This is a genomic window from Komagataeibacter sp. SM21, assembly GCF_041402665.1.
GTDB classification, from domain to species: domain Bacteria; phylum Pseudomonadota; class Alphaproteobacteria; order Acetobacterales; family Acetobacteraceae; genus Komagataeibacter; species Komagataeibacter saccharivorans.
This window is the reverse complement of the sequence record NZ_JBGLOV010000010.1, coordinates 1-115,343: the sequence shown is the minus strand read 5'-3', so window position 1 is coordinate 115,343 and position 115,343 is coordinate 1. Positions and strand designations below refer to the sequence as shown.

The window sequence follows — 115,343 nt, the reverse complement described above, 5'->3', positions numbered from 1 at the left end:
TAGACGGTTGAGCACATGCAGTCATATATTTTTGATAAAATTCCAGAACTTTTTGTTCTGGTTTTCCGTTCTGGGCATATGCCCAGAACGGAAAAAAAACAAAAATGCTAACACTCAACATTTTCAATTGATTATGGATGTCTATAAATTTTATAGCTTGGCTTTTCATTGCGATACGCTGGCCCAGGATACAATCCGCGCAGTTGTTTGAAATCTGATATCCAAATACTACCATCAAACATACACATATATCCAGCTGGATGTCCTGTGACAGGTTGGATAATGGCGACATCTCCGGCCCGAAATGGTCCCGTTGATGGAACCTCACGAAAACCTGATGCTTTGAGAGGTGAGTCATAATCCTTCGCATATCTCGTATTCATAAGACGAATACCACCAGCGCCGATGGCTTCGCGAGTATAAGTTGCACATTTTACTTTACTTTCTGGTAGAACATGTGTCCGAAGGTGCTGGATTGCCCTATTGACATCCCACGGCATATTTTCCTCCATGATTGGTTTTTTGAGGAAATCTGTTGATGAATCATCAAACGACAAAAACCCGTCAGAAATCATTCTGACGGGTGACATGAAAATAGCACACAATACGTTCTGGTTATTGTGTTTCTGTTTCTGAAGATCAGAAACCTGATTTAATCATGTTATCACTGGATACATTGAAACCAATGTAACGCACATAAAGCATTCATTGTGCTCAGAGCCTTTTTTGGAAATTCACGGATGAGCGGTTCGGCGTAACATGAGGCTTCCCATGGCCAGCGTTTGCGAATGGCATTCAGGATCATCTGTCTTCCTGCACTATCTGAAATATCGGTCGGTGTCAGCCTGACCAGAAGCAGTCGGTCATCCGTATCGACCGCTATGTGCCTCTTGCGGCCAACGATCTTTCTGCCGGCGTCATAACCACGTTCTGGTGCCTTGATGCTCTGTCTGTCGATAACGCCCCCAGATGGAGTGGCCTCGCGTCCCGCGGCTTCACGATCGAGCATCAGCCTGAGGAACCATCAATAGACAACCGGCAGTATTTCCCAGCCGCCCCCTGAGCGGACAGGATAGCGCAGCGCGTTGATGGACTCGCGAAAAGCGGTTGCCCGCTTCCGGCCACGTCGGCGCGCAGGTGGCATCAGGGGGGCTATGCGTTTCCATTCCTCATCGGTCAGATCAGATGAATATCGTTTCGTTTTGCGCGTATTGCTGGCCATACGGCCTCGTTGTGCTGGCGTCTACAACCTGCGTTTGAATCACGCTCAAACCCTCTTGAAAACCTATTACATCAAATTTCCAAAAGGGTTCTCAGAAAAAGTCAACTGCAAGATGTATGAATGGCGGATATGTAACAGGCAGACCGGTACATCTTCCTGAATACTGTTTCTATTTGTATTTTTAATTTAATTATAGAAATTAATATATTTAAATACATAGTTGTGCAATATGGAACTGACAGGATATTTCCTCAAATATGCTTTATAGGCAATTGATAGGGGTCCACGTAACGACGGGAAGTTACATAATATATGCTCTGATCTGTTCTGTATAATTACAACAAAATTTCGTTGATGCTCTATACACGGTTCCGTGATTATATATATTTGCAATCTTTGCAATTACTGTTTTTGCTTTCACCACTTTAAACGGCAAAGCATCTTCCGTCCGTCAGCCGGATTTGCCACAGTCCGTAGCAACAAAAACAAACAAGAGCAGCACAAATGAAATGCCACAATCAGGCGCATGCACCGCCACGCCACCACTTCGCCGCGTCCCGGCCAACACGCATGGTGATTTCAGGGCAGGGGCATCCCATACGGGACGGACTAAATATCAGGCACGTTTTCGGCCGGGTAAGGGTATTATCCTCACCGTTTTTTACCGCGTAAAACGCCCGGATTCACCTCTTTCATGTACTGCTGCACCGCAAGTCATAAAGACCGGAGCGGCTGAACGATGGGAAACAGGCCCATGATGCGTAGAACCTTTGACAGCGTTTCCATTCTGTCCGCCCTTCATTCGCGGCAATACATTCCCCGGCAGGCAGGATACGTTGCCCCTTCCCACATTATCCCGGTATCGAAGCGCGGCCAGCGTATACAGAACATCTGCGCTTCATGCGTGGATTACCATCTGGGGGACCATGCGGACAGGAGTGCAGTAATCTGGCGCGGCGCAGGTAATACGCCGAACGGACGGATGTCATATCGGGAACTGCATGAACGGGTCTGTCGCCTGGCCAACACGTTGCAGGATCAGGGCGTGCAACGCGGCGACAGGGTTGCAATCCACCTGCCTCTGATTGCGGAAAGTATAGTGGCGGTACTGGCCTGCATGCGTATCGGCGCAGTGCATGTCGTGCTACCCACGCATCTGGATGCGCGGGCACTGGCGGAGCGGCTTGGGGATTGCGGCGCGACCGCCATTCTGACAGGCGACCAGATACGGTGTGATACCGGGCCTGTACCGCTGAAGGTCACGCTGGACACGGCATTGGATATGGAAGTTGGCCATAGCCGTATAAACACGGTGCTGGTCGTCATGATCAATAAGATGATCGTGCCAATGCAGTCCGGTCGCGATCATCGCTACGATGCCGTGGTAGACTGGTACGAACCCGACTACGCGCCCGTAGCCATGTATGAGAATGACCCGCTGTTCATGCTCTATCCAAATGATCGTCCCGGCGGGTTCGGTACTATAAAATACACGGCCGGGGAGTACAGCCGTCTGGCCGACTATACAATGGACATGCTGGCATCCGACAGGAATGGGGGCGCTCTTTCGGGTATGCTCGACATGGCCTGGAATACCGGACAGACGGCCCTTGTTGCCGGTGTACTGGCAAAAGGGGGCACGCTCACCCTTTCCGCAGGGCTGTCGGCTTCATAGCAGCAGGGGCACCGACAACACGAACCTCAGGGGACAGTCCTGCAATATTTCTTCACGATTTTGTTTTCAGTGGAAGAAAACCGGTCGGTCAGGGTGACGTTTTCAGTAAGCCGTCATCACTCGCCGGACATGAACAAATAAATAATAAATAAAAATTCAACGTTCAGGTGCTTTGTGCAACTGACACCAAAGACACGCCCCCGATGGGGAAAGCGTGCCCATGTGGGGAGGGTCATAAATTGTCCCTGACTATTCAATGAGCAAACATATTGGCTGGGCCCTGATTGGTGCAAGTAATGTAGCCAGACAGTGGATTATCGATGCCATTCAGGTACAGGCTAACAGCAGCATCCTCAACGTACTGAGTTCAAGCGATGAACGCGGTGCGAAGTTTGCGGCTGAAAACGGTATTCCGGCCCATACCACGGATATAAACGCCATTCTGACGGATGATAGGGTGGATGCTGTCTACATCAGTACAGCCAACCAGTTCCACTGCGAGCAGACACTGGCGGCAGCCCGTGCCGGTAAGAATGTACTGTGCGAAAAACCGGTTGCGCTGACGGTCGCGGATGCCCGCAGGATGATCGCTGCCTGCCGGGACGCGCGCGTGGTACTAGGGGTAAACCATCACCTGCGCTGCAACGCCATGCACCAGAAACTGCGGCGGATTCTGGCGGAAGGAACCATCGGCAGGCTTAATGCCGTACGGGTGTTTCATGCCAATTTCCTGCCTCAGGCCCTGCATGGCTGGCGGGTTAACGACCCCGATGGAGGCGGGCTGATACTCGACAGCACCATCCATGACATTGATACGCTGCGTTTCCTGATCGGAAGCAATCCCACGCATGTCATGGCGATGACCCAGAGCGGACGCCTTGCCCATGACGGGGTGGAGGACGGCATCATGGTCATCATGCGCTTCCCCGGCGATGTGCTGGTCCAGATCCACGGGGCCTATACCGTCCCGTTTTCCGAAGGGGGCGTGGAGTTCTACGGCAGCGATGGCGTAATTGTCGGGCGGGACTGCATGAGCCAACGGGCCGCGGGCCGACTGTTCATGCGCAACGCCGATGGCGAGAAAGAAATACCGGTTGAGCACCATAATCTTTACCACTACGCGCTCGCCGCCTTCAGCAATGCGGTGCGCGGCACGGGACAACCCGCCGCTACTGGCGAAGACGGTCTTGCTGCCCTGGCCATAGCGCTGGCCATTCGTGAATCGGCCCGTACAGGCCGTCAGATCGAAGTGGAAATCCCATGAGACACGCAGCTTTCGGGGCCATCGGTGCCGATGGCCGGATAATGGCCGGGGCAGGCACGGCCCGGGTCACCCTGACCGTAAGTGAACTGCGGCGCGCGGCGTGGACCTGCTCGCTGGGCAGTGCGCTGGAATATTATGATTTTGCCCTCTACAGCCTTGCTTCCGCGCTGATTTTCGGGCCGCTGTTCTTTCCGTCGGCAACGCCCGTTACCAGCCTCATCGCCAGTTTTGCCACCTATTTCGTGGGCTTTGCCGTGCGTCCGGTTGGGGGCATCATTTTCGGCAGGCTGGGCGATCATATCGGCCGCAAGAAGGTCCTGCTGATGACCGTAACCCTTATGGGCCTTGCCAGTACGGGCATCGGGCTGATCCCCACCTATCAGACGATAGGGATATGGGCGCCTGTCCTGCTGGTTACGGCACGGATGCTGCAGGGCCTTGGGGCCGGAGCTGAACAGGCCGGGGCCGCCGTCATGATGACGGAATACGCCCCTCTGGGCCAGCGCGGGTTCTATGCCTCGCTGCCATTCCTCGGTATCCAGATTGGCACCATCATTGCGGCGCTGGTCTATTGTGCGCTCCTGTTCGGGGTGACGGATATCACACATTCATGGATATGGCGCCTGCCATTTCTGGTCAGTGCCGTCATTCTTGTGGTCGCACTCTATATGCGTCTCAAGCTCAAGGAATCTCCCACTTTCGAGACGATCCAGCGCAAGGTGGTGGAAGAACGTGAGTCCCTTACTACCCTCATCCGCGGTTCCTGGCGCACGATCCTTGCGGGGATTGGCGTAAGAATGGCTGAAAACGGCGGATCGTCCATCTATCAGGTGCTGGCGATCAGCTATCTTGTCAATACGATGGGCCTGCCCGGACTGTGGGGCACCACATCGCTGATAACGGCTGCCGTTATTGGTGGATTTACCGTACCCATCGCAGGCAGGCTGAGTGACCGGTTCGGACGCATAAAGGTGTACCGGACCTGTGCCATCCTGCAGGCCGTAACGGCGCTGCCGGTATGGTATGCCTTCAGCACGGGCCGCCCCTTTGCCGCAGTTATCGCGCTGTCCATCGCGCTGGGGGTGACCACATGGGGCATGTTCGGCACGCAGGCCGCCATGTTGCCAGAAATGTTTGGCGCGCGGCATCGCTACATGGCCGTGTCGCTTTCACGCGAAGTTTCGGCCGTTATTGCCGGTGGCCTGACCCCGCTGGTCGGTTCGTGCATCATAAGGTGGGTTGCAACCTTTTCCCCGTCCGCAGCGCATCCCGGTCAGATGTCATGGCTGCCCATTGCGGCCTATGTCATTTTTCTTGCGCTTATCACCATCGGGACGACTTTCTTCATTCCGGAATGTCGTAACCGCGATCTCGTTGAACAACACGACATTATCTAGTCATTTTTATTTCATTACAGGAAATGCTGAATATGCAGACCGTAATCTCGTCTGATGTCGCGCACATGCTGCTGTCGGTGCGGAATGGAAAAACCGCGCCGCCCGCACATGTGCCCGACAGCCAGATCCCGCTTTCGATTGAAGACGCCTACACCATACAGGATGAAGTCGCGCGCCATCTGGGACCGATAGCGGGCTGGAAGGTCGGATCGGAAACCCCGGCTTCGGAACCGTTCTGCGCACCCATCCATACATCAACCATTTTTACCGATGGCGCGACGGTGCCTGCCGAACTCTGCCGTCATCTTGGTGTGGAAGCGGAAATCGCATACCGCTTTGCCCATGACCTGCCGCCGCGCACACGGGAATGGACCCGTGACGAGGTGCTTGACGCCATTGGCACGATCCATCCGGCGATCGAAATTCTGGATACGCGTTTCGCACAGCCGGGGTCGCAGCATAAACTGCTCCATACCGCTGACCAGCAGAGCCATGGCGCCCTGATTGTGGGGCCAGGAGTAGCGGACTGGCGCCGGTTTACGCCCGTGCAGGAACCGGTTGTGCTGACCATCAACAACCGCATCGTAGCTGAACATACGGGCGGCAATTCCGCTGGTGATCCACTGCGCCTGCTGGTCTGGCTGGCCAATCACGCATCCCGGCGAAAAATCGGCATCGCCGCTGGTGATATCGTCACGACCGGCTCCACAACGGGAACCATTTTTGTCGAGCATGACGCTGATATTACAGCCTGCTTTCCCGCCATTGGCAGCGTACGCGCCCATCTTGCCTGAACAGGAAATCTGAGATGACGAAACCTGAAATCCTGCTGATCGAACCCATGATGCCGGAAATCGAAAAGCAGCTTGATGCCGCCTATACGGTTCATCGCTTTACTTCGCTCGCACAGTTGAAAGACATCGCAGGCCGCATTCGCGGCATTGCGACCGGCGGAGCGACCGGCGTGCCGCAAGCCGTCATGGACAGCCTGCAAGCCCTTGAAATCATTGCCATAAACGGGATTGGCACCGATGCCGTGAACCTGAAGGAAGCAAGACAGCGCAATATCCATGTCACAACAACACCCGGTGTCCTGACCGATGATGTCGCGGATATGGCGATCGGACTGATTGTATCGCTGCTGCGCGGCCTGCCTGCCGGTGATCGATACGTACGCGATGGGGAATGGGGCCATAAAGCCGCCCCGCCACTAGGCCGTAAGGTAACAGGAAAAAAGCTGGGTATTGTTGGCATGGGGCAGGTGGGGCGTGCGATTGCGCACCGTGCCCGGTCTTTTGCAATGCCTGTGTCCTATACCGACCTGCGGGATCTGGAACTGAAGGATTATGCTTTTGTGTCCGACCTGAAAACGCTGGCGCGCAACAGCGAAATTCTGGTTATCGCGGCATCCGGCGGGGCGGGATCACGGCATCTGGTCAACAGGGAGGTGCTGGACGCGCTGGGACCGGACGGTTTCCTGATCAATGTCGCCCGTGGTTCGGTGGTGGATGAACAGGCCCTTGCGCAGGCCCTTGATGCGGGCACGCTGGGTGGCGCGGGACTGGATGTCTTTGAGCATGAGCCGGAGGTACCCGAAACACTGCGCCATTCGTCGCGCGTGGTGCTGCAGCCGCATCGTGCGAGTGCTACGGTCGAAACACGGCTGGCCATGGGTAATCTGGTTGTAAAAAATCTTGCCGCGCATTTTGCAGATGAATCGTTACTTACCGCCGTTATCTGAGCGGACATACGGTCTGTCCGGATACGCCCCCGGTCGGGCGTATCCGGCATGGCGGCAGGAATGATGGTGATGCCGCCGACCGCGTACCATTTATGGTCTCAACCATTCTTCTGTAACGGAAGAAATTCTTAAAATAATAAATATAATGAGAATTAAACCGGATCAGCATGAATGCGTACGTTATTTACGGTAATTGGAGCATTCTATCGCCAGAAACCGCTTTTAAGAATAACAGCCCATATACCTGTCGTCGCGGTGATGATGCTGTGCGGTCATGCAATGGGCCAGACCTTTCAGGACAACTCGAACAGCGACGCCCGCCTGCGGGTGGCCACACCGCTTATGGCCCATCCGTCCAACGCGCCTGTCGTACCCCCGTTTTCCCGGCCCGAAGCCGTGTTCGCGGACCCATTTGGCATGACCACATGGCTCCGTACACGCGGCATTGCGCTGACGATGGACAATACCAATGAATACACGGCTGCCATTTCCCGACCGACCCCCGGTCATCCCGGTTACAGGCAGGGGTCAAGTAACGCAGGACAGGTCAATACGGCCCTTCATATAAACTGGGAAAAAATTATTGGCCTGAAGGGTTTCGCCACCCATACCCTCTTTACCAGCCGGTACGGCACGACTGCCAACCGCATGATGGGGGACTGGATGGCCCATTCATCGGAAATATATGGCGGGGGAGGCAATGTCGTCGTCCATCTCGTCACTGCTTATGGTGAAGAAACATTACTTGGTGGTCGCGTAAGTATTGCTGGCGGACGACTGACGGAAATGAGCGAATTCAGTGCCAGTTCGCTTTTCTGCAATTTCCAGAACAACAGTTTCTGCGGCCGGCCCAAGGCTGCCATCGATAATCAGTATATCACTTCCTATCCTGCAGGAGAGTGGGGTTTTCGTGTCCGTGGCCGCCCGTCCCGCTACACCTACATACAGGCAGGCGTCTATTTTGCCGAACGCGGTATTTATGCAAACAGCCAGCACAGGACCGGTTTCCACTTCAATTCATCAAATATCGTAGGTCAGCTTGCGCCGATCGAATTCGGCTGGGAACCCATGCTTGGCCGCCAGCATAAGCTGCCGGGGCATTACAAGATCGGTGGACAACTGATTTCAGCCCCCAACCCTGACAATTATTATGACGTGAATGGGCAGGCTTTTGCACTAACGGGCAAAACGGCGGCCAATCATCAGCAGACATGGAGTACGTGGTTTGAAATAGACCAGAAACTTCTGCGGCATTCCTATTCCAATGCCGAAGACGGCCTGACCATAATGAGCGGGGTTATCTATAATGATCCGCGTACATCACTGCGTAATTATGAGACTTACGCGGCTATGGTTGACCGTGGTTTTATTAAAAGCAGGCCCTATGATTCCTTTGGCGTGGCCATGACCTACGTCAAGATTGCGCCCGGCGTCTCATATACGGATGCACTGGACCTGAGCATGGTTCCGGCAAAAACAGCGCCGAACCACGCAACAGGCATTCAGGGCCATGAAACCATCTTTGAAACGAATTATCAGATCCACGTCATGCGTGGTGTAGTAGTGGCCCCAGATTTTCAGATCTATTTCCATCCCAATGCACAAAGAAACCTGAAAAACGTGGAATTCATAGGTTTCAAGTCACAGATCCAGATCTTCTGACGGATAGATGTCCTGCTCATGAAGGACAGGCACCGTATAGACGTAACACAGGTTAAGGATAACCCCATGTTACGCAGCGATGCCTGTCGGTGACGGTAAGGAAAGGCCGCGATTGCCGTATTATTCGACGGGCGCGTAACTGCCATCCTCGCGATGGACTTCATTGCCCGCAAGCGGGGGCGTAAAAACACAGACCAGCAGAAGATCGCTTCCTGTCGCGCGCAGGATATGCGGATCGTTCCTGTTCAGTGCGTAAATGGTACCGGGGCGGATTGGAAAGACTTCACCGGTCTGCGTATCTTCGACCTCGCCTTCACCGGAAATGCAATAATTGGTCTCAAAATGGTTCTTGTAATGCAGATGCAGTTCCGCGCCCTTCTTGACGCGCGTTTCATGCACGGAATGACCCATGCCGTCATCACGCACGATCATGCGGCGGCTTTCCCATCCCGGTCCCGAAGCATCCCGTGCCGTACCCGCGATTTCGTTGGATGTAACAACAATCATGATCTTTCCCTTATGGTGATTTCACACGGGCTGCTGAAGGTTACTGACCAGTGGTTCCAGTACACTGGCCATGGCGAGGAGGGCATCATCGCCACCCCGTATTCCCGTCAGCATCAGGCCAACGGGAAGTTTGCCAACCGGCAGGGAAATGCCGGGCAGATCCAGACGGTTGGCGAATTCGGTTAATGAAAATGCGCGCCGGTTAAGCCGCAGATAGGTTGCCTCATCCCGCAGTTCCGCCACAGCCGGTGGCAGGATCGGAACGGTGGGCAACAGGAAGCCGTCATATCCGGTTATCTCCCGGTCGAACCTGTCGCGGCAGGCAGACAGGGCCTGCAGGGCATCCACATAGCGATAGGCAGGATTTTCCCGCCCGGCCAGCAGGCGTTTACCGACTACGGGATCGTATCCGTCAAAATCCGTCGCCAGACGATGGCGGTGCAATGCATATGCTTCCGCCCCGATGATCCCGCCCTCCGCTGCAATACGGGCACTGTCCATAAGGCTGTCCAGAGGGATTTCGTGAATGGTTATACCCGCCGCCGTGAGGGCATCCCGGCAGGTCCTGAACAGAGCATGCACATCTTCATCCAGCCCCATATCGGATAGTGTGCCGGGAACAGCCAGACGGATAGCAAGGGGAGGGGAAGGGACATCCGCCCCACAACCGGTAATGGCACGATCCACCTGCCGACACAGCCCCACAGTGGGACAGATAAGACCCGGCACGTCAAAACTGGTGGAAAGCCAGTGCATGCCCTGCGTGTCGTAACGCGCGCGGCTGGGCTTGAACCCGACCACACCACAAAACGCGGCGGGAATACGGGCTGAACCACTGGTATCGGAACAGACGGCCACATCGCCGTACCCGCGCGCAACCGCGACTGCGGCTCCTGAACTTGAACCCCCGGCAATCCGTGTCCCGGTTGGGTCAAGCGGCGTGCGGGGCGTGCCAAAACGGGTATTGACCCCCAGCGCACCATAAGCGAACTCGGTCATATTGGTCTGCGCCAACAGGGTCGCGCCAGCCGTACGCAGCTTATGGACAAGTGCCGCACTCCGCATGGCCGGTTTCGCGTGCTGCAAGACCCGCGATCCGCAGCTACTGACCCAGCCTGCGGTATCGAAACAGGCCTTGACCGTCATGGTCAGGCCAGCAAGCGGGGGAAGTTCCCGACTGGTCCGGGACAACGCCCGCCAGTGCCCAAGTTCCGCGCGCGCCGCTTCAAACCGTTCATTGAGGAAAATGGCCTGGTCCGTCCAGTCACGGGCGGCATAGTCAGCCAACGCCCGATCAAGCCGTGCAGGCCCGTTTGCGGATATATGCGGTTCCGCATGGTCCTGCTGTGTATGCAACGGTGAGACGTCGGTGTTCATTTTTCCACCCCGGCGTGAATGGTCAGTATTGTAATGCGTTACATTTGTGCGTTCTTGCCGCCTGTTCCTGAAACCATGGGACCATGCGCCGTATTGCTTCTTCAATCAAAGCTGTATTCACCGCAAAACTGAAGCGTATGAAGAACTTCCCGTCGACGGGATCAAAATCGATACCGGGTGCCGTGGTGACACCTGTATCCATCAACAGGCGCCTGCAGAACGCCATGCTGTCATCCGTCAGGTGCCGGATATCGGCATAGATATAGAATGCGCCATCCGGTGGGGCGATATGATTCAAACCCATCTGTGGCAAAGCCTGTAGCAGCAGGTCACGGTTACGGCGATAGGTTTCAATATGGCCGTCCAGTTCATCCCTGCCATCGAATGCGACAAGGGCCGCATGCTGGCTGAGGGCCGCAGGCGGCAGGAACAGGTTTCCCATCCGCGCGTGGGCGATCTCCGCTTTTTCCGGCGGCACGACAAGCCATCCCAACCGCCACGGCGCCATGCTGAAGTATTTGGAAAAGCTGTTTACCACCAGCGCATGGGGATCATATTCCAGGATACTATGCGCGCGCTCACCAAAGCTGAGGCCGTGATAGATCTCATCCGATATGATGCAGATCCCGCGTTCCCTGCACACTGCGACAATGGCCTGCATTTCGTCGGCTGACAGTATGGTGCCAGTCGGATTGGCGGGGCTGGCCAGAATCAGCCCGTCGGGGGCAGGCTCCAGCGCCCTGATGGCGCTGGCGGTCAACTGAAAGCGCTCTTTCTCCCCACATGGAATTTCAACCGGCTCCATGTGTAATGTCCTGACCACATTGCGGTAGGCGACATAACCCGGACGCGCCATGGCCACACGGGCACCGGGCACAAAACTGGCCAGCAGGGCAAGCACCAGTGCCGGTGATGCGCCGCATGTAAGGATAACCTGCGCCGGCTGGACCGAAACATCATAGGTTTCGTGATAGTGCCGGGCGATCCTGTCCCTTAGCGCCTGACTTTCCCAATAGCCCATGGGATCGGTGGCCAGCACATGCTGCGCGCGCTCAAGCGCCGCCTTCGGCGCGCCGGTGGAAGGCTGGCCGAACTCCATATGGATGATACTGCGCCCTTGCGCCGCCAGTTCATGTGCCAGCTTACTGATGGACAGGGCATGAAACGGATCAATCGGGGGCACAGTCATCACGACCTCAGGCTAGGGCCCGGACCCATAAAGGGATTCCCATTGTGAGCGGCCTGTGATTCGCTGTCTCTGAAAGGAGATGAGCGATGGACGCTAACTTTTTCTGGCTTTCGGACCGACAGTTTGCGCGGATTGCGCCACATCTGCCTACCGATACGCGTGGCAAGCCGCGTGTGGATGATCGACGTGTGATCAGTGGCATCATTCAGATCATGCTGTCCGGCGCGCGGTGGAAAGATGCGCCGTCCGCGTATGGCCCGCGCAAAACGCTCTACAATCGGTTTCAGCGCTGGGCTGCGAAAGGCGTCTGGGCGCGCCTGTTCGAGGCGCTGGCGCAGAGCGGTGGACCGCCTGCCGAACTTCTGATCGACAGTTCTGCCGTGAAGGCCCATCGCTGCGCCTCCGGCGGAAAAAGGGGGAGCGACACCAGGCCATCGGCCGATCGCGTGGCGGGCGCACGACCAAGATCCACGCGCTGACGGATGCCGCCTGCCGGCCGGTCGCCTTCGTGCTGACCGGCGGCAACGTCGCGGATTGCACGGCAGCGGCCCCGCTACTGGAGCAAGTCTCGAACGTCCGGCTGATCCACGGCGACAAGGGCTACGACACCAACGCGGTGCGTCGACAGATCGAGGACAAGGGCGCCGCGCCGAACATCCCGCCCAAGGTCAACCGGGTCTGGAAGAACTGCTTTTCGCCGGTCCTTTATCGGACGCGAAATGCCATTGAGCGCATGTTCAACCGCCTCAAGGACTTCCGCCGCATCGCGACACGTTACGATCGCAATGCCACCAACTTCCACGCCGCCATCTGCCTCGTCGCGGCCGTCAGTTACTGGTTATGAGTCCGGGCCCTAGGGAAAGCGGCTTTATCATCCCTGCCATACAACACCGTATCGGGCGGGATGAAAAGCCACCCGCCCAACCGGCTTTCACGATTTCACCTGCCTGAACAGCCAGTCCCTTGCCGCCTTGATGTAGAAGAATTTCCGCGCGGACCCCATATGGTCGACACCGTCAAAGGTCAGGAAGGTGATGTTGCCATCCCTTGCAAGGTAGCCATTGACCTGATCGGTCAGTTTCTGCTGGGCATCGACAGGAAAAATACGCGCAGGATCAAGGTATTCCGCCGGTCGCACCACTGTAGCGCCAGCCTGCTCCCATACCGGCACGCATTTCTCGTTCCATGGCGTGGCCTTGTTGTCTTCCGACCCGGTGATGATCAGCACCTTCTGTTTTGCAAGCGGTATCAGATCACTCGGGCGCTGCTGTCCCGCGATGATCAGCCCGGCGGCAAAGGTTTCAGGGTGTTTTGCCATCAGCCACAGCGATGTCATGGCCCCCATGGACCAGCCGGTGCAGTAAACCCTTTTCGGGTCGATCTTCAGAACCTTGTCACGCCGGTCATCCAGATTGGGGTTGCCATAATTCCATGTATTACCGAGCAGGGATTCGACAAGCCGGTAAGTATTTTCGACATCGGATGTATGCTCCCAGTAATCGTTCATCGTCGTGCGCTCGTAGCGCGGGGTGATGATCACGCATTCATGCCGCTCCTGCTCCTCGGGCAGGCTCCAGATACTGGCGATGCACTGTTCGGTCAGCGTCTGGGCACAGGTTCCATCCGGGCTTGTCCCTGAATGGGTGACGGCAAGGAGGAGGGGATAGGAACGGTTCTCCCCACCCTTTGCAAGGAAAGATTTCGGCAGATAAATGCTGTATTCAAGCCACGCGGACCGCGTATCGTCCCACCACCAGTGATTCTGTTCCCACGCATCGACCCCACGTATGACAACACTGTTCCCGTGCGGCCCCGCGTTGCTCCATACGGTCTTACTGGCCGCATACACGGCGCCGCCCGTGGTACGGACGTTCCTGTCCTGTATCAGCATGACCCTGTCGCTATCGGTTGTGGGCAGGCTCAGGTCCGGGTCATGCGTAAACTCGGCAATGACATACCTGCCGGAAATGCTCTTCCGGTCAGGCCGGAGTGCAGGCGTGTTACTGGTATAGATGGCCGCTACCGGGCGCGGTTTCGCGGCTGCCGTCGTATCATTCTTGTCAGGTTCCTGTGGCATCCCCGCGAAGAACCCTTTGGCCGCAGGAAAGACTGCCGTGGCATATGTATCAGGCGACAGGCTGGCCGGGTCGATTGCAACATCGTATTCCACTGCGATGCCATAGACCTTCTCACCCCCGCCCGTGACCTCACACAATGCGCTGATGCCCTGAATTCCGGGGGTTTTCTTTCCGTGGGGGCCGGGAGCGTCGGGTGCATCCGGTCCGGCGGAAGATGCGGCCATGAAGCCATGCCCGCCCTCCGCCGCCCGTGCGCCCTGAACGCCAAGCCCCATTGTGGAGACCGCCCCGGCCAGAGCCGCGCCAACCGTCACGAAGTTGCGTCTTGATACATCGGTCATGGGTTTCTTCTCCGGTTGAGGGTCAAAATCAGGCTATGGCAGGGGACATCATGCCGCAACATACTGATATTGTTGATTAGAATTGTGGAAAATCCCTGAAAGCGCCCCTCTTTCATCAGTCTTTCCCATGCCTTTCCAGAAAGGAAGGCACCAGGGGATTATCGCTCTGAAGGGAATTCTTGCCGGGCAGTTGCGATACATCCCAGCCACCACCCAGATCGGCAATCAGCTTCACGCTGGCCAGCAGGCGGCTTTCCTGAATCTGCAACGCCGTTTCCTGATCCCCCAGCGCGGTCTGCTGGGTGGTGATGACAGTGGTGTAGATGGCGGTGCCAAAACGGTATTCATTCATCGACACGTCCACGGCTTTCACCGCCGCACGCACGGCGGCATCCTGCTGGCTGGCCTGCTGTTCAAGAATACGCAGGCTGGAAAGCTGGTCCTCCGTATCCTGCAGGGCGGTCAGCACCGTCTGGCGATAGGTGGCGACCGCGTTGTCGTAATCGGCATTGGCTTCCTGCACCGCTGCCGTCCGTGCGCCGCCTTCAAACAGGGTTTCGCTGCCCGCCGCCCCCAGTGACCAGATCCGGTTGGCAACCTGAATCAGCGACTGGACAGGATTGCCGCTATAGCCATAGGCAGCGGACAGGGTGACATCGGGATAGAAGGCGGCAATGGCGGCCCCGATTTCCGCATTATATTCCTCCATGGCCCGTTCGGCCGCGGCAATATCGGGGCGGCGTTGCAGCAGCGTTGCAGGCAAAGTGACCGGCACGGCCGGAATGGCCAAAGGCATGGCGGCGCGCGCAATGGTCAGGTCGGCGGGCGCGCGGCCAACCAGCACAGCAATCGCATGCTCATATTCCGAGCGCGCCACATCCGTTGCGGTGGCGCTGGCGCGGGTCTGCTCCAGTTCGGTTTCAGCCTGCAATTCATCGCCTGCGTTCAGCGTGCCGCCTTCATGCTGGTTACGGATGATCTGGAGATTATGGGCATAAAGCGCTGCCGAGCGGTCCAGCAGCGACCTGAGGGATTCCTCATAGCGCATTTCAAAATAATCCTGCGCCAGTTGCGACTGGTAGGACAGGCGGGCGTTGGCAATATCGGCGGCACTGGCCTGTGCTGCGGTCACCTGTTCCTGTATCTGGCGGCGGATCTTGCCCCACAGGTCCAGATCCCAGTCGGCACTCAGTTCAGCGGCATAGGTGTTGCGCGTGGAGCCGGTGCTGTAGGTGGTGCCGCTGGTTGATGTAGCAGAACTGCCCTGACTGTTGCGGGCAAAGCTGAGATCACCGGAAAGCGTCGGGTAAAGGCTGGCCTTCGCCGCATTCACCAGCGCCCGCGCCTTGCGGTACTGGGCTTCGTATTCCTTCAGGTTCTGATTGGACAGTGCCACCTGATCCTCCAGCGCGTTCAGCGTCGGATCATTATAGACCAGCCACCATTTGCCCTTTGGTATTGCGGCCATATCCGGCTGGCTGACCGTCCAGCCGGGGGCGGGCTGCAGTTCCTTGAACCGGGCAGAAATGATGGGCGCCGGGTGTTTGTAGCGCGGGCCGACCATAAGGCAGCCCGACAGCGTGACCGCCGCCAGCAGGGCCGTCGTGCCGCGCATGGCCGTGCGGAAACGGGCGGAAAGAAAGGAAGAATACGGCATGGAACTGTCCTGATACGTCATCACGCTCACGAGGAACGGGCAGGGCGCACGGCGCGCGCAATGGCATGGAAAAAGGCGGGAAGGCGGCGGCGCCCCCACTGGCCCAGACGGTCGAGATACAGGTACACGACCGGCGTCGTGTAAAGCGTCAGGATCTGGCTGAACAGCAGCCCCCCCATGATCGCGATACCCAGCGGGCGGCGTAGCTCGGCCCCATAACCGTTACCCACCACCAGCGGGAGCGCCCCCATGGCGGCGGCAATGGTCGTCATCATGATCGGGCGGAAGCGCAGCAGGCAGGCGGTATGGATGGCGTCATGTGCCGTGCGGTTGTGGTTGCGCTCCTCGGTAATGGCGAAGTCAACCAGCATGATGGCGTTCTTCTTCACGATCCCGATCAGCAGGATCAGCCCGATCAGCGCGATCAGGTCGAACTCCTGCCCCAGCAGGTACAGCGCCAGCAACGCCCCCACACCAGCGGAGGGCAGGGTGGAGAGAATGGTCAGCGGGTGAACATAACTTTCATACAGGATGCCAAGCACCAGATAGACAGCACCCAGTGCCGCCACAATCAACAGCGGTTCGTTACTGGCGGAACTCTGGAACTGGGCGGCGGTGCCTGCAAAATGCCCGTGCACGGTCGCTGGCACCTGCAACCGGGCGATCTCCTCATTAATGATCCGCGAGGCGTCGGACATGGACGCGCCGGACGCCAGGTTGAACGACAGTGTCGCCGCCAGCGACTGCCCCTGATGGTTCACACTAAGCGGCATGGTGGCGGACTGCATGCTGGACACGACCGAAAGCGGGACCATCGTTTCCGCCGTGGAGGAGACGGCTGACCCGCTGGAAGCCCCGCTGCCGCCCGCAAGGCTGTTCTGGATCTGGTTGGCAAAGGACTGGCTGCTGAGCGAGGATGAAGTGGTGGACGTAGTGGAAGAGGATGTCACCTTGATCGTATTGCTCTGCGTGCTGCCGCTGGCGGTCCCGCCCGATGTGCTGACCCATACCTGTTGCAGGATGTCGGCATTGTCCCAGTATTTCGGCAGCACGTTCATCACCACCCGGTACTGGTTCAGCGGGTTGTAGATGACCGAAGCCGCACGCTGGCCAAAGGCGTCATAAATCGTGTTGGAAATCAGTTGCGGGGTCAGGCTCGTCCGCCCCGATACGTCACGGTTGATCATGACATTGGTGGACAGTCCGCCCTGCTGCACGTCTGATGAGACATCCCGCAGTTCCGCATGCTTCTGCAATGCCGCCTGCAGGCGGGGAATCCAGTGATACAGCGTCGCCGCATCATCGCTTTGCAATGTGTACTGATAGGCCCCGTTGGCCTGCCGCCCGCCCGAGGGCAGCAGGCTGGGCAGCATGGCAATGAACTGGCCGCCCACAAGATCATGCGTGCGATGGGTCAGATCGGCCAGTGTCTGGCTGATGGTGGTCTTACGCTGCGCCTTGTCGATCAGGTCAATGAAGATATTGGCCTGGTTGCTGGAATTGCGGCCACCAACAAAGCCGGTCACGCCGGAGACCTGTCCGTTCTCCATAATGTTCTTTTCCACCTGATCGACCTTCGCCAGCATCTCATCGAAGGAGGTGGCCTGATCGGCGACGAGATGCGCCATCATCATGCCGGTATCCTCGGTCGGGAACAGACCTTTGGGCATGATTACGAACAGCAGTCCCATCACCCCGATGGTTACGGGCAGCGACAGCAGCACCAGCCTACGATGGCGCAGGGCCGCCCCCAGTGAGCGGCCATAGGCGTTTTCCACGTAAGCAAAGGCCCGTTCCATCCGCGCTGACAGGCGTGACCAGGAGGTTGGCTGCCGGTCGGCCCGCACCGCGCCCGATGGCAGGATACGCGCGCACATCATGGGCGTAAGCGTAAGCGACAGCACCATGGAGACAAGCACAGTCACCGAAATGGTCACGGCGAACTCATGCAGCAGGCTGCCCATCAGCCCCCCCAGCATGAGAATGGGCAGGAACACCGCCACCAGTGATATGGAAACTGACAGCACGGTAAAGGCCACTTCCTGCGCGCCCTGCAGCACGGCATCGGCGCGGCTCGCCCCCTGTTCCATATGGCGGCTGATATTCTCGATCACCACAATGGCGTCATCCACCACGAAGCCCGTCGCAATGGTCAGAGCCATGAGCGAGAGACTGTCGAGCGAATAGTTCATGAGCTTCATCACGCCAAAGGTCGTGACCAGCGATGCGGGAATGACCAGGGCGGGTACGATGGTCGTGCGCGGTGAACGCAGGAACACCAGCACCACGCCAACCACCAGCAGGACCGACAGGACCAGCGTGCTTTTGGTATCGGTCAGGGCCGCCTGAATGGTGGCGGAGCGGTCCATGCCGACATGCAGTTCCACATCAGCGGGCAGGGCGGCCTTCAGGGTCGGAAACTGCGCCCTGATCTGATTGATGGTCTGGACCACATTGGCCCCCGCACGGGGAAAGACAATGGCCAGAACAGCAGGCTTACGGTTGAAAAATCCGCCATTTTCGACATTTTCCACCCCGTCAGTCACCTGTGCCACGTCCTCCAGCCGCACGGGACGCATGCTGCGATAGGCCACGATCAGACCCTTGAGATCCTGCGCGCCATGAACCTGATCATTGGTCTGCAGGATCAGGCGCTGCCTGCCGCGAATGAGGAACCCCTTGGGCGTATTGGCATTGGCGGAGGACAGGGCAGCACGGATATCCTCGAACCCGATGCCGTATTTGAACAGGGCGAGGGGGTTGAGTTCCACCCGCACGGCAGGCAGCGCCGCCCCACCCAGCATGAGCTGCCCCACGCCACTGATCTGGGACAGATGCTGTTCAAGCACATTGGTCGCCACGTCATAGACCTGCGCGGGCGTTCTGGTGGCCGAAGTGAGCGCAAGAACCATGACCGGCATGCCAGCGGTATTGGCTTCGACATAGGTCGGATTCTGCCGCAGGGTGGCGGGAAGGTCCGCGCGCGCGGCCACGATGGCCGCCTGCACGTCACGCGCGGCGCTGTTGATGTCGCGGGAGGTGTCGAACTGCAGGGCAATGCTGACCTGCCCGGTCACGGATTGCGATGTCATCTCGCTCAGCCCGGCAATCGTGCCCAGATGCCGCTCCAGCGGTTCGGCAATCGTGCTGGCAATCTGCTCGGGCGTGCCACCGGCCTGCTGGGCCTGCACCTGAATGACCGGCAGGTCGACATTGGGCAGATCGGATACAGGCAGCAGCCAGTAGCCGATGGCACCGGCAATCATCATGCCGATCACGATAAGCGTGGTGCCGATCGGACGCTTTATGCACAGGGCGACGATCGACATGTCAGCGTGCCCCCCCGGAAGGCGCGGGCGGCGGGGACGTATGGCGGGCGCGGAAGGCGGCAAAGCGCAGGCGCACCCGCTCCATGAACAGGTAGATGACCGGCGTGGTAAACAGTGTCAGCAACTGGCTGACAGCCAGACCACCCACAATGGCGTAACCCAGCGGCCGCCGCAGTTCCGATCCCGTTCCGGTGCCGATCACCATGGGAATGGCCCCCAGCATGGCGGCCAGCGTCGTCATCAGGATCGGGCGGAAACGCAGCCGGGCCGCCCGGGTTATGGACTGCACGGAATCCATGCCTTCCACCCGTTCGGCCTCCAGCGCGAAATCGATCATCATGATGGCGTTCTTCTTCACGATGCCGATCAGCAGGACGATCCCGATCACCCCCATCACATCCAGCCCGGACCCCGATACCCACAGCACCAGCAGCGCGCCAATGGCGGCCGAGGGCAGGGTGGACAGGATGGTCAGCGGGTGGATGAAGCTTTCATACAGAACACCCAGCACGATATAGACCGCAACAAGGGCCGCCAGTATCAGCCAGGCCTCGTTGCTCATGCTGCCCGCAAACACGGCGGCCGTGCCCTGAAACGATGTCTGCATGGTGGCGGGCAGATGCAGCGATTTTTCCACCCGCTCGATCGCATCAGTCGCAGCACCGAGGGAATAGCCGGGTGCGACGTTGAACGAGATGGTCGATGCCGGAAACTGCGCCACATGGGTAATCAGCAGCGGCGCGGTGGATGCTGTCATACGTGTTACCGTACTCATCGGCACAAGGCCGGATGACGGGTCACGGGTCGGGCCGGACGTGCTTGTGGCCCCGCTGCCGCTGGCGGCAAGATACAGCCTGTCCAGAGCCTCCGGCGTGTTCTGAAGCGACGGTTCGGCCTCAAGGATCACCCTGTACTGATTGGACTGGGTATAGATGGTGGAAATCTGACGCTGGCCAAAGGAATCATACAGCAGATTGTCCACAGTTTCCGGCGTGATCGAGAAGCGTGCGCCCGTGGCCCGGTCCAACGTCACACTGGCCGCCAGTCCCTGCGCCTGCAGATCGGATGTGACATCGGCCAGTGCCGGTTCCCTGCGCAGGGCGTCAGTCAGGCGCGGCACCCATGTGGCAAGGCGGTTCGTGTCGGAATCCGCCACCAGAAACTGATACTGGGTAGCCGATACATTGGTGTTCAATGTCAGATCCTGCACCGGCTGCAGGTAAAGCTGCGTACCGGCTATGGCGGCTGTCTCGCGCTGGATACGCTGCGCCACCTTTGCCGCCGACAGGCTGCGTTTGTCATGTGGCGTCAGGTTGATTTCAAAACGCCCCCGGTTGAGCGTGGTGTTGTCCCCATCCACCCCGATATAGGAGGACAGGCTGACAACATCCGCATCCTTTGCAATCGCTGCTCCCAACTGCTGCTGCAGCTCACGCATCGCATCGAACGAGATGGAGGCATCCATCACGGACACACCCTGAATCACCCCGGTATCCTGTTCAGGAAACAGCCCCTTGGGAATGACAGCCACAAGCAGGCCGGTCAGCGCCAGTGTCGCCACGAACAGGGCAAGTGTCGCCCGCTGGTGACGCAGCACGCGTGTCAGCCCCCGGTCATAGGCATCGATGACCGAGACGATCAGCCGGTCGGTCGTCTGTGCCCAGCGCGGCTTGGTTACGGCGTGGGCCCTGTCCTTGAGCAGACGGGCGCACATCATCGGGACCAGCGTGAGAGAGACCACGGCGGACAGGATGATGGTGACCGCCAGTGTCACTGCGAATTCATAAAACAGCCGCCCGATCACATCGCCCATGAACAGAAGCGGGATCAGCACGGCGATGAGCGAGATGGTCAGCGAGACGATGGTAAAACCGATCTCGCCAGCACCTTCCAGCGCCGCGGTCATCCGGTCACGTCCCATCTCGATATAGCGGGCGATGTTCTCGATCATGACAATCGCATCATCCACCACGAAACCTGTCGAAATGGTGAGCGACATGAGAGAGAGGTTGTCGAGCGAGAAGCCCATCATATCCATCACCGCCAGCGTGCCGATAATGGACAGCGGCACGGACAGCGCCGGAATGACGGTGGCCGATGGATCATGCAGGAACACGAAGATCACGCCCACAACCAGCGCCAGCGCAAGAGCCAGTTCGAACTCCACATCCGCCACGGATGCGCGGATGGTGGTGGTCCGGTCGGTCAGCGGCGTGATGGTGACGCCGCCGGGCATATCCTGCTGCAGTGATGGCAGCGTGGCCTTGATGGCGTTGACGGTGTTGATGATGTTGGCCGAAGGCTGGCGGCGGATGTTCAGGATGATGGCCGGGGTCTGGTTCGACCATCCGGCAAGCTGGGTGTCTTCCGCCCCTTCCACCACCGTTGCGATATCGCGCAGCCTGACCGGCCCCTGACTGGTATCCGACCAGCCGACAACCTGATTGAGTAGCTGGTCAGTACTGGAAATCTGGCTGTCGATATGGATGGTGCGGTTCAGCTTTTTGCCATTGAAGCTGCCGGTGGGTGAATTGACGTTCACGTTGCCGATCGTGGTGCGCAGCGTATCAAGATCAATGCCCAGCGAGGTGGCCTTGGGCACATTCACGCGGACGCGGTAAGCCTTCTTGTTGCCACCGGACAGGGACACTTCACCCACGCCGGAAATCTCGCTGATTTTCTGCTGCAGGCGTGTCGTCACGTAATCCTGCACTTCAGGCAGGGACAGGGTGGTGGACGTGACCCCTAGGATCATGATGGGCGTATCAGCCGGATTGACCTTGGAATAGATGGGCGGCGCGGGCAGGGCGGTTGGCAGCAGGGAATTGGCGGCGTTGATGGCCTCCTGCACCTCCTGCTCGGCAACATCCAGCGACGTGGTCAGCCCGAAACGCAGCGTGATGACCGACGCCCCGGCCGAGGACTGGGATGTCATCTGGTCCAGCCCCGCCATTTCGCCCATCTGCCCTTCCAGTGGCGCGGTGACGGAGGTCATCATTACATCCGCGCTGGCGCCGGGGTAGAAAGTGCGGACTACGATGGTGGGATAATCCACTTCCGGCAGGGCCGAAATCGGCAGGAACCGATAGCCGATCAGACCCGCCAGCATCAGCGCGAACATGAGCAGCGTGGTGGCGACGGGCCGCTGTATGAAAAGACGGGAGAGATTCATTATCCCCCCTGCGTCGTGGTGGCGGGAATGGTGACCTTCGCCCCTGCGTGCAGGCGGTCGATGCCCGATGTCACCACCTGCTCATCCGCCTTCAGGCCGGATGTGACAACGACCGTATCCCCCTGACTGACCCCGGTTTTGACCAGACGCACGGCCACGGTGCTGTCAGGCTGCACCACATACACAAATGAACCATTGGGACCGGACTGGATGGCGCTGGCTGGGGCAAGCAGCACATCATGCTCGGTATCCACCAGAAGGTGGGCATTGACGAACTGGTTGGGGAACAGGTCCTCGTCCTTGTTGGGAAACAGGGCGCGCAGCCGGACCGTGCCGGTCGAGGTATCGATCTGGCTGTCCAGACTGCTGACCGCGCCATCGGTCAGCTTCGTGGTGTCCGTGCTGTCCCATGCCTCGACCGGCAGCGACTTTGCAGTACGCAGCCGTTTCCAGACCATGCCAAGCTTGTCCTGCGGCAGGGTAAAGATAACTGAAATCGGCTGCATCTGCGTCAGGACCGCAAGGCCGCCGGACTGTGCCGCAGTCACATAATTGCCCCGGTCCACCGCACGGATGCCCACACGGCCACTGACCGGCGCTGTGATGTGGCAGTATTCAATGTCCAGCCTGTAGGTATCGACCAGCCCCTGATCGGCTTCCACCGTGCCTTCAAGCTGCTTGACCTTGTACTGCTGGTCCTGTGCCGTCTGGGTATCGATACTGTCGCGTCTGAGCAGCTTCTGGTACCGGACGTTATCCATCCGCGCTTCGTCAAGCTGGGCCTGATCGGCTGCAAGCTGCCCGGAATACTGCTTCAGTTCGGCCTCATAGGGGCGGGGGTCGATGACCGCCAGCAGGTCACCCTCATGCACTTCCTGCCCTTCGGTAAAGAGCACCTGTGTCAGATAGCCTTCCACGCGGTTCTGCACGGTCACATTGGTGACGGGAATAACCGTACCCAGTTCGCTCAGCACCACGGGCATGTCGCCCGATTTTATGATCGCAACAGAGACGGGAATACCTTCATCCACCGCTTTTGTAGCAGCCCGCATCGGATGGGAACCGATCACAAGCAGCGCCGCCAGCAGGGCCATGCCCGTCAGGTTACGGCATCCGGTCGGCATTCCCCGGTCCGTGCGACCGGAAACACCACTCCATGGAACCGTAGACGAAGTAAAATCATCAATACGCTGCATTCTTTTTATATCCGTCTCTGTATTGCCTGGTGGATGCAGGGGCATCAATGCACTGAATGTGTCCGGCTGCGCGCGTGCGTGAACCGCTGCGGGTCAAGGGGCAGGGCGATACACACCCGCAATCCGTGTGGCTGATTGGACTGAAAGTTCAGGCTGCCGCGATGGCGCTGCACGATGTCATGGATGATCGACAGACCCAGCCCCAGCCCACCGTCCGAACTACGGGCCGGGTCCAGCCGCGCGAAGGGTAGCAGGACGACATCGTGCATTTCAGTGGGGATGCCCGGACCATCATCCGCGACCTCGATAATGGCTTCATTGCCATTGCGTCTTGTATCAACCTGCACCGTGCTACCGAATTTGCAGGCATTGTCGATCAGGTTGTTGACCATGCGGGAAACTGCCACCGGCTGGCACAGACAGGTCAGGCCCAGGTCGCCCTGATAGATCACATTCCGGCCGGTCGCCTCGAATTCCGCGCAGACACTTTCCACCAATGCGCCGATATCAACCCGTTCCGCCGGTTCCGTGTCACCCTGACCCTTCAGGAAAGACAGTGCCCCGTTCAGCATCCGGTTCATGAGCCACAGATCATTACGCAGGGCCGCGGGCGAAGCATCCGCCCCCCCCATTTCAATCCGCATGGACAGGCGGGTAAGCGGCGTGCGCAGGTCGTGGCCAATCGCCATAAGCATGCGGGTGCGCTCCTCCGCTGCTGCCGCGATACGGGCCTGCATGCGGTTGAAGGCGCGGGCCACGCGGCGCAGTTCCACAGGCCCCTGTTCCGTCAGCGGTTCGGGCGTAATGTCATAGCCAAAGGTTTCCGCCTTATTCGCAAGTACCTTAAGCGGGCGGTTGATGCGCCACAGGCTCCACAACGACAGCGTGCCCATTATGACCAGCAGCGACAGGAACGACACGATCAGCGGCAGCGTTGCACGCATGAGCTGGGGCAGGTGATGATTGATCCCGTTATGGGCGGTAATGAATATCCCCTCGCGCGGCATGTCGATATGGGTGGAGGTCATACCGCTGGAATCCGCGGCACAGGTGGATTCCTTGATGACAGCATTCCGGTTGTTCATCTGCGCCTTGAGGATACGGCGCAGCAGGACCGAAAAATGTTCGGTCGGAATGGGCACGCAGGGGAAGGGGCCGGTCGTCTGGAACGATACATCCGGCGTAGACATGCCACGTGCAATTACTGCGCGTATTTCGGGCGGGCCTGCACGCAATGCGTCAATGGCGGTCTCAATGGCCAGCGCGTTTGGCCATGGTCCTTCGGGCAGGGGCGGCACGGTTGGCCGCAACACAAATACCAGAAAGGCAACAACAAAAATGGTGACCATCATGCTGGAAATCACGATCGCAACCATCTGCCCGTAAACGGTGCGGGGCAGTAGGGAAAAGCGGGTTTTCATCGGTCGGCAGCCCCCTTGTGGGACGCTGCCGGGCCTGGGTCGAACACATAGCCGTCGCCACGTACCGTCCGCAGCATCTCAAGCTGGCGACCGCCATGGGCCAGCTTGCGCCGCAGGCGGCTGACAAGCAGGTCAATGGTGCGTTCTTCAACGGCCCCCGGCATATTATAGAGCAGTTCAATAATCCGCTGCCTGCTCAGCAATTCCCGCGCATGGTTCCACAATAGCAGGAGAAGGTCGGTTTCAGCCCCGGTCAGGGTCATGCGTATGCCCTCCGTACTGTAAAGGGCGCGTTTTTCCGGAACGAAAGTCCAGTTTCCGAAGCTGTAGCCATGCTTTGGTTCGTGCGTGACAGCGACTACGGTACCCGACGGGCGACGCAGGACTGCCCGGATGCGGGCTGCAAGCTCCCCAAGATCGAAAGGCTTGCTGACGTAATCGTCCGCCCCGAGATCAAGCCCCGCAATCCGGTCACGGACATCGGCCAGAGCCGTAACCATGATGATGGGGGCAACGCTCCGCTCGCGGATCAGGCGGCAGATGGCATGGCCACTTTCCTGCGGCAGCATGAGATCAAGCAGGACAATATCAGGCGTGCGCCCAGCAAGGACGGCCAGCACCTCCGTCGCCGTCATGGCGGACGCTACCGCATAACCCTGCTGTGACAGGAAACGTGTCAGCAGGTTGCGGATATCCATGTCATCTTCCACAACAAGGACGAAATTCCGCCCTTTTTCAGCCGGGGAAACACCTGTTCCCTGCCTGTATGGAAGATCATGGCCTGACTGCCCTGCTATCAATCCGATACTCCGCGCCATTACATTCGCATTCATTCGATGGGGCAAAGTATAATCATGCCGTCACTCCGGCCTAGCAGATAGAAGCGGGGAGGAATGTTTATTTCAAAAATGACAAAAAAAGCATGAGAATTAAAAGAAAGTTTATGTGATATTGTATGTAACGGATTAATTCATTTTGTATTTATTTTGTACAATCCCCCAGAGGCAGTACCAGAAAAGGAAGGATGAATACTCTGCGTGTTTCAGCATCACCCGGTGGGCATACAGTTCACTTCCGCACTTTGCAGCGTCGCAGACATGACAGCGGGCCATGTCACTTCATGACGCCGACAACCACCGCATCAAGGCAATGGGCGGCCCAGCGCCGCATTAATGGAAGCCACAACTCATCTGCGATGAAAGCGATCCCTGTTTGATACCTTTGCGGCGAAACTCCCGCCGGTCACGATGCTTTATAGCGGCATAAAGCATGATTCATGGCGCCCGAAAGGACAGCCCATGTCACGCCTCCGCAGCTTTACCTGCCGCCGACTGCCCGAAAATACGGCAGGTTATGGAGGACAGGCATTGCATCACGGGCACAGCAGGCAAGAAGAACCCGGCAGCCATCCCGATGCATCAGATAAAGACAGTCACAGCGTAAGATAACTTACATAATCCCAACAGCAGGTGTCGCCATGGTCGCACGGGCAAGCTGGAAAGGTATTCTTGCGATCGGGGAACTCACATGTCCGGTTGCCCTCTATGCGGCAGTCCCGGCTTCCGAACGGGTTACCCTGCATCTGATCAACCGTCGCACGGGCAATCGGGTGCATCGCCACTATATCGACAGCAAGGACGGCACTGAAGTGGACCGGGACGATCAGGTCAGGGGCTACGAGACGCAAGATGGCGAGATCATTCTGCTTGAGCCCGGGGAAATCGCCACCGCCGTTCCGGACAGCGACAGAAGGCTGGCGCTTTCCGCCTTCGTGCGATGCAGCGAAGTTGACGATGTCTATCTGGACCGGCCCTATTACCTCTGCCCGGCGGAACCGGCGGCAGGAGCGACCCTTGCACTGATCCACGCCAGTCTTGCCCGCCAGAAGGTCGCGGCCCTGACCACCACAGTCCTGTTCCGTCGCGTGCGGACGTTGCTGATCCGGGCGCACGATGACAGGCTGATTGCAACAACGCTGAACTTTGATGATGAAGTCCGCCCGGCACAGGACGCTTTTCGCGATATTCCGGGCCGGAGACTGTCGCGGGAAATGCTGGATCTGGCAGCCCATATCATTGAAACGAAAAAGGGGCATTTCACACCGGCAGACCATACCGACCGTTATGAGGCCCTTCTTACGGATCTGGTACGGGCAAAACTGGCCGGCAAAAAGCCCCGACCCGCACGGCGTCCGGCAGCAGGCGGGGTCGTCAGTCTGCTGGACGCCCTGCGTGAAAGTGCCGGCATGCCAGAAAGTGGCACACCATCGCCCCACAGGGACCAAAACAGTCCCCGCCCATCCCGTACCCGGCGTAGGGCAGGCTGACCGTGTCGCTCGATACCTATCGCCAGAAGCGCGACTTCCACAAAACGCACGAACCAGCAGGCGAAGGGCAGCAGGTGGCAGGACAGCACTTCGTTGTCCAGAAGCATGATGCCCGAAGACTGCATTATGATTTTCGTCTTGAACTGGATGGCGTGCTGAAAAGCTGGGCTGTAACCAGAGGACCAAGCCTTGTGCCGGGTGAAAAGCGTCTGGCCATCCAGGTGGAAGACCACCCGCTGGATTATGGTGATTTTGAAGGCACTATCCCCGCAGGCCAGTACGGGGGCGGCACGGTGGCCATATGGGATCGGGGCACATGGACCCCGGCAGGAGACGCAGGACAGGGTCTGGCCAAGGGGCATCTTGATTTTGAACTGCACGGGCAGAAGCTCACCGGGCACTGGCATCTGGTCCGGATGAAAGGCAGGCCACGCGACAGGCATGACAACTGGCTTCTGATCAAGGCCGATGATGAGGCCGCCCGTAGTGCGGATGATCCCGATATCCTCAAAGAACAGCCCCTGTCGGTCAAAAGCGGTCGGACCATCACCGAAATTGCGCAGGGCATGCCGCCTTTCCCAAGGATAGATAAAGCAGAAAAAACGCCGGTTTCTTCATCCCGGGCACCAGCCATACCGTCAGGAGAGCAGCACGGGGTGGATGGCGGATAACCGGCTTCGCATGCTGCCTTTCGCGGTGTCCGGGACGACAGACCGGCTGAGGAGATCATTCGTGAGATGCCAGTCATGGACACATCATCGGCCCAGCCCGAAAAACAACCTGCACGCACTGTCACCCTGACCCATCCCGACCGGGTTTACTGGCCCGATGCCGGTATTACCAAAGCAGGGCTGGCCGACTACTATACGGCGGTATGGCCCCGTATCGCGCCGTTTATTATCGACCGGCCACTTGCGCTGCTGCGCTGCCCGGAGGGGATGGAAGGACCGCACTTTTTCCAGAAAAACGCATGGAAAGGCATGAACGCCCATATCGTGCCGCTGGATGACCCGATGGGAGATGCCGCGGGGCATCTGATCGGGATTCATGAGCTTGATGGCCTTATGGGGCTGGTGCAGGGGGCAACGCTGGAAATTCATCCGTGGGGGGCGTCCTGCCGCGACTGGGACCATCCCGATACACTGGTCATGGACCTTGATCCGGGGGAAGGGGTTGAGTGGCAGGCCGTCATCACGGCTGCGCAGGAAGTGCGCGAACGGCTTGAAGCCAGTGGCCTGGCTGCATTCGTCAAGACGTCCGGGGGCAAAGGGCTGCATGTGGTCGCGCCTTTGCAACCCGCAGCCGACTGGGATACGGCAAAAACCTTCTCCCACACCATGGCGCAGGCGATGGCAGCCGACAGTCCGGACCGCTTTGTCGCGACTGTGTCCAAAGCGAAGCGCCATGGCAGAATCCTGATTGATTACCTGCGCAATCAACGGGGCGCGACCTCCGTATCCCCCTATTCAACGCGTGCCCGCACCGGTGCCCCGGTCTCGATGCCTGTTGGGTGGGAAGAACTGGATACGATTACCGGTCCGGCGCAATTCACGGTAAACAACGCCATGGAACGGCTTGCCTCACTCCGCACGGACCCGTGGAAGGATTTTCCAGCGGCGCGTCAGCCGATCACGACAGCAATGCTTTCCCGGCCGGATCATTAGGAACCGTTCCTGTCAGATGATTTGAGGCTTGCCCTGAGCGTATCCATGATGCTCACGATTTTTTCTTCCGCCGGTGGTTCGGACCGCCTGACTGGCCTGATTCTGCGCGACCGTCTGCGGGCATCAATGATTCCCTTCAGGCGCGCCTGCACCGGATCATGGACCATGGCCGCATTCCAGGGACGGGTAAGCCCGGCTATGACCTTCCCAAGCTGCGCAATATCCTGCCTGTTCGGGGCGGGGATGCCCCCCGCCGGAAGGGAATCCGCCGGATCGCGCATGTCCACACCGTAGCGGAGCGTCCATACCACAATCCCGTTATCCCTTGGCTCCAGCAATACGGCATGTTCCCGTCGATAAAGAACCAGCCGCGCAATGCCGACCGTGCCGGTATGCCGCATGGCATCACGGATGACGGTGAAGGCTTCGGTGCCGATTTCATCATCCGGCAGCAGATAATGTGGCGTATCGTACCAGACCCAGCCAATCGCCTCCCTATCCACAAAACATTCGATATCAATGGTACGGGTGCTTTCCAGCGCAATGGCGTCGAGTTCGTCGTCCTCCAGCACAACATACTGGTCATCACCGCACGGATAACCCTTTACAAGATCACCATCATCAACCGGCGTACTGGTTACGGCATCCACATACTGAACGAACACCCGGTTTCCCGTCTGCCGGTTCATCATATGGAAGCGGATACGCTCGGCTTCCGTTCTGGCCGGTATCAGGGATACGGCGCAGGTTACGAGGGAGAGCCTGAGATGCCCAGCCCAGAACGGCCTGCCTGCCATTGTCCAGTCCCTCCCGCTCATGCCGCCTGATTCTGATGCCTGACCGGGTGGCGCGTTGCATATCCCTGATCGGCATCCTGTTCGTGGGCAGGGCGCTCGCTCCCGCCCCGACGCCGCCGGGTTCTCAACCGCGCCAAGCGGGAACGCCGCCACGTATCTGGTCGGCCGGGACAGGTATTCCGCTATTGCTTTTCGTTTTCCCGGCGCGTTTCAGCGGCTTTCCGGGCGGAAGCGGAGCGTTCCTCCGCCGGGCGATGGGCTGAGGCTGCCCCGCCGATCTTTCCGCCCCTGCGGGAGGGTTCGTGCGTTACGGCATGCCCCCTGCCTGAGCCACTTTTCTTGCCGCCGCCGGTCTCCTTGTTGACTGTGGCCCAGGCGCGGCGCTCGGCCTCCTCCTCGCCGATACCACGCTGCTCGTAGCTTTCCTCGATATGTTGGGCCTGTCGCTTCTGTTTGTCCGTATAAGCGGACTTGTCTCCACGTGGCATGATCCATGCTCCCGTTTCCCGCGAGTGACAGGGGTGCCGTTTGGGGAGACGGAGAACCCCTTTGCAATGACAATGTCGGCTGACAGGAAAAGTTTTCGCAATGGCCGGCATGGTATGGGGAAGAAAACCGTTTCGAGTGTAAGGGGCGGAAGGCAGGCTCCGGACAGTCGTGTTTGTGTTACATTTCGCAAAAATGGTATCCTGCCGACCTGAAGCTCTTCTATCGCTATTGCGGGGCAGGAGGTGTAGAAACACCCTTTCATCCAGATGGAAGATCCATATGACGACCCTTCGCCGGAATATTCCCATTTCACCCGAAATGGATCAGTCCGCCCGCATATACCTTGCTACCAACCGGGGAGGCCGTTTCGATCGTGAAGAGGGGGTAAATCGAAGGATTTCATCATAATGACCGACACCTGCAAGGTCTTGATGATCTTCCCGCTTTTCAATGCAAATTCGTTCTGGAATTACAAGGAAGCCTGCGATCTGTCCGGCGCGCGCTATCCTGCCGCACCGCTTGGCCTGATTACCGTTGCGGCCCTGCTGCCCAAAAACTGGGAAGTCCGGCTGGTCAATCGCAATACCGAGCAACTGGACGATGACGATTTCGGCTGGGCCGATATCGTGATGACCGGCGGCATGCTGCCGCAGCGCAACGATGCCCTTCATATCATTGAAATGTGCCGTGCCGCCAACAAGCCGGTGGTGGTTGGCGGTCCCGATGTCACATCCAGCCCGGCGCTATACGCGGCCGCGAATTTTCAGGTTCTGGGCGAAGCCGAGGAAATCATGGTTGATTTCATCGCGGCCTGGCGCAGGGGAGAGCGCGAAGGTGTGTTTGAAGCCCCGATGGGCAAGACGGACGTTACAAAAAGCCCGCTGCCCCGCTTCGACCTGCTGAAACTGGACCAGTACCTGCATGTCGGCGTCCAGTTTTCGCGCGGGTGCCCGTTCAGTTGCGAATTCTGCGATATCATCGAACTGTATGGCCGGGTCCCGCGCACCAAGACGAATGCACAGGTCATGGCCGAACTCGATGCCCTGTACGCGCTTGGCTATCGCGGACATGTGGATTTTGTCGATGACAACCTGATTGGCAACAAGAAGGCCCTCAAGAAATTCCTGCCCGACCTGAAACGCTGGCAGAACGAGAAGAACTTTCCCTTCGAGTTCTCGACCGAGGCATCGATCAACCTTGCCGACGATGCCGACCTGCTGCGCAGCCTGTCCGACACCAATTTCTTCGCCATCTTCGTCGGCATCGAAAGCCCGGATACGGACTCCCTCGTGCTTATGCAGAAAAAGCAGAACACGCGCCGCAGCCTGCAACAGAGCATCGAGACGATCCACAAGGCGGGCATTTTCGTCAATGCAGGCTTCATCGTCGGCTTCGACAGCGAAAAGGGCAGCGTCGCTCAGGGTATGATCGACTGTATCGAGGATACGTCCATACCGGTCTGCATGGTCGGCCTGCTTTACGCCCTGCCTACGACCCAGTTGACGCGCCGCCTGCTGGCGGAAGGACGTCTTTTTTCCGGCAGTGAACAGACGCAATCAGGCGACCAGTGCACGGCGGGCCTGAACTTCGAGACCAGGCGCCCGCGTCGCGACGTGCTGAATGACTACAGGACGGTTCTCAAGGCGATCTATGATCCGGTTGCCTATTTCGGTCGTGTGCGCAGGCTTGGCCGCATGCTGAAGCGCGAGCGGACCCATAAAATGGTGAAGGGTGATCTGCGCAGCTTCATCCGGCTGCTGTTCCGGATCAACCGGGCCGGACCGGGAACCGCAGGGCAGTTTTGGCGCATGCTGCTGGACTGCGCCCTGCACAACCCCAAGGCGCTGCCCTATGTGGTGATGACGAGCGCCCTTTACCTGCATCTTGGTCCATTTTCGCGGCAGGTTATCAAGGAAATCGATCAGGAAATCGGGAATGTGGATTCAGGACGCTGGCAGGCCCCGCCGTCCCTCCAGCCCGTCCAGCCCCTGCAGCCAATCGAGGCGTAACTTTTGTACTGCATGAAATAAAGTAGCCCTTTGGAAAGGGGAGCATCCCCCCGGATGCCCCCTTTCCGAAGAACGGATTATCCCTACGGTTTCCATATCGAAAATGGGGCCGGAAGGGGAGCTGTATCCGAACGTTCTGCTGTGGCTTGCGGATAAATGCGCAAATGATCCTGCGGGCAAGCCCCCAGCGGGTATCACGCAAAACCGCCCCGACTACATGGCCACAGCCGATGAAAAGGGCAGCCAGCCTCAGTTCAGATGTATCTTATCCACCGTGGGGGTCGCGGGCTGTAATGGCCGATTCACCAGACGGAAGTACAGCCGCGAAATCTGGCCTGACAGTTGCGCGCCTCTGGTCCGGGCATGAAGGTCGATATCGACCCCACGGGCATTTTCCATAACAATCCCGGTCGTACCATGATGGACGGTAAGGGTTCCGCCAAGCGTCCAGTATGTACCGTTGAAATCCTGCACGCGTCCCAGATTGTGGACACATCCGCGCCCGGACAGGGAGATGCTGCCTATGCTCGGCATTCCGCCACCACGCACCGTAAACGCGTAAACATGTTCACCAGCGGACAATGCGCCATGGCCCCACAGATATCCGACACCCGCACTGATCTGGCGCGCGGATATATCCATAACTGCATCGGTTGGCGCGCAGTGCGTCTGGGCCTGTGCCTTATCATAAAGGGGCAGCGACCCCATAAGAAAACACAGGCCAATAGTCCGGGATAGATTCATTGCATATGAGGCCCCGACAGGCGTCGTCACATCATACGACTTCTCCTGCCTGATATGGTCGAAACAAGGATCATTCCATTACTGAACGATCCCGTATCGTTCCTTATGGGGCAGCAGTCATACTGTCAATATGAAATGAAATATCCTCCCGTGCTGCCATATCCGCCCTACAGGACGGGAGAGGGGACCCGGTGAATTCCTGTGAAAATACGGATGAATAGATACAGACCGACAGGATAGCGATGGGCGCTGAAGGTCACACGAGACGTATCTCTCAAAATCTTACGGACAACAGCCGAAGGACACAGGCTACCCGTTCACCGTAACTGGGACTGTCCTATTTTTCCGGCCCGTCCGATATCGCCGGAAAAGTCTGCCGAGAAGAGCGGGCGGTTACATTTCTTACGGCATTCCCGACACGGAACCATTCCATCGTATGTTTGAGAAGGAAGGCCCGTATCGAAAACCCATGCAGTTCCCGCTACTGCAAAAGCATGTACCCCTGACTACACAGCATGGATTTCCCATACGAGCCGACCGACTACATCAATCCGGGCCAGATAGCACGCCATGGCATGCAGGTACCCTGTCTATTGTAATTATTGAAGATAACCCCAATTAATTAACGTATGGGCCTACTATTCTCTCAAGGAATCCTGGGCACTGCGGCCGCCACTTCAGGGGATGTGGCCAGCAAACCAGCCGCATGAAAACTGTCAGCTATCCTCTGCTGCCCTGCGATCACTTCGGGGGTCATGGGTAGCAGGCCGTAATGCAGTTTCGCAACCGAACGGGCAACGACTTCCGCGGGCAGTCCTGTGCTGTGGGCCAGCAGGGCGATGACATCGTCCCTGTGGTTCGTCGCCCAGTCATCGCATTGTGCGATCGCCGCAAGAATGGCGCGCACCAGATCCGAACTCTCCTCGAAAAATCCCCGACGGGCGAGATAGAACTGGGTGCCGCCATTCACGTCATCGCCGGTCGCAATGACACGGGTATCGGCATTGGCCCCGGACAGATACGGGTCCCAGATTGCCCATGCGTCGACCTGTCCTGTCTCAAAAGCCGGTCGCGCTGCGGCAGGCAGAAGATAGGATACCGATATATCGTTCAGGCTCAGGCCATATTTGCGCAGGGCGGCAACCAGAAGCCAGTGGGCATCCGCCCCCCGGGTCACCGCAACACGCTTGCCCTTCAGATCAGCCACCGAGTGAATGGGGCTTGATGAGGGAACAATGATGGCCTCGCTGGTGCCAGTCGGGGCTTCATGCCCGACATAGACCAGAGCGTCGGGCGAGGCCGCCTGCACGAAGACGGGCGGCAGGTCCCCCGTCTGCCCGAAATCCAGCGCGCCGGCCACCAGCGCCTGCAACAGCGGCGGCCCGGCAGGAAACAGCGCCCATTCCACCGACACCCCAAGGGGACGCAGCGCATCCTCAAGAAATCCCCTGTTTTTCAGCAGGACAAGCGTGCCGTATTTCTGATAGCCAATCCGAACGGTCCGGGACGCGGCATGGACGCGCCGTGCCATACCGGCCATGATCCCCTGCGCCACGAATGCGGCCAGAACGCGACGTCTCGAAAATAACACTTTCTGCCTTCCTTCCATTATTGCGCGTCTGACGTGTCAGTCATCGTGAACACCCAACGCATCCAGCAGCGTCTGGCGGAACTGTTCGAACTGCGGGTCGGTGTGCCGTCTTGGCCGGTCGAGGGGGATAGCCAGATCCGTCCTGATACGTCCGGATTCCAGAACCACCGCCCGGTCCGCCAGCAGCACGGCCTCATCGACATCATGGGTGACAAGGAGCACGGCGCAGCGATGGCGCTGCCATAGCCCGGCAACCAGACGCTGCATCCTGAGCCGGCTCAGCGCGTCCAGTGCCGCGAACGGCTCGTCCAGCATCAGCAGGTCCGGCTCCCGCACCAGCGCCCGTGCCAGCGCCGCGCGCTGGGCCTCGCCCCCCGACAGCGTAAGCGGCCAGGCTTCGCTACGGTGGGCCAGCCCCACTTCCTGCAGGACCGCTTCGGCACGCGCACGGACCGAAGCGTCCTTTTTCTGTCCCAGCACCACGTTCTGCCATACACGCCGCCAGGGCAGGAGCCGGCTTTCCTGAAACACGACCGCCACATCATCGGGACGGTGGACCGAACCTTCCGTGACCGGGTCAAGTCCTGACAGCATACGCAGTAACGTTGATTTCCCCGATCCGCTCCGGCCCAGAAGCGCGACGAATTCGCCCGGCGCGATATGCAGGTCCAGCCCGTCGAGCACCGCCGGACCATTGGCGAACCGGCGGGTGAGGCCGGTGACCGTCACGGCGGCGTCGGCAGCATTGACCATGGGTCCGGGTCGCGTCTGTGCGGGGGAGGAAAGGGTGCTCATGCGTTCTCTCCCCGTCGCGGCGAAAGCGGACGCCAGGCCAGCAGCCACGTTTCCAGCCCACGGACCAGATTATCCGACAGCAGGCCCAGCAGGCCGTACACCATCAGCCCCACCAAAATGATGTCCGTGCGCAGAAAATCTTCCGCATCCATCATCATGTGCCCGATGCCACTTTCGGCGTTGATCTGTTCGGCCACGACAAGCATCAGCCACGCGACCCCTACGGCATAACGCACGCCGACCAGCAGGTCGGGCAGGGCCGCCGGAAGAACGACATCACGAACCGTCTGCCCCCGCGAAAGCCCCAGCGTCTGCGCCATTTCCAGCAGTTTCGGATCAACCGTGCGGATGCCCTTATGAAAATTCAGATAGACGGGAAAGGTCGCGCCGAGCGCCACCAGAAGTACCTTTGACGTCTCCCCGATCCCGAACCACAGGATGAACAGCGGCACCAGCGCCAGCACCGGCAGCGTACGCATGATCTGCAGCGGGGCGTCGACAATATCCTCGCCGATACGCGACAGGCCGGAAATCAGGGCAAGGACCATGCCCGCCAGCAGCGCGATCGACAGTCCCGACACCGCGCGAAGCAGGGAGATGCCAAGATTGGCCTCCAGCGTACCATCGCGCATCAGCGACCATGCCGTCGTGACGATCTGGGCTGGCGAGGCGACGAGATGCGTCGAGAGAATACCCACCGAACAGCTACCCTGCCACAACGCCACAAGCGCCAGCGGCGAAACGTAACGCGCAATATCGCGCCATCGGGGCAGGCGGCCGTGTCGGGACAGAAGGCCGGACAGCACATCCGTTGACAGACCATGCGTGTGGATACCAGTAGGCTGGGATGCCTTTAACATACGATCACCCGCTGTAGTTTTTAATCTATATCATCATTACCAATGATGGAATTGTTCCACATCAGTGATCGTAGTTCAATTGGTTTTCACATTTAATATGATTAAATTAATCGAGATCGCACCATTCCAACATTATCTCGCATACACACATGCCTTTCGCCGCGCAGATCAACCGATATTAAAACGATTCGTATTGTCATATTGACTCACATCCGAACTTATGAACGATTATCTGTAGTGGTAATAATATATGCACATATGATTCGTTTATTTCGAGGGATGCAATGCGCGCCATACCGGACGGACAGCAGAATTTACGATGGCCATCATCGGACAGGCGTCTGGTCGCGCATTGTTCCCTGGCCTTCTCGCTGCTGGTGACGACGGGCGTCATCAACCCCGGCCATGCCGCCGACAGCCCGAGCAATCCGCAGCGCGCCCCGAAAGCCGTAAAGTCCCATTCCCCGGCAACGCGCAGCACGAACGCCGTGATCGCTACGCATCCCGAGGAAATGAAGGTCACTGCCACGCGCTCCCTGTCGCGGCGTCAGATCCTTGCACGGCAGAACGACCCCGTGGCTGTGACGACCATCACCGAACACGATCTGCAATCCCACCAGATCACCAACATACAGCAGGCTGTGAAACTGCTGCCCGCGGTCTCGCTTCAGGTCACCAATCCCCGTAACACGGCCATCAACGTGCGCGGCCTTGGCAATTTCAGTTCCAGCGCGCAGGACGGGCTGGAAAACGGTACGGCTGTCTATATCGACGGCGTGTACCAGACACGGCCCGGCGCCGTACTGGGCGACATCAGCGATCTGGCAGGCATGGAGGTTCTCAAGGGCCCGCAGGCTACGCGTGGTGGGGTGGATAACGATGGCGGCGCGATCAACATCACCACGCTCGCGCCGTCCTTTACGCGGGGCTACTCCGTCACCGGCGATTATGGCAGTTACAATACCGCCAATGTCCGGCTACGGGCCACCGGCCCGATCGGCAGCAGCGACAAGGTCGCCTATAGCCTGTCCGGATTTTCGATCAATCATGACGGTTATATAAAAAACGTCACGACAGGGCGGGATTATCAGGATTATCACGATATTGGCGTAAAGGGGCAGATACTGGCAGTTCCCACTGACAGGCTGACAATCCGCCTGATCGCCGATTATTCGCATCTTAAGGAAAGCTGCTGCGTCACACCTTTTTCCACGGCACTTACCCACTATGCCAACGGGGCGGCCGTGGTGGGAAATTACTGGCAACGCGCTGCCTTTGCGGGGGCTGAGACGCTGCCCGCCCATGGCGTCCGTGACATGCAGGTGGCCCTGCCATCTACCGGCAGTCAGGCCGTGGATCAGGAAACGTACGGTGTCTCGCTGGATGTTACCTATCGGTTGCCGCATGGGTGGAAACTGGAAAATACCGCGGCATGGCATTCATGGCTGTGGTACCCGCATAACGGATTTTCCGGTGGTCTTGGCACCATACCGGGGTTGCGGACGCTGACCGCTGGCAACAATCAGGTATATGAACAGCACGCCACGGAAGAACTGAAGATATCGTCCCCCGAAGGACGCCGTTTCCACATATCCGCCGGTGCTTTCTACATGTATGAGGAAGTGCCGGATTACACGCGCTGGCAGATTTCCGCGCAGGGCGCAAAGTATTATGGCTACGGCCTGTCGCCTGCCGTGTACAATTCCGCCTATAATGGTGCGCTGTTCAGATCATCGGATAATCCGATCACCAACGATCTTGCGGGCTATGTGCGCGCGAAATACGACATTACATCGAAACTCTCCATTGAAGGGGGATTCCGGTATTCCTTTGTCACCAAGTCAGGCAGCTATACATCAACCATCGTCAACTCATCCAACCCGTCACTTGCTGCGGGGGTGCTGGGGGCGGCGACGTCCTATCACGCATTCCATCGGGAAAGCGAACCCAGCGGCACGCTAAGCCTTGTGTACCGTCCAACCGGCAATAATCTGGTCTATGCCACCTACAGTCGCGGATTGAGGAATGGCGGGATCAATCTGGTCAGCCTGAACATCGCGCAGGGCGCCAATCCGGACGTGAAACCGGAACTCGACGACATGTTCGAGGTCGGAAGCAAGAATGCGTTTTTCAACAAACGGCTCGTGGTCAATTTCGATGCATTCTGGAACAACGTGCATGATTACATCACCAGTGCCGCATATTATACTTCGGCTGGCACCACGATTTCATATCTGACAAACGCCAAACACGTTGTTTCGCGCGGGCTGGAACTTGAAACACGCGGCACCATCCTCCCCGGGCTGGAGGGCCGCCTGTCCGCATCCTATACCGATGCCTTCTTCGCATCATTCAATAACGCGTCCCATCCGCTGGAATCTTCCAACGTGTCAGGACTGTACAGTCTGACGGGAAACCAGATTCCGCTGAATTCCCGATGGAACCTGTCCGCCGGGCTGGAATATACTACGCATCTCAGAAACATCGGCAATGTATCCGGTCGGTTCTGGCGGCAGCTCGTGTTCTTTGTTGGTGCGGATTATACCTATCGCAGCAGCTATTATGCCGACGCATCCGAATCTTCCTATACGCGCATAAGGCCGTACGGGCTGCTGGATGGTCATATCGGCATACGGCCTGAATCGGGCAAATGGGATCTCAGTTTCTGGGGACATAACATGCTGGACAAGCGGTATTTCATTACCATGACACCCCTTGCCGCCGGAGCCGTATTTTACGGGCAACTCGGCGACCCGGCGATGTTCGGTGGTGAATTCAGCTATCGTCTGTAGTGTCGGGGAAATCGTTCACGACGTTCATTACCGGCGGGAAGCCATAACGTGACTGCCCCGCCGGTCCAGCAACCGTAATCGCCCATCACAGGGAATTCTGCCTCCAGAGTGCATTTTTTCTCACCGTAGAATAAAATTCGTGATGGCATCGGTCAGCTTGCCAAAGGGAGGCTTAAGAAGCGTGGCGGCATTGAAACGACCCTGCCGGTAAATGCCCCGGGGATGGGTAAGAGCCATGAAGCCTTCTTTCCCATGATACGCGCCGATCCCGCTATCCCCCACGCCACCGAACGGCAGGTCGTCCTGCGCATAATGCAGCAACGTACCGTTAATGGTCACACTCCCCGATACCGTGCGCTTCAGCACCCTGTCCCGGTCAGCGCGCTTTCTGCCGAAGTAATACAAAGCCAGAGGTCGGGGGCGGGCGTTAATGAAGGCGATCGCTTCATCGAGTGTCTGATATGTCAGTACAGGCAGGACAGGCCCGAAGATTTCCTGCTGCATGACCGCCATTTCTGCTGTGACGCCCAGCAGCAGAACCGGGGCGAGGACATGACTGGATGCTGAGTTGCTGCCCATCCGGATGACGCGCGCGCCGTGTTCCTCGGCATCGCGGACCAGAGCAGTAAGCCGCTCGTAATGATGCTGGTTCAGGATGGCGGTGTAATCGGGTGAACCAGCGTAACCGCCCGGATGAAGCTTTTCCACAGCGGCCTGATACGCCGTGGCGAAAGCGTGTTGATCCGCTTCGTGAACCAGCACGTAATCCGGTGCGATACAGGTCTGTCCCGCATTGGTCAGTTTGCCGAATGCCACCCGATCCGCCACAAGCGGTATGGTAAAACCGGGCTCAATCACTACCGGTGACTTCCCGCCGAGTTCAAGCGTCACCGGGGTCAGGTTGTTTGCGGCCGCAGCGGCGACCTTCTTTCCCACCGCCGTACTACCGGTAAACAGGATATGGTCAAAGGGCAGGGCGGAGAACGCGGCACCCAGTTCGGCATCCCCCGTCACGACGGACACCTGTTCCGGCGCAAAAGCAGCCTGCACGATCTGTCCGATCACAGCCGATGTGGCGGGTGTGAGTTCCGATGGCTTGACCATGGCGCGGTTGCCAGCAGCAATCGCGGTGGCCAATGGTACAAGAGCAAGGGATAGCGGATAATTCCATGGCGCGATAATGCCCACCACGCCAACGGGCTGATGGATCACCCACGAACGACCCGACCGGAAATAGGCGGAAACGTGGCGGCGTTCCGGCTTCATCCACTGTCCCAGATGACAGATCATATAATTGATCGACTGCACCAGCGGAATCAGCTCCACAATTGCGCTTTCGCGTTCCGATCGCTGGCCAAAATCCGTTTTCAGGGCGTGCGTGATGTCCGTCCGCCGCTTCAGGATTTCAGATTTCAGGCGGCGCAGATCGGCCCGGCGCTGCTTCAGGACGGGCGGTCCGTCATTGACGAACGCAGCCCGCTGACGGTCGAGGATACGGCGCAGGTCATCGGGGGTAACATTTGCTGAAACAGTATTGGACATTGCGACCTCCATGTTTACAGGAGAAACTTATGCAGGCAGGATATGGAGTAGAATGATCCGGTGTCAACGAAAGTTTCTTCTGTAAACATGGCTATCGCGAATGAGTGAAACGACAGACCGTCCCTATCATCATGGCGACCTGCGCCGCGCCCTGATCGACACGGCCCTTGGCATACTGGCCACGGATCAGAACTGGACCTTTACCCTGCGCGAGGTTGCCCGCCGCACCGGTGTCAGTCACGCTGCCCCCTACAAGCATTTCCGCGATCGCGAGGACCTGCTGCGGGAACTGGCGCGGATCGGTTTTATCCGGCTGGGACAGGGCATGACGGAAGCCGTGGGGGCAAAGGGTCTTTCCGTGCGTGAAAAATTCATTGCCGGAGCCGGGGCCTGTATTGATTTCGCACTCCACAATCCCGGCCTTTACCGCCTGATGTTCAGCGCGGACGCGGACAAGACGGCGGACACGCACCTGCATGACGCAGCCATGGACACTTTCGGAATCCTTTTACGCCTTCTGGAGAAGGGGCAACAGAACGGCAGTTTCCGCCCGGCTGCCATCAGCGCACTGGCGGCGGCAAGCTGGGCGCAGGTACACGGGCTGGCCATGCTGGCCATCAATGGCCAGCTTCTTGAAGAAAAGGTAGGAATGGAGCCAGTCCGTGCGGCGCTGGACGTGCTGCTGGATGGCTTATGTCAGCGGGATGGTCGTACAGGATCAGTTTATGATCCGGAACCATATCCAAAAGTAATATAATGAAATTGATACCTGCATCTTTTGACGCCAAATTTTAACTACATCATAAGGCATTTCAAACAGTTCTGCATGCACACGTTCCAACGTGTCCTTCTGCCTCCATCGCAGCATGGACAGGGTCAATGCCCGCTGGCGACCGGTAAACCGACGCATGCCACATGCAGCGCATAAGGCCAGATCAGGCAAAGCAGCCTGCCATAGAACTAGGCGAACACCACGTTGGGACAACCCGGCATCGTCGTAAAAGTGTGACATCCGCGCCCACTGTCTGTTGCTCAGACCACAGGGCCTCAGCCGGAAAGAATCATCAGAACGCGGCCGGAAAACCCTTCGGAATGTTTGTCCCATAAAAGACATATTTGATATTGCAATTCACTATCATTTACTAAATAAGCGGTCGGGAACGTCATATCGTGAGCTTTGATAATGAGTCTTCGTGCGCTTTGCCTCAGCACCATCTGCGCCTCCAGCCTGCTGGCGGGTCTTGCCAATCCGGTGATTTCCCTCGCTGCAACAGACGAGTCCAGCCCCGTGCCACAGAAGGTGAAACCGTCTTCCGCACCGCGCACGCAGCCTGCCCATACCCCGGTGAAAAACGCGGACCCGACGGCTGAAAACACACCGGATGCCACGCCCGGCCAGCATGAGGACATTGTCGTCACGGCCGCGCGCAAGAACCGCATGTATGTAAGCAGCGGCGGTGATCTGGGCGCGCTGGGCAACAAGAAGGGGCTGGATGTGCCCTTCAACATCCGCAGCTACAATTCCAGCCTGATCCTGAACCAGCAGTCACAGACGCTGGGCGATGTCCTGCTGAACGATCCCACCGTGCGTACCACAATGGGGTATGGCAATTACGCACAGCTTTTCCAGATCCGCGGGTTCACCCTGTATGGGGATGATGTGGCGATTGATGGCCTGTATGGCGTGACGCCGCGCCAGCTTGTGTCTCCACAGCTTTATGATTCAGTGCAGGTGCTCAATGGCGCCAGCGCCTTCCTCAATGGCGCGGCCCCCGGTGGCTCGGCCATTGGTGGTAATGTCAACCTGATCCCCAAACGGGCGGGGGCGACGGATATCACCCGTATCACCGGCGATTATACCAGCAGCGGGCAGGGCGGTGGCGCGTTTGACATAAGCCGCCGGTTTGGAAAGGACCATGCCTTTGGATTCCGCTTCAACGCCGCCGGCATGGATGGAGAAACGGCAATCAAGGACGAGCGGCATGACGATGTCGCCCTTGGTGCGGCCTTCGACTGGCATAATGACGATACGCGCATCGACATGAACATGAACTACCAGAAACAGCAGGTTTTTGGTGGACGCAGCGCGATCATCGTTTCCAGTCTGGCGACGGACATGCCTGCGCCAAAAGCAACGTCCCCTTCGGAAAACTGGGGCCAGCGCTGGGCCTATACCGATCTGAGCTATCTGTTTGGCACGCTGAACATTGAACATGATTTTGGCAGCCACATAACGGCATATGGCAAATTCGGCGCCCAGAGCGGCAATGAAATGGGCAATTACGCGACCACCACGCTTACCAACTCCCGCACCGGTGACGGCACGGTGGGTGCCATGGCGGATGCGTATAATGTCATGAACGAAGCAACCCAGGCTGGCGTGCGTGCGCACGTCAACACTGGCCCCATCAAGCACGAAATCAATGCGGGCGGGTCCGCGATATGGGAAGAATCGGACGCGGCCTATTCCATGAGCCTCGTCTCCAACGCAGGTAACATCTATCACCCCACGCAGTTCACGCCGTCGGAAACTTATAGCGGGGGCAACCTGAACAATCCCGGTCGTGTGGCATGGAACAAGCTGTATAGTTTCTTCCTGTCCGATACGATGACGTTCTGGCATGATCGCATCGCGCTGACAGGCGGCTTCCGTTATCAGGATATCCTGTCGGATTCATATGCCTATGGCACGGGAACCCTGAGTACGCATTACGATGCTGCTGCATTCTCGCCGGTCATCGGGCTTGTCATCCACCCGGTCAAACACGCCGCCCTGTATTTCAACCGTATTCAGGGCCTGTCGGCAGGGCAGACCGTGGGGGCAACCTACGTCAATGCCGGACAGGTTTTCGCCCCGTACCAGAGCACCCAGTACGAAGTCGGTGCCAAGTATGACGTGGGACGGTTTGCGGCTGGCGTGGCCTTTTTCCAGACCTCCATGCCGCAGGGTATGACCGAAGCCTACGGCAATACCGGTCAGGAAATTTATACCCAGGATGGCAAGCAGCGTAATCGGGGCATGGAACTGACCTTCAATGGTGAAATCCTGCGTGGCCTGCGCTTTAACGGTGGCCTGACCCTGATTGACGCCAAGCAGATGCATACGACGGGTGGCACGTATGATGGCAAGACCGTGATCGGCGTGCCGAACTATACCATCAATGGCAACCTTGAATACGATGTCCCCTTCGTAAAGGGGCTGACACTGGTTGGCCGCGTGATCAGCACGGGCAAGCAGCAGTTCAACAACGCCAATACGACGCATCTGCCCGCATGGTCCCGTTTCGATCTGGGCGCACGATATACTTTCCTGGCGGCAAAAAAACCGCTCACTGCGCGCTTTGAAGTCGACAATATAGGCAACCAGCGTTACTGGGCCTCCGTTTACCAGAGCGATCTGGTTATGGGAGACCCCGAGACGTTCAAATTCTCGATCAGCGCCGATCTCTGATTTTCATTACGGATCATACAAACTGCGATGCCTGCCTTCCTGATATTCAGGAAGGCAGGATGACAGTCGAATAAAACAGGGTACAAACTTTTTTTGTCTGCCATAAGGGGAGATGTTCAGCCCCTACTGCGAACGGTCTGTCGCTCGACCTGGTGCCTTATCGGGATCGCACACTCTTGCCGTCTGCTTCAGCTATATATCACCATGCAATTTTATCCTCATTGGTGACTTCGGGGGGACAGGCAGGCGCAATACGGGTGACGAAATCATCCCCTTCCCTGGTAAAGCCACACTTCTCCAGATAATTTTCACAATAGAAATTACGCCCGGTTGCTGTGAAGCCCCCCGTTACGGTCGGGTATTTTTCCAGGATATGCTGTGCCAGCACCTGCATGGACGCGTATTCCGAGCACAGGCCGAATACACGACATGACAGGATGGACTGGATGATCCTGTTCTTCTGGACAAGATGCAGTCCGATCAGGCCGTTATCCGTCTGCCTGTCCCGCAGGAACACACAGAATATATATCCCTCCTGCGCAAATAATTTCTTTATGGCATCCAGCGACCAGCGCTGTCCGGTGGTATTGAACTGGTTGGTCTTGTTCAGAAGCTCAAATGCCCGTGCAAAGTTCCGGTCATTGTCCGAACGCACCACGGTGTAACGCTGCTGGATATGAAGGGAGCGGAGCCATTCCTCGCGGCTCATTTTCTGCCGCGTCTGGTCGCGACTGATCTTGGCCCGCAGCGTCTGGGTACGTTGCCGGGATTCCGTACTGATCCGGGGTACCTGCGTGCTGGGAGAAAGCAGGATCGCACGCCGCCAGTCCATATGCTCCTCACTCATGAACCGCAGTTCGGGAATCACGCAGCGGACTTCATCAATCTCACGCGGATTGTCATCCACAAACAGGACGTTGGCAGGCAAAAGATTTACCTCGTCCAGTATTTCCAGAATATTTTCCGATTTGGGCTGAAAATTGATCTTTACCGATACAAAATCTTCCAGCTTCAGGCGTCCACGCCACACGCGATCGAATTCGGCGCGGGCCAGTTCGGGATCATTCTTGCTGCAGATAGCCAGCAGCCCCCCTCTGGCCTTATACACAAGCAAGGCTTCGGCAAGACCCATGGGCCAGTAATCCGTGCGTTCATAAGGCGTGCGGTCGCCATCCGCCAGCACACCACGCCACATGGTATCATCAAGATCCATGATAATAAGCTTGATCGGGGCTGCCGCGTTTATAATGGCAAGATTATTACGGATGACGTTAAAGACGCAGTGGCCGTAAACATCGGGTTGGCCGTCCACATCATATATATGGGAAACAGGCGTACTGTTGCGGATACGCCTGCCATCATCTTCGAAGGTGGTATCGAATATATTCGATGCATGCGAAAGTTCGCGCGCGTAGTCATCCTGTATCCGGAAACGACCCATCGAATTGAGAACGTCGTTCACGTCCAGAAGGAAAGTATTAGGATAGGCCCGAATAATCCGTTCCATTTCAGCATTAAGCCGTGTCACGAAATACTGTGGATTGGACAGATCAAAACGGGGGAAAAGTGACCCCATGAAATTCTGCCTCGGTTCCCAGAATGACAGGAAGAATGTCGGCTTTCCGTCAAGAAGGTCGGAAATGGATGTGACGAATTCTGAAATATAGTCAATACAGTATTTCAGATAATTTTCATGGTCTTCTTCGGTCTTGAGGCGAGGCCAGAACACCTCATTTTCAAAACCGTCAAAGGGTAGGGCTCCAGCGGCCATAACCGAACGGAGCGGCAAGCCGATGACGTTCACCTCTGCTTTTTCATGATTTACTTCTGACAGGGGCGGGGAAAAATGAATCTGCCGACTTTCATCCACCCCCATCGTCACATGGATGACATCATGCCCGTGATTTGTTGCGTAATTGATGATGGGCAAAAGTGCGCAGGGACCAAAAAACGCAACATGGAGCTTTTGCTCCGCTTCAGGTTCCAGTCTGTGGAAGGGAAACCCCTTCAGTCCATTCGATGATACACGATCAAGTTTGTAATGCTGATATTTAACTTCGTTTGGAAGGTTAATTATTTTTTTTATTTTTCTGGACAGCTTTTTGATCATTGAATCGCTCTGATGTTATAACTGAACCACCTTACAAAAGTTACATTAAATAACACAATGGAACAAATTATAACAAAGCTCTTCGCTTCATGATCCTGTGACCAGGAATCAACCAGACAGGAGAAAAAGGCGTCAGGATTCCATGGAACTGAATGATTACGGACAGGTGTTACGAACCATAAAAGCTGTCCTGCGTTCCCGTTACGGTCAGATCACAAGACGGTGTAATGTCCTGTCATGGCTGACTGGCGCATGAATGTGGGACGATACCTGCATGCAAACCGTATCCCTCTGACATATCAGGCGAAGAATGGTCTCTGACTGTCCCTGATATGCGGGAATGCAAAATGGCGGCATCATGCATTGCATGAATTACTTAATGGGTTGCGTTATATGATCAGCAACAGGATTGCGTGGCGCACGATGCCGAACGATCTCCCGCTGTGACTGGCAGTCTGTCAGCAAGCCTGTCTCTGGATAGAGGCTGGCTGATTCGAAGCGCTGTGCCTAATCTACGTACGCGCTTCACTGCGTATTAAGTCTGGTCATAGGGCTGAACCAGCAGCCTTTTGCGTTCGACACAGGAAAACAGGTCCCGCATCGGATATGATGGGGGCAAGCGTAAACGGGGATCAAAGCTACATATGCCGCTGAACCCGCCGGGTCACCTGCTGGCCCCGCATGTAACCCGGCTGATCAGGATGATCGCGCCTAAACCGGGCGTTTCGCCGACCTTCAGGATCTGATGGACGAAAACACCGAACGGGCATCACGTCCTGAATGCATCAGGATGAGGTAAGATAATCCCCCTGTCAGGCAGCCTATAAACCACGCAAATCCGGACAGGGCTGATAACGCCGGTACAAATACACTCGCGCTGCCCGCCATCACCGCGACAAGCAGGGCAAGGACCGCCGCCAGATTGACCCCGTTGCGGTACCAGTAGCGACCCTGCGGACTGGTTGTATAAAGTGCTGCCACGTCGACCTGACGACGGCGTACAATATAATAGTCAACCACAAGAATACCGAACAGCGGCCCAATAAATGTCGCCAGCACATCCAGCGTCAGATGCATGACCTGCGGACTTCCGTACAACTTCCAGGGCATGATGAGAATGGAGCCCACGGCAGCGATCATGCCGCCTCTACGCAGGCTGATGGATCGTGGCGCAAGATTGGAGAAATCGAAAGAAGCCGAAACAAAATTGGCTACAATATTGATCCCTGCCGTAGCAATGATGAAGGTCAACATGCCGAATATGACAGCGGTCAGGCTATCTATATGCGCCACTGTTTCCACCGGATCGATCATGACATGACCAAAAGCCGGAGCAGTCAGGGCGATGGTACAGATCGTCAGTGCTGAAAACCCGATAAAATTGAACGGCAACCCCCAGAAATTACCGCGCCTGATATCCGATGCACTCCGCCCGTACCGCGCGAAATCACCAAAATTAAGCATGGGTCCCGAGAAATAGGAAACCACCAGCGCCACCGCATTTATACTGGCCCATGCCAGTGCTCCCCCATGCAGTGGGCCGCCAGCACCCGTAATCTGGAATGAAAAATGGCTCCATCCCACGCGCTGGAGCAGATACAGGTCCAGCGCAATCATGACGGCATAGACGGCTGGCCCCGCCAGTTCGATAAACCGGCGGATCGTCTCGATCCCCCGCCAGAAAATGGCGGCCTGCACCAGCCATAGCAGACCAAATGCCCCCCATCCCACGGCGGAAAGCCCCAGCATGCCATGAATCCGGACATCCGCCCACGGTGTCAGGGCGGGCAAAAGCCGCAGGGCGAGCACCACCAGCGCATTTGATGCGAGCCATGTCTGTATCCCGTACCAGCACACAGCTATCACACCACGTATGAGGGCAGGGATATTGGCACCCAGCACACCGAAGGACATGCGACATATAACCGGAAACGGCGCACCCGTGCGCTGGCTGGGTACCGCCACAAGGTTACACAACACGTTTACGATCAGCACACCAGCAAGCAGGGATGCAAAAACCAGCCCCGACGGCAGGCCGAGCGTAAAGAGGTTGCCCGCTGTTACATAGCCGCCGACGCTATGCACGTCCGACATCCAGAAAGACAGGTAATCGTACCAGTTCCAGTCCTGCCTGGCAGCAGGTAGCAGGTCACGGTTACGCAGCCTGCTGTCCTGTTCTCTCGCCTGCGTGATCAGGACAGGTGGCACCGCTTCCGGTCGTGTCTGCATGTTCATCCGCATCATCCCCGCAGCCTACTATGCTTGGGTCTTCCCGCCATGTGAAGGTCATGCCGGCCTGTGGACCCCGTTTCCAGCTTCCTGCTCAGAATCCGGCCCGGAAAGTCACAACCGCCGAGAAGCGACCCAGCGTATTATACGTAGGCGCCGTGCCCTGAATCCTGCCAATGGTCGTATTGGTCAGGCTGACGCTGTTGATGGCGGAATAGGCATGGGTGTCGATCATGTTGTTGACCCACAGCATGATTTCCGGGCTTTTGAGAAAGCTCAGACCACGCCCGACAAGACTGTTGCGGGGAAGCCGCGCACCAACTGTTGCATTCATGGTGTAAAGGGAGGGCAGGGCTTCCTGATTCATGAAGGTCGAATACTGCTTGGAGAAATAGTTCAGCCCATAATTCCAGAAGAAAATGCCATTATCCCAGTCTATCCCAAGCGAGGCCGCCCATGTGGGCGTATTGACCGCCATCTTGCCCTTGGTGGGTAGGCCCTGAATATTGTTGTCGATGGTCGAATGCAGGTACTGCATGGACGCATAGGGACGGAAATGATGAATGGGCCGCGTGCCGATTTCCGCATCGAAACCATTGGTGGTCTGGTTACCCGCATCAATGACCTGTCCGATCGCCTCGTTACCCAGGAACATGGATGTAGAAACCTGATGATGTGACAGGTTATAATGGAAATATGTAAAGGACCCGATGATGTATTTACCGGTATAGCGCATACCCACTTCTTCGGTAATGTTGTATTCATCATGGATATGGGTCTGGCCCTGATTGGCGATCTGGCCGGTATTGGGGTTGATGGTGGTGATCATGGCGCTGTCAGGCGGCGCCTTGGCGCCGGTCGAGACCCCACCGAAAATCTGCACATACTTGTTCAACTGGAAATGGCCACCAAGCGTTGGCAGCGGCATGACTTCGTTGGCGCTGACCTTGCGCTGCAGGCCCGGAATATTGTCGGTCCCGTCACGGTGGATCATGGTGACACGCATGCCACCATCAAGCACCAGACGACCGTCGAGCAGCGAAACCGTATCACCGGCATAGATCCCGTTAACAGTCGAAATATCGCTGTAATTCTGGGAATAGAATACCTGGCCATTTGCCAGCCGTAGCGACTGGCCCGCCCGGCCCCATGATGTCGCCGGGTTGCCCGCACTGCTTACGCCGGTATAGCCCACAAGATTGGTCGAATTATCATAATCAAACCAGTAACCAAGATAGATATGGTGCTGACCGACCTTATAACTCAGCTTCGCGTTCACACCACCGCGCATTTCGTTCAGGCTGCTGTACTGCTCGGTTACGCCATAGGACTGGCCCGGCAACTGTCCGGGGATGGAAATGGACTGCGGGCTACTGCCATATCCATTGTAAACCTGATCGTTCAGTTCAAAGCCTGAACCATAAACTTTCTGGTTGGCCGCCACATAAGGGGTTACATCCAGTCCCAGCCGACCGAAATTGAAGTGGGAAGGGGCTGCGATATTGAAGGTCTTGGAATGAAGCCAGTTCAACTTCCAGTAATCGGTGCCGCCAGCAGCGTTATTGATGTCGTATGAGCCAGCCAGCTCGTTTTTAAGACCCTTCTGACGCCAGCTCGCCATGGTCATGTCCCAGTATGGCTCGTTCCCGATGATGCCGCGCGTAAAACCACCCACCAGCGAGACGCGGTTCCCGTTGTCCCATTCCTTGAGGATCTTGAAATCGATATGCTTGAAGTCCTCCTGACCGGGACCATGGTAAAATGTGTCATGCTGGTTAGAGAACGAGATATAGGAGCGGATACCCGTTTTACCCCATTCACCCGTATCCACGCGCAGGAACTGGCGGGTATAATCCCGGTTTCCCACACCCACATCCCCCAGTCCGCCAAATTTCCTGGAGGGATCACGGGTCTTGAACTCGAACATGCCGCCAGAACCATTGATGGCGGGCGTGTCTAGGTTGGATGAACCGGGCTGCACGGAAACGCTGCCAATATTCTCGCTATCCGTAACCCATGCCACATCGAGGTTGTAGCCGCCGATACTGCTCAACGGCATGCCTTCCCATACATTGGCGATCTGGTCCTGCGTCAGGCCACGCATGCTGAGGGCAGATTTTTCATGGCCCGCAGGGTCCGTATTCGCCACCACTATGCCCGGCAGCAGCTTGACGGCATTATAGGCATTCTGCGCCGGAGACTGCTTCATGATGTAATCGGGCGTGACAGTGCTGCGGGCCTTGGGGGCAGTCTGCTTCTGGATCAGGCCGCCGCCGGGTGCGCGTCCGGTCACGCCATCGGCCGAATGGACCACATTCGCACCCACCCGGATCTGTTCCGCACTGCCCGTGGCCCGGATGCCATCGTGCGGGGTGGTGGCTTTGTGCTGCGCGGCTGCGGGCTGGGCGTTCGCGGTATGCTTCGATACCGTACGGGCAAAGGCTGCCCCGTGTGACGCGCTCAGTCCCAGCGCGGTTGTAAGCGCCAGAAAAAACCGATGTCCGGGGAACTGCACTGAAAAACGGAGCAGCGGCGCGGGTTGTCTGGAAGAATACGATCCGGTCTGGCTTTTTCCGTCAGGGCACATTGCCGGTGTCCTTATGCTTTACCACCGCACGACAGGGCGGGATTGCGACATGAAATGATACTTGAAAGAAATGTTTGTCGTTTCGGATACAAAATAATACACACGGAAAATGTGTGTCAACGGATATTGTTTACAAAACGAGATTTCAATTCAGATCGACGCCAGCATCGGTTCCCGATGCCAGATAACGCTGCAGTTCGGCCGACAGACCCACCGTTTTCATACCATCCCGATGGGAAACGGATCGTGCCGGGCGCGATAACAGGTCCCGTATTTCCAGCAGACTCTCATGCAGGGAACACATGACGGGAACGGCGACATAGGGCGCGACGCGTCTGGAGAAACCAGCCAGTCCCGCACCACCAAGCAGCACACGGGCTGCACCGTCCTGACGCACGGCCTCATTACAGATATGCGCAATCTGGCGACAGACGGCATCCCCCCCGGTCGCCAGAACGTTGCCCGCTTCGGGCAGGATACGCACGGAAGCCAGCCGCGCGCTCAGTCCCATGGACTGCACCAGACTGATCAGCGTGGGTTTCCATTCCTTCCCCCCGGTCACGATGGAAAAGCGCCCCGGCAGTCGTGCCGCCCGCCTGATGGCAGCCTGCGCCATGCCCGCAACAGGCACGGGACAGATGCTGGACAGCGCCTCCCGACCCGGATCACCAAAACAGGCCACCAGAACCCCATCAAATGGCCCACGCGCGCGCGCCAGCGCATCCAGAACCGCATGGCCTGCAATGGTGAGAGAAACGGGATTGGTAATGTAGCGTGCCCCAAACCGGGCGGTTACCGCTTCAATCGCCACCGTATCGGCGAACAGGGATCGGGCATGGGCCACCATGCGCTGCGTCATGTCTGTATCGGTATTGGGATTGATAAGCAGCAGGCGCGGCAAGGGCAGGGCATCCAATCATCAGATTACGGGTCACAGCAGCGACCTCCGCCATTCAGTATGATTTGGAAACGTGTTTCGTCAACCCAGATTGTTTACAATATGAATACCCTTGACGGAATCATCAGACTGCCCCAACAGAAATGCGTTTCAGCCAAAAGGGGAGGGGGACGCAGGCCATGGGATCATCTGCCAGGGAAGAAGCGCGCATTGCTGATGCCTTGTGCAAGGCGGTCCTTGAACGCAGGCTTGCACCCGGCAGCAAGCTGCCCGAGGAAGAGCTTGCACAGATTTTCCGCTCCAACCGGGCCAAGATCCGGCGTGTGCTGCTATCGCTATCGCGTTCCCATATCGTCACGCTGGAACCCGGTCGTGGCGCATTCGTCAGCCGTCCCTCCCCACAGGAAGCGCGAGACGTGCTGGCCAGCCGCCGCCTGATCGAAGTCAGCCTGCTGGCACAGCCCTACCGCAAGCTGTCCGCACAGGGTGCAGCACGCCTGCGCCATATCATGGCACAGGAAGCGGAGGCGCATGAGAAGCACGACGCAATTGCCATGATCTATCTTTCAGGTCAGTTTCACCTGACGCTGATTGAGGAGCTGGGCAACAGGGTGCTGAAAAGCATTACCGATGAACTGATCCTGCGTATGTCGCTAATCATTACCATGTATGAGCGCCAGAACACGACCTGCTGCCTGTCCTCCGATCATCATGACCTGCTGGAACTGCTACTGGCCGACAACCATACGGAGGCATCCGCCCTTATGGCACGGCATCTGGAAGGGATTGAAAGCTGCCTTGATTTCAACCGCGAACCAGCGACCACCACCATCCTCAGCCAGATACTCAAGTGTTAAGTCTCGCTGTGAACTGAATGGTATTTTCTGAAATCAACACTGCTCGCCTGTAGTTCACGGCCCTTACGCAAGCCAGAGGGAACGGCTCCGGCCGCGTCTCCGCTGACTTACGTATTGCGCATGAAAAGGCGTCGTGACCTGAGGGGGCTGGTCAGGTGGCCGTCACCGTTGCCGCCGTATTATTTTTCCGTGCCGGGATATAGCTTCTTACGCGGGCATAACTTTCACGCACGCCCTGTACGCAGCGTTCCGGGTCGAGGCCCGCATGATCGATCGCCTTGCGGAATGCAGTCCATGAAGGACCACGCCCCATCGGGTCCGCCGCCATATGCCGGGCACCAAAACTGTCGTCAAAGCCCATTTTTTCAACAAGCCGGGTCAGGAAATTAGCGCCGAGCTTTGATCCTTCCGCGACATACAGCCATCCAATCGCGGTGGAAGGGTCCATCATACCCACAGGCACGCCTGGGGCAGGTATGGCGATGTCCAGATCGTTCATATCGGCCGAAACCTGCTGGAACCTGTTTCTGGCGGCCAGATCCGGCACGATACGCGCAAGGTCATCGCTGTTGTACAGGGGATCGAGGTCACGATGGAACAGGTACTGCATCAGCACAAAGTCCCGATAACCTGCGGCATCCGTAAACATGCCCCGGGACATGACGGTGTGATTGAGTTCATCGTGGATCTGGTGAGTGGCTTCCCGCAGGTAGCCGGACAGGGGGACATGAATGTTCCCGTCGTTTAACAGAGTCATGTTTTTCTTCCTGTTACAATTTTATACTTAGAGTCCAACGGACTGATTCTTGCGTTTCACATGCGCAGACCGCTGGAATCCAACATTTCCTCCATTAGTGCAACTAAGAATCAGGCGCAACAAAATCCTTGCCGCCTCACGATCGCACGCATATCGTTGTGCTAATGATTCTCAGTAGCAATGGTGAATGATGATAAAGCTCTTCTTCCGACGAGGGCAGGCACGCCGCCGTCACATGCTTGCAACCACGGCTCTGGCCTGTGCGTGGATGACCCCCGCCTTTGCCGCATCACAGGCAACAGATACGACAACATCCCCAAAAACGGCAGTAAAACAGTCCTCTCCACCAGCGCAGGTTTCCCTTTCACCCGCCGCGCCGATCCGGCTTTCCCCCGTAAAAGTGCAGGGCAGTACGGACATCATTGACCTGATGAAATTTGATCCCGACAAGGATCATAGCGAAGTGGGCAAACCGGCGGTCCTGACCACCACAACCACCTACAAAACCTTCCGCGACAGGCAGATCGACAGTCTGGAGGATTATTCACGGCGCGTGGATGCCTCTGTAAACTATAGTAACGGAAACTCCAGCATCAATATTCGTGGTCTGGACCAGAATCGGATACTGACCACGATTGATGGCGTGCGTATGCCATGGGCAAATGACGGTGCCTATGCAGGCAGCTTCAATACCGCACAGGGGGGCGTAAGTGATTTCGATTTCAATTCACTCGGGGCCATTGACGTGGTCAAAAGTGCTGATTCCAGTTTCTTCGGCACGGGTGCGCTAGGCGGGGTGATTGCCCTGCGGACGCTGGACCCTGAAGACATCCTCAAGCCCGGTAAAAACTTCGGGGGCCTGACGAAGATGACCTATAATGGCGCAAGCGAAGCCGCATTGCTCAATCAGGCTTTCGCTGCGCGTTACGGGAATACCGTGTTCCTGCTTCAGGGGGGCTACCAGAACGGCAGCGAAACGGGCAACCGTGGCGATACGGGTGGTTATGGCCGGACCCGGACCATGAAAGATCCGGCGTCCTATCAGGTGGGCAACTTTCTGGGCAAGGTCCGGCATTATTTCGCTGGCGGCCACCGGATCGGCCTGACGGGCGAATGGTATGACCGTAATTATAACGAGGAGACCAAAACCTCCGAAACCACAGCGACTGATCGCTATTATACCCGCAGCGAAAACCAGCGTTCGCGTGTTTCAGCCAATTATGATTATCAGGCTGACAGTCCGACCGCACTGTTCAGCGAGGCCCATTTTCTGGCCTACTGGCAGAGCATCAAGACCGATACCGATATCACGAACCGGGATTCAGCCAATGCTTCCACATATACCCACGAACATCTGAGCCTGCCCGTGCAGTCCTATGGTGTTACCGGGTCAGCCACAAACAACATCTTCACCGGTCCGCTGCACCATAAGATTACTTATGGCGGCGAAGTCTTCCTGACCGATACCTATCAGACCCAGACCGGCCAGCAGGCGGTCTCCAGTCCGTACCTGCATGACAACTTCTCGGACATGCCCAAGGTACACGGGACGGACATGGGGGCAATCGTGCAGGACCGTATCGGCATCGGGCGCAATGAATGGTTCCATATCACGCCGGGATTCCGCTTTGATTACTTCCAGCGTGATCCGCATAATACCACGTCCTACATGGCAAATGCAGGATATAGCGGCCTGCCACATGGCGCCCATGGCTCACACTTCTCGCCCAAGGTGCTGGTGGAAGCGCGGGTGGCCCACAACCTGACATTATATGGACAGTATTCCGAAGCCTACCGCGCCCCATCAGCGACGGAGGAATACCTGAATTACAGCACCCCGCCGTACTATCAGGTAACAGGGAACCCCAACCTCAAACCCGAAAGCAGCCGGGGATGGGAAGTTGGCATGAAATACGGCAATTCCGAACGCGGGGCCAATATCTCGTTTTATGACAATCACTACCATAACTTCATCGATATGGAGGGGGTCAGTGGCTGTTCGGGGTACTACCTGTGTTATGGCTATACCAATCTGGCGCATGTCCGCATTTATGGTGTGGAAGCGAGCGTCAACTGGGCGTTTGACCGGCACTGGCATACATGGGGTTCGTTTGCCTATGCCGACGGGCGCGATACGGACATGAACTTCCACCTCAGTTCGGTCGCACCTTTCCGTGGCATCATCGGCTTTGGCTACAAGACGGATAACTGGGGCACCGACCTGTCGGGCACATTCGCCACTTCACGCGATGACGCCAAATACCTGACCACCACGGGATCGCTACAGAACCAGTGGAAAACGCCCGGCTACGTCATTTTTGACCTGACAGGCTGGTACAGCCCCACATTCTACCGTCCGCTGCGCATACAGGCGGGCATGTACAACATCTTTGACAAGGCTTACTACAACGCAGCCTCGCTCCCCTATGGCCAGTCATCCAGTTCACTTTCGGAGCGGTATTACACGCAGCCTGGCCGCTCCTTCAAGGTAACAGCGAGGATCGAGTTCTGATGGCATATAAACCTGCAGGCCACGGTCGGGTGGAAATGGGACGCCGACTATTTGCCTGCCTGCTGGCTGGCGGCGTGCTGACCATGCCACGCATCAGCCGGAGCGCCGGAGATGACCTGTTCACCGACTGTCGGGGGCGACAGGTAAAAACTGGCCCTGCAACGCGCATAGCCAGTATTGGCGGCACCATTACCGAAACGCTGTATGCGCTGGGTGCGGATGCGCGTATCATCGCGGTTGATATTACCTCCACATGGCCCGCACAGGCATTGCGCGAGAAGAAATCCGTGGGCTACATGCGCGCCCTGTCCGCCGAAGGCATTCTTTCGCTTCAGCCTGACCTGATCCTGGCCATGAACGATTGTGGACCACCACAGGTTCTGGAGCAGTTGATGGCATCAGATGTGCCGGTCGTGTTTGTTGACGCCACACCATCGGAAAACGCCATTCTGGCACGCACGCGCTTTCTGGCGAAACTGATACATGCGCAAATGGCTGGCGACCGGCTCTGCGCGGACATATCGCGGCATTTCGATATGCTGTCACAATGGCGCGCGACCCACCCTGAAACAAAGCGGGTGCTGTTCGTCATGCGCATGAGCAATAACCGCCCGATGGTAGCAGGTACGGGCACGGCCGCGGATGCCGTGATCCGTCTGGCCGGTGGCACCAACCCCGCAACATTTGAAGGCTACAGGATACTGGATCAGGAAGCCCTGATCGGCCTGCGACCGGATGCGGTACTGACCATGGAACAGGACGCCCCGCAGGTCCGCGCCGCCCTGCTTGCCAATGCGGGGTTCCGGTTGACGCCTGCAGGCAGTAGCCAGACGATCATCGCCATGGAAGGCGAACGCCTGCTGGGTTTTGGCCCCCGTACGCCCGATGCGGCACTGGAACTGGCCCGCCACCTGAGCACGCCCGCATGACGAGGGAAATATCCCGCACGGTCTGGCTTTTCAGCCTGCTGTCGGTCCTGCTGTTGCTGACCATGCTTGTGGCCCTTGATACGGGGGCCACGACGGTTCACCTGCGCGACCTGTGGCATCCGGCTGGAACACAGGATCAGGCGACACGGCTGGTGCTGCGCGACATCCGGGGACCGCGCGTCGTCATGGCCTGCCTGACCGGCGCGGCGCTGGCGGTTGCCGGCACGATCATGCAGGGACTGTTTCGTAACCCGCTGGCCGATCCGGGACTGGCCGGGGTTTCGTCCGCTGCGGCGCTGGCGACGGCCTGCGTCATTATCCTTGGCAGTTCGTGGCAGTGGGCGACGTGGCTTGGCATGTGGACAATCCCGTGTGCGGGCATCGTGGGCAGTTTTGCTGGCATGGGACTGCTCTATCTTTTCGCTACGCGCGGTGGGGTGACATCGATCACCGCAATGCTGCTGGCGGGCGTGGCGTTTGGGGCTTTTTCCGGCGCGCTGACCGGTATCCTGATCTTCCGGGCCAATGATGCAGCCCTGCGTGATCTGACTTTCTGGACAATGGGCAGCTTTTCCGGGGCCACATGGCGCAGTGTCAGCCTGCTGGTGCCGTTTGTGCTGATTGCGGGCGCACTTGCCTCCTGCCTTGCCGCCCCGCTGAACGCCATGCTGCTCAACGAACACAACGCGCTGCTGATTGGCTACCCGGTAGAACGGATCAAAAGCCTGTCCATTCTGGCGGTCGCCTGCGCCACGGGGCCGACCGTATCCCTGGTGGGGGCAATCGGTTTTGTGGGGGTGGTCGTGCCGCATCTGGTACGACTGGCCGCTGGTCCTGACCATCGGATTGTCCTACCCGCCAGTGCAATGCTGGGGGCAATATTACTGACGGGAGCAGACACCATGGCCCGCACGCTGGCCAGCCCCGCGGAGATCCCGGTTGGCGTCGTGACAGCACTGCTCGGCACGCCGGCTTTTGTCTGGCTGCTGGCACGTAGTCACCGTACGGATGTTTCGTGATGACACTGGAATTGCGCAACGTAACATGGCGGCGGGGTGAGCGTGAAATCCTGCGCGACGTCACCCTGTCTTTCGGCAGGGGTCTGGTCACGGCAATCATTGGCCCTAACGGTGCGGGCAAAAGTTCGCTGCTGCGTCTCGCCAGTGGACTGTCCAGGCCGACCGGTGGAGACGTGCTGCTGGATGGCCAGCCGGTCGCTGCCATGTCGCCACGGCATCTGGCCACCCGCCGCGCCATGCTGACACAGGAAAATGAAACTGCAGGCCAGTTTCTGGTACGCCAGATGGTCGTGATGGGGGCAGGGATGTCCGCCCGCAGGATGGCCATCGACCGGCAGGTGGCACTGGCTGATATGCTACTGCAGCAGGTAGGGCTGGCACAGTTGGCCGGGCGGCAGATGATGACCCTGTCCGGCGGGGAACGCCAGCGTGCAAATCTTGCCCGTGTCCTCATGCAACTGGAAGTTGCCCGGGCGAAGGACTTACCTGCGGGTTTTCTCCTGCTGGACGAACCGATTTCAGCGCAGGACCCCGCCCATCAGGCGCTTGTCCTGCAACTGGCATGCCAGCATGCCGCCCGGGGCGGTGGCGTCGCTGTTGTGCTGCATGATCTCAACTGGGCCGCCGCCTGCGCAGACCGACTGGTTGTGGTTCATCAGGGCAGGGTCCATGCGTATGGTACCGTCGAAGCGGTAATGACACAGGATCTGGCCTGCTCCATTTTCGGTCTCAAGGATGGCTGCATCCATCTTCATGCAAAAACGGGCCGCCCCTTCATCCTTCCCCATGATAATATTGGTAGGGAAGCCAATATCCGTGCATCGTCATAACCTACCTGCACGATCGGGCGCGCAGGCAGGTAGATCAAGGAGAACGACTTTATCCGACTGCCACCGTAATCCGCACCGCCCTCCATACCCGCTCACTTCCGAACTGCGCCTTTACGGCGCGGTAGCGAGTGTTTTTGCGGGCAGCAGCGCTTCCTCCACCAATGGCCATGGGACGATCCCCGCTGACGCGATGCCCGCAAACGTGGTGCGGACATCAAACGGGCGGCCTGCGGCCTCCGCATCATGTGCCTGACGCGATATCAACTGGTCCAGCATCAGTTTTCCGGTCACATAGCTGGTGCCATAGCCGGGCTGGCGCAGATAAAGAAGCTGCTCGAAACCAACCAGCGCATTGTTGGGATCAGAATAGCCGCGTGGCGTCCATGTCGCATGGAACCGTCCCGCCGTGGCGAGGTCCATCTGGTTCGCCTGCACATACAGCGACGCCAGACCGCGCGCGGCACGGTTGGCCAGCATGATCCAGACCAGTTCACGCCCGCGCCGTTCATGGTCATACAGCCCCGCCTGCATCACGATTTCCTCGAACGCGGTAGCAAACCCTTCGGACCGGGCGGCATAGATGTTGAACAGCGGCGCGCCACGACGGATCGGGTCGGGATTGGGGTCATCCTTGATCCGCGCCAGTTCCGTCCAGTGAATGTCATGGGAATAGAGCGGCCACGGGTCCAGCGCCGTAACTTTCAGAAAGAAGTTGCGCTCATCCGGCGGGGTGTAATCCAGCGTCTGCGCCGCCATCGCCGCGCGGTAATAGGGCTGATCCGGCACCAGACCTGATTTGATGATGAAATCAGTGAACTGCTGCATCTTCGTCGTGGCGTATTTACGATAGGCCACGGCATCATCAACAGGCTTCAACTGCGGCAGGTCGCGGTTATGCAGTTCCTCCAGCCGCAGGGAGGCCTGCGCGCGCTCCAGTTCGCGCCGCAACAGACTGGCCTGCTCATCCCAGGTGTAGGGAACAAGCTGGACGTTCTTCATGTACCAGTCATAATTCGCCTTGCCCACACCTGATGGGCCGGTCTTGTGCGGGGCTTCGGCTTCGATCCAGTCCGCGAAGTCCCGTGTTGCGATCAGCGCTTTTTGCGCAGCATCACGCACCTGTGGCCCTGCACCTTCCAAAGTGGCCGCCTTCTGTCCCTCCAGCGTGCGCATCTTCAGGGAACCGTCGAGCAATGCGGACAGCACTTTTTCCTGACGGCGGAATTCTCGATCGCCATATTTCCACAGATCGGCGGTATTGCTTTTCGCCAGCCACCCGCGCGCACGCTGTAACAGCACCGGCACACCCGACAGACGCGCCGCAAGATCCTGTGCCGCCTGCGGTGACAGCGGATAGCTGTAGCGGAACAGGTCGATCGTATCCGCCGACGGGCCTTCATGCGCAGGCACGTCACTTTCCTCGGCAAAAATGGTGGCGAAATAACCGGGATCACGCGCCCATGGACGACGCACCCGCAGGTCGAAATCCAGCCCGTTCATTTCCGCAGCGATCAGGCGCGCGTCGATATCATCCTCGGTAGTCCAGCCCGTTCGATCCAGCGCGGCAAGACGCTTCTGCATCCGCTTCAGGCCGTCCTTTTTATGTGACAGCGCCTTCACATCATAGTCTGGCGCGCCATCGCGCTGTTCTGGCGCGGCAAACGTGCGCCAGTCGGAAAACAGTGTCTGCAACTGCGGACTGGCGGCCTGCGCCGAGGTGGCCATGACATTGCATTGCGGCAACAGAACCATGGCACCGGCACATAGCAGGACCGTCGTGCGGTGCTTTAGAATTTCTTGCAGCATTCGTGTTCCCGATCTCTGCGGTATTTCCCCTCCACCGTGACGCATCGCCCGCGGCAGCTTTGTTTCACGTTGCCCGCACCACACGCGGACTGTCAATTCCGCCCCGGCCTATACCAGATGTCTGCTGTGTCTTTTCGAAACCATAACATCCTGGACCCACTCCAGATGGGGCATGGCGTGAAAAGTGCGATACCCGACAAGAAAGAAACGATATTGCCATCCGGGCCAGCGGACCGTTAGATGAATCATGATGGAAACGAAATGTCATGAAACGGGATGGGGAGCGTGAAGGCCTCATGCCGGTTGTCCGCAGGGTTGCTGCTACTGGCGTCGGTTGCGGCAACAACGCCCGTCCTGTCCGCCACGCCTGCGGCATCTGTCGCTGCGGCACGGTCATCGGGTAATCAATCACCGGCACCGCTGACGATTGCAGGACTGTATGCGGATCACAGCATAATCGGCACCTCACCTGAACATTACGCATGGTCCGCTGATGGCGCACGACTGGCTTTTACATGGAATGATCACGCAACCACGTTTCGTGATATATGGGTCTACGACACTGCATCGGACGTAAAACGGCAGGTAACGCATCTGGACGATGCGAAAGACGGCCATAATACGGCGAAAACGCCCGCGCCTGATCCGGGCGTGACACAGCTTGCATGGTTGCCGGACGGACGCATCGCCTTTGTAACCGATGGCATGGTACGGGTTACGGACATGCAGGGCCATGTAAGCGTGCTGGAAGCGGCACACCATGGGGTCAGACTGCTGTCGAGCTCACCGGACGGGCGATGGCTGGCCTTCGTATCCGATGGATCACTTTGGCTGCGTGACATGAAGGCATCGATGCCCGCGAACATCATGGTTACGGGATCTGCTGATTTCAGTGTGGACCGGATGGAATGGAGCCCCACATCCGACCGCATAGCTTTCGTCATGGCTGACAACCGCGCCGTCCATAAGGTGGAGATCGATTATACCCTTGATGGGCAGAACCACCACGACCACGTGACCCGCGCCTTTCCCGGCGATCCCAATACCGGGTTCCCTGTTGGCCTCGTCGATGTTGCGGGCGGACCACCGCGCTGGATGGCACGCGACAACGAGCAGGACCCGGTATGGAATTTCGGCCTGTCGCCGGACGGTCGATCCCTGTTTGTGAATGCCAGCGACCTGACGATCAAGCATCATGCCATTGATGTCTATGACGTATCCACCGGACATCGGCAAAGGTTCTACCAATTTGCCGACCACACCCAGATCCGCCCCGACTGGCAGGCCGCATGGGCACCACGGGGCAGGGGACTGGTGCTGCTGACAAACCGGTACGGGTATAACCAGCTTTACCACATCCCCACCGCAGGGGCGCGACCGCATCAGATCACGGGCAGGGCCGGGAAACAGGGAACATGGGAAATCGAATCCTTCGTGCCCGATCCGATACATGGGCGGCTGTATTTTACTTCTAACGAAGCGGGGTATGCACAGCGGCAGGTCTATCGCATCGGTCTGGATGGCGGGATACCTGAACGCATCACCCAGACACATGGCACCCACGAACCCGTCTTTTCACCCCGGTTCGACCATATGGCCGACCGGTTCAGCAACGATACCACGCCGCCGGACCTGTATGTCACGGCGCTGGACGCCAATACGCCGCCTTCCATCCGTGTGACACATTCGCCGCTGCCATCGTTTGATACGCGAACATGGGCGGACGTGCGCTACATGGACTACAGAAGCCATGTTGACAACGCACTGCTGACGATGCGTGTCATGCTGCCCCCGGATTATGACGCCAGCCGCCGCTATCCCCTGATCGTCGGTTCGGTCTATTCCGACGCGGTGCGCGATCAGTGGGGTGGACGGACCGCCCATCCGACATGGGGACTGGATCAGTATCTGGTATCGCGCGGGTATATCGTGATCAATCCGGGCATACGGGGCAGCTTTGGCCGGGGAAAGGCATGGAACCGGCCAATGCTGGGTAAATACGGCGTGCTTGACATCGACGACCTGCAGGACGGAGCGCAGTTCATGATCAATCAGGGCTATGCCGATCCGGCGCGTATCGGCATCTGGGGATCAAGCTATGGCGGGTTGATGACGCTGATGTCGCTGTTCACCAAACCCGGTTTCTATGCCGCAGGGGTAGCGGGCGCACCGGCCAGCAACGTGGCCCATGCCTATCCCGAACAGGAATGGATCATGGGCCCACCATCAGGTCGGGATTTCCCCGCCCGTTACCAGCGGCAGTCAGCGCTCTACCACACGGATGGCCTGCGTGACCCGCTGATGATCATCCACGGCACGCGGGACGAGGTCGTGCTGTATGCCGATACCATGGCCATGGCACAGCGCATGATCGCACAGGACCGAATGTTCGAACTGGTCACGCTACCCGGTGCAAACCATCCATGGGATACGGAAAATCTGCCACAGACACGCTTTGCCTATACCAGACTGGTGCGGTTTTTAGACCTTTATCTGCATCCAGCGGCTGCCGTCAGCCCGGCACAGTAGATGAAACAGATCACGATTTCAGCGATCTGCCTGCGCTTTTTCATCAGGCAGACTTCACTGTAATTGATCTGCATGTCACGGAATGCCTCCATATTACCGTATGCGCTGATGAAGGCATTCCACCTCATTTACAGGTCCCGGTCAGGAAATGACGGGCATTTCCCGTGGCGCACGAATGGTCAGGAGATGTGCGCCATCTTCCGTAATCACCACGTCTTCCTCGTGAACGATCATCTTACCCGGGGCGTATTCCATGCCCGGTTCGATTGTCAGGACCATGCCCGGCTGGATGATGGTTTCCTCGCCTTCCCGGAAGGACGGAGGCTCCGTCAACTGCATCCCCAGCCCATGCCCCAGTCGGCCCACATTATTACCGATTGATCCGGCATCCTGCAGCGCGGTGGCCATGACTTTCCATACGGATTCCATCGTCGCACCGGGCCGGGCGGCCTGAATTCCCAACTCCGTCGCCTGCCAGACGGCCTCATTGGCGCGGCGCGCGGCATCATCAATGCTGCCCACGGCATAGACACGATCGAAATCACAGAAATACCCGTCATAGGTTGCACCGGTATCGATGAACAGGACATCGCCCTGCGTCAGTACGCGGTCCTGCGGACCACAGACGATCTGCGCAACACCACCGGGACCGGAAATCGCAGGCATGAAGGGCACGCTGTCAGCACCCCGCGCACACATATCGGCCCGCAGGCGCTTGACGGCCGTCCGCTCGGTATCGCCAATGGAAATCAGGTCTGGCAATCCGATATAGGCGTCACTCGCCACCTCACAGATAAAGCGGATATGATCGATTTCCGCCTCCGTCTTTATCATGCGGGCCTGCCATAGCGCCGGTGTCCCGTCCACAATCTTCATTTCGGGCATGCGGGTGCCCAGATCCAGAAAATCCGAAACCGGCATGCGCAGCGCCATCTCGCGCCCCATTTCCGCCCCGACGCGCCCGAAACGGCGCGGAACGGCAGACAGCGTGTCCGCCAAAAGGGAAACACCATCATCTTCCGGGCATGGCGCAGGCCATGTACGGATGTCATTCACCCAGGTTCGCGCCATCTCCGGTGCGCCAATTTCCGGTATTACGGCAATAATGGCCCCTTCACGCGGGACAACCACAAACCACGGGCGGGTTGGACTTTCCCAGAACTGGGAATCAAAACCCGTAAAATAGCGAATGTTCGATGGTGACGTGACAAATACCGCGTCCAGTTCTTCTGCCCGCAGGATGGACTGCATCCTTTTTACACGCAAGGCGAACTCATCGGCGCAGAACCCTCTGCGGGGGGGATTACGAAGTATTGTCATCTATCTTCACCCTGGCATGGATATATAAATTTCATGTACGGATATGATATTCTGCCTGATGCGGCGGACATGTCCCGCCTTTATAAATATTGCAGAACGGACAAGAAAAGCGCTCTATTTTTGATGGAGATATGAAACTTTATTTCGGTATCAACCCAAAAATACGTAATTATCGTCAGGTCTGTCAGGCATCGGGGCGCGATACGGCCATGCCGGTCTTGACCCGGTCCATGACCACGGTCGTACGAAACCGCTTCACATTGTTATTCCCGAAAAAAAGAGTTTTGGTCAGTTCTTCATATTCAGCCATGGTCGAAACGAGCATGACGAGGAAAAAATCAGCATTGCCAGTTATATAATAGCATTGCTGGACCTGTGGGCATGTTGCAAAGCTCTGCTTGGCTGCCGCAATCAGTTCGACGGTCTCGGTTATGACTTCTACTTCCACCAGAACCGTTATGGTGCGCCCGACGGAAACCGGGTTGATTACGGATACATTCGCTTCGATCACGCCACATTCCTCCAGTCGCCTGATCCGGCGCTGCACCGATGGGGCGGACAGGTTGACCGCTTCGCCTATGACACGTTGCGGCGTCGTATTGTCGCGCTGCAGTATATCGAGAATGGCAAGGTCAAACCGGTCAAGATCGGACCGACCTGTAGATGAAGACATAAAACAGCGTCCTTCATGCAAAAAATGTGCAAAATACACTGTATAATACAGCAGATATTTCAGTGACGTTGCAATATATTTGCACGCATCATGACAGGGATCGTGTAAAAATGTTTCTTGAAAACAACAGTATGCTCCATAAGCAACCTCTGCCTGTATCTGATGCGGCGCTGCTGGGTAAAGAGGCAGCGCAGGACGTGGAACGCTTCCTGACCTACCGGGAAAACAGCGCGCCCACACCACTCTACAACCTGCCAGAGATGGCGGAGGCGCTGAAAGTGGGTGTCATTCACGTAAAGGATGAGGGGCAGAGACTGGGACTGGGCAGCTTCAAGGCGCTTGGCGGTGGCTACGCGGTCACCCGGCTCGTGCTGGAAAAAGCAGCCCAGCAGGAAGGGCGGAAGGTGGATGTATCCGAACTGCATAGCCCGATGGTACGTGCGGTAGCCATGGGAATGACATTCGCCTGCGCCACAGACGGAAACCACGGGCGCGCGGTCGCACAGGGCGCGCAGGCAGTCGGGGCGAAAGCGGTCATTTTTGTTCATAAAGGTGTCAGTCACGACCGCATTGCGGCCATTGCCCGCTTTGGCGCGGAAATCGTACATGTGGATGGAACCTACGATCACTCTGTGACAGTGGCGGCGCAGACGGCGGCCGAGAAGGGCTGGATCACGATATCGGATACGTCATGGCCGGGTTACGAATATATTCCCGGTCTGGTCATGCAGGGTTACATGAACCTCGTGCGTGAGGCGCTGCGTCAGATGCCCGCTCCGCCTACGCATGTATTCGTACAGGCCGGGGTAGGGGGAATTGCAGCCGCCGTTGCTGGCCATCTGGCGGTTGTCATGGGTGCGGCGCGTCCGGTTTTCACGGTAGTGGAACCGGCCCGCGCCGCGTGTCTTTATCAATCAGCACTGAAAGGCGAACCCGTGACGGTTCCGGCCACGCAGCCCACCATCATGGCCATGCTTGAATGTTATAGTCCCTCTCTCGCCGCGTGGCGCATCCTGTCCCATACGGCGGATGCCTTCATGACGGTCGATGAGGATGATGCTGTAAATGTCATGAAGCGCCTTGCTTATCCCCAGGGGCGTGATCCGGCTATCGTGGCAGGGGAAAGCGGAGGCGTCGGGCTTGCGGGGCTTATCCGTGCAGCGACCTCGCCCGAAATACGTACTGTACTTGGGCTTGATGCTGCATCGCGTATTTTTGTCATCAATACCGAAGGCGCTACGGACCCCGTGCGATATGGTGAGATTGTGGGATGCCACCCCGATCAGATCCGTCCTGCCGCAAGCGTCCGGGCCTGAAAATCATGAAGCCGTTATCAGTCAACAGCACCCGTCTTCTGGCCCGTCTTCAGGAACTGGGCAGTATTGGCAGAGACGCGGATGGCAGATTGACGCGTCTCGCCCTGTCCGATGCTGACAGACAGGCCCGTGACCACCTTGTTGCGTGGATCAGGGCTGCGGGTCTGGAAGTGGCGATAGACCGGATTGGCAATATTTTTGGCATATGGGGTGGGAACAAATATGGTAGCCAGCAGCCGGTCCTGCTGGGGTCGCATATTGATACCGTCATGAATGCAGGCATTTATGATGGGTGTTACGGCGTTCTCGCCGGGCTGGAGGTTATCCAGACACTTCGCGAAGCAGGCTTCGTTCCCGAACGGCCCATCGCCGTGGCCGCGTTTACGAATGAGGAAGGGGTCCGCTTTGCACCGGACATGATGGGATCTCTGGTTTACGCAGGGGGACTGGAATTGGAAACGGCGCTTGCCACACGCAGCACCGATGGTGCGGTGCTAGGACAGGAGCTTGCCCGTATTGGTTATGCTGGCGATCATGCTGTCGGTTTCATGCGTCCCCATGCGTATGTAGAGCTTCATATCGAGCAGGGGCCCGTACTGGAACATTCCGGCATTCCCATCGGCGCGGTGGAGGATCTGCAGGGCATTTCATGGCAGCGCATCACGATAGAAGGGCAGGCCAACCATGCGGGCACAACGCCGATGGCCCTACGGCGCGACGCCGGATACGCTGCAGCACGGATCATGACCTTCGTGCATGACCGCGCCATGGCTTCAGAACCGTCTGGTGTTGCCACTGTGGGCAGCGTTGCTTTTGAACCCAACGCCATAAACGTCATCCCCGCCCGGGCAACCCTGACAGTCGATCTGCGCAATCCCGATGAAACGGGACTGCAGGATGAGGAAAATGCGTTGGCCGCGTTCCTGTCTGATCTGGAGACATCGGGAAATGTAAAAATCCATGTCGAAATACTTGCCCGCTCCCGACCCGTTACATTTGATGCCCGTATTATTGACCTGATCGAAAAGGCGACATTGAAACGCGGCCTGACCGCCCGGCGCATGACTTCCGGTGCAGGGCATGATGCACAGATGATCGCCAGCATGGCGCCAACTGCGATGATTTTCGTTCCCAGCCACAAGGGCATTAGCCATAACCCGGCCGAATTTACATCGAACGAAGGGCTGATTGCAGGGGCGAACGTGCTGCTTGATGTGACTCAGCATCTTGCAGACGCATCATAATACCGAAAGAGCGAATGAAATACATAAAGGGAAGACGACTATCACAGCATTAATTCAGAAGCGGGCTTAGGTAATCAAAAGATGTATTGATATGTCATATGAAAGTACGTCGCCGCAGCCGTCTGGCACCTGCCACCCCAAGACACTTTCTGGAGCATTTCGTTGCGGGTAGCCCGCGCGCAGTGCTACGGAGATTATCGGTGTCAATCGCAATACCGCGACCCTATCCTGTAGTAAGAGTCGGTAAATTATCGTCGGGCACAATGCTCTGGAAGCGCCTCTCGAAGGGAAGGTCGAAGTCGATGAAAGCTATTTCGGCGGACATCGCAAAGGCAAAAGAGGCCGGGGTGTTGCCGGAAAAGTCGCCGTTTTCTGGCTCCTCCAGCGTGACGCCGCGCCCATGCCGTGATGATCCCTGATGCGGGAAGCAGGACGCCCATGCGGTCATTCGAAAAAAATACGTTCTGGTTCAATCGTTTATTCAAACGCATGGCACATCTGCCCCACTGGGCCTGTATCCCCAACCCAGCCGGGAAGCAGAGGCGCAATCCGCCGCCATTACGCTTCGTTCAACCCGTACCGCCTGAATGTCGGTTGGTCCTAAAGCGGCTGCCTTTCGTGGAGAGCGATCAAAGATGAATCCATGACCTGAGCACGGTTTGCGACCGTATCCGCCCGGCGCACTCTCCTCGCCCTTTCTGCTCCACGGAACGCTGCCGTTCTGATACCCGAGGCGGACAGGCCCAGCAAAGGCAGCGCCTGTCGGTAAATGAGCGTTTTTTTCATCTCGGGGACCGTGCTCCGTCTCCACGCTCAGGGGGCATATTCTGCCGGGGCCTGATCAAGTGACCCGGTAGAAAATGCCAGGCTGGCCGCCGCGATCAGGGCGGCGTAATAGGCATCGGAATGACTGAGGGTCGCATCCAGAAGGCCGTTCTGGGCCATGGATGTCTGTATGATTGACCCCACACCATTGCGATAGGCGGCATACGCTGCATCGAACGCTGTCCGTGTCGCAGCCTCCAGCCTGCCGGATGCGCTGTAGGCGCTCAGACTGGTATGCAGGGCGTTTTCTGCCGCCACAATCTGCTTGACGGACGCATCCACCGTTTTCTGTAATGTGGCGCTGGCGCTATCCGCCCGGTCCTGTGCCTGCCTGAGCTGGGCCGCCCGCATGCCGCCATCAAAGATCGGTACGCTGATCCCACCCAGAATCACGCTGCTGAGCGCATTGGAAGACAGGTTGAGGGTGGGCGGACTATCACTGCCGACCCCCGGCACGGAAGACAGCGCCAGCCGACCGGTGGTATAGGCAACATTGCCAGTCACGAAGATCTTGGGCAGGAATTCGCTTCTGGCTGCGGTAACCTCACTTTGGGTAGCTTTTACGCTTGCGTAAGCCGCCAGTACATCCGCCCGGCGTGCAACCGCCTGCTGGACAAAGGCATCACTCAGTCGGGTATCATCCAGCGTAAGGGGCCGGTCCGATACATTCTCGGTCTGCAGGCGGGTGCGGGGGGAAATGCCCATCGCATTGACCAGTTCCAGATAGGTATTTTCCACATCGCCCTGCGCCTGCACAAGACGGAGTTCGGTCTGGGCCGTGGCCTGGCGGGCCTGTGTCGCATCCACGATCGTGCCCTGCCCATGTTTCAGCCGCGCCTGTGCGGCATCCTCCACCCGCCGGGCATTTTCCAGCGCCTGTTCCAGCCAGCGCACGCGGGAAGCCGCCGCCGCGTGGGCATAGAAGGCGATGGTAACACCATAAATGATTTTCTGGTGGGCGGCGGTAAACAGGATATTGGCCCCGATCTGTCCCTGCCGCATCGCGGCCAGCACGGCTTCACGTTTGCCAAAATCAAACAGAAGCCATTCTAGTCCCACCGTCTGGATTTCACCCGCACCTGAACCGGCGTTGCGAACGCCACCGACAAGATTGTTGAAACTGGTCACCCCGCCATTGAAAGCATCGCCCGCCGCGCCGCCGTTGCTGATGGAAGGGTTGTCACCATTGTTGCGGGTGTGATTGTAGCCGCCCACCACAGTTGCCGTCAGCCGGGGCAGGTAGGTGCTTCTGGTAATGCCCACAGCCAGAGCCGCATCGCGCGCCGTATCCCACGCCCGACGCGTATCGGGGTTGGCCGACTGGGCAATGTCAATCAGTTCCGCCAGCCCGTAAGCATGCCCGGCCTGTGCGGTAATGGCCGTATCAGGGGGCCGCACCTGAATCTGGCTGTTGGAGGGCAGGGTGAAGCCCGGTGGCATCAGCAGCCCATGTCGGGCCGCACGACCGGGCTGGATTTCGCCGCTGGCGGTCTGGCCGGGCTGCCATGGGCTGTCCGGACTGGCCGGGGCACTGGCCAGTTCATGCGTGGCGCACCCGCACAGGACAACAATCGCGCAGCCGGCCAGTATGGAAAAAGCATGACGGTTCATCGGGCGCTGTGTTCCAGTTGTTCGATCCGTGCCGCCGTATCAGGCGGGGCGTGGCCCAGCAGCGTGGTGCCCAGGCATCCGGCCTGCGCCAGCGTGTCGCGCCATGTTATAAGCTGGGTATTGCGCCGGTCCGCATCGTCGCCCGGGGGTACCGGTTCGGCCCGGGTGTATTCCACCGCCAGTTCCGCAGCTTCCATCGCGCCCTGTACCCGGACAAACAGGGCTTCGCGATGCTGGAGAACAGGCGCATCCGCCTGCCGGCGCAGGAGGCCGAACAGGGCTGCAAGTTTCCCCGGTATCGCATCACGCGCACTGGCGGGCCAGAAACTGGTGAAGATGGCGTACGTGATGAAATTGCCGATCATGATTCCTACAATACGGTCCCGCGCCGTCGCCATGTCACTGGTTGGTCCATAGCCCTTGAGATCGGTCAGGTAGAAGGCAAGACCAATCTGGAAACCGGCATAGGCGATCCGTGCATCACCTGTCTTGATCCATGCTCCGAGCAGGGAAACGACAAAGACAAGAACCAGAAAACCCGTAATGCCATCCAGGTGCGGCATGACGAAAATGATGCCCAAGATCCCGATCATACCCCCGATCAGCGCCCCGGTGATGCGCAGCGTCAGTTTGGAGATCATTTCGCCCATAGTGGGGAGCGCCACGATGAAACAGGTGATGACGCAGGTATGGATGCCCGGCCAGTCCAGCATCTTGAACAAAAGATAGCTGCTCATGACCGCAGCCGTGCCCTTGACCGCGAAGCGGACATGAGTGGGGCTGGTGAATGCATCAGGGGCAAAGAAACCTGCAGGACCACCCGTTTTTTCCGGTTGCGCTCCGGCAGGCGTTGTAAATGTCGGCAACAGGGCCGCAAGGTCATGCAGGATGGCGCTGTCCCCGATAGGAGCGGGAAGGGGGATATCGACAGGATAGTCGCCTTCTTCGAACATGGCCGCCATATCGCCCAGTGTTGCGACCAGTTCGGGCGGGGCGGCAGCCTGCGCGCGTGCTGCATCAATCGACAGCGCCAGCACCGCGACACTGGCATTGGCGGCCTGCTGCAGGCAGGCAAGGTCATGGGGGGACCAGACCTTTTCCAGTCCCGCCATTTTCACATTGCCCATCATTTCGGCAGACCCGGCGCGTAGCAGACCCGTGGCATGGTCGATCAGCCTGTCATCAGGGTTCCGCAGCAGGCTAATGGACAGGTTGAGACGCGCTGCAATGCCATCGGTCAGAAGCGTTTTGGGCGAAGGACAGATCAGCAGCCCGAGCACAATCATCACCGCGCCGGGCACGGCGAGAAACAGATCGGTATACAGCACGGCACGGGTCACGATTTCACCCACCGGTACCTGATCAATGGCAATCAGCGCATACACGACGGTCAGGCCGAGCACGTAGGCGACTGGCCTGAGCCTGCTTGCCGAGCCCAGAAAGAAAAAGCCGAACGACAGAAGCGCAATGATGATGACCAGCCCCATCGGGTGGTCCAGCGTCAGACGGACCAGCCCGAACACGAAAGCCAGCAGGAACACGACGAAGATGTTGAGGCCCACTGCCGCCAGCACATTCGTCACCCGGTCTTTCTGCCACAGCGCCATGGTCACCAGAGCAGGCACGGCCAGATCGGGCACCTGCCATATTTCCCCCACCAGCACGGTGGTGGTACACCCCGCCGCCATACGCAGGGCATAACCCAGCCGACCGGGCGCCGGATTACAGACCAGCGCCCACAGGCGCGACAGGGACAGACCATGGGGCATGCCCGTGCGCGCCCCCTGTGCGGTCGGGACGTTAGTGGCAGGCGGCGCCATAACGGATCTCGACGGTAGCGGTGGCGCCCATGCGCAGCAGGGCAGGGCGGATGTCGTCCAGCCGGATCCGGACCGGAAAACGCTGGGCGACGTGAACCCAGTCCATCTGCCGTGGCACGAGGGGCAGCATGCGTGCAAGGCCGGTCGTATCGGCGGACATGACGCCCCACCCAATGCTTTCCACATGGCCCCGCAGGGGGGTGTGGCGGTCGATCATGGAATAGACCGTAACACAGTCACCGGGATGAACGGGAGCAAGGTCGACTTCCCGAATGGTGGCGGTCACGTACCATGCCTCATCCACAATCAACGTAAACAGCACCTGTGACGGGGCCAGCACTTCGCCCGGCTTTACACTGAGGCTGGTCACGTACCCGTCCGCAGGCGCGGTGACAACTGTCTGGCGCAGTTCGTAACGGGCATGGTCCAGCATCGCCTGGCTTGCGGCCTGTGCTGCCTGTGCGCTTTTCAGGTCACCCACGGCCATATCCGCCGCTTCCGACTGCTGTCGCGCCTGTGCCAGCGAGACCTCGGCATCACGCAGGGCAACACGGGCCTGGTCGTATTCCTGCCATGGAATATAGGACTTACCGGCCAGCGGCTGCAGGCGCTCGGTCGTACGGGCTGCAAGGTCGCGGTTGGTCCGGGCGCGGGTCACCTGGTCACGCGCGGCGGCGGCGGTTGCCGTTTTAACGCCAACCAGCCGCTTCTGGTTCTCCACCTCCGCGCTGGCAAGGTCCAGATTGGCCTGTGCCTGCTGCACGCCCAGTATGTAAGGCTCGGGATCGAGACGGTACAGCACATCGCCCTTATGAACATGCTGGTTGACCTGCACCGGAAGGTCTGTCAGCCGTCCACCAACCGTTGAGGCGATATGAACCAGTTCGGCATCAATGCTTGCGCTATCGGACCCGGGATAGGCATTTTCCCGGTGAGCCACATAAAAACCCAGCACGACGGCAGCACCGATGCAGCCTGCGGCAATGACCATGCCAAGCGGCTTCCTGCCTGAAATACGGACGCGCTGCATCATCCGGGTCCGAAGGCCACCAGCCAGACCGCCAGCGCGGCAAGGATACCCAATGCAACATAGGTAAAAAGCCGGAAGCTGAGGATGGCATCCACCCCGGTCAGCACAAATACCACCCGCAGGCCCAGCGACACCGCAACCCCGGTCAGCCCGCACACCATCCATGCCGGGAAATAGGCGCCCACCACTGGAAAAGAGGGCGCCCCGCGGAATGCACATCCCCCAAGCAACAGGGGAAAAAACGGCAAGGTCGTTAATGGGCGCACTGATATCATGACAGGGGAAAAATCTTCCTCAATCGTGTCGGAAATTCCCTGTTATCATATTTTCTATTAAAAAATAGTCACAAAAATATTTCTATTCCAGATTATTTAAATATAAACAAATTGTTAATTCAGTCCATTGAATGGATTGACCAGCGTCATTTTGTTAAGAACGATTTTCCAAAAAACCATCCGCAAAGCAGTGCTGAAACATTCTGTCGCCAACCATACAGCGCACCGTATCGCAACGCGTTATGACTGCAACGCCCAGATATTCTGCCCGGCCAGATAACTTGCGGCAATCATAATTTTTAAATACAATAAATAGTTAAATAATACCAATTTCAAAATAAAATACATATTTTTACTTATTAAATACGTTTCCAATAACTGATGTAACAACCATAGCCATCACGCCCCAGAATATCACCCGCAACGCTGGACGCCAGGGTGCCGTACCTCCAGCCAGAGCGCCGACAGTCCCCAGAATTGCAAGACAGATCAGCGAAACAATAGAGACACTCCATGATACCAGCCTGAGCGGTGATACCACGACCGTAAGCACCGGCAGTATGGCACCAAGCGCAAAGGCACATGCGGATGCCAGGGCAGCCTGTATCGGACGCGCCGCCGTTGCCTCGGAAATACCCAGTTCGTCACGGGCATGGGCACCCAGCGCATCATGTTTCATCAAGGCGACGGCGACCCGATGCGCCAGAAGATCATCAAGTCCACGCTGACGATATATGCCAGCCAGTTCGCTGACTTCAGAATCCCAGCTACTACCGAGTTCCCTTTTTTCACGGGTCAGATCCGCCTTTTCTGAATCTGTCTGGGAACTGACAGACACATATTCCCCCGCGGCCATGGACATGGCGCCAGCTATCAGACTGGATATGCCAGCCAGTAGTATTCCAGCCTGCGATGTATGGGCACTTGCAACGCCAATAATAAGGCTGGAAGTAGACAGTATTCCATCATTTGCCCCAAGAACGGAAGCCCGCAGCCAGCCCAGACGGGCTGTTGCATGTACCTCTCCCGAACCAGATATGCCCTTATCAATTACGCCCATTGGATATATTCCCGGTAATGAACATGCGCTGCAGAACATTGTCGTGCAGGATGAAGTCATGAAAACACGCCGCCAACACGTGGCCGGTGGCCAAGGCCGATTTCCATCATGGTCAGCCCATACAGACTGTATTCCACGCTGCGGGCCAAGCGGACATCTGCCGCCCCCACCCGATCCGCCACGTGATGCGGAGGGGTAGGGGCGGCACCATTCCCGCCGTCAGGTGGCTGACCACAAGCTGTGTGATGCAGTGGATTATGGAACAGGCCCCATATATTTGTGCTTATGAACTGCCGCATGATGATTGCCGCGCAGCTCCAGTGAAAAAGGACTGTCGGTGCGTCATAGCGTATGCGTGCGGAGAATGTTTCCTGCATCATGCCAGTCCTCATATCAGTTCCACATGACGCGAAACTGAACGCGCGGTCTCAGGCCAGGCCGGAAGCTGGGATCACATCCGGGTCGGGGAAAGTAATGCGGGCACCAAACCCCCTGCCTGATTCCGGCAGTGGGGAACGCAGGCACACGGTCGCATCCATCTGCCGGGCAATATTGCTGGCAATCGTCAGGCCAAGACCGCTACCGCGCGTGCCAGTCCCGCCGCGCACGAACGGGCTGGTCAGCCGCGCCAGCATGTCCGCCGCCAGGGCGGGACAGTCGTTGATGATGTCAATGCTACCATCTGGCAGGACGGTCACATGCACCGGAATGTCACCCACCCCGTGCAGCAGCGCGTTTTCCAGCAGGTTACGTAGCATGATGCCAGTCGCATCCATGTCACCATGCACGAATATGTGGCTGATCCCGTTTACGGTCAGGATGATTCCACACCCGTCACGCGGGTTCTGGTCCAGATCGTCCGCCAGCACACGCAGCACGGTCAGGAGATCGAAGCGGTTACGGCGGAAGGCAACACCTGACGAGGCACGTGAGAACTGCAGCAGTTTTTCCACCGTCCGTCCCAGTCGGCGCGTCCGGTCGGCAATGATATCCACCCTCCGGCCGGCCTCCATTTGCGGCGATACCATGCGGCCCAGCATCTGCACCTGCGCCAGCAGGGCGCCAAGCGGGTTGCGCAGTTCATGCGCGGCGCTCGCGGCAAAGGCGCGCTCGGTGGAGAGCGCCGTTTCCAGACGGGCCAGAAGGGTATTGACGGCGTGCTGGATGGAGACGAGTTCCACGGGCAGGTCAAGCGAGGGGATGGGCCGCAGGTTGCCACTGCCACGCGATTGCATTTCATCATGCAGGCGGTCAAGCGGGCGCAGGGCACGGCGCACGATCACGCGCACCAGCAGCCAGATGACAGGCAGGAAAACCAGTATCGGCACAATGGCGATCGCCGTTGCGCGCCACGTCGCGCCCCGACGGTGCAATGTCGGCTCCCCCACCAGCACACGATAGGCCGTGTCGGTCGGGGCTGCGATATAGACCCGGAAACGGGTGGTATCGACAAACCCGGTATGGATATCGGGCACAAAGGGCTGAACCGGCGCATTCTGTGAACGCAACACCACGTGTCCGGACTGATCGACCACCTGATAGGCAAGTGTGCGCGGTCCCACACCGGGCACCCAGGCAACAGTATCCCGTGATCCATGAGGCTGTGTAGCGATGGTGGCCTGCAGCCGTTCGGAGACCTCCTGCAGGGAATTGTCCAGCCGTTCCGTTATTTCGTAGCGGGTAAAGCCTGCAACGGCGAGGCTGAGAGCGAGCAGGCTGAGCGTCACCACGCTCAGGACACTGCTGACAATGCGGGTGGCAAGGCTCCAGTTCTTCATACTGTTTCACCCGCAGTCAGACAGTATCCACGGCCACGGACAGTCCTGATCACCGTGTTGCCCACCTTCTTGCGCAGGCGACTGACGAAAACCTCGACAGTGTTGCTGTCCACATCCTGATCCAGCGCGTACAGGGCCGTGTCGATCTGCTGGCGGGAATAGATCCGCCCCGGACTGCGCGACAGCAGTTCCATAATGGCCCATTCCCGTGCGGTCAGGTCCAGCACCCGCCCGTTGCGCGATACCGAGCGGTTTTCCCGGTCGATCGTAATCTCGCCAATGCGATAATGGACTGGCCTGCGCGGTGCGGCATAGCGCCGCGCCACGGCAGCGATACGGGCCACGAGTTCGTTCAGGTCGTAAGGCTTGACAATATAATCATCTGCCCCTTCCGACAGGCCGGCAATGCGGTCGCTGATCTGGTCTTCCGCCGTGGTGATGAGGATGGCGATATTCGATGACGTCCGGCGGATGTCACGCAGCAGGCTGCGCCCGCTGCCATCCGGCAGGCCAAGATCGAGCAGCATGAAATCATAATCCACGATGGCCATGGCCGCGCGCGCGTCCTCCAGCGTCATGAACCAGTCCACTGCATGCCCGTCCAGCCGCACGCGCTCCTGCACAGCCACCCCAAGGTCATGTTCATCTTCCACGATAAGGATACGCATCAGTCCTGAACCTTCTCTCGCATGACCCGGGCGTAAAGCGATGGCAGCATCAGGAGTGTAAGCAATGTGGACGTAACCAGCCCGCCGATCACCACGCTGGCCAGCGGGCGTTCGACTTCCGCCCCGGCGCTGTCCGAAAACGCCATGGGGAAAAAGCCAAGGCTGGCGACAAGGGCCGTAGCCATGACGGGACGGAAACGGGATCCGGCGGCGGCAAAGGCCGCCTGTGCTACCGCCATGCCGCCCGCGCGCAGGGCTGCGATTTCGCTAACCAGCACCACCCCGTTTAGGATCGCCACGCCAAACAGTGCAATAAAGCCGATGCCTGCAGAAATGCTGAATGGCAGGCCGCGCAGTGTCAGCGCCACGATGCCGCCGGTCGCCGCCACCGGCAGGTTGATGAATACCAGAAGCGCCGGCCGAACCGCGCCAAACGCCACCACCAGCAGGGCAAAGATCAGGCCAAGGGCAATGGGCAGGACGATCTCCAGCCGCAGCACCGCTGATTGCAGGTTACGGAACTGGCCATCCCACTGCATGGTATAGCCTGCGGGCAGTTTTACGTCCCGCATCACGCGGGCCTGTGCTTCGGCCACGTAGGACGCAAGATCCCTCCCGCGCACATTGGCCTGCACCACCATGCGCCGACGCACCCGGTCCCGGCTTATACGCGGCGGGCCATCAACTTCATGCACATGCGCCACCTGTGAGAGCATGACACTGCCTTGCCCGTCCATACGCCGGACCTGCAGCGCACCAATTGCGGCAGCCGAGGTCACGCGCTTCGGGTCAAAGCGCACCTGCGTGCTGATGATGGCATTGTCCACCATCACCGGCCTTGTGCCGATATGTCCGCCGACTGCCTCTACCGTATCCAGAATATCCTGCACCGCCACGTTACGGCTGGCAGCCTGCGTACGGTCGATATCGGCCACGATCAGCGGCACGGTGCCATCGCCCGCCGCCGCCACGTCCGCCGCGCCCTTCACGCCGGACATTGCGGCCACCACCCGGTCGCCCAGTTCGGCCAGCGTTGTCAGGTCATCTCCGAAGATCGAGACGGCAATCTGGGTGCGCACGCCAGAGAGCAGGTCGTCCATGCGCATCTGCACCGGCTGGCTCCATGAATACAGTGCATCGGGCAGTTCGCGCCGAAGGGTGTCGTCCATCGCGGCCACAAGCCCGGCCTGCGTGCGGGCGGTTTTCCATGTGGAGGGTGGGTTGAGAAAGACGAAGCTGTCGGTCTCGTTTACCCCCATCGGATCGGTCGGGATGGCGGATGTGCCGGTATTGCTGATCACCGTCCTGACCTCGGGGAAGCGGCGCAGGATCTGCTCCTGCTTCGTGACCGACGCCAGCACGGTGTCGAGCGCGGCCGAGGGCAGCCGCGTGGTGGTGACCGCAAGTGCCCCTTCATCAAGCTGGGGTATGAATTCACCCCCCAGTCGTGTGGCAAGAACAGCCGATACGACCAGCACCGCGATCGTACCGCCAAACAGGATGCCCGGATGCGTCTCGCCCCATGTCATCATGTGCATATAGGGGCGGCGCAGCCATGCGATCAGCCGTGTATCGCCCGCAGGCTGCACCCGCCCCAGCGTCAGGCTGGCCAGCACGGGAATGCAGATGAAACAGTACGCAAGCGAGGCCAGCAGCGCCATGATGACCGTCTGCGCCATGGGGCGGAACATGTGCCCCTCGATCCCCTGCAGGGTCAGGATGGGCAGGTAAACCATGATGATGACCAGTATGGCGAACCCGACCGGGCGCATGACCTGCTGTACGGACGAGACCACGAGGGGCATGAATTCCACATCCGGCTCCTCCTCCCGTCGGGAGAGGACATGCTCGATCACCACCAGCGAACCATCGACGATCATGCCGAAGTCGATCGCGCCAAGGCTGAGCAGATTGGCCGAAATCCCGAACTGTCGCATCCCCGCCATGGCGCAGACAAGGGCCACCGGAATGACCGAGGCAATGACAAGAGCCGCCTGCCAGCTCCCGATCACCACCACCAGCACGCCCACCACCAGCACCGCGCCCATCAACAGGTTGTCGCGCACGGTAGCAATGGTCTGCCCGGTCAGGGTGGCGCGGGTGTAGTAGGGTTCCAGCGTTACGCCTGCGGGCAGTGCCTGCCTGATACCCGGCAGGGCACGGTCAATCGCGGCAAGGGTGGCGTTGGAACTGGCCCCACTTTCCATCATCACCACGCCGATCACGATTTCGCCCTGTCCATCGCGCGTGACCGCCCCCAGCCGGGTACGTGCGCCCGTCGTGATGCGCCCGAGGTCGCACAGGCGTATGACCGAGCCGTCCGCATTCGTCCGCACGGCGATGTTGCCAAAATCCGCCAGACTGCCCACCAGCCCACGCCCGACCACGCTCTGCTGTTCGGCATGATGCGTGATCCAGCCACCACCGGACGCGGCATTATTCTCATCCACCGCACGATAGACCTCACCGACTGAAAGATTGGCCCCGATCAGCCGTGCCGGATCGAGCGTGACTTCATAGGTTTCCTCGGCCCCGCCATTGACGTTGACATCCACCACGCCGGGAACAAGGCGCATCTGCGGCATCACGGTCCAGTTCATGATGCGGTTGAGTTCCATGAGCGAGCGCCCTGCGCCGCAGATCTGGAACTGCATGATCTCACCCATGCCGGTGGCCAGCGGCCCCATGCTGATGGTAATTTCAGGCACGGATATGTTCGAACGCGCCTGCTGCATGCGCTCGTTTACGCGGGTGCGGTCAAGGTTGATGTCGGTGTCATCGGCAAACTGCACATACACCACCGACACCCCGCCACGGGAGACGGAGCGCAGGTCGGTCATGCCGGGAATGCCGGTCATGCTGGCCTCGACGGGAAAGGTGATGAGTTTCTCCACTTCCTCCGTCGCAAGGCCGGGCGCGACGACCGAGACAAGCACCTGACGGGGCGAGATATCGGGCACCGCCTCCACCGGCAGGCCCAGCACCGTCATGATGCCAGCCGCCAGCAGCACGAAAAGTCCGCCCAGAACCAGCATACGCGCACGTAGCAGGGCTTCAAGATACCTGCGCGCCATCACTCCGTATCCATCCCGGCAAGGCCGATGACCGAACGCAGGGCGAAACTGCCATGCCCTACGACCGGCTCGCCCCCTTTCAGGCCGGAGCGGATGACTGCCCGCGTCCCGTCATCCAGCGCCACATCGACCACGACGGGCCGGTAATCGGTTTCGCTCACCCGCATGAACACGACGCTATGCCCGTCAATCTGCTGGCGGGCTTCGGACGGCACGACAATGCCCGCAACGCTGTCGCGCTGTGCCAGTGTTGCATCCAGCACCATGCCGGGCATCAGTGCGCCGGTAGGGTTGGGCACGGTGCTTATGACCCGGACCAGCCCGGTCAGCGGACTGGCCATGCCATCCACCGTGTTGATACGCGACGTGAACGGGCCATCTGCTGCCTGCGTCACCTGCTGGCCGCCCGGCGCGATCCGCGCCGCCTGATCGGGCGGGATATCGGAAACGATCCATACGCTGGACAGATCTGCCACGCTCGCCACGTCCATGGTCGGGTCCATGTCGCCCGCCACCGACGTATTGATTGCCTGCATCATGCCATCGACAGGGGAAATCAGGGTCGAGGTCTCATCTTCCGTGCCGTGGCTGTCCTGTTCCGATGATGAATTGAACTCTTCCGCGAAACGGTGGCCCAGCGTGTCCACGTCCGCCTGTCGCGCGCGCATTGTGGCGTCAGCCTGCGCCAGTGCATCCTGCCTGCGGCGCAGTTCGGCCATCGACAGACTTTCGCCCGCCAGTGCCTTGGCCCGTTGCACGGCGCCCGCCGCATCGCTCCGGGCCGCGATGGCAGCGGTGAGTGCCGCACGCATCTGGACCGCCTGCAGGCGCGCGACATGCAGGGAATGGTCCTGATAACGCAGCAGCGCCTGTCCCCGCCGCACGGGCGTTCCCGGCTGCACCAGCACCACCAGCACCTTGCCGCTGCCAGCGGGGTGGATATGCACGACCCGGGTCGTATCAGGCATGACCCGGCTTATGACCGGCAGCATGGGCGCAACCCTGCCGGGTACCGCCGTGGCGATGGTAATACCCTCGTTTACTACAGCAGCCCCATCCAGTTTCACGACAGGAGGCAACGCCCCGTCCGTGGCATGGGCTGGCGGGCAGGACAGGCCCAGAATGAACAGGGCAGGGCTGAGCCGCTTCACGGTACGATCCCGGTTGCGATCAGCATGCGGATGCTGGCGACATGCCATTCCACCTCGGCCCGGGCGCTGGCCAGCCGGGTATTGGCTGCCGTCTGCCGGGCACCAAGCGCCGTATCCAGGCTGGCTTCGCCCAACCGCCAGGCCCGTTCCTGCGCCTCGGCCCGCTTCTCCATGTTTTCGGCTGCGGTGCGGGTGGCCTGCCGCGCGGTGGTGGCTGCGATCAGACGTTCACGTACCCGCATCATTTCCAGATGCACCATGCGCCGCGCCTGCGTTTCCTGACTGGTAGCCGAAGCCAGCCGGTTGCGTGCTTCAGCCATGATGGACGTGTTGCGGACCTCGCTGGGCAGGGGAATGCTGAAATTCAGCCCCACGCGGTCATCCCACGGGCTGCCGTACTGCTTTTCATGGATCGCATCCACGCCGATTTCCGGGTTAGGCATGAAAGAACGGTGCGCCAGCTTCATGTTAGCCTCAGCAGCTTCAACATTGCGATGCGCGACCCGTATGCGGGGATCATTGTCCTCCATGTCACGGGGCGCAATAAAACGGGCATGGGTGACGTCGCCCGCCCCATAACGCGCAAGATCCGGCACAACCGGACGGCCGAGGAGCACCTCCAGTACAGCGGCTGCATTGTCGGCCTCCTCCTGCGCCAGGGCCAGTTCATTACGCGCGTTCTCCACTGCCGCCTGCGCCATCTGACCATCGGCCGAGGCCAGTTCGCCATCATGAACCGCCCGTATTGCGCTGGTGGCCATACGTGCTGTCACATCATACAGGGTATGGGCCACATCCACCCGTGTACGGGCGATCAGGGCAGCGGCACCCGCATCAAGCACCCGGATGGACAGCGCCATGTGTTCGACATTGAGCTGTTCATCAAGCGATGCGGCTTCCGCACTTGCAACCTGTTGCGTGGCACTACCCTGTCCCGGCAGCCATAGCGGCACGGACACCCCGCCCTGATACGTTGTATAGCCTTCGTTACTGCCCAGCATGTGGTCATCCATGTATTCACCCGACAGGGTCGGGCCACCGGCAAACCATGACCCCGCCGCATTCACGCGGGCACGGGCGGAATGGTGGCCGACCTGCAGTTCGGTGCGGACCGAATCGATCGCCCACGCCATGCTGACGGCTTCATGAAAGGACGGGCCGGACCGGGGCACCTGAGCCCGGGCCAGCACCCCCCATGTCAGGGCACCGGTCATGACTACCGACAGGAGGGCGCGCATGACGCGCTTCATGCTTCAGGCCCTCATGGAATGACGGGACCACCATGGCTGATCCGTGCAGCCAGGTCACTCCACAGTCGCGTCATCATGAGGTTGATGTAGGACGAAACCGAAAAGGGAGACTGGGACCGCGCCAGGGGGGAGAGGGACATGCGCTCCCCTATGACAAAATGCCCCTGCGAGAACAGCCGGGCGGAAATCGATCCCTGCTGCCCCTGTCCCATGGGCCTCATAACGGAAATACGTAGATGGGGTGCCGGCTCAGCGATAAGGCTGAATGCGTGCAGTTCAGCCTCATCAGACGGGCACGCCACACCCTGCAGTACGACATCGCGCAGTACGGAATGGGGATATCCGCCATACATACCGTCCACATGCAGGCGGATGCCCTGCTGGACTGTCATGCATATGCCTTCCGTCCCGCTATCTGCCCGGGTAGGCGACATTATCAGAAAGAAAATACAGGCTGTATACAGGCTGCCGTACAATATCCTTCGCATAATACGCGTCTGTTTCCTGTAAAACTTATAATTCCTGCCATCACGACGATGACTTCCTACCGATAACAGAGAAACCTGACGTGAACCTGAACATGTCATCTACGGAATAAATTTATATTATGAAAATGATTATCGTTCTGATATTGTTACAGGATTTACGGATGGAAATTCATTAATAAAGTATAATATTAGATAATTTTGAGGTGTTTCATAAATAATAATCAATTTCACAAAAATATTAACAAACAATATTACCTATCGGACGGACTGACCGGACACATACCTATTTCTTCAAATCACATGAAATTCCCCACGAGAATATTCGCCACGTAGAAGTATTTCCGATCCATGATTATGAACGTGCCGGTCATTGCCCTCTCCGCCTCGCCGGAAACTACCGCGTCTACACTCAGGGACATTTAAAGTGTCTGGGCTTTATCCGTCGTGCAAGAGAGTTGGGCTTTCCGCTAAATCAGATGCGGGTATTACTGCATCTGCGGTACAGACGTGCTGATCTTGCAAGTAATATTATGTTATTACCAGTAAAATATGAGGGGAAACAGCCGAGAAATCCATGATCTGCGATCGCTACGGCATGAGCTGAACCATCTACTAAAGCAGTGCCAGCATAGCAGGATTGGAGAATGCAGGGTCATTGATGATTTTGGCCAGATATAAGGAAAAGGCTGCAGTCGCCTCATCCAGAACGCAAAGCTCGCAAAACGGGTATTCAAGAATACGGACACAAGGAGAAATATTATGACAAGATAGCGCAGAACCTTTGCCTTGTCCGGAACCCCGCCTTGTTCGACAAAGAGGGATGACTGAAGCTTTTATTGCGTTCACCACCCACCTTCGACGTTTCCTTGGCTCTCCCGCAGGCGGGACGTCTGTTCTCCTGTTTGCGTCTCTTGCGGGTCTTATCCTGGCAAATTCACCATGGGCGTTGGGTTATAGAGCCCTGATAACGACCCCCATGACACTTTCCTTTCTGGGCGTACATGGGCCGGAAAACATGGACGCATGGGTCTCCAACGGGCTTATGGCCCTGTTTTTTATGGTGGTCATTCTCGAAATCAAGAAGGAAACCGTCTCAGGGCATCTCTCGTCACTACGCCGCGTTGCCCTGCCGCTTATCGGGGCACTGGGCGGCATGATCGTGCCCGCCCTGACGTATCTTCTGATAACATGCGGACATCCGGAAGCGACGCGCGGCTGGGCTATTCCTGTTGCAACGGACGCTGCATTCACGTTGCCGATCATTCTTGCTCTTGGAAGGCATGTCTCGCCGGGAGCCAGAGCCTGGCTGATGGCGTTGGCCATTTTCGATGATGTGCTGGGTATCGTGGTAATCGCCCTGTTTTACGGAAGCACTCTGTACTGGCCAGCACTGGTGGCGGTCGGAATTGTCACGGCAGCGTTGATCGGAGCGAACAGGGCCGGGATCAGAACGTTATGGAGTTATGCCACCGGGGGCATTCTCCTATGGATAGCACTTCTGGAATCTGGCCTGCATCCAACTCTTGCTGGGGTGATAACCGGACTCTGCCTGCCAGCGACAGCATCCGGAAAAGGCGTTGGACAAGTTACGCCTCTCGACAGGACAGACTCCGCGCTGGCACCCTTCGTCACATGGATGGTTCTGCCGCTTTTCGGTTTCATGAATGTGGGTGTGTCATTGACGGGTGTTCATCTGGACATGATGCTGGAGCCTGTTCCGCTCGGGATCATGTTGGGACTGATTGTTGGCAAGCCTGTCGGTGTCTTTGGCGCGACGCTGCTTGCGACCCGATTGAAGATCGCTACGCTTCCGGCCGAAACACCAACGGGAATGTTGTTTGGCCTTTCTCTGCTGTGCGGCATCGGATTCACGATCAGCCTGTTTATCGCGAACCTGGCATTTGCCGGATCAGACCTTGTAAGCCCGGCCAAGATGGGCATTTTCGCCGGCTCGGTCCTGTCTGCCCTGTTGGGGTGGTGCTGGTTGCGTTTCTTGCCTCAGCATGACCGGCCATCTTCGCAGTAGAAGATGGCCGACAAGAGGGAAATTGTCACCCACAGCCAGCATTCGTCTTTCCCTGTCTGCTTCGCGAGAACAGGGCGGACAGGCTGCTGATACCCACATTCAAAACATTCCGTCCAGCAGCAACGTTTTCGTAAAACCACCATTAATGCCAAATTTCAGCACGGCGACATTGTGGGAGCTGACTTTACGATCAGGCTGGTGAAGAAATAAACTCGTCACCCGCTGATGTTAAAAAACCAAATGATTGGGACGCAATCTTCAGCCGGTAATAAACGCCAGAATATCGGCGTGGATGACGTCAGCATGGGTCGTGTGCATGCCATGCGGATAACCGGCATAGATTTTCAATGTGCTGTTCTGAAGTAGCCTGTCCTGAAGGATTGCCGCATTTTTATAAGGCACGACTTGATCATCATCGCCCTGCAGCACAAGCACCGGCACGGTGATGGCCTTCAGATCCTCCGTCTGGTCCGTTTCGGAGAAGGCCCTGATCCCTTCATAATGGGCCTTCGCACTGCCCATCATGCCCTGGCGCCACCAGTTGCGGATCGTTCCTTCTGAAACTTCCGCGCCCGGACGGTTGAAGCCGTAGAACGGCCCGCTCGCCACATCCAGAAAGAACTGCGCGCGATTGGCCGCCAGCCCGGCACGCAGCCCGTTCAGCACCTCGATCGGTGCGCCTTCAGGGCTGCGATCCGTCTGAACCATCAAAGGCGGCACGGAACTGATGAGCACGGCTTTGGCGACACGACCCTGAGGCTGACCATATTTCGCGATATAGCGGGCAACCTGTCCGCCCCCTGTCGAATGCCCGATATGGATGGCGTTTTTCAGGTCGAGATGTTCGACAACAGCCGATATGTCCGCCGCGTAATGATCCATGTCATGACCGTCGCTCACCTGCGCCGAACGCCCGTGACCGCGGCGGTCATGCGCAATGACGCGAAATCCCTTGCTCAGGAAGAACAGCATCTGCGTATCCCAGTCATCGGCGCTGAGTGGCCAGCCATGATGGAAGACGATCGGCTGGGCGTTCTTCGGTCCCCAGTCCTTGTAGAAAATCTCTACGCCGTCAGATGTCGTGACGAATGGCATGATACGTCTCCTTGCCGATCAGGAACGGGATACTGTTCACAGTCTAACGTTAAAGATAACTTCAAGGTCAAGTTGCATTCATGACGGGAGGTACATCATGAAGATTGGAGAACTGGCACGGCAAACCGGTCTTACAGCTTCTAAAATCCGGTTCTATGAACGTATCGGATTGCTGAAAACGGTTGATCGTCGTTCCAACGGATACCGAACCTATCCGCTACAGGCCGTGCTGATCCTGAGGCTTATCACAACGGCGCAGCGAGCTGGGTTTACGCTGGATGAAATCCGTACCCTGCTGCCCGCTGATCTGAAACACTGGAACCATGATGCGCTCATGGACGCACTGACACGCAAGATTGCGGATATCGAGGCCCTGCAGGCACGTCTGGCCGAAAGCAAAGCGCACCTCCTTCGTCTGGTTGAGGACATTCAGGCTCGCCCCGACGACATGGACTGTGCGGCTAATGCCCATCGTGTTTTGACGAATGTGCTTATGGCGTCTCCCGAAAATCTGGATGTCACATCTGACGATGTGCGCCTTCTGGACAGGACGGATCGTCGTCTGTCCGTGAGCAGGGGGCGCAGCAAAAAAGCTGTTTCGCCTTAAAGTCCTCCCAGAAGGGACACGACTGTTCTTGCGGTCGCTCTGGCGGAAAAAGGGTTCTGGCCCGTCACCAGTTTTCCATCCGCCACGACATGGGACATGAATGGCAGAAGGGCTTTTTCATAAAGCGCGCCCCGTGCCTTCATTTCAGCTTCCGCGTTGTAGGGTATCTCCCGCGAGACGCCCGCCAGCCTTTCCTCGGTCCATGAAAATCCGGTGATTTTGCGCCCGGAGACCAGAAAGGAACCATTGGCCAACCGGGTGTTCAGAAGCCCGCAATATCCATGACAGACAGCGGAAACAATGCCGCCCTTTTCCCACAATGCGCGTGTGATGGCCTGCAGTCCTTCATTATCGGGAAAGTCCCACATTACACCGTGCCCGCCGGTAAAGTAGATCGCATCATAATCCTGCGGATTGATGTCTGCGGGGCAAGGGGTTGCAGACAGCAGGGCCATTTTTGCCGGATCGGCCAGCCACGCTTTTGCGGAACCGTCGCGCATCGGCCATTTCAACGCACGCGGGTCAAGCGGAACCTTGCCACCCATGGGGCTGACAATGCGCTGTTCATAACCCCTGGCGGCAAACACGTCCCAGGCATGCGTCAGTTCCGACAGCCATAATCCAGTTGGGTGCGCAGGATTGTCGAAATGCGCAATGTTGGTGGCAACGTGAAGTATATGGCGGCTCATGGCTGGCCCCTTTCATGCGGCAGGGTAGTCGAACGGCCGTTCTGTAACGTTCAAGTCCGGTTGAAGGTCAATCTGTCGTTTGACATTAAATCTGACTTCAACGTTAGCGTTGTAAGGGCAAACTTGCTCGGCACCATGGAGGCAGCCCCACATGCAGACAATCTTGGGCGCAAATGGCCAGATCGCCACAGAACTGGCGCGGACATTGCATCAGCATCATACGGGCGATCTGCGGCTCGTGAGCCGCAATCCCCGCAAGGTCAACCAGGACGACACTCTCATGGCTGCGAACCTGCTGGATGCAGGGCAGACGATGCAGGCAGTGAAAGGCAGCCGGATCGTCTATTTCACAGCCGGCCTGCCCCCTGACAGCACGCTCTGGGAAGAGCAGTTTCCCGTCATGCTGAAAAACGCCCTGCAGGCGAGCCGGGCGGCGGGGGCCAGTTTTGCCTATTTCGACAACACGTACATGTATCCGCAGGACAGCGAGATCCAGACGGAGGAAACGCGCTTCGCCCCGGTTGGCCGGAAAGGGCGGGTGCGCGCCGCAATGGCGTCCATGGTAATGGAAGAAATGGCCCGGGGAGACATTCCCGTGCTCATCGCCCGCGCACCGGAATTCTATGGTCCGGGGAAAACGCAGAGTTTTACCAACGCCCTGATCATTGACAGGCTGAAAGCGGGCAGAAGACCGCTGGTCCCTGTCCGTGACGATACGCGCAGGACCCTCATATGGACGCCGGATGCAAGCCGCGGGCTCGCAACGCTGGGCAACGCACCGGATGCTTATGGCCAGACCTGGCATCTGCCGTGCTGTGATGATCGACCGACCTACAGGACATTCGTTACTATGGCGACCAGGATTTTCGGACGCACGCCTTCCTATTCGGTCATCGGCAGATGGCCATTGATCATCGCAGGCATTTTCTCAAAAAAGGTGCGGGAAATCAGAGAACTGCTGCCCCGCTACGAGCAGGACAATCTCTTCGACTCAACGAAATTCAAACGCCATTTTCCTGCGTTTTCGGTCACGACATATGAGGAGGGTCTGGAGTTCATCATGAAGAAGTGGAGAGGCAGATGAGCCTGAATAATCCCGGCTTCTCCACTTTTTACGGAATCAGCAGGAGCTTTCCGGTCGTCTTGCGGCTTTCCATGTCGGCATGGGCGCGGGCGGCGTCGGCCAGCGGGTAGGTGCCGCCAATGTTGACCTTCAGCCTGCCTTCAGTGATCCAGTTGAAGAGCTGCGCCGAATGGCGCACGGAGCAGATCTATCGTCTTCACAAGGAGTTGGGCATGCAACTGCGCAACATGGTGCCGAGGAGCATCCGGGTCGACCAGGGCTCGGAGTTTATCAGCCGGGATCTGGATTTACGGGCGTATCAGAAGGGCATCGTGCTCAACTTTTCCTGCCTAGACAAAAATGGAGGCTTGGCGTCAGGATTACAACGAAGTCCGCCCACACAGTGCTATCGGCAACAAGCCACCGATATCGCTGCTGAACAGTTCTCCGGCATGCTTGTCGGCTAAGCTTTGACCCCGGAAGTTTCCAGTTCACGCTGGTCCAGATTCGGGAAGAACTTCAATAAAAACAGGACCTCTCCTTTTGACTGGTAACAAAATGGGGGACACGTCATCCCTTTTGCCGACTCAGTCGAAGGATAATCCATTATTCACTGACCCAGAGTGGATCCGCCAACATCACGGTCCGCAGCCATGCACGTGCGTGACTGCCCACGGCTTAATGCAATACTTATGGCCTCACGCTTGAAAACTTCCGTGCGCTCCATCTCGCCGGTCTCCGGATACGAACATTAAAATGTTCGGATGACCGACTCAAATCAGTTACAAGTCCACTTCGTATCTCCAGCATATGGCGCCATGCGCGTGAAGATATGGTCAGATGTCCATGAAGACTGTCATTCTGGTCGGACCAGTTCTTATTGAAAATCATTAATATAAACAATTACATGTCCGCGTAATGAATTCGGCGTAACGGGTTGACCAACACAAAGTCGTCAGAAGGCCGCATTTAAAGTCTGACTGCGTGCCAGAGCAATCTTGTCTTTGCAAAAAAGAAAAACATGCCTTAGAAGCTTTAATCTAAACTATTATGATATAACATCGATTTATGATAATCTGCATCATACGGTATGGAACAGACAATGCCTGTGCACTCATCGCTCGTAGCAAACTCCGCCAAGCATAAGGAGGACACGAAAAAATCAGTCGACAAGATGGCACTGAGGGTCTGGATCCGGATGTTTGCCTGCACCCAGTTGGTTGAAAAGCGCGTACGCAAGCTTTTGCGGAAAAAGTACAATACTACCCTGCCGCGCTTTGATGTTCTTGCCCAGCTTGATTCCAGCAACGGAACGCTCTCGATGGGCGACCTGTCCCAGCGCCTGATGGTCACCACGGGCAACGTGACCGGACTGATCGACCTTATGGAACAGGAAGGGCTGGTTGAACGTCACCCTCATCCCACCGACCGGCGCAGCACGCTGGTGCAGATGACCGCGCTGGGTGAACAGCTCTGTTCAACCGCCATGCCTGCCCATCAGGAATGGATACAGGAAATGCTGAAAGGCATGACCGAGGATGAACTGTCCCAGCTTCACCAGTTGCTGGGCAAAACCAAAGCAGCCATTGCGGCAAGGGAAGAGCAATGGGAACAGAAGCGGACAAGAGCAGAATAATGACGGAACAGATCGCGCAGGCACATAACGAGACACCGGCCAATGAAACGCCGGCAGAACTGGTACTGCGGGTCATGACCATGCCAGCCGACCTGAACGGGGCGGGCAGCATATTCGGTGGCTGGATCATGGCGCGCCTTGACCAGGCGGCTGGCCTTGCCGGCGGCAGCGCCAGTTCGGGAAACGTGACGACGGTCGCGGTCAAGGAACTGCTGTTCCTCCACCCTGTGTATCCGCATCAGGATGTAAAGGTCTATGCCCGACTGCTCAGGACAGGGCGTACGTCCATGCATTTCCATCTGGAAATGTGGGCGGCGGATCTGGGCAAGGCAGAATCTATCCAGTGCGCCACGGCTACATTCGTGGTGGTGGCTGTAGATGCGAAGGGAAAGCCTAGGGCCTGTTAGAGTCTGACCGAAAATGAGTTGAGTGATTTCAGCAGGTTATGATTCATGGGGTTGCGAGAACCTGATGAGATCAGGATGGTCTGGACTGAAATCACCCGCGCGCAGTATCAAAGGGACGACCTGGAATATGCAAGCGACCTTCGCGATGCGGAGTGGGCGCTATTGCACCGCTGATGCCCGAGAAGACGCGGCCGGGAAGACCACGACGTACGGATTTGCGCCGGGTCGTGGAGGCGATCCTTCATATCGTCACGACCGGCTGCCAATAGAGGCAGTTGCCCCGGCACTTTCCGGCCTTTACGACCGTACAGGGCTATTTCTACCGTTGGATCCGCGCGGGACGATGGGAAGCCATGAACCATATTCTCGTGATCCCGTCACGTGAGCAGGACGGGCGGGGACGCCACGCCTTCAGTGGGCATTATCGACAGCCAGTCGGTTAAAACCGCTGAAAATGGCGGTCCACGCGGTTATGACGCGGGTAAGAAGATCAGGGGACGCAAGCGGCATATCGCGACCGACACGCCGGGTCATGTCGTGGCGGCTGTTGGACATCCTGCCGACGTTCAGGATCGTGATGGTGCGCCGCTGGAAGCGGTCAGGATACGCTCATTGTTGCCCTGGCTCCACCATCTGATCGGTGACAGGGGATATGCTGGCGGGAAGTCGCGTGGTGCGCTGGCTGAACTCGGCCGATGGACGATGGAGATCATCAGGCGTAGCGATCGGGCCGAAGGCTTCGTTGTCCTGCCCAAACGCTGGATCGTCGAGCGCAGCTTTGCATGGCCCGGACGCTGCCGCCGCCTCACGAAGGATGTCGAGGCAACAATCTCGTCATCCCATGCGTGGTTGATGATTGCCCATATCCGCAGATTTCTGCGGAAAATCACTCAACTCATTTTCGGTCAGACACTCAGAAAAAACAGACTGCATCATGCCCATCATAAACAGCTATGCAGTCCGTTCTGTCATTCAATACCTAACAGGTCCTAGGTAAATTTCAAAATAATACAGACACTTTATATTTATGCATGCCCATTCCTGAACAGTACGGTTTCTACTCTATTCCAAGTCTATCCAGATTTTTGATAATATGGCGTAGGGTTTTTACAAACGCCTGTAGCTGTTCCTGGTTCAGGCCCTCCATGGCCCGAATGGTCTGACGGGCGACAACAGGCGTCAGCCTGTCAAGCAGTTTACGACCTTCCGGGGTCAAGGTGACAATGGTCACGCGGTTGTCATCAGGGGACAGGAAGGTCGTCACAAGCTGCATCTGCGCCATGCGCTCGATCAGTCGCCCGACCGTATTGCGCTTGATCAACGCGTGCTGCGCCAGGCCGGAAATACTGATATTTTCCTGCGCGCGCAGGACAGTCAGTATGCGATAGATACTTTTATTGACGCCGTTTTTTACAAGAACGGCTTCCACATCTTCGTGATACTGAAAATCCGCATGCGCGATCAGATAGAAAGGGGATCCGAACAGGTCGAAGTCATGCGCGGCGGGATCTAGTATGACGTTCTTGTTCACGGGCAGCTCTGTATCGGGTTTATGAAAACAGGCTGAACATAGTCGTTAATGCGGCGCACGTCACGTTCAACCTGTCATGCGGCGAAATGCCGGATCGGCGCTTTTAGCTGGCCAGCGTGTTGAAGAAATGCCGCATGCGTTCCAGCGCCATGGTCAGGCGGTCCGCGCTTTCCGCACCAAAGCACACGCGCAGGTGACCTTCGCCCGCAGCGCCATAGAAACTGCCAGCTTCCACCACTACGCCTTCGCGTTCCAGCAGGGCATCAGCAATATCCTGCGCCCGGCGTCCGGTGCCTGAAATGTCAGGGAATGCATAGATCGCGCCCTGCGGCAGCGGGCAGGTGACGCCAGGACACTGGTTCAGCGCATGGACCACCTGGTCACGGCGCCTGCGGTCTTCCGCCAGCATGCCGTGCAGCGGGCCTTTATCACCCGTCACGGCGGCAAGGGCGCCATACTGGATAAAGGTGTTCACATGCGTCACCTCGTTGGACGTGACCGTCAGCAGCCCCGCCATCAGGTCCTTCGGGCCGCATGCATAGCCCAGTCGCCATCCGTCCATGGCATAGGCCTTGGTGAAGGCAAAAAGGGTAATCGTGCGCTCCGCCATGCCGGGCAGTGAGGCAATGCTGGTATGACTGGCATCATCAAACAGGATCTGCTCGTACACTTCATCGGAAATGACCAGCAGGTCATGGCGGATGGCCAGATCGGCCAATGCCGACAGTTCGTCGCGGCTGTAGACACGGCCGGTCGGATTGCACGGATTAACCAGAATGATCGCCCTGGTACGCGGTGTAATGTGCGGCGCGATCATGTCGGGATTGATGCTGTAGTCATTCGCCCGGTCCAGCGGTGCGCGCACCACCACGCCACCTGCCAGTTCGATCTTGCCGATATGCTGCGGATAGAAGGGTTCCAGCAGGATGACTTCATCCCCCGGATTGATGGTGGCGAACAGGGCGGCAAAGGAAGCCTGCGTCAGGCCGTTGGTAACCAGCACCTGATCGGGGGTAACATCAATTGCGTTCTCCCGCTGCAGCTTGCTCGCCAACGCCGTGCGCAGTTCGGCATTGCCCCGCAGATCGCTGTAGTGAACGTGCCCGGCGCGCAGGGCGTCCACCACCGCTTCCTTGATATGGGCAGGAGTGTCATGAACCGGCTGCCCCAGTTCAAGATGGATCAGATCGCGCGTGCCTGCCATTGCCATCGCCCTAGAAAACATTCCGTAATTCTTGGGCGATGATTCGGTAATACGTTTTGCCAGTCGGCTCATGATCAGGTTCCGTCAGAAAGTTCGGAATGCGCGGCACGCTCATCACATGCCACGCTGCCAGTTTTATGAAAATCCGCGCGTCTATGCCGCGGGTCGTTTTATCATCTGCGTGACGCGCGCACGCAGGCGCGCGGCGGTCATGATCAGGCGTGGCACATGGCGCAGCAGCATGAACCCCGGCACTGCCCGGGGGCGGCTGGTCGGCAGGCGTGGCAGGTCCCGCCCGGCAGAGAGAATCCAGTTGGCCGCATCACCACCCGCCAGCGTGTTGATGGCCAGGCCGCGTCCGTTGCACGCCTGAATGGCCAGTAGCCCTTCATCCAGGATCGGCATGCGCGGCACGCAGTCACTGCGCAGCCATGCGGTGCCCGTCCAGGCGAATTCCAGCGGCAGCCGTTCCCAGCCGGGAATGGCCTTTTCCAGCCGGTCGTTAATGCTGTCTTCAATCCGTGCCCAGTCAAAATGCTCGGGCGCCGGTGCTGCCGTAATCAGGTGGCCTTCGGTGTCAAAACGGATGGAAAAGACATCGGTGGCAAGATCCGTCAGGGCGTGGCGCTGGGGCAGGATGACTTTCCGCAGGGCAGGGGAGACGGGCGCGGTGGCCACCTCCAGCACCGGCAGGGGAAGCACCGCATGACGCAGCGCGCGGTGGAGGAACTGGTTGCCGCCATTTGCCGCCAGAATGACGTTGCGCGCCACGAATTCCCCACCGGGAAAACTTACCAGCCAGCGCGCAGCCCCATTACCCGTATCCCGCGTGACGGAGGTTACGCGGCAATTGTTGAAGACCCGGCCGCCTTCTTCCACAATGCGCCGGGCCAGTTCATCGGCATAGGCCGCAGGGTTCACGCCGCCGCCACTGCGGTCGAGGACGGCTCCGGCATATCCCTGACATCCGGTCAGTTGTGCTGTCTGTTTCGCATCCAGCAGGGACATGTCCTGCCGCCATGCCTGCCAGTCCGCCACTGTCTGGCGTTCACGCTGACCATTACCGAAAAACGGCGCGAGAAACCCGTTGGGCATGGCGCCGCAGGCAAGATTCTGCTCCCGGATCAGGGCAAATGTTTCGCGCGGGGAGGCGGCGACCGCTTCCAGAAGGCGGCTGCCTTCCGCCTTGCCCAGACGTTTCATGATGGAAGCGGGCGTATTGCGCACAAGCTGGCCGGTAATGATACCGGCACTGGCGCGCGTGGCCAGCCCCAGGGCCGTTCCCGCATTGAGAACAGCCACGTCATGCCCGTTGCGGGCCAGATGGAACGCGGTGGACAGACCGGCAATGCCGCCACCGATCACAACGGTTTCAGCCTGCTGGCGGCCACGTCCGTGCGGAATATCCAGTGTGGCGCTGCCTTGCCACAGCGGCCGCTCTACTGAGAGGGCCATCAGTTCCGGCTCGTGGCTTCAAAGGTCAGTCTGCAACTGCCATTCCTGCGGATGGCACCGCATCCTTCCCGAAGGGCTGCCAGATCTTCCGGCACCACGCGGGCGCAGACGGAACCCATGATCCAGCCCATGGGCATGAGCATTCGCCCGCCCGGACCGTAAAAAATGCCGATATCAAAAAAATCGGCGTCCGGCGCGCCCTTCCATGTACCCTTTGGCGCGAATACTGTAGCGATTTCGCCCATATCGGGAAAACTGGTGGCGTTTTCCGGCGGCAGGTCGAGTACAGCGCCCTGTGGCAGGCTGTCACCCACAACGGGGCATGAAATTTCCGGCCCCGTCCACATGGCATGGATTGCGCCATGGTCACCGCCCTGCTGCGCGATGCGCCACAGCATTTCGGCGTGACGGGGCGCTTCCTTGTCCAGTAACTGGAACCGTGCGGTCAGTGCTGATTTTTCTTCTTTAACAGTAATGAAACGGGTCATGTCAGGGCATATCCATTAACCAGGGTCAGCATAATATTATAACCAAAATCACATGATGTCGATCGTTTTATGTAGCATCCGGCCGGAAAGGCTGGCAGGATCATGAATGGATGCGGCGTGCGCAAAACAGACGGGGACAGGTACGTGTCCCGTCTCGCCGTTCGCGAGCTTCAGCCGATTTCTGTCGGGGCCGGGAATACAAATCGGCATCAGACAGGTCATGAAATTATTTTTTGCACGCAACGTTTTCCGCCGGAAGTAACGGGCATGCGCCCCGGAGGGGGATAAAAATTCATTTCGGAATCGAACAGTAAATGGTTGAAGCCGAAATATCTTATGTGCTAACTATTTTTCATATCTGAACGAGGAGCGGGACATCATGGCAGAGCGGTCGTTTGCGCTTGAAGTGCAGGATCTGCGCATTGGTGCCGGAGAAACCTTCCGGGGCGAGGGAATACTCGCCATAACCAAGGCCCTGTTGCAGTCGGGCGTGGGTTATGTGGCAGGCTATCAGGGCGCGCCCATTTCCCACCTGATGGATGTACTGTCGGACGCGCAGGACCTGCTGGCGGAACTGGACGTACATTTTGAATCAAGTGCCAGCGAGGCAACGGCCGCTGCCACACTGGCCGCTTCCGTCATGTATCCCATCCGTGGCGCGGTGACATGGAAATCCACCGCAGGTACCAATGTGGCATCCGATGCGCTTTCCAACCTGTCTTCGGGCGGGGTGAAGGGGGGCGCGCTCATCATCATCGGTGAGGATTATGGTGAGGGCTCCTCGATCATGCAGGAGCGTTCCTATGCGTTCGCCATGAAATCCCAGATGTGGCTTCTCGATCCCCGCCCTTCGCTGCCCTGTATCGTCGATATGGTGGAAAAGGGGTTCGAACTGTCCGAAGCCTCCAGCACGCCGGTCATGCTCCAGGTCCGGATCAGAAGCTGCCACCTGCACGGCACATTCGTAGCCAGGGATAACAGGCGACCCACAATGACGCTGGATGAAGCGACCCGCAGCCCCCGGCGTGATCTTTCGCGCATCGTGCTCCCGCCCGCGGCCTATGTTCAGGAAGCCGAAAAGCTGGAACAGCGCTGGCCAGCCGCCGTGCAGTATATCAGGGAGCACAGGCTTAACGAATTTTTTGACCAGCCGGATGCAGATGTCGGGCTGATCCTGCTGGGTGGCCTGTACAACAATACGCTGCGTGCCCTGATGCGGCTGGGTCTGGCTGATCTGTATGGCAAGACTGACATCCCGCTTTACGTCATGAACGTTGCCTATCCGGTCATTGATGACGAGGTCGTGGAATTCTGTCGCGGCAAGAAAAGCGTTCTGGTCATCGAGGAAGGCCAGCCCGACTATATCGAACAGGCCATCGGCCGGATCCTGCACCGCGCCCGGATTGACTGCACCCTGCACGGCAAGGACATGCTGCCCATGGGGGGCGAATATACCGTGGGCGTGCTGACCGACGGACTGCGCAACCTGTTCGTAGCGGATGCGCCCGATCTGCTTGACAGCACGGCACGGGCCACCAACCAGCCTCCCATCACATGTACTCCGCAGATCGCGGCGCTGAAAGACAGCGTTCCCGCCCGTCCCGCCGGATTTTGCACCGGCTGCCCGGAGCGGCCGATCTTTGCCGCCATGAAACTGGTGGAAAAGGAATTGGGGCCACATCACATCGCGTCGGATATCGGCTGCCATCTTTTTTCCATCCTGCCGCCCTTCAATCTTGGTGCCACGACCATGGGCTACGGACTGGCGCCGGCTTCCGCCTCGGCCTTCAGCGGGGACAGCCGTCTCAAGGGGCGCGAGCGCAAACGCACGATTGCCGTAATGGGCGACGGCGGCTTCTGGCATAACGGGCTGACCAGCGGTATCGGGAACGCGGTTTTCAATAAAAACGATGATGTCACCATCATTGTCGATAATTATTATTCCGCCGCCACGGGCGGACAGGATATCCCGTCCTCGCGCTCGACCCCCGCCAGTCGTTCCACCCACCATCCGATCTCCAGGGCGATCAAGGGGGTGGGCGTGAAATGGGTGCGGGAAATCGATCACACCTATGATGTCGGCCGGATGCGCGAGGTGCTGAACGAAGCCCTGACCACGCGCGAAAGCGGGCCGAAGGTGATCGTGGCATCTTCGGAATGCATGCTCAATCGCCAGCGGCGCGAAAAGCCCCTGAAGCGCAAGGCGCTGAAGGACGGCAAGCGGGTGGTCACCCAGCGTTTTGGCGTGGATGAGGACGTCTGCACCGGCGATCATGAATGTATCCGGCTGTCCGGCTGTCCCTCCCTGTCGGTCAAGCCATCGGGGGACCCACTGAAAGAGGACCCGGTCGCCAGCATTGACCAGAGCTGTGTCGCCTGCGGCAACTGTGGCGAGGTGGCGGATGCCGCCGTTCTGTGCCCCTCCTTCTATCGTGCGGATGCAGTGGTCAATGCGGCGCGGTCGGAGCGGTGGAAACACCGCATCCGTTCAGCACTCATTGCGTCCGTCCAGCGGTGGCGCGAAGCGCGCCGTCCGGTATTCAGCTGACGTCCGGCCATCGCCCCATCTGGTAGCTGTACAGGATCAACATTTTTCATGACCGTTCTTTTACGAGAAAACTCCGCGGCCGTTGCGACAAAACCGATTTCAATAGCCGTCTGCGCCATGGGCGGTCAGGGCGGCGGCGTTCTGGTCAGCTGGATTGTCTCCCTTGCGGAACAATGCGGCTGGATCGCCCAGTCGACATCGGTTCCCGGCGTGGCCCAGCGCACCGGGGCAACCATTTATTACATCGAGATCGCACCGGCCGACCCGGCGGGACGGATGCCCGTTCTGGCCCTGCTGCCCACGCCGGGGGAAGTGGACATCGTTCTGGGGGCCGAACTGATGGAAGGCGGCCGGGCCATGCTGCGTGGCCTGGTCACACCGGAACGCACGACCCTGCTCGTTTCCACCCACCGCAGCTACGCGGTGGAAGAACGCATCAATCCCGGCGACGGGCGCATAGACCCCGCGCCGGTGTATGACGCCGCGGCCTTTGCCGCAAAAAAAGTCATCGCCTTTGACATGGAGCAGGTGGCGAAAGAGGCGCGCAGCGTCATTTCCGCCGTCATGCTGGGGGCACTGGCGGCCAGTAATGCCCTTCCATTTCCACGCAAAGCGTTCGAGGATGCAATCCGCAATGGCGGGATCGGGGTCAAGCCAAGTCTGGCCGCCTTTGACCGTGGCTTTGCGCGCACCACCGGCGATATGCCCGAACCCGCCCACCCCGTTGCGGTGGAGCAGGCGGTGGCCCCGTTCAGCCCGTCGGGCGTGGCGGCTTTCGATGCGCTGCTGCACGCCGCGGCCGGGCTGCCTTCCGGTGCAGCCACCATGCTTGATGCCGGACTGCGGCGCGTGGCTGATTTTCAGGATGTTGCGTATGCAGCCACCTATCTGGCGCTTGTGCGTGAGTTTGCGCTGAAGGAACGCGCGCAGGGAATGCCTGCGCTGACGATCGAAGCCGCGCGCCATATTGCCAACGCCATGGCCTATGACGACGTGATCCGGGTGGCAGACCTCAAGACCCGCCGGACCCGCTTTTCCCGCATTGCGGCGGAAATGGGTGTAGCCGCCGGTCAGCCGCTTTCCATTACCGAATTCATGCATCCGCGCGTTGAAGAAGTGCTGGGCCTGTTGCCATCCGGCCTTGCCCTGATGCTGGAAAAAACCGGGTTGGGCAGACTGCTCATGGGGCGGTTCCTGCGCAGGGGCTGGCGGGTGCGGACCGACCGACTGCGCTGGTTCGTGCTGTTGTCCATTACTGCCGAACTCTATCGCCTGCGCCCTGTTTCGCTGCGCCACAAACGCGAAATGCGCCATCGGGACGAATGGCTCGACCTGACCCGCGCCGCGCTGGAACAGGATTACGATTTCGGTGTCGAGGTGCTGCGCTGCAGGCGTCTGGTCAAGGGTTACAGCGACACCCACGCCCGCGGCCTGTCCAAATTCGATCGGGTCATGACGGCGGTTGGCGTCATGGTCGACAGGCCGCTGCTGCAGGGCAGGGCGGCAGTATGGACCCGGCTGCTGCGTGAAGCCGCCCTGAAAGACCCGGAAGGCACGGCGCTGGAGGCCGCACTGGCCCGCTTCCAGCGCGGCGCCATGGCATAGGAGAGCACGATCATGTCACTTTTGCCCGAGCTGGCTGCCGGTCTTGCAAGCGGCAGCATAGAGGTGGTGGATCTTACCCACACACTGAGCGAGGATTTCCCCACGCTGGTCCTGCCCGAACCCTTTGGTCAGACACTGCCGTTTTCCAGCGAAGTCATTTCACGCTACGATGAAAACGGCATTGCGTGGTACTGGCGCAACTTTACCGTCGGGGAACATACCGGCACGCATTTTGATGCCCCGGCCCACTGGATCAGTGGCCGGAACCTGCCGGACAACACCGTCGATACCATGCCCGCCCGCGACTTCGTGGCACCGGTCAATGTCATAGACTGCGCTGCCGCCGCCGCGGAAAATCCCGATTTCCTGCTGACATGCGAACATATCCGCCAGTGGGAGGAAGCACACGGCACGATCGAAGCCGGTACCTGGGTTTTCATGCGCACGGACTGGGGCAGGAGAAGCCCGGAGGATTACACCAACCGCAAGGAGGACGGCGCGCATACGCCAGGGCCATCTGCCGAATGCATCCGTTTCCTGATTGAGGAGCGAAACATTTTTGGATTTGGAACGGAAACGATCGGCACCGACTGTGGCCAGGCCCATCTGCTTGACCCGAAATACCCCGCCCATACCCTGCTGCATGGCGCGGGTAAATATGGGCTGCAATGCCTGACCGGGCTGGACCGGCTTCCTGCGCGTGGTGCGATTGTCATGGCGGCGCCACTGAAACTGCGTGACGGATCAGGCAGCCCGCTGCGGGTCTTCGCCCTTGTAACGAGATAATATATTAAAATATCAACTGCAATTCCGAAGTATTATATAAATAATTTATTTAATATATAATACTTCGGACCTGCCAAAAAAAGGAATGTCTGGATGGACATCGTTTCAATCGGTGGCGGGCCTGCCGGTCTGTACGCTGCAATCCTGCTCAAGCGCGATCTTCCGCAGGCACGGGTCAGGGTTTTCGAACGGAATGCCCCGGCCGACACGTTCGGTTTTGGCGTGGTATTCAGTGACCAGACCCTTGATATCTTCGCGCAGGCTGATCTGCCGTCCTATGAAATGATCCGCCGTGAGTTCTCGTACTGGGATGATCTGGACATAGCGGTCAGGGGGCGGACATTCCGGGTACCAGGCAATGGCTTCTGCGGCTGTTCGCGCCGCACGCTGCTGCAACTGCTGTACCGGCGGGCGGAAGAACTGGGCGTGGAACTGGCCTTCCGCACCGAAGCATCGCCCGAGGAATTCCCCGAAGCGGATCTTGTCCTGGCGGCCGATGGCATCAACAGCGCAATCCGCGAAAAGAACGTCGCCCATTTCCAGCCCGCCATCGACCTGCGGTCCAACCGTTTTGTCTGGCTGGGCAGCACGCGCGCGCTGGACGCCTTCACCTTCTTTTTCCGCGAACATGAGGGCGGCGTATTCGTGGCGCACTGCTACCAGTACGAACGCGAACGCAGCACCTGGGTCATTGAGGTGGACGAGGAAACCTTTGCCCGGTGCGGGCTGGGGGACATGACCGAGGCCGAATATGTCGCGTATCTGGAAGGCGTCTTTGCCGAGGAACTGGACGGCCACGGGCTGATCGCCAACCGGTCCATATGGCGCCGGTTCCCCGCCATCCAGTGCAAAAACTGGTCAAAGGACAATATCGTCCTGATGGGTGACGCCAAGTCAACGGCCCATTACTCGATCGGTTCGGGCACGAAACTTGCCATGGAGGATGCCATTGCCCTGCACGCCGCCGTCATGGCGACCGACACTATTGGTGATGCGCTGGCAAAATATGATTCCGACCGGCGTGATGAAGTCGAACGCCTCCAGCATGCGGCGGAAGTCTCGCTGACATGGTTTGAGCACCTGAACCGCTACTGGCCCATGAGCGAGATCCGCTTCGCCTTCTCCCTCATGACGCGCTCAAAAGCCATTACATGGGATAACCTTGCCCTGCGTGCCCCGGATTTCGTGGCGCAGGTGCAGAAGGATTTCGAGACGGACTGCACGGCATCCGGCCATGCCACCAGGCCAGGGGTCGTGCCCGCGTTCCAGCCGTTCCGGCTGCGTGATATGGACATTCCCAACCGCCTGGTGGTGTCGCCGATGTCCACCTACCGCGCCCGTGACGGCGTGCCGGGGGAATGGCACCTGGTGCATTACGGGCAGTTCGCCGCCAGCGGAGCCGGTCTGGTCTATACGGAAATGACCGATGTCTGCGCCGATGGCCGGATCACCCCGGGCTGCACCGGTCTTTATACCGATGCGCAGGAAGCCGCCTGGCGCCGGATTGTCGATTTTGTCCATGCCGAAGGTGACAGCCGGATCTGCCTGCAGTTGGGACATGCGGGCCGCAAGGGCGCGACCCGTGTCATGTGGGAGGGCATGGACCAGCCACTGGCCGAAGGGGGCTGGGACCTGATTTCCGCGTCACCTCTGCCTTATTATCCGCACAGTGCGATGCCCCGCGCCATGACGCGTGACGACATGGACGCGATTACGGCGGACTACGTTGCCGCGACCCGGCGGGCCGTGAACTGTGGCTTTGATATGATCGAGGTGCATTGTGCCCACGGATACCTCCTGGCCAGTTTCCTTTCGCCCCTGACCAACCTCCGGGACGACGAATATGGCGGCAGCATCGAAAACCGCATGCGCTATCCGCTGGAGGTGGCACGGGCCGTACGGGCGGTCTGGCCTGCCGAACGTCCCATGGCGGTCCGTATTTCAGCAACCGACTGGCAGGAAGGCGGCATCACGATGGACGATGTCGTGACGGCAGCGCGGCTGTTCGCACAGGCGGGTTGTGACCTGATCGATGTTTCCACCGGCCAGACCACGCCTGATGCCAGACCCGTATTCGGCCGGATGTTCCAGGTGCCCTTTGCCGAGCAGATCCGGGCGGAAACCCGGTTGCCCGTCATGTGCGTGGGCAATATTTCCACCGTTGACCAGGCCAATACCATCCTTGCCGCCGGTCGTGCGGATCTGGTTGCGCTGGGTCGTCCCATGCTGGTTGATACCGCCCTCATCCTGCGCGCGGCGGCCCGTTATGGTGCGCCCATGCCACGCCTGTGCCCCGGCAACCTGCCCGGTCTGCATGCGCTGGAACGTAACGAAGGCCGCAATTTTGCCGAGGAGCAGGCGTTGCGCATCCGGGCGCGGCCCCGCCGCCATTCAGTGACCTGATAGGGGCCGCCACTCCCGCAAGCAGCAGCCTGCGGGGGAAGGCCCATAAAGCGGTTGCGGATATACTTCACATCAATGTATCTTAAATATAAGATAATAATACGGTCTTCCCGACCGACAGGGGAATGGAATCCTGATGCGTGCAAGGCATGTACTGGTTACAGGCGGTTCAAGGGGCATAGGCCGCGAAATTGCCCGTAAAATGATGCAGGGCGGCGATATCGTGACCGTTCTTGGCCGCTCGGAAGCGCAGCTTGAAGCGGTGGTCGGCGCAGGTGATGCACATCATTACGTCGTGTCAGACATTACGTGCGAACAGGAACTGGATAACGCCTTTCACCGGGCTGTTGCACAGGCGGGGGCAATCAATGTCCTTGTCAACAACGCCGGTGGATCGTCCAGCGCCCGTTTTGCCGATATGGCGATGGACGCGTTCGTGCAGGCATTCCGGCTGAACGTGCTAGGCGCGGCGCGACTGTGTCAGCTTGTACTGCCATCCATGGTGGAAAGACGGGACGGACGCATCGTCAATGTCGCCTCCACGGCGGCACTGCGCGGGTATACCTATGTTTCCCCTTATGTCACCGCCAAGCATGCCCTGCTGGGTCTGACCCGTTCGCTGGCGCTTGAATACGCGCGTTACGGCATAACCGTGAATGCCGTCTGCCCGGGCTTTACGGAAAGTGACCTGGTGCGCGACAGCGTGGAGCGCATCGTCAGGAAAAGTGGTCGCCCGGCGGAGGACATCCGCACCGAATTTGCCCGTTTCAATCCCCGTGGCTGCCTGAACAGCGTGGAAGAAGTGGCCGTGGCGGCTGCCTTCCTGTGCGGGCGCGAAGCAGGCGCCATCAACGGCATCGCACTGCCCGTAGCCGGGGGAGAGGTGGGGTAGGCCCGTTCCCGACCAGTCCTGCCTGTTCTGGCCAGGATTTTTTCTATTTCATGCAGGTGGAAACAAACATGGATTCATGTCTTACAAAAAAAACGGATCACAAGATCCTGCTGCCGGACGGCTGGCCCGCGCCACGGGGGTATTCCCATGCCATTGCCGCGTCCGGACGGCTGCTGGTACTGGGTGGCCAGATCGGAATAACCCCGCAGGGCGACATGCGCGACGGGTTCGTGGCGCAGTGCGAACAGGCGCTACAGAACATCTGCTGCCTGCTGGAAACGGCAGGAGCCATGCCGGAACATCTGGTACGGATGACCTGGTTCGTTACGGACATAGCCGTCTACAATGCCAGCCTGCGCCCGTTGGGGGCTGTGTACCGGCAGACGATGGGACGGCATTACCCGGTCATGAGTCTGGTGCAGGTTGGTCGCCTGGTTGAGCCCGGGGCCGTTGTGGAAATCGAGGCGACTGCCGTCATTCCGTAACAGGAGACAGATCATGGCAATCGGCACGTCCATGCTGTTCGTTACGAACTCGTAATTATAATGAATGTTTCAGGTTCTTCGGGCATGAATGGGATCAGGAAAGACAGAGGGTAAGATGTGGAAACCATCGGACCGAATTCAGTGGCAGTCCCATGCACCGGCAGCTTCCGCCGCCGCGGCGGATTCCCCGTTGTTCCGACCTGTTACGGTCAACAGGTTCGCCCTGAAAACCAGAAGCTGGTACCCCGCCGTCGTAAGCTGGCGGGCAAGTGAGGACGGCCATGTCACCCCATCCACCCTTGCATGGTACAGACGCATCGCCATGGGCCGGCCCGGCGCGATCGTGGTGGAAGCCGCAGGGATCAGGGATATTCCCAGCGGCCCGCTTCTTCGCCTGTCTCATGACAGATACGTGGCCGGTATGGCGGAACTGGTTGCGACCATTCGGCAGGCCAGCGGGGGCGAGACAAAGGTTTTCGTCCAGCTTATCGATTTCCTGAACATACGCCGCAGGCCGGAGCCTGATCGTTTCCTGACGCGTTTTCTGGTCATAACCGACCGCCACCGGGCATTACTTGGCGAGACGGACGACACGATCATCCGCGACCGCCTGAAAAACATGAGCCGGGCCGAGCTTGAGACCATTCTTGACCTACGTGAACGCGAAGCCCTGGATTACGGGGCGCGGGAGCGGATAACGGATGTGCATCTACCGTGGATAAAAGACCTGCCCGATGTTCTGCCCGACCTATTTGCCAACGCGGCCCTGCGGGCACGCGATGCCGGTTTTGACGGGGTGGAACTGCATTATGCCCATGCCTATACCATGGCCTCGTTCCTGTCCGCGCTGAATACGCGTGGGGACGGATGGGGCCAGACGCGCGAAGGGCGCGTAAGGCTGGCGGAAGCCGTGCTGGACAGTGTGCGCACCAGGGTCGGTCCGGACTATCCGGTCGGCTGCCGTCTGCTGGCCGAAGAATGCATTGCGGGTGGCAGCACGGTAGAAGATGCTGCCTGGTTTTCAGGGCGGCTGGCGGCGCGCGGGCTTGATTTTCTCTCACTCTCCCGTGGGGGGAAGTTTGAAGATGCGCTCCAGCCACGGGTAGGTGAGGCGGCCTATCCCTATACCGGCCCAAGCGGATATGAATGCATTCCACACGCGATCTCAGATTCCTTCGGCCCGTTTGGCCGTAATGCAAAAGCATCGCGCTTCATCCGCGCGCAGCTCCGTAGCGCCGGTTTTGACACGCCCGTCATCTGTGCCGGCGGCGTTCATACCGTGGAGATGGCGGAAACGATGCTGGCAGACGGCACATCCGATGTGGTTGCAAGCGCGCGGCAGTTCATGGCGGACCCGGACTGGTTGCTCAAGGCGCGGGCCGGACGTGCCGACAGCATGCGCGTCTGTAAATACACCAATTACTGTGAAGGACTGGACCAGAAGCACAAGGCCGTGACCTGCCGGTTATGGGACCGCACCGCCCTGAACAGCCCGGACACGCGGCTTTGCGCCGATGGGAAGCGGCGGCTTGAGGCACCCGTATGACCCGATAAGCAGCACTGCTGCCTGTCATCCCGTCTTGTTTCTGACGGGTTTTCTTTCCGGATATAACTGCCCTCATACCTGGAGTATTCAGTGTGGAACGTGGACTGTTGCGGCACTTCAAGGTCATTTTGCCAATACTGGCGTCATCTATTGGCAATGCGCTGCAATTTTATGATTTCTTTCTGTACGGGCTGGCGTCCGCGCTGGTCTTTGGTCCATCCTTTTTCCCCCTGAGCAACCCCATACTCAGCACCAGCGGTGCCTTTGTGGGCTATGCAGTGGGCTTTGTGTCACGGCCACTGGGTGGAATCGTGTTCGGTTCGGTCGGAGACCGGTATGGCCGCAAGACCACGCTGACATGGACGCTGTCACTGATGGGTGGGGCGACATTCCTGATCGGTCTGCTACCAACCTACCAGCAGGCGGGCATCATCGCCCCCATCGCCCTGATTACGCTACGTCTGATCCAGGGATTTGCAGCCGGAGGGGAATGGAGTGGCGGGATCCTTATGGCGACTGAAAACGCCCCCCCGAAGCAGCAGGGATTTTATGGCGCGTGGAGCCAGGCAGGGGTCGGAGTGGGGTTCATACTTTCGTCGGGGCTGTTTTTCCTTTTCCGCGCCATCAGCGGTGACCAGTTCCTGACCTGGGGATGGCGCCTGCCATTTCTGGTCAGTATCGTGGTTGTCGTGCTTGGTGTCGTGATCCGGCTGAAGGTGGGCGACACGGCCGAATTTGCCCGGGTTGCCGAAAAAAACGGCGTCCAGACCCCCATGACGGAAGTGATCCGCAGTTACAAGACGTCGGTCCTGGCTGCGTCCACCCTGATCCTGTCCGAGATGATCTATGTTCTCATGACCACAACCGTCTCGCTCTCTTATGGCGCGTGGCTGCATGTGAATGAAAGTATCCTGATTGCGTCGGTTTTTGTTTCCATGACTGCTGATACGGTCATGATGGTCGTATTCGGGCGGCTGGCCGACCTGCTGGGCGCACCGGTTGTTTACGGGCTTGGCATCCTGTGTTCCGCCATTTCCATATACCCGTTTTTCATGTCGGTCGGTACTGGCAACCCCTATGTCATCATGGCGGCCTTTGTCATTACAAACGGCATTTTCCATGCCGGCATGATTGGTACCCAGCCCGGCCTGCTGACGGCGCTGTTTCCGGTTCAGGTACGCTCCTCCGGTCTGGCGCTGGGGCAGTCCATCGCGTCGGTTATCGTGGGGTTCATTCCCCTGATCTCTACGGCCATCCTGTACAGGACCGGGTCCTTCAACGGCGTGATTGTCATATTTTATGCCGTGTCCATCATCTCGTTCTGCGGGCTGGTCCTGACATGCCGAAAAATGTCCACCTTTTCCGTAGGAACGGTGAAACAGACTTCCTGCTGACGAAGCTGCACGCCTTTTGTGACCCCGGTGAATATTTCCTTTTCCCCTCTTCTGTCCAGATAGGTAAAACATGAGTAATAACATGCACGATTACGGCACGCGCCTTATTCATCACAACGGGTCATATGACAACGCAAGGACCCTGCATGTTGTGGATTCCCATACCTGTGGCCAGACAACACGGGTCATTATGGACAGCGGCGAAAACCTTGTCGGCCTTTCCCCCACCGCGGCCCGGGATCACTTCAGAACTCAGGCCGACTGGGTTCGGCGGATGGCGGTACTGGAACCGCGTGGGCACCGGTCAATGTTTGCCGCCGCGCTGATTGCGCCCAGCGCTGCCGGTGAACCTTTCGGGATCGTATTCATGGATGCAAACGGCTATCCGGATATGTGCGGACACGCCACGATCGGTGTTGTGACAACACTGTGCGAACTGGCGCTGATCCCGTCGATTGACCTGGGCACGGACGGGCATTTTCAACTTCCGCTCCTGACGCCCGTAGGCACTCTGGCGATAGAAGTGGAAATAAAGGACGGCCGATGCCAGGCGGTTTCCTTCCAGATTCCCCAAGCATATTATATTGGCTCTGTTGATGTCGATACTGGCCATGGCAAAAAAACAACCGTGGAAATAGCCTATGGCGGCCAGTATTATGGATTTGTTGAATCAGACAGTGTCGGTCTGTCGGTTCAGCCTGACCTGATAGATGAATTGATTGAAAAAGCTAAATTCATCCGTCAGGAACTAGGCCGGACATCCACCTTATCCGATCCCCTGACAGGCGTCGTGCCATCGGTGGGCAATATCGTCTGGATCGATGAACCGCGGACGGAAGGGGCCGATGGGCTGAATGTTCCGGTTTCCGGTGCCCACTCCTTTGACCGTTCGCCCTGCGGAACAGCCACATGTGCCAGGATGGCGGTCAGGGTGGCAAAGGGCCTGTTAAAAGTAGGCGATGATTTCGTTAACGAAAGCATCATGGGAACACATTATCGGGGCAGGATTGTAAAGGAAGAACGGAAAGACGGCAGCACCTATCTTGTGCCGCGCGTAACCGGTTCCGCCTGGATCACCGCGCTGTCCCAACTGGTGGTCTCGAAATATGATCCGCTGGGCAATGGTTTTCTTATCGGCGGCGGCAAGGCTGTAGTGTAACGCGTCACGATGGCACCTCCAGCCCCATGGCTTCGTCCGGGCATGGGGATCTGGATATTATTTCAGAACAACGCGTTTATATAAATAACAGACAATCCTGCGTGCCACCTTTTTTTCATGAAGGTGGCATTTTCTATAGTTTCCTAAAAGAAATCTTCACCGGAAACATACGTTTCGTTTTTGTAATGTTTTCAGGCTGGATTTTAGACCTGACACGCTGTCCAATCGGATGGACCAGAACAAAACCAAATTGATATTACATATCGGTGCAGTAATATTTTGCCAAAATCCAGATGGACTTGATCCCGCCAGCTATTCTGGCATTTTTGCAACATGACCTGACGCAAATTTTCGATACCGTAACTTTTACCGTTGGCGAATCGATCTAATATACTGAAATAAAATACTTTTATTATTATCGTACAGAAATGACCAACCGCATTTTTAGTGAGAAACGTTTTTAGTTCGTATTGACTTAGACATAAGCTTCTCATACGATGTGTCCATATTCACGTGAAGAAAGACTTACTTTCTCTACCCCACGTCACTCCCGGTCGGTACGGCGCGGACCACGCCTGTTACACGCAACCGGGCGATCCCTTTTTCGAAGTCACGGCATCTGCGTGCTTCTCATAACAGTAATCAGGATGGAGAATTGGATGCGTAACAGGAAGCTGCCGTTTCTTCTGTTCCTTTTGACAGGAATATCCACCGTCCCCATGCCGGGGTACGCTGCGGCAACGGCTGAAACACAGACCAAAGACAAGAAAACCACCCGTAATTCGGGTGAGGCGGAACAGCTTATCGTAACGGGCACCCGTACCACCAACCGCAAGCTTTACCAGAGCATGAGCCCGGTTGATGTGACCACCAAGCAGCAGATCCTGCGTACGGGCCAGACGAACCTGCGTGATGCGCTGATCGTGACATCGCCATCGGTCACGACGCCTGCATTCGGCACCGGGGCAGGCGGTCTGACCGATGCCATATCGCTACGCGGCCTGAACCCGGACGAGACGCTGATCCTGATCAACGGGAAAAGACGCCACCCGACGGCCAATATCTATGCGTCTCCCGGTTCACAGCAGGGATCGACCCCAACCGATCTTGATATGATTCCGATGTCCATGATCGATCATATCGAAATCCTGCGTGATGGCGCGGCCGCCCAGTACGGGTCCGACGCTGTTGCCGGTGTGGTCAACATCATCCTGAAATCACAGGATCATGGCATTTCCGCCCAAAGCCTCGTTGGCAATTACGGAAACAATCAGGGCTTTACCGCGGGCGGCATGTTCAATGAAGGCTTCAGGATCGGCCATGGCGGTTCCCTGCAGCTCAGCTTCGATTACCGTCACCAGGACCCAACCCATCATGACGGCACGGATACACGCTATAACGCCAAGGTTGACCGGCTGTTCGGTATCCCGGCCAGTGACCGCGAGGCATTGGGCGTCAACTTCAACCTGCCGCTTACGGAACACGTAACCTTTTACGGCAATGCAACCTATGCCCACAGGGATGCCAAGGCCTGGGCATTTTACCGCACCATGCCAAGCGGCTACTCTGGAATCTATCCCAACGGTTACAGCCCGATCCAGACATCGGACGAAAACGACATGGGTGTGACTGCGGGATTCAAGGGGGACAACTTCTTTGGTTTCTCGTGGGATGTCAGCAGTACGTATGGATCTGACTGGTTCCATAGTGGTCTGGATCAGTCGATCAACCTGGATCTGTTGCAGGCCACGGGCACGTCCCCCAACAGTTTCTCGATCGGCAATTACCGTAATGCGCAGTGGGTCAATAACGTCGATTTGCGCCGTTCGATCGCGGCGCCGTTCTTCGCGGCTCCGGTGGCGGTGGCGCTCGGGTTTGAAAACCGTAACGAGCAGTACGAGATGGGCGCTGGTGATGCCGCGTCACTTTACGGCAATGGTTCACAGGCCTTGCCTGGCCTGCCCGACGTCGCATCCGGCGTGCATGGGCGCCATATCTACGCAGGCTATGCGGATGTAAACTTCAAGCCGCTCAATGGTTGGGAAGTCGATCTGGCAGGCCGTCTGGAACATTATTCCGACGTGGGCAACGCGATCAGCGGCAAGGTGTCCACCCGTTATGAGATCAATAAGTGGGTTGCGATCCGTGGCACGATCAGCAACGGCTTCCGCGCCCCGACACTGGCGGAAGAAAACTTCACCAACCTGAATGTCAGCCCCGAAGCCGCCAGTGGCGTGCTGGCCGTCAATTCGGCGGCAGCACGGTCACTGGGTGCCAAGGCGCTCAAGCCAGAACGCTCTACCAACCTTAGCGGCGGTATTGTCATCAATCCGCTGAAAAAACTGCATATTGCTGCTGATGTCTATCAGATCAATATCCGTGATCGTATTGTGGAAGGGGGGTACGCCTCTGGCGCGGAAGCGCTGAACGCCATCGATCTGTCCGGTATTCCAGTGCCGACCAGCCTCGATCCCTCGGCCGTTTCGGTCAACTACTTCACCAACGGGGCAAGCACGCGTACGCAGGGGCTGGACATCACCGCGACCTATCTGACCGATTTCAAGAAATATGGGCGTGTTGACTGGTCACTTGGCCTAAACCTGAACAGAACACGTGTATCGCACATGTCCTATAACAGTAACGGTACCCCCGTACTGAATGCCCAGCAGGTTGCGTTCCTGACAACGACAACGCCGCGCAGCAAGATCATCATGTCCGGGCACTGGTCACTGGGTCGATTTGACGCAACGCTGCGTGAAACACGCTGGGGTTCCGTGACCGACGAAATGCAATATACAACGGGTCCGAATGCATGGTCGGTCAATACGTTCTTCCCGTTTGAAGCAAAACCGCGGTGGGTGACAGATCTGGAATTCGGTTACGCGGCAACGCGCAACCTGCATCTGGCCATTGGTGGAAACAACATCTTCAATACCCATCCGACCGAAGTGCCGGCGCAGGGACGTGCCTATGGCGTGACCAAGTATGATTATTATGCGTCGCAACTGGCCTTCAACGGTGGATTCTATTACTTCCGCGCAGATATGAAGTTCTAAAAACCTCATATCCATCAGCAATACAGTCCGCGTCCTGCGAAAGTTCCCGCCGCCATGGGGCACAACCCGCGCAGGACCGGACTTCTGTCCCCCTGCAGTAGCAGACCCTTCGGGACGGTATCATGCGCCTGGTCGGGAAAACGGTCAGGCGCAGGTATGTATAATATTAGAAAGGGACAGGTACATGGTCATGCCAACCCGGATTCTTGCAGCCCTCACCTCGCGCTGGCCAGACAGGCCAGTCCATGGACTGGCCCGGATCCTGAAAAAACGCAGCACAATACTTCTATATGGCAGTGCCTGCTGTCTGGCCCTGTCGGTCTGCAATCCGTTCCACCCCGCGCAGGCCGCCGACCAGGAGGATGCGGACGTCAGGGCAACCCGTATCGCATCCAGCCTGCTGAAGCAGATGACCCTTCAGGAAAAGCTGAACCTTATCCGGGGAACGGAAGAACCCGCTGCGCACAATGATGGGGAGGCAGGCTACCTGCCGGGCGTAAAACGGCTGAATGTGCCACCGCTACGCATGGCGGACGGACCGCCGGGACTGCTGCTGAGCAAACCATCGGTCGCTGAAGTCGCGACCATGGGGGTTGCGGCCACATTCGACCCGAAGCTTGCATTTGATAATGGCGTCCTGATTGCGGATGAAGCCAATCGACTGAATATTGACGTTGTCCTGCAGCCTTTCATCAATATAGATCGGGATATCACCTATTCCCGGGCCTATAATACTTTTGGCGAGGACCCGACCCTGACATCCATGATCGGTGCTGCTGAAATACGCGGCATCCAGTCACGCAACGTCATGGCCGATGCCAAGCATTTCATCGGCTACGATACTGACGGCCAACATGTCTTTATTGATGAACAGCCACTGCACGAAATCTATCTGGCCCCGTTCGAAGCCGCCATCAACGCCCATGTTGCATCGATCATGTGTGCGTATAATATGATCAATGGACCTTACGCCTGCGCAAACAGGGCGCTTATGGACCATGTGCTGCGTGATGAGCTGGGCTTCAAAGGGTTTGTCGTATCGGACTGGGGCGCGGTGCATGATAATCTGGGCCTGACGGCGGGTCTGGACATGGAAATGCCGGGGCACCTCAATCCGACCAATCCCTTTGCGGGCATCATTCCCGCTTATTATGACAATACGCCGCCGCCCCACCATGTTCCGCCACCCGACTTTGATGCCATGCATCGTATCTTTGAAGGGACCATTCCCGAAGAACCGCAGCCCGAGCCGGTAAAGTGGGATGTCCTGTTTCCCGTCAATCACCAGTTCAGAAACCTGTATGACGCCCTGCACGACGGGGCGGTGACGCAGGCTGAAATCGACCGCGCGGCGGGGCGTGTCCTGTTTGAAATGGCCCTGTTCGGTCGGTTGCCGGGCACGACGGGTCAGGGGACAGGCACGCGCCTTACGCCCGGGCAGGTTGACGACATCAATGAACGCACCAGTGCTGCATCTGCCGTCCTGCTCAGGAATGTCCATCATGCGCTACCGCTCACCCCTGATGACCTGACGGACCTGGCGGTTATCGGGCCGGGAGGCTCACAGGTTATTGCGGTTGGCAAACCCAATGAACGTTCACTGGGTGAACCTGATCATCAGGTCAGCCCCGTTACCGCGCTGCGCCAGATCGGGGGTGGGAAGGCCCATATCCAGACCGCCGTTGCGGATGACATGGATGGCCACGTCATCGCCGCGGACCATGTTATCAGCCCCGTGCCACAGGACATGGGGCGCAAGGCAGGGCAGGCGCCCCTTTCTGTCCTGACCGCAGCTACGGGCACCACCGTGCCCGCAGGCAGCACGATGGACTGGAGCGGTGATCTCCAGATTGATGAAGAAGGGGAATACTGGCTGTGCCTGCATGTGCTGGGTGCGCGGGCCGACATTATCGTGGATGGCACGCGCATCGGCGGCACCCATGCCCTGAAGGGCGGTCTGCACGGGGATATTGTCGAACCCAATCAGGATAACCTGCTGCCGGGCACGGACGGACTGGACAACGTACGTGTGCCGGTCAAACTGGCTACCGGCAGCCATAAGGTTGTGATCCATGCCGTACCCGATGATTCCGACACCCCCGAAAGACTGAGGCTGGCATGGGCAACGCCAGCAACACGCCGGGCGGACCGGGATCATGCGGTTGATGTCGCCCGGCATGCACGCAAGGTCATCCTTTTCCTGTGGAGCCGGGGCCAGCCACCCTTCCAGCTTCCGGGTGAGCAGAATGAACTGGCGGAGGCCGTTCTGGCCGCCAATCCCCATACGGTCATCATGCTCAATACAAGCCAGCCCGTGGCGCTGCCCTGGCTTGATAAGGCACCGGCCGTGATGGAAATGTGGTGGTCAGGCGACCGGGGTGGCGTTGCCGCCGCCAGGGTTCTGACGGGACAGGTCAATCCTGCTGGCCGTCTGCCCGTTACATGGGGCAGGCAACTGAGCGATTATCCCGCAACCGACCCGATGCACAAGGAGCGCTCCGGCGCGGGACAGGACGAAAAGACCGTGTTCTCGGAAGGGGTAAATATTGGCTATCGCGCCTTCCTTAAATCCGGTCGCAAGCCCCTGTTCCCGTTCGGGCATGGCCTGTCCTATAGCCGTTTTGCCTATTCGCGGCTACATATCGATGCCAGTAATGCAGGTGGCCTGGACGTCCGGTTCAGGATCAGGAACAGCGGCGGGGCCGGGGGTGATGAAGTTCCTCAGGTCTATATTGACGCCCCCGGGACGCCTGTGCCCGGCGCCGATCTTGCCGTAAGAAGCCTTGTCGCTTTCGACAGGGTGCATCTTGATGCCGGGGAAAGCCGGGACATTACGCTGCATGTAGCCCCCCGTGCCCTGCAGTACTGGTCCACACATGACCATGCATGGCGCAAGGTGCCAGGGACACGCCCGGTCCTGGTCGGTGCTTCGTCAGGCGACATCCGGCTGAAGGGCAGGATCTGACCTGACCGCAACCCCGCGTTCCATCGGAACGTGGGGGCCGATAATGGCCACGGCACAGAATATGGACAAAACCGGCAGGAGTGGGCTGACGCAGGGACCGACGGAACAGGCAGCCTAGTTTGCCATTCAAGAGCACGGCAAACCAGCCGCCTGCGGATCCGTTCAATGGAGACGGGCAGGACCCGGTCCTGAAACGGCGCGTCATTGCGCAGGACGCCAGACTTGCGCCCCAGTACTCCAATATAATGCCATGGATCATAAACCGTCCGCTCCCGCCCGAACGGGCGGACATGGACACCAATCGGCCGGCCATCCTGCCGGATCTCGATGCGAGCGGCATACGCCCTGAATTCCACCGGGCGACCAACCGTACTGCTGGAGACGGAATACCGATTGTTGTCAAAGCGGACCAGGCAGGTTTTCGTGACAGGGGCCGTGCGAGCATGGAACCTGTCAAAGGAACCAGTGCCGCGCGCCCGGCCAGGAACATATCCGAGACCGTTGTCTCCGGGACATCCGGATGCATCTGAATTCCTCTTAGTCACAGAACTTCGGACGGGGAGAACACGCGTCCACGCGCATGTTTCACCTGACTTTCAACCTGGCCTTTCTTCCATCCTGCAGCCGGGGTGCGCAGGCCCGCGGCTCAAGCAGATAATTGGGCGCACATCTGTAAAAAAACGCCGGTTATAATCCCGCGCACGGCCAACAGATACCGTTTCCACCACAGTCTTCATATTATCCGTAAATGCCCCGCTGACATGCCACCCTGAAAAATGCAAAGCCCCGGTCATGGGCGTCAAACACCATTTCCTGTGTCTCGCGAGAATAGGCACGAATGAACCCCATCCGACTATGACACGGGCGCATATGCGCGACCTTGACCGCCACACCGCCCAGAACGCCAATCTCATGGCGTCAGTCAAACTGGTAAGCCTCACCAGGCGCAAAACCCAGCGGAACATAGGCGATCCGCCGCCCCATCCCATAACGATCTTCCCACCGACGGCCATATACGCCTTACGGCATCATAGCTTCCTTCATATCCTTCCTCGTGTAGCAGTTCGAACACACGGATGAGACTCAGCCGTTCGCGGGCCGCGCGCGCCACGTTCTCCTCAAGACGAGCGCACAATCTTCCCTCCCATGGACCAATCCGGGGAAGGGGCGGTCGTTCCCGGTGATAGTCGAACGATGTCTGACCCGATCGGATCACCTTGCTTACCGTCTGCCGGGATATTCCAGGCTTGTCTTATGCATTCCGTGTCGCTGCGTGCGACAAAGGACTGATTTTCCCGGGGTAGCCACCCCGGGAAAATCAGGAAGGGGACGGGTCGGTAACAGGCAGACCATAATGGGTCGACTTGAG

Annotated in this window: 85 protein-coding genes and 5 pseudogenes (1 of these 90 running past the window's edge); 42 read left to right on the top strand and 48 right to left on the bottom strand. The window is 58.2% G+C overall.

Annotation, left to right across the window (positions count from 1 at the left end; genetic code table 11):
• From ACBR42_RS11250 to ACBR42_RS11240, 3 genes and pseudogenes are all read right to left on the bottom strand, one after another.
• Positions 1-169: the start of a DUF3828 domain-containing protein gene (locus ACBR42_RS11250; protein WP_371208070.1), read on the bottom strand. Its footprint begins 368 nt before the window's first position; the window shows 169 of its 537 coding nt (coding positions 1-169); its start codon is at positions 167-169; the stop codon falls past the left edge of the window.
• The gene (locus ACBR42_RS11245) at positions 132-575 is read right to left on the bottom strand and encodes a hypothetical protein (RefSeq protein ID WP_371208069.1); all 444 of its coding nucleotides are present in this window, start codon (positions 573-575) and stop codon (positions 132-134) included. The genes ACBR42_RS11250 and ACBR42_RS11245 overlap by 38 nt, the downstream gene beginning before the upstream one ends.
• Before the next feature lie 173 nt (positions 576-748).
• Positions 749-1,222 (bottom strand): annotated as a pseudogene (locus ACBR42_RS11240) (transposase); the annotation flags it as partial.
• Between the two features lie 739 nt (positions 1,223-1,961).
• Between ACBR42_RS11240 and ACBR42_RS11235 the strand changes: the two are divergent.
• The 6 genes from ACBR42_RS11235 to ACBR42_RS11210 all read left to right on the top strand — a co-directional run bounded on the left by ACBR42_RS11235 (position 1,962) and on the right by ACBR42_RS11210 (position 8,961).
• Positions 1,962-2,897: an AMP-binding protein gene (locus ACBR42_RS11235; protein ID WP_371208068.1), complete on the top strand. Its 936-nt coding sequence runs from the start codon at positions 1,962-1,964 to the stop codon at positions 2,895-2,897.
• A 256-nt stretch (positions 2,898-3,153) separates the two neighbouring features.
• The gene (locus tag ACBR42_RS11230; RefSeq protein WP_371208067.1) at positions 3,154-4,161 is read left to right on the top strand and encodes a Gfo/Idh/MocA family protein; all 1,008 of its coding nucleotides are present in this window, start codon (positions 3,154-3,156) and stop codon (positions 4,159-4,161) included.
• On the top strand, positions 4,158-5,558 hold the full coding sequence (locus ACBR42_RS11225; RefSeq protein ID WP_118963888.1) for an MFS transporter: 1,401 nt from the start codon (positions 4,158-4,160) through the stop codon (positions 5,556-5,558). Before ACBR42_RS11230 ends, ACBR42_RS11225 begins: the two co-directional genes overlap by 4 nt.
• 32 nt (positions 5,559-5,590) lie before the next feature.
• Positions 5,591-6,352: a 2-keto-4-pentenoate hydratase gene (locus tag ACBR42_RS11220; protein WP_371208066.1), complete on the top strand. Its 762-nt coding sequence runs from the start codon at positions 5,591-5,593 to the stop codon at positions 6,350-6,352.
• A 14-nt stretch (positions 6,353-6,366) separates the two neighbouring features.
• Positions 6,367-7,299, top strand: a complete 933-nt coding sequence (locus tag ACBR42_RS11215) for a 2-hydroxyacid dehydrogenase (RefSeq protein WP_371208065.1) — start codon at positions 6,367-6,369, stop codon at positions 7,297-7,299.
• A 279-nt stretch (positions 7,300-7,578) separates the two neighbouring features.
• Positions 7,579-8,961 carry a carbohydrate porin gene (locus ACBR42_RS11210; protein ID WP_243705276.1) on the top strand — a complete coding sequence of 461 codons (1,383 nt, stop codon included), beginning with the start codon at positions 7,579-7,581 and terminating at the stop codon, positions 8,959-8,961.
• 120 nt (positions 8,962-9,081) lie between these two features.
• Here the strand turns inward: ACBR42_RS11210 and ACBR42_RS11205 are convergent, their stop codons facing one another.
• Genes ACBR42_RS11205 through ACBR42_RS11195 form a run of 3 tightly spaced genes read right to left on the bottom strand, consistent with a single transcriptional unit; the run spans position 9,082 to position 12,034 of the window.
• On the bottom strand, positions 9,082-9,468 hold the full coding sequence (locus ACBR42_RS11205) for an ectoine synthase (protein WP_102323675.1): 387 nt from the start codon (positions 9,466-9,468) through the stop codon (positions 9,082-9,084).
• Positions 9,469-9,489: 21 nt separating this feature from the next.
• A complete protein-coding gene (locus ACBR42_RS11200) occupies positions 9,490-10,845 on the bottom strand; it encodes an amidase (protein WP_371208064.1) in 1,356 nt (451 codons plus the stop codon).
• 22 nt (positions 10,846-10,867) lie between these two features.
• Complete coding sequence (locus ACBR42_RS11195) at positions 10,868-12,034, bottom strand: pyridoxal phosphate-dependent aminotransferase (protein ID WP_132304051.1); 1,167 nt, start codon at positions 12,032-12,034, stop codon at positions 10,868-10,870.
• Positions 12,035-12,120: 86 nt separating this feature from the next.
• Here ACBR42_RS11195 and ACBR42_RS11190 point away from each other — a divergent pair.
• A protein-coding gene (locus ACBR42_RS11190; protein ID WP_371208063.1) for an IS5 family transposase occupies positions 12,121-12,878 on the top strand; the annotation gives its coding sequence in 2 pieces (ribosomal slippage) (positions 12,121-12,448 and positions 12,448-12,878; 759 coding nt in all).
• A gap of 87 nt (positions 12,879-12,965) precedes the next feature.
• On the opposite strand, the gene ACBR42_RS11185 is transcribed toward ACBR42_RS11190, so the two are convergent.
• The 7 genes from ACBR42_RS11185 to ACBR42_RS11155 form a co-directional block, all read right to left on the bottom strand.
• Positions 12,966-14,453 (bottom strand): prolyl oligopeptidase family serine peptidase, encoded by a 1,488-nt coding sequence (locus tag ACBR42_RS11185; RefSeq protein WP_371208062.1) that lies wholly within the window; start codon positions 14,451-14,453, stop codon positions 12,966-12,968.
• A 115-nt stretch (positions 14,454-14,568) separates the two neighbouring features.
• Positions 14,569-16,110 (bottom strand): efflux transporter outer membrane subunit, encoded by a 1,542-nt coding sequence (locus ACBR42_RS11180; protein WP_371208061.1) that lies wholly within the window; start codon positions 16,108-16,110, stop codon positions 14,569-14,571.
• A gap of 26 nt (positions 16,111-16,136) precedes the next feature.
• A complete protein-coding gene (locus ACBR42_RS11175) occupies positions 16,137-19,439 on the bottom strand; it encodes an efflux RND transporter permease subunit (protein WP_371208060.1) in 3,303 nt (1,100 codons plus the stop codon).
• A 1-nt stretch (position 19,440) separates the two neighbouring features.
• Positions 19,441-22,611, bottom strand: a complete 3,171-nt coding sequence (locus tag ACBR42_RS11170) for an efflux RND transporter permease subunit (protein ID WP_371208059.1) — start codon at positions 22,609-22,611, stop codon at positions 19,441-19,443.
• Complete coding sequence (locus ACBR42_RS11165) at positions 22,611-23,663, bottom strand: MdtA/MuxA family multidrug efflux RND transporter periplasmic adaptor subunit (protein WP_243705340.1); 1,053 nt, start codon at positions 23,661-23,663, stop codon at positions 22,611-22,613. The genes ACBR42_RS11170 and ACBR42_RS11165 overlap by 1 nt, the downstream gene beginning before the upstream one ends.
• 188 nt (positions 23,664-23,851) lie before the next feature.
• The gene (locus ACBR42_RS11160) at positions 23,852-25,228 is read right to left on the bottom strand and encodes an ATP-binding protein (RefSeq protein ID WP_371208058.1); all 1,377 of its coding nucleotides are present in this window, start codon (positions 25,226-25,228) and stop codon (positions 23,852-23,854) included.
• Positions 25,225-25,926: a response regulator transcription factor gene (locus ACBR42_RS11155; RefSeq protein WP_371208057.1), complete on the bottom strand. Its 702-nt coding sequence runs from the start codon at positions 25,924-25,926 to the stop codon at positions 25,225-25,227. Before ACBR42_RS11155 ends, ACBR42_RS11160 begins: the two co-directional genes overlap by 4 nt.
• Positions 25,927-26,705: 779 nt before the next feature.
• On the opposite strand from ACBR42_RS11155, the gene ACBR42_RS11150 reads away from it, so the two are divergent.
• From ACBR42_RS11150 to ligD, 3 genes are all read left to right on the top strand, one after another.
• Positions 26,706-27,554: a Ku protein gene (locus ACBR42_RS11150; RefSeq protein WP_371208056.1), complete on the top strand. Its 849-nt coding sequence runs from the start codon at positions 26,706-26,708 to the stop codon at positions 27,552-27,554.
• Between the two features lie 2 nt (positions 27,555-27,556).
• Entirely contained in the window at positions 27,557-28,225 is a 669-nt protein-coding gene (locus tag ACBR42_RS11145) for a DNA polymerase ligase N-terminal domain-containing protein (RefSeq protein WP_371208055.1), read from the top strand.
• 75 nt (positions 28,226-28,300) lie between these two features.
• Positions 28,301-29,218: a non-homologous end-joining DNA ligase gene (gene ligD, locus ACBR42_RS11140; protein WP_371208054.1), complete on the top strand. Its 918-nt coding sequence runs from the start codon at positions 28,301-28,303 to the stop codon at positions 29,216-29,218.
• Here the strand turns inward: ligD and ACBR42_RS11135 are convergent.
• Both ACBR42_RS11135 and ACBR42_RS11130 read right to left on the bottom strand, forming a co-directional pair.
• The gene (locus ACBR42_RS11135; RefSeq protein WP_371208093.1) at positions 29,215-30,015 is read right to left on the bottom strand and encodes a Ku protein; all 801 of its coding nucleotides are present in this window, start codon (positions 30,013-30,015) and stop codon (positions 29,215-29,217) included. The two genes, ligD and ACBR42_RS11135, sit on opposite strands and share 4 nt — an antisense overlap.
• A 182-nt stretch (positions 30,016-30,197) precedes the next feature.
• Entirely contained in the window at positions 30,198-30,503 is a 306-nt protein-coding gene (locus tag ACBR42_RS11130; RefSeq protein ID WP_371208053.1) for a plasmid stabilization protein, read from the bottom strand.
• Positions 30,504-30,908: 405 nt separating this feature from the next.
• Here ACBR42_RS11130 and ACBR42_RS11125 point away from each other — a divergent pair, with 405 nt between their 5' ends.
• Positions 30,909-32,513 carry a B12-binding domain-containing radical SAM protein gene (locus ACBR42_RS11125; RefSeq protein WP_371208092.1) on the top strand — a complete coding sequence of 535 codons (1,605 nt, stop codon included), beginning with the start codon at positions 30,909-30,911 and terminating at the stop codon, positions 32,511-32,513.
• 249 nt (positions 32,514-32,762) lie between these two features.
• On the opposite strand, the gene ACBR42_RS11120 is transcribed toward ACBR42_RS11125, so the two are convergent.
• The 4 genes from ACBR42_RS11120 to ACBR42_RS11105 form a co-directional block, all read right to left on the bottom strand.
• Positions 32,763-33,155, bottom strand: a complete 393-nt coding sequence (locus ACBR42_RS11120; RefSeq protein ID WP_371208052.1) for a hypothetical protein — start codon at positions 33,153-33,155, stop codon at positions 32,763-32,765.
• A 748-nt stretch (positions 33,156-33,903) separates the two neighbouring features.
• The gene (locus tag ACBR42_RS11115; protein ID WP_371208051.1) at positions 33,904-34,848 is read right to left on the bottom strand and encodes an aliphatic sulfonate ABC transporter substrate-binding protein; all 945 of its coding nucleotides are present in this window, start codon (positions 34,846-34,848) and stop codon (positions 33,904-33,906) included.
• Between the two features lie 36 nt (positions 34,849-34,884).
• Positions 34,885-35,601 (bottom strand): ABC transporter ATP-binding protein, encoded by a 717-nt coding sequence (locus tag ACBR42_RS11110; protein ID WP_371208091.1) that lies wholly within the window; start codon positions 35,599-35,601, stop codon positions 34,885-34,887.
• Between the two features lie 38 nt (positions 35,602-35,639).
• Entirely contained in the window at positions 35,640-36,503 is an 864-nt protein-coding gene (locus ACBR42_RS11105) for an ABC transporter permease (RefSeq protein ID WP_371208050.1), read from the bottom strand.
• A 284-nt stretch (positions 36,504-36,787) separates the two neighbouring features.
• Between ACBR42_RS11105 and ACBR42_RS11100 the strand changes: the two genes are divergently transcribed.
• Positions 36,788-39,295: a TonB-dependent receptor gene (locus tag ACBR42_RS11100; protein ID WP_207918750.1), complete on the top strand. Its 2,508-nt coding sequence runs from the start codon at positions 36,788-36,790 to the stop codon at positions 39,293-39,295.
• 120 nt (positions 39,296-39,415) lie between these two features.
• Here the strand turns inward: ACBR42_RS11100 and ACBR42_RS11095 are convergent, their stop codons facing one another.
• Positions 39,416-40,837 carry a coniferyl aldehyde dehydrogenase gene (locus tag ACBR42_RS11095; protein ID WP_371208049.1) on the bottom strand — a complete coding sequence of 474 codons (1,422 nt, stop codon included), beginning with the start codon at positions 40,835-40,837 and terminating at the stop codon, positions 39,416-39,418.
• A gap of 100 nt (positions 40,838-40,937) precedes the next feature.
• On the opposite strand from ACBR42_RS11095, the gene ACBR42_RS11090 reads away from it, so the two are divergent.
• Positions 40,938-41,594, top strand: coding sequence for a TetR/AcrR family transcriptional regulator (locus tag ACBR42_RS11090; RefSeq protein WP_371208048.1), 657 nt, complete (start codon positions 40,938-40,940; stop codon positions 41,592-41,594).
• 426 nt (positions 41,595-42,020) lie between these two features.
• On the top strand, positions 42,021-44,288 hold the full coding sequence (locus ACBR42_RS11085) for a TonB-dependent receptor (RefSeq protein ID WP_371208047.1): 2,268 nt from the start codon (positions 42,021-42,023) through the stop codon (positions 44,286-44,288).
• 199 nt (positions 44,289-44,487) lie between these two features.
• Here ACBR42_RS11085 and ACBR42_RS11080 read toward each other — a convergent pair whose 3' ends face one another.
• From ACBR42_RS11080 to ACBR42_RS11065, 4 genes are all read right to left on the bottom strand, one after another.
• A complete protein-coding gene (locus tag ACBR42_RS11080) occupies positions 44,488-46,017 on the bottom strand; it encodes an HAD-IIIC family phosphatase (protein ID WP_371208046.1) in 1,530 nt (509 codons plus the stop codon).
• A 1,116-nt stretch (positions 46,018-47,133) separates the two neighbouring features.
• The gene (locus tag ACBR42_RS11075) at positions 47,134-48,633 is read right to left on the bottom strand and encodes an NCS1 family nucleobase:cation symporter-1 (protein WP_371208045.1); all 1,500 of its coding nucleotides are present in this window, start codon (positions 48,631-48,633) and stop codon (positions 47,134-47,136) included.
• 88 nt (positions 48,634-48,721) lie between these two features.
• A complete protein-coding gene (locus ACBR42_RS11070; RefSeq protein ID WP_371208044.1) occupies positions 48,722-51,214 on the bottom strand; it encodes a TonB-dependent receptor in 2,493 nt (830 codons plus the stop codon).
• Positions 51,215-51,359: 145 nt separating this feature from the next.
• Positions 51,360-52,115, bottom strand: a complete 756-nt coding sequence (locus tag ACBR42_RS11065; protein ID WP_371208043.1) for an aspartate/glutamate racemase family protein — start codon at positions 52,113-52,115, stop codon at positions 51,360-51,362.
• 176 nt (positions 52,116-52,291) lie between these two features.
• Between ACBR42_RS11065 and ACBR42_RS11060 the strand changes: the two genes are divergently transcribed.
• Positions 52,292-52,969 carry a GntR family transcriptional regulator gene (locus tag ACBR42_RS11060; RefSeq protein ID WP_102324205.1) on the top strand — a complete coding sequence of 226 codons (678 nt, stop codon included), beginning with the start codon at positions 52,292-52,294 and terminating at the stop codon, positions 52,967-52,969.
• Positions 52,970-53,120: 151 nt separating this feature from the next.
• Here ACBR42_RS11060 and ACBR42_RS11055 read toward each other — a convergent pair whose 3' ends face one another.
• The gene (locus tag ACBR42_RS11055; RefSeq protein WP_371208042.1) at positions 53,121-53,726 is read right to left on the bottom strand and encodes a biliverdin-producing heme oxygenase; all 606 of its coding nucleotides are present in this window, start codon (positions 53,724-53,726) and stop codon (positions 53,121-53,123) included.
• Positions 53,727-53,961: 235 nt separating this feature from the next.
• Here ACBR42_RS11055 and ACBR42_RS11050 point away from each other — a divergent pair, with 235 nt between their 5' ends.
• Genes ACBR42_RS11050 through ACBR42_RS11035 form a run of 4 tightly spaced genes read left to right on the top strand, consistent with a single transcriptional unit; the run spans position 53,962 to position 59,016 of the window.
• The gene (locus tag ACBR42_RS11050) at positions 53,962-56,238 is read left to right on the top strand and encodes a TonB-dependent hemoglobin/transferrin/lactoferrin family receptor (RefSeq protein ID WP_371208041.1); all 2,277 of its coding nucleotides are present in this window, start codon (positions 53,962-53,964) and stop codon (positions 56,236-56,238) included.
• Positions 56,238-57,167, top strand: a complete 930-nt coding sequence (locus ACBR42_RS11045; RefSeq protein WP_371208040.1) for a hemin ABC transporter substrate-binding protein — start codon at positions 56,238-56,240, stop codon at positions 57,165-57,167. The genes ACBR42_RS11050 and ACBR42_RS11045 overlap by 1 nt, the downstream gene beginning before the upstream one ends.
• Complete coding sequence (locus ACBR42_RS11040; protein WP_118963231.1) at positions 57,164-58,186, top strand: iron ABC transporter permease; 1,023 nt, start codon at positions 57,164-57,166, stop codon at positions 58,184-58,186. Before ACBR42_RS11045 ends, ACBR42_RS11040 begins: the two co-directional genes overlap by 4 nt.
• Positions 58,186-59,016, top strand: coding sequence for an ATP-binding cassette domain-containing protein (locus tag ACBR42_RS11035; protein ID WP_371208039.1), 831 nt, complete (start codon positions 58,186-58,188; stop codon positions 59,014-59,016). The genes ACBR42_RS11040 and ACBR42_RS11035 overlap by 1 nt, the downstream gene beginning before the upstream one ends.
• Positions 59,017-59,127: 111 nt before the next feature.
• Here ACBR42_RS11035 and ACBR42_RS11030 read toward each other — a convergent pair whose 3' ends face one another.
• Positions 59,128-60,822: a DUF885 family protein gene (locus ACBR42_RS11030; protein ID WP_371208038.1), complete on the bottom strand. Its 1,695-nt coding sequence runs from the start codon at positions 60,820-60,822 to the stop codon at positions 59,128-59,130.
• Positions 60,823-61,125: 303 nt separating this feature from the next.
• Between ACBR42_RS11030 and ACBR42_RS11025 the strand changes: the two genes are divergently transcribed.
• Positions 61,126-63,351: a prolyl oligopeptidase family serine peptidase gene (locus ACBR42_RS11025; RefSeq protein ID WP_371208037.1), complete on the top strand. Its 2,226-nt coding sequence runs from the start codon at positions 61,126-61,128 to the stop codon at positions 63,349-63,351.
• A 141-nt stretch (positions 63,352-63,492) separates the two neighbouring features.
• Here ACBR42_RS11025 and ACBR42_RS11020 read toward each other — a convergent pair whose 3' ends face one another.
• Both ACBR42_RS11020 and ACBR42_RS11015 read right to left on the bottom strand, forming a co-directional pair.
• Complete coding sequence (locus ACBR42_RS11020; RefSeq protein WP_371208036.1) at positions 63,493-64,617, bottom strand: M24 family metallopeptidase; 1,125 nt, start codon at positions 64,615-64,617, stop codon at positions 63,493-63,495.
• A 238-nt stretch (positions 64,618-64,855) separates the two neighbouring features.
• Positions 64,856-65,344 carry an Lrp/AsnC family transcriptional regulator gene (locus ACBR42_RS11015; RefSeq protein WP_371208035.1) on the bottom strand — a complete coding sequence of 163 codons (489 nt, stop codon included), beginning with the start codon at positions 65,342-65,344 and terminating at the stop codon, positions 64,856-64,858.
• Positions 65,345-65,454: 110 nt separating this feature from the next.
• Between ACBR42_RS11015 and ACBR42_RS11010 the strand changes: the two genes are divergently transcribed.
• From ACBR42_RS11010 to ACBR42_RS11000, 3 genes and pseudogenes are all read left to right on the top strand, one after another.
• On the top strand, positions 65,455-66,660 hold the full coding sequence (locus tag ACBR42_RS11010; protein WP_371208034.1) for a diaminopropionate ammonia-lyase: 1,206 nt from the start codon (positions 65,455-65,457) through the stop codon (positions 66,658-66,660).
• 5 nt (positions 66,661-66,665) lie between these two features.
• Positions 66,666-67,904 carry a Zn-dependent hydrolase gene (locus tag ACBR42_RS11005; RefSeq protein WP_371208033.1) on the top strand — a complete coding sequence of 413 codons (1,239 nt, stop codon included), beginning with the start codon at positions 66,666-66,668 and terminating at the stop codon, positions 67,902-67,904.
• 175 nt (positions 67,905-68,079) lie between these two features.
• A pseudogene (locus ACBR42_RS11000) lies at positions 68,080-68,292 on the top strand (transposase); the annotation flags it as partial.
• Between the two features lie 425 nt (positions 68,293-68,717).
• Here ACBR42_RS11000 and ACBR42_RS10995 read toward each other — a convergent pair.
• The 12 genes from ACBR42_RS10995 to ACBR42_RS10940 form a co-directional block, all read right to left on the bottom strand.
• Positions 68,718-70,340 (bottom strand): TolC family protein, encoded by a 1,623-nt coding sequence (locus tag ACBR42_RS10995; protein WP_110547439.1) that lies wholly within the window; start codon positions 70,338-70,340, stop codon positions 68,718-68,720.
• The gene (locus ACBR42_RS10990; RefSeq protein ID WP_371208032.1) at positions 70,337-72,160 is read right to left on the bottom strand and encodes an FUSC family protein; all 1,824 of its coding nucleotides are present in this window, start codon (positions 72,158-72,160) and stop codon (positions 70,337-70,339) included. Before ACBR42_RS10990 ends, ACBR42_RS10995 begins: the two co-directional genes overlap by 4 nt.
• The gene (mdtN, locus tag ACBR42_RS10985; protein WP_371208090.1) at positions 72,141-73,190 is read right to left on the bottom strand and encodes a multidrug transporter subunit MdtN; all 1,050 of its coding nucleotides are present in this window, start codon (positions 73,188-73,190) and stop codon (positions 72,141-72,143) included. The genes ACBR42_RS10990 and mdtN overlap by 20 nt, the downstream gene beginning before the upstream one ends.
• Entirely contained in the window at positions 73,190-73,378 is a 189-nt protein-coding gene (locus ACBR42_RS10980) for a YtcA family lipoprotein (RefSeq protein WP_258373453.1), read from the bottom strand. The genes mdtN and ACBR42_RS10980 overlap by 1 nt, the downstream gene beginning before the upstream one ends.
• A gap of 439 nt (positions 73,379-73,817) precedes the next feature.
• Positions 73,818-74,525: a VIT family protein gene (locus tag ACBR42_RS10975; protein WP_371208031.1), complete on the bottom strand. Its 708-nt coding sequence runs from the start codon at positions 74,523-74,525 to the stop codon at positions 73,818-73,820.
• Between the two features lie 56 nt (positions 74,526-74,581).
• Positions 74,582-74,905: a hypothetical protein gene (locus ACBR42_RS10970; RefSeq protein ID WP_371208030.1), complete on the bottom strand. Its 324-nt coding sequence runs from the start codon at positions 74,903-74,905 to the stop codon at positions 74,582-74,584.
• Positions 74,906-74,953: 48 nt separating this feature from the next.
• Positions 74,954-76,303 (bottom strand): sensor histidine kinase, encoded by a 1,350-nt coding sequence (locus ACBR42_RS10965; RefSeq protein ID WP_371208029.1) that lies wholly within the window; start codon positions 76,301-76,303, stop codon positions 74,954-74,956.
• On the bottom strand, positions 76,300-76,971 hold the full coding sequence (locus ACBR42_RS10960; RefSeq protein WP_371208028.1) for a response regulator transcription factor: 672 nt from the start codon (positions 76,969-76,971) through the stop codon (positions 76,300-76,302). Before ACBR42_RS10960 ends, ACBR42_RS10965 begins: the two co-directional genes overlap by 4 nt.
• Positions 76,971-80,045: an efflux RND transporter permease subunit gene (locus ACBR42_RS10955; protein WP_371208027.1), complete on the bottom strand. Its 3,075-nt coding sequence runs from the start codon at positions 80,043-80,045 to the stop codon at positions 76,971-76,973. The genes ACBR42_RS10960 and ACBR42_RS10955 overlap by 1 nt, the downstream gene beginning before the upstream one ends.
• Positions 80,045-81,244, bottom strand: coding sequence for an efflux RND transporter periplasmic adaptor subunit (locus ACBR42_RS10950; protein ID WP_371208026.1), 1,200 nt, complete (start codon positions 81,242-81,244; stop codon positions 80,045-80,047). The genes ACBR42_RS10955 and ACBR42_RS10950 overlap by 1 nt, the downstream gene beginning before the upstream one ends.
• The gene (locus ACBR42_RS10945) at positions 81,193-82,446 is read right to left on the bottom strand and encodes a TolC family protein (protein ID WP_371208025.1); all 1,254 of its coding nucleotides are present in this window, start codon (positions 82,444-82,446) and stop codon (positions 81,193-81,195) included. The genes ACBR42_RS10950 and ACBR42_RS10945 overlap by 52 nt, the downstream gene beginning before the upstream one ends.
• An 11-nt stretch (positions 82,447-82,457) precedes the next feature.
• Positions 82,458-82,838, bottom strand: coding sequence for a hypothetical protein (locus tag ACBR42_RS10940; protein ID WP_371208024.1), 381 nt, complete (start codon positions 82,836-82,838; stop codon positions 82,458-82,460).
• A 344-nt stretch (positions 82,839-83,182) separates the two neighbouring features.
• Between ACBR42_RS10940 and ACBR42_RS10935 the strand changes: the two genes are divergently transcribed.
• Positions 83,183-83,512 (top strand): MerR family DNA-binding protein, encoded by a 330-nt coding sequence (locus tag ACBR42_RS10935; RefSeq protein ID WP_371208089.1) that lies wholly within the window; start codon positions 83,183-83,185, stop codon positions 83,510-83,512.
• A 242-nt stretch (positions 83,513-83,754) separates the two neighbouring features.
• Positions 83,755-84,960 carry a Na+/H+ antiporter NhaA gene (gene nhaA, locus ACBR42_RS10930; RefSeq protein ID WP_371208023.1) on the top strand — a complete coding sequence of 402 codons (1,206 nt, stop codon included), beginning with the start codon at positions 83,755-83,757 and terminating at the stop codon, positions 84,958-84,960.
• Between the two features lie 258 nt (positions 84,961-85,218).
• Here nhaA and ACBR42_RS10925 read toward each other — a convergent pair whose 3' ends face one another.
• Positions 85,219-86,055 (bottom strand): alpha/beta fold hydrolase, encoded by an 837-nt coding sequence (locus tag ACBR42_RS10925; RefSeq protein WP_371208022.1) that lies wholly within the window; start codon positions 86,053-86,055, stop codon positions 85,219-85,221.
• 97 nt (positions 86,056-86,152) lie between these two features.
• On the opposite strand from ACBR42_RS10925, the gene ACBR42_RS10920 reads away from it, so the two are divergent.
• Positions 86,153-86,662, top strand: a complete 510-nt coding sequence (locus ACBR42_RS10920) for a MerR family transcriptional regulator (protein ID WP_371208021.1) — start codon at positions 86,153-86,155, stop codon at positions 86,660-86,662.
• On the opposite strand, the gene ACBR42_RS10915 is transcribed toward ACBR42_RS10920, so the two are convergent.
• On the bottom strand, positions 86,659-87,351 hold the full coding sequence (locus ACBR42_RS10915; protein ID WP_371208020.1) for a type 1 glutamine amidotransferase domain-containing protein: 693 nt from the start codon (positions 87,349-87,351) through the stop codon (positions 86,659-86,661). The two genes, ACBR42_RS10920 and ACBR42_RS10915, sit on opposite strands and share 4 nt — an antisense overlap.
• A gap of 151 nt (positions 87,352-87,502) precedes the next feature.
• On the opposite strand from ACBR42_RS10915, the gene ACBR42_RS10910 reads away from it, so the two are divergent.
• Positions 87,503-88,435, top strand: coding sequence for an SDR family oxidoreductase (locus tag ACBR42_RS10910; RefSeq protein ID WP_132304139.1), 933 nt, complete (start codon positions 87,503-87,505; stop codon positions 88,433-88,435).
• 28 nt (positions 88,436-88,463) lie between these two features.
• Here ACBR42_RS10910 and ACBR42_RS10905 read toward each other — a convergent pair whose 3' ends face one another.
• Positions 88,464-88,613, bottom strand: coding sequence for a zinc-binding dehydrogenase (locus ACBR42_RS10905; RefSeq protein WP_207918755.1), 150 nt, complete (start codon positions 88,611-88,613; stop codon positions 88,464-88,466).
• Between the two features lie 55 nt (positions 88,614-88,668).
• Between ACBR42_RS10905 and ACBR42_RS10900 the strand changes: the two are divergent.
• From ACBR42_RS10900 to ACBR42_RS10885, 4 genes and pseudogenes are all read left to right on the top strand, one after another.
• Positions 88,669-88,888: pseudogene (locus tag ACBR42_RS10900) on the top strand (integrase core domain-containing protein); the annotation flags it as partial.
• Positions 88,889-89,612: 724 nt separating this feature from the next.
• Positions 89,613-90,050, top strand: coding sequence for a MarR family winged helix-turn-helix transcriptional regulator (locus ACBR42_RS10895; RefSeq protein ID WP_165927276.1), 438 nt, complete (start codon positions 89,613-89,615; stop codon positions 90,048-90,050).
• A complete protein-coding gene (locus ACBR42_RS10890; RefSeq protein WP_371208019.1) occupies positions 90,050-90,457 on the top strand; it encodes an acyl-CoA thioesterase in 408 nt (135 codons plus the stop codon). Before ACBR42_RS10895 ends, ACBR42_RS10890 begins: the two co-directional genes overlap by 1 nt.
• A gap of 75 nt (positions 90,458-90,532) precedes the next feature.
• Positions 90,533-91,360 (top strand): annotated as a pseudogene (locus ACBR42_RS10885) (IS5 family transposase); the annotation flags it as partial.
• A gap of 154 nt (positions 91,361-91,514) precedes the next feature.
• On the opposite strand, the gene ACBR42_RS10880 reads toward ACBR42_RS10885, so the two are convergent.
• The 4 genes from ACBR42_RS10880 to ACBR42_RS10865 all read right to left on the bottom strand — a co-directional run bounded on the left by ACBR42_RS10880 (position 91,515) and on the right by ACBR42_RS10865 (position 95,135).
• Positions 91,515-91,988 (bottom strand): MarR family winged helix-turn-helix transcriptional regulator, encoded by a 474-nt coding sequence (locus tag ACBR42_RS10880; protein WP_162900474.1) that lies wholly within the window; start codon positions 91,986-91,988, stop codon positions 91,515-91,517.
• Between the two features lie 103 nt (positions 91,989-92,091).
• Positions 92,092-93,264, bottom strand: a complete 1,173-nt coding sequence (locus ACBR42_RS10875; RefSeq protein WP_102323638.1) for a pyridoxal phosphate-dependent aminotransferase — start codon at positions 93,262-93,264, stop codon at positions 92,092-92,094.
• Between the two features lie 81 nt (positions 93,265-93,345).
• Positions 93,346-94,647 (bottom strand): NAD(P)/FAD-dependent oxidoreductase, encoded by a 1,302-nt coding sequence (locus ACBR42_RS10870; protein WP_371208018.1) that lies wholly within the window; start codon positions 94,645-94,647, stop codon positions 93,346-93,348.
• A complete protein-coding gene (locus ACBR42_RS10865; RefSeq protein ID WP_102323636.1) occupies positions 94,647-95,135 on the bottom strand; it encodes a DUF3830 family protein in 489 nt (162 codons plus the stop codon). The genes ACBR42_RS10870 and ACBR42_RS10865 overlap by 1 nt, the downstream gene beginning before the upstream one ends.
• Positions 95,136-95,514: 379 nt before the next feature.
• Between ACBR42_RS10865 and ACBR42_RS10860 the strand changes: the two genes are divergently transcribed.
• From ACBR42_RS10860 to ACBR42_RS10810, 11 genes are all read left to right on the top strand, one after another.
• Positions 95,515-97,683, top strand: a complete 2,169-nt coding sequence (locus tag ACBR42_RS10860; protein WP_371208017.1) for a thiamine pyrophosphate-dependent enzyme — start codon at positions 95,515-95,517, stop codon at positions 97,681-97,683.
• A 48-nt stretch (positions 97,684-97,731) separates the two neighbouring features.
• Positions 97,732-99,288, top strand: a complete 1,557-nt coding sequence (locus tag ACBR42_RS10855; protein ID WP_371208016.1) for an indolepyruvate oxidoreductase subunit beta family protein — start codon at positions 97,732-97,734, stop codon at positions 99,286-99,288.
• Positions 99,289-99,300: 12 nt separating this feature from the next.
• Positions 99,301-100,074, top strand: a complete 774-nt coding sequence (locus tag ACBR42_RS10850) for a cyclase family protein (RefSeq protein ID WP_371208015.1) — start codon at positions 99,301-99,303, stop codon at positions 100,072-100,074.
• A 93-nt stretch (positions 100,075-100,167) separates the two neighbouring features.
• The gene (locus tag ACBR42_RS10845) at positions 100,168-102,477 is read left to right on the top strand and encodes an FAD-dependent monooxygenase (RefSeq protein ID WP_371208014.1); all 2,310 of its coding nucleotides are present in this window, start codon (positions 100,168-100,170) and stop codon (positions 102,475-102,477) included.
• A 136-nt stretch (positions 102,478-102,613) separates the two neighbouring features.
• The gene (locus ACBR42_RS10840; protein ID WP_371208013.1) at positions 102,614-103,369 is read left to right on the top strand and encodes an SDR family NAD(P)-dependent oxidoreductase; all 756 of its coding nucleotides are present in this window, start codon (positions 102,614-102,616) and stop codon (positions 103,367-103,369) included.
• Positions 103,370-103,437: 68 nt separating this feature from the next.
• The gene (locus tag ACBR42_RS10835) at positions 103,438-103,854 is read left to right on the top strand and encodes a RidA family protein (RefSeq protein ID WP_110547477.1); all 417 of its coding nucleotides are present in this window, start codon (positions 103,438-103,440) and stop codon (positions 103,852-103,854) included.
• A 190-nt stretch (positions 103,855-104,044) separates the two neighbouring features.
• A complete protein-coding gene (locus ACBR42_RS10830; RefSeq protein WP_371208012.1) occupies positions 104,045-105,400 on the top strand; it encodes a hypothetical protein in 1,356 nt (451 codons plus the stop codon).
• A 92-nt stretch (positions 105,401-105,492) separates the two neighbouring features.
• The gene (locus ACBR42_RS10825; protein ID WP_371208011.1) at positions 105,493-106,794 is read left to right on the top strand and encodes an MFS transporter; all 1,302 of its coding nucleotides are present in this window, start codon (positions 105,493-105,495) and stop codon (positions 106,792-106,794) included.
• A 70-nt stretch (positions 106,795-106,864) separates the two neighbouring features.
• Positions 106,865-107,953: a proline racemase family protein gene (locus tag ACBR42_RS10820; protein WP_371208010.1), complete on the top strand. Its 1,089-nt coding sequence runs from the start codon at positions 106,865-106,867 to the stop codon at positions 107,951-107,953.
• 719 nt (positions 107,954-108,672) lie between these two features.
• Positions 108,673-111,009: a TonB-dependent siderophore receptor gene (locus tag ACBR42_RS10815; RefSeq protein WP_165927279.1), complete on the top strand. Its 2,337-nt coding sequence runs from the start codon at positions 108,673-108,675 to the stop codon at positions 111,007-111,009.
• A 184-nt stretch (positions 111,010-111,193) separates the two neighbouring features.
• Positions 111,194-113,974: a beta-glucosidase gene (locus ACBR42_RS10810; protein ID WP_371208009.1), complete on the top strand. Its 2,781-nt coding sequence runs from the start codon at positions 111,194-111,196 to the stop codon at positions 113,972-113,974.
• 143 nt (positions 113,975-114,117) lie between these two features.
• Here ACBR42_RS10810 and istA read toward each other — a convergent pair.
• A pseudogene (istA, locus tag ACBR42_RS10805) lies at positions 114,118-115,214 on the bottom strand (IS21 family transposase); the annotation flags it as partial.
• Positions 115,215-115,343 lie beyond the last annotated feature (129 nt).

Excerpts from the sequence above, each read along its gene's own strand:
- ACBR42_RS11245 (WP_371208069.1), bottom strand. The coding sequence starts at position 575 with ATGATTTCTGACGGGTTTTTGTCGTTTGATGATTCATCAACAGATTTC.
- ACBR42_RS11235 (WP_371208068.1), top strand. The coding sequence starts at position 1,962 with ATGGGAAACAGGCCCATGATGCGTAGAACCTTTGACAGCGTTTCCATT.
- ACBR42_RS11230 (WP_371208067.1), top strand. The coding sequence starts at position 3,154 with ATGAGCAAACATATTGGCTGGGCCCTGATTGGTGCAAGTAATGTAGCC.
- ACBR42_RS11225 (WP_118963888.1), top strand. The coding sequence starts at position 4,158 with ATGAGACACGCAGCTTTCGGGGCCATCGGTGCCGATGGCCGGATAATG.
- ACBR42_RS11220 (WP_371208066.1), top strand. The coding sequence starts at position 5,591 with ATGCAGACCGTAATCTCGTCTGATGTCGCGCACATGCTGCTGTCGGTG.
- ACBR42_RS11215 (WP_371208065.1), top strand. The coding sequence starts at position 6,367 with ATGACGAAACCTGAAATCCTGCTGATCGAACCCATGATGCCGGAAATC.
- ACBR42_RS11210 (WP_243705276.1), top strand. The coding sequence starts at position 7,579 with ATGGGCCAGACCTTTCAGGACAACTCGAACAGCGACGCCCGCCTGCGG.
- ACBR42_RS11205 (WP_102323675.1), bottom strand. The coding sequence starts at position 9,468 with ATGATTGTTGTTACATCCAACGAAATCGCGGGTACGGCACGGGATGCT.
- ACBR42_RS11200 (WP_371208064.1), bottom strand. The coding sequence starts at position 10,845 with ATGAACACCGACGTCTCACCGTTGCATACACAGCAGGACCATGCGGAA.
- ACBR42_RS11195 (WP_132304051.1), bottom strand. The coding sequence starts at position 12,034 with ATGACTGTGCCCCCGATTGATCCGTTTCATGCCCTGTCCATCAGTAAG.
- ACBR42_RS11185 (WP_371208062.1), bottom strand. The coding sequence starts at position 14,453 with ATGACCGATGTATCAAGACGCAACTTCGTGACGGTTGGCGCGGCTCTG.
- ACBR42_RS11180 (WP_371208061.1), bottom strand. The coding sequence starts at position 16,110 with ATGCCGTATTCTTCCTTTCTTTCCGCCCGTTTCCGCACGGCCATGCGC.
- ACBR42_RS11175 (WP_371208060.1), bottom strand. The coding sequence starts at position 19,439 with ATGTCGATCGTCGCCCTGTGCATAAAGCGTCCGATCGGCACCACGCTT.
- ACBR42_RS11170 (WP_371208059.1), bottom strand. The coding sequence starts at position 22,611 with ATGAATCTCTCCCGTCTTTTCATACAGCGGCCCGTCGCCACCACGCTG.
- ACBR42_RS11165 (WP_243705340.1), bottom strand. The coding sequence starts at position 23,663 with ATGCGGGCTGCTACAAAAGCGGTGGATGAAGGTATTCCCGTCTCTGTT.
- ACBR42_RS11160 (WP_371208058.1), bottom strand. The coding sequence starts at position 25,228 with ATGAAAACCCGCTTTTCCCTACTGCCCCGCACCGTTTACGGGCAGATG.
- ACBR42_RS11155 (WP_371208057.1), bottom strand. The coding sequence starts at position 25,926 with ATGGATATCCGCAACCTGCTGACACGTTTCCTGTCACAGCAGGGTTAT.
- ACBR42_RS11150 (WP_371208056.1), top strand. The coding sequence starts at position 26,706 with ATGGTCGCACGGGCAAGCTGGAAAGGTATTCTTGCGATCGGGGAACTC.
- ligD (WP_371208054.1), top strand. The coding sequence starts at position 28,301 with ATGGACACATCATCGGCCCAGCCCGAAAAACAACCTGCACGCACTGTC.
- ACBR42_RS11135 (WP_371208093.1), bottom strand. The coding sequence starts at position 30,015 with ATGGCAGGCAGGCCGTTCTGGGCTGGGCATCTCAGGCTCTCCCTCGTA.
- ACBR42_RS11130 (WP_371208053.1), bottom strand. The coding sequence starts at position 30,503 with ATGCCACGTGGAGACAAGTCCGCTTATACGGACAAACAGAAGCGACAG.
- ACBR42_RS11120 (WP_371208052.1), bottom strand. The coding sequence starts at position 33,155 with ATGGATATATCCGCGCGCCAGATCAGTGCGGGTGTCGGATATCTGTGG.
- ACBR42_RS11110 (WP_371208091.1), bottom strand. The coding sequence starts at position 35,601 with ATGGTCAATGCTGCCGACGCCGCCGTGACGGTCACCGGCCTCACCCGC.
- ACBR42_RS11105 (WP_371208050.1), bottom strand. The coding sequence starts at position 36,503 with ATGTTAAAGGCATCCCAGCCTACTGGTATCCACACGCATGGTCTGTCA.
- ACBR42_RS11100 (WP_207918750.1), top strand. The coding sequence starts at position 36,788 with ATGCGCGCCATACCGGACGGACAGCAGAATTTACGATGGCCATCATCG.
- ACBR42_RS11095 (WP_371208049.1), bottom strand. The coding sequence starts at position 40,837 with ATGTCCAATACTGTTTCAGCAAATGTTACCCCCGATGACCTGCGCCGT.
- ACBR42_RS11090 (WP_371208048.1), top strand. The coding sequence starts at position 40,938 with ATGAGTGAAACGACAGACCGTCCCTATCATCATGGCGACCTGCGCCGC.
- ACBR42_RS11085 (WP_371208047.1), top strand. The coding sequence starts at position 42,021 with ATGAGTCTTCGTGCGCTTTGCCTCAGCACCATCTGCGCCTCCAGCCTG.
- ACBR42_RS11075 (WP_371208045.1), bottom strand. The coding sequence starts at position 48,633 with ATGAACATGCAGACACGACCGGAAGCGGTGCCACCTGTCCTGATCACG.
- ACBR42_RS11070 (WP_371208044.1), bottom strand. The coding sequence starts at position 51,214 with ATGTGCCCTGACGGAAAAAGCCAGACCGGATCGTATTCTTCCAGACAA.
- ACBR42_RS11060 (WP_102324205.1), top strand. The coding sequence starts at position 52,292 with ATGGGATCATCTGCCAGGGAAGAAGCGCGCATTGCTGATGCCTTGTGC.
- ACBR42_RS11055 (WP_371208042.1), bottom strand. The coding sequence starts at position 53,726 with ATGACTCTGTTAAACGACGGGAACATTCATGTCCCCCTGTCCGGCTAC.
- ACBR42_RS11050 (WP_371208041.1), top strand. The coding sequence starts at position 53,962 with ATGCTTGCAACCACGGCTCTGGCCTGTGCGTGGATGACCCCCGCCTTT.
- ACBR42_RS11045 (WP_371208040.1), top strand. The coding sequence starts at position 56,238 with ATGGCATATAAACCTGCAGGCCACGGTCGGGTGGAAATGGGACGCCGA.
- ACBR42_RS11040 (WP_118963231.1), top strand. The coding sequence starts at position 57,164 with ATGACGAGGGAAATATCCCGCACGGTCTGGCTTTTCAGCCTGCTGTCG.
- ACBR42_RS11035 (WP_371208039.1), top strand. The coding sequence starts at position 58,186 with ATGACACTGGAATTGCGCAACGTAACATGGCGGCGGGGTGAGCGTGAA.
- ACBR42_RS11030 (WP_371208038.1), bottom strand. The coding sequence starts at position 60,822 with ATGCTGCAAGAAATTCTAAAGCACCGCACGACGGTCCTGCTATGTGCC.
- ACBR42_RS11015 (WP_371208035.1), bottom strand. The coding sequence starts at position 65,344 with ATGTCTTCATCTACAGGTCGGTCCGATCTTGACCGGTTTGACCTTGCC.
- ACBR42_RS11010 (WP_371208034.1), top strand. The coding sequence starts at position 65,455 with ATGTTTCTTGAAAACAACAGTATGCTCCATAAGCAACCTCTGCCTGTA.
- ACBR42_RS11005 (WP_371208033.1), top strand. The coding sequence starts at position 66,666 with ATGAAGCCGTTATCAGTCAACAGCACCCGTCTTCTGGCCCGTCTTCAG.
- ACBR42_RS10995 (WP_110547439.1), bottom strand. The coding sequence starts at position 70,340 with ATGAACCGTCATGCTTTTTCCATACTGGCCGGCTGCGCGATTGTTGTC.
- ACBR42_RS10990 (WP_371208032.1), bottom strand. The coding sequence starts at position 72,160 with ATGGCGCCGCCTGCCACTAACGTCCCGACCGCACAGGGGGCGCGCACG.
- mdtN (WP_371208090.1), bottom strand. The coding sequence starts at position 73,190 with ATGCAGCGCGTCCGTATTTCAGGCAGGAAGCCGCTTGGCATGGTCATT.
- ACBR42_RS10975 (WP_371208031.1), bottom strand. The coding sequence starts at position 74,525 with ATGGGCGTAATTGATAAGGGCATATCTGGTTCGGGAGAGGTACATGCA.
- ACBR42_RS10970 (WP_371208030.1), bottom strand. The coding sequence starts at position 74,905 with ATGATGCAGGAAACATTCTCCGCACGCATACGCTATGACGCACCGACA.
- ACBR42_RS10965 (WP_371208029.1), bottom strand. The coding sequence starts at position 76,303 with ATGAAGAACTGGAGCCTTGCCACCCGCATTGTCAGCAGTGTCCTGAGC.
- ACBR42_RS10960 (WP_371208028.1), bottom strand. The coding sequence starts at position 76,971 with ATGCGTATCCTTATCGTGGAAGATGAACATGACCTTGGGGTGGCTGTG.
- ACBR42_RS10955 (WP_371208027.1), bottom strand. The coding sequence starts at position 80,045 with ATGGCGCGCAGGTATCTTGAAGCCCTGCTACGTGCGCGTATGCTGGTT.
- ACBR42_RS10950 (WP_371208026.1), bottom strand. The coding sequence starts at position 81,244 with ATGGCATGTCGCCAGCATCCGCATGCTGATCGCAACCGGGATCGTACC.
- ACBR42_RS10945 (WP_371208025.1), bottom strand. The coding sequence starts at position 82,446 with ATGAAGCGCGTCATGCGCGCCCTCCTGTCGGTAGTCATGACCGGTGCC.
- ACBR42_RS10940 (WP_371208024.1), bottom strand. The coding sequence starts at position 82,838 with ATGACAGTCCAGCAGGGCATCCGCCTGCATGTGGACGGTATGTATGGC.
- nhaA (WP_371208023.1), top strand. The coding sequence starts at position 83,755 with ATGACTGAAGCTTTTATTGCGTTCACCACCCACCTTCGACGTTTCCTT.
- ACBR42_RS10925 (WP_371208022.1), bottom strand. The coding sequence starts at position 86,055 with ATGCCATTCGTCACGACATCTGACGGCGTAGAGATTTTCTACAAGGAC.
- ACBR42_RS10920 (WP_371208021.1), top strand. The coding sequence starts at position 86,153 with ATGAAGATTGGAGAACTGGCACGGCAAACCGGTCTTACAGCTTCTAAA.
- ACBR42_RS10915 (WP_371208020.1), bottom strand. The coding sequence starts at position 87,351 with ATGAGCCGCCATATACTTCACGTTGCCACCAACATTGCGCATTTCGAC.
- ACBR42_RS10910 (WP_132304139.1), top strand. The coding sequence starts at position 87,503 with ATGCAGACAATCTTGGGCGCAAATGGCCAGATCGCCACAGAACTGGCG.
- ACBR42_RS10895 (WP_165927276.1), top strand. The coding sequence starts at position 89,613 with ATGTTTGCCTGCACCCAGTTGGTTGAAAAGCGCGTACGCAAGCTTTTG.
- ACBR42_RS10890 (WP_371208019.1), top strand. The coding sequence starts at position 90,050 with ATGACGGAACAGATCGCGCAGGCACATAACGAGACACCGGCCAATGAA.
- ACBR42_RS10875 (WP_102323638.1), bottom strand. The coding sequence starts at position 93,264 with ATGAGCCGACTGGCAAAACGTATTACCGAATCATCGCCCAAGAATTAC.
- ACBR42_RS10870 (WP_371208018.1), bottom strand. The coding sequence starts at position 94,647 with ATGGCCCTCTCAGTAGAGCGGCCGCTGTGGCAAGGCAGCGCCACACTG.
- ACBR42_RS10865 (WP_102323636.1), bottom strand. The coding sequence starts at position 95,135 with ATGACCCGTTTCATTACTGTTAAAGAAGAAAAATCAGCACTGACCGCA.
- ACBR42_RS10860 (WP_371208017.1), top strand. The coding sequence starts at position 95,515 with ATGGCAGAGCGGTCGTTTGCGCTTGAAGTGCAGGATCTGCGCATTGGT.
- ACBR42_RS10855 (WP_371208016.1), top strand. The coding sequence starts at position 97,732 with ATGACCGTTCTTTTACGAGAAAACTCCGCGGCCGTTGCGACAAAACCG.
- ACBR42_RS10850 (WP_371208015.1), top strand. The coding sequence starts at position 99,301 with ATGTCACTTTTGCCCGAGCTGGCTGCCGGTCTTGCAAGCGGCAGCATA.
- ACBR42_RS10845 (WP_371208014.1), top strand. The coding sequence starts at position 100,168 with ATGGACATCGTTTCAATCGGTGGCGGGCCTGCCGGTCTGTACGCTGCA.
- ACBR42_RS10840 (WP_371208013.1), top strand. The coding sequence starts at position 102,614 with ATGCGTGCAAGGCATGTACTGGTTACAGGCGGTTCAAGGGGCATAGGC.
- ACBR42_RS10835 (WP_110547477.1), top strand. The coding sequence starts at position 103,438 with ATGGATTCATGTCTTACAAAAAAAACGGATCACAAGATCCTGCTGCCG.
- ACBR42_RS10820 (WP_371208010.1), top strand. The coding sequence starts at position 106,865 with ATGAGTAATAACATGCACGATTACGGCACGCGCCTTATTCATCACAAC.
- ACBR42_RS10815 (WP_165927279.1), top strand. The coding sequence starts at position 108,673 with ATGCCGGGGTACGCTGCGGCAACGGCTGAAACACAGACCAAAGACAAG.
- ACBR42_RS10810 (WP_371208009.1), top strand. The coding sequence starts at position 111,194 with ATGGTCATGCCAACCCGGATTCTTGCAGCCCTCACCTCGCGCTGGCCA.